This window comes from Agrobacterium sp. NPDC089420 (genome assembly GCF_044900305.1).
Lineage (GTDB): Bacteria > Pseudomonadota > Alphaproteobacteria > Rhizobiales > Rhizobiaceae > Agrobacterium.
The window spans coordinates 1-111733 of sequence record NZ_JBJDMY010000011.1 but is presented as its reverse complement, the minus strand read 5'-3'; the positions used below and the strand labels follow the sequence as shown (position 1 = coordinate 111733).

Here is a 111733-nt window from a genome sequence, read left to right as displayed (position 1 = left end):
GTGACCGGCGCAGGGAACAGCCGCATGCTCTTCGGACAATCCGTCTTCCAATCGGTCGTCGAAAGACTGAAGCAGGAGAAAGAAGAGGAAGACGCCGCGACGCCGCTGCCCGCCGGTCACCGCATTGCCGGTTTCAGCTCGGGCTTCGTTGTCGATACGCAGATTGACGCGCCGCAGCCGGCAAACGGCAGTCTCGACGCCTATCTCGCCTTTTTACCCGACCCCGCGCCGCCGACGGACCCCAAACAGCAGGCCGAGCCGGAGCCGATGCCCGCCCATCTCGAAAAGACCGCGCTTGCCGATGTCTCGGCGGAACTGGCGATCCACGAAACCGATACGGCCGCCACGCTTGCGGAAAAACGCCGCGCCTTTGCCCGCCTCAATCATCCCGACCGCGTGAAACCGCAATTCCGGCACAACGCCACGCTGCGCATGACGGCGGCCAATCTCCTGATCGACCAGGCGCTACGCATGCTGCGAACCCGGCAGCAGGGACGCTAGAACCTTTCCCGTAAAAGCGGGCAGCGGTTCCACGTCCGGAAAATACCAAAAACCAAAAGGCGAGAGCATGTCCGGCGCTGCCGTTTAGGCCGGACCTATTCCAGGGCTCCAACCGGCCCCCGCCCTGCAAAAGGCAAAGGCGGCAGGCATCACGCCTCAGCCGGCATCGCTTTTGTCAGCGGGCGCGGTTTCGGCGGCAGGCGGATTTTCGCCCTCCGTGGCGGCACCGCCATCGCTTGCCGGTTTGAACTTCAGCAACAGTTCATAGGCCGCATAGGCCGCGACGCCGCCGACGATGGTTCCCCAGAAAAACTCGCGATTGACGAATTCGATAATCGCCCAGGCGGCGCAAAAGCCGACGATGAGCAACCGGACCCACAAGGGGCGATAAAGCGGATGGCTCGTATCGATATTCAGCATGGCGTTCCCGTCTCTGGCCTTTCCGGTCGTCGCCCTGTTGCGTGGCACAGACGGCGCAGGGCACAAACAGGTTTACGCGTCTTGACCGTTTCCCAGAAAAATTGCAACGCAAATCGTCCCGCCATCCATCAGCCTGTCGTGACAGGACCTCGCAATGCGGGCGCGGACGGGACCGGCGTTTCTGAAAAAACGGGCGAGAGCGCAGGCCCTGAAGAGCGCTCCCACGCACGCCATATGGCCGGGGAATTTCAGTCGCGCAACCGCCCGAGCAGGGCGAGCAGCTGGTCACGCGCCTTTTTGCCGCCGATCCTGTCGATCAGCTTTTCTTCGCGGTCCCGCCAGGCATCGGAAAGGCGATCGAGAAGGCCGCTTCCCGCATCCGTCATATCGAGAAAATGAACGCGCCTGTCCTCTTCCGATTTGCGGCGGACCAGCAGGCCCTTCTCTTCCATGCTGTCGACGATCGCGACGAAATTGGCCCGCTGTATGCCGAGCGCTTCCGCCACATCACTCTGTTTGAGACCCGGATTGCCGCCAACGATGACAAGAACGGAAAAATCCGCCGGGCGCAAACCCTGCTCCGCCAGCACGTCGGCAAAACCGTTTGCCACGGCAAGTTGAGAGTGCCGTAAATGATAGCCGATCGCGGTCGTCAGCAATCCATAGTCGATCGGCGTGAGATGCGCCGCTTCCACTCCGCCGCTTTCGACCTTTTCCGTCCGCGGCCCGTTGCTATGTGCCAGTCGCAAAGCCATCCGATCCCCCGCCTGATTCGTTCCTTTACCCTGCCGAAATCATAACCGACAACGTCATGAAACTGTATCCCAAATAAATGTAGATGATACTAATATTGTATAAGAATTTGACAGTTAAATGCCGGCAAAACAAACCCCACCTCCAGGCACCCACCTGGCCGGCCACAAAAATATGACTATTTACCCATAAATTTTACGGGGCAGGAACCGCAGCCCGCTCCTTGCCTGAAAGGCATTGCGACAGTGCTGCCGCCTGTCCGCGGCAATGCCGAAACAGCCGTCCGATCAGGCGATAACATACTACTTATAAGGGAAAACACCTGGCGGAAAAAAAGAATCAATATGCCAAACGACGCATTTTTCCGCCCGCAGACAGGAACGGCGCGCGCGCCACCCCACACCCCCGCCTCGCCGCCCTTGACGGGAAAACGGCTCAGGTTTCACAAATCTCTGATTTTTAGACATTGATGCGGAAAGAAAGCTGGGATATGAACCAACCGCTGCACGCGATTCAGGCGTGACCGCTGCACCCGTAGCTCAGCTGGATAGAGTGTTGGATTCCGATTCCAAAGGTCACAGGTTCGAATCCTGTCGGGTGCGCCACTTCCTTGAAATCGAAGAGATTTTACCGGCCTCTCTGCAGTTGAGGCAGCCGCCTCTCTTTGACGCTGTTAATCGGTCGTGATCATGGGGCGGCCTCCCGAAGCCATCAAGGCTTTTCGCGCGTGCGGCCGGTCAGCTCCATGGCTGCCTGCACGCTTACGGACAATCCTCTGGCAAGGCATGAGGCCTGCGCTCGCCAGCGCAGGCTTATCGTCCGCCGGCTTCCTCATCCTTCTTCGCCTGATCATGGTGCCATTTAATGGCGTAGAACATGCCTACGCCCAACACGATAACCTTGAACGGGAAGAAAACATAGGGAAACCAATCTACCCAAGACGGGTCAGACATCTTGCAAATTTCCTGTAAATCACATGACAACATCTGCCGCCGGCATGATTATCTCGAAATCACATCCCAGACAATTTCTATACGCGACCAAGCACCGGGGCCTTTTGACGCATGTTAAAACGCCACCTGGCATTCCATTGTCCTATTGAGCGAAACGCGGGCAGTCCCCACGCCCAAAAGCCGCAAGCGCTTTGCCGCTCCTGTTCCCCGGGGCGCCTGCTCCCACAACATCCATGGCCTTGCTACGGTTTTCATTCGGCAAGCGCGGGGGAATAAATTTCGAAAGAAACGCATCAAGGCGATTGTAGAAAATCCTGCGCGGGAGATAAAATCATAAAATATCATTCGGAAATATTCGGCACTATTATTATCTTTAAAAATATATATTATCAATATATCATATATTAAAATCAAATATATCGTATTATTCTAATTTATATACTTTTTAATTTTATATAATTAAATATACTAAAGTATAAAATATGTGTATTTAAAATATTTACTTAGTATTAAATGTTTGCACGTTATGACATGAACGTCGCACAATGCTTGAGCGACAGAATTTATTAAGCGGAATTCGCACAAGCTAGCGTGGAAAATCCGGGTCGTTCTCCGGCTCGAATTGCATGATGCCTTTCCAGCGCGGGTTCACACGAGCCATGTTTTCCACAACTTCGCTTTATTTGCGGATGTCGGACCGCTGTCACCAAGGACAGCGTCTGGCGGCAGATAGGCGTGACCAGTCGCCATTCGGTAAAGGACACGTTCATGACCTCCATTCTTTCCTCATTGTCTGCCGTGCAGATTTCCAAGCTCTCGACGGCCACAATCGCCGGCCTCACCTCGGCGGACGTGAATGCTCTGGACAGCACCAAGATAAAAGCCCTCAGCGCGTCTCAGATCGCCTCTTTGAGCACCGACAACCTTGCTCTTTTCGGCTCTGAAGACCTGCGCGCCATTTCGTCCAGCGCCGTCAAGGGACTCACCCTGTCCCAGATCGCGAAGTTGAGCTCCGCCCAGGTCAGCAGCCTGTCGTCGTCTCAGGTCACCGCGCTATATGCCAGCCAGATCGAAGCCCTGACGACGGACCAGATCAAGGCCCTCGGTTCGGCCCAGATCGCCGGCCTCGGCTCCGCCCAGCTCGCAACCCTGACCAGCACCGAACTTGCGCTTTTTTCCGCAGATGAGATCAAGGCCTTCACCGTCAACGCCATCGCCGGCCTTTCCGCCGCCGCCCTCACCGGTCTCAGCACCGAAAATGCCACGGCCCTGACAAAAACGCAGATCGCGGCCCTGTCGTCGGCACAGCTGAACGCGCTCTCCTCCGATGCCCTTGCCACTTTCTCCGTAGACGAGGTCAAGGCGATCAGCACCAAGCTTCTCGCCGGCCTTGATGCCAGCAAGCTGAGTACCGGCAATATCGCCGCCCTGACGAGAGCACAGGCTTCCGCCCTCTCCACCGCGCAATTCGCCGCCCTGTCGACAGACCAGATCAAGGCCCTCAACGCCGATCAGATCGCCGGTCTCGGCTCCGCACAGATCGCCACCCTCAGCAGCGACGAATTGGCGCTCTTCTCCACCGACGAGATCAAGGCTCTCAGCGCCAATGCCATCGCCGGCCTTTCCACGGCCGCCCTTGCCGGTCTCGGCAGCACCGCCGCCGCCGCGCTGACCAAGGCACAGATCGCGGCCATGTCGCCGGCACAGCTCGGCGCGCTTTCCTCCGACGCCCTAGCCACCTTCGCTAACGACGAGATCCAGGCCATCAGCGCCAAGGCGCTCGCCGGCCTCGACGTCGCCAAGCTCAGCACCGGCAACATCGCCGCGCTGACGAGAGCACAGGCCTCCGCCCTCTCCTCGGCACAGTTCGCCGCCCTCTCCACAGACCAGCTCAAGGCCCTCACCTCGGATCAGGTCGCCGGTCTCGGCTCCGCCCAGCTTGCAACCCTCAACAGCGACGAACTGGCGCTCTTCTCCGCCGACGAGATCAAGGCCTTCAGCGCCAATGCCATCGCCGGCCTTTCCACGGCCGCCCTTGCCGGTTTCGGCAGCACCGCCGCCGCCGCACTGACCAAGGCGCAGATCGCGGCCATGTCACCGGCCCAGCTGAATGCGCTCTCCTCCGACGCCCTGGCCACATTCTCCGCAGATGAAGTCAAGGCCATCAGCGCCAAGGCCCTCGCCGGCCTCGATGTCACCAGGCTCAGCACCGGCAACATCGCCGCCCTCAGCAGCACGCAGGCCGCAGCACTCTCCTCGACGCAATTCGCCGCCCTCTCCACCGATCAGCTCAAGGCCCTCACCTCGGCGCAGGTTACCGGTCTCGGCTCGGCCCAGCTCGCCACCCTCAGCAGCACCGAACTGGCGCTCTTCTCCGCCGACGAGATCAAGGCCTTCAGCGCCAATGCCATCGCCGGCCTTTCCGCCGCCGCGCTGACAAACCTCAGCACTGAAAATGCCACGGCACTGACCAAGACGCAGATCGCGGCCCTGTCCTCGGCGCAGCTGAACGCGCTCTCCTCCGACGCCCTTGCCACTTTCTCCGCAGACGAGGTCAAGGCGATCAGCACCAAGGCCATTACAGGGCTCGACGCCGGCAAACTCAGCACCGCCAACATCGCCGCGCTGACGAGAGCACAGGCCTCCGCCCTCTCCTCGGCACAGTTCGCCGCCCTGTCGACAGACCAGATCAAAGCCCTCACCTCGGATCAGGTCGCCGGTCTCGGCTCCGCACAGATCGCCACCCTCAGCAGTGACGAATTGGCGCTCTTCTCCACCGACGAGATCAAGGCCGTCACTGCCAACGCCATCGCCGGCCTCTCTACAACTGCCCTTGCCGGTCTCGGCAGCACCAGCGCCGCGGCGCTGACCAAGGCACAGATCGCGGCCATGTCCCCGGCGCAGCTCGGCGCGCTTTCCTCCGACGCCCTGGCCACCTTCGCTAACGACGAGATCCAGGCCATCAGCGCCAAGGCCCTCGCCGGCCTCGATGTCACCAGGCTCAGCACCGGCAACATCGCCGCCCTCAGCAGCACGCAGGCCGCAGCGCTCTCCTCGACGCAATTCGCCGCCCTCTCCACCGATCAGCTCAAGGCCCTCACCTCGGCGCAGGTCACCGGTCTCGGCTCCGCCCAGCTTGCCACCCTCAGCAGCACCGAGCTGGCGCTCTTCTCCGCCGACGAGATCAAGGCCTTCAGCGCCAATGCCATCGCCGGCCTTTCCGCGGCCACCCTCACCGGTCTCAGCACTGAAAACGCCACGGCGCTGACAAAAACACAGGTCGCGGCCCTGTCGTCGGCGCAGCTGAACGCGCTTTCTTCCGATGCCCTTGCCACCTTCTCCACCGACGAGGTCAAGGCTATCAGCACCAAGGCCATTACAGGACTCGACGCCGGCAAGCTCAGCACCGCCAACATCGCCGCGCTGACGAGAGCACAGGCCTCCGCCCTCTCCACGGCACAGTTTACGGCCCTGTCGACAGACCAGATCAAGGCCCTCAACGCCGACCAGATCGCCGGTCTCGGCTCCGTACAGATCGCCACCCTCAGCAGCGACGAGCTGAAGCTCTTCTCCACCGATGAGATCAAGGCCATCACTGCCAATGCCATCGCCGGCCTTTCCACAGCCACGCTTACCGGTCTTGGCAGCGTCAATGCTGCGGCGTTTTCCTCCCAACAGCTGGGGGTAATGAACGACGGACAGGTCGAGGCCGTCATCAAGGCCTACAAGACCTCCTAAGGCCTCGGGGAACCGGACAGTTTGCGACGCGGCTCAAAGCCGCGTCGCAGCGCGGATGGATGGCAATTGCGCAATGCCCGATCCGGAAAGGCGCCGCCACGGCAAACATGTCCGCCCTCATGCGGGCCGCCGGCGGCCATTGACGGCAAGACCGCCCGCCCGCAGAGGCGATCCCGCCTGAGTACCTCCAGCCACAAGCAAGTTATCCGCGATAGCTAAAGACAGCCCATCCAGGCCGCTTCCACCTTCGCCCCTTTGCCGTTCTGCCGCAGGATGCCATGACCGCAAGCCAAGCCCCGACTGCAACCGACAATGACGCGCCCAGCGCGCTTGATCTCGCACGGAACCAGCGGTTAAGCCTCATGGATCTGCTGCGTGTCGCCGAGGCTCTCAATGCCGCCGGCCAGCAGGCGGCCGCCGCCGAGCTCTACAAGACCTGGGTCGCCTTCAACGACACTAATCCTGCAATTCACCTCGCCTATTTCAACTATGCGGTCGTGCTCAGCCAGCTGGGCGACCGTGCCGGCTCCGTCCAGGCGTTCCACGCCTGTTTGAAGGCCAATCCGCAATTCGCCCCCGGCCATATCAATCTCGGCCGCGTGCTTGAAGATACCGGCCTGATCGGTCAGGCGGTGGCACAGTGGTCACGTTATGCCGAGGCAACGAAACATCTCGACGCCGAGGCGATCGGGCATCGGCATATGGTCCTGCAAAACATCGGCCGTGTCCTTGAGGGCGCCGGCAGATTCGAGGAAGCCGAAACCGCCCTGCTGCAGGCGTTCGAACTGCGGCCGGAATCGCCGGAAGCGGGCCAGCACTGGGCGTCGTTGCGACAGCGACAGTGCAAGTGGCCGGTGCTTGTGCCCTCGAACCATGTTTCCGCCCGCAAGATGCTCGATGCAATGTCGTCGCTGACCCTGAGCTGTTATGCCGACGATCCGATGTTCCAGCTGGCCAAGGCATATCGCCTGAGCAAAACGCTGATCGGCGCGCGCCCGGACCTGAGCCGCTTTCCGCGCAGATTGCCCAAGGAGAAGTCCGGGACCGGCCAGCGCCTGCGCGTCGGCTACCTCTCATCGGATCTTCGCGATCATGCCGTGGGTTTCGCGCTCTGCGAGGTTCTGGAACTGCATGACAGGAACAACATCGAGGTCTTCGCCTATTATTGCGGCAACCAGCGTGGCACGGACAGCACGCAGGAGCGGATCAAGGCCGCGGTTCATAGCTGGCGCGATCTTCACGGCGTGGACGATGCCGCAGCCGCATCGCAGATCATCGCCGACGACATCGATATATTGATCGACGTCAACGGCTATACGAAGGACGCGCGCGCAAGGATTTTCGCCTATCGTCCAGCACCGGTGATCGTCAGCTTCTGCGGTTACCCCGGGTCGATGGGCAGCCCGTTCCATCAATATCTGATCTCTGACGGCTACATGATCCCGGAAGAGAGCGAAATCTATTATTCCGAAAAGGTGCTGCGCATCGCCTGCGACCAGCCGCTTGACCGAAAGCGGCCCGTCGCCGCCCGGCCAAGCCGGGCCGAAGTCGGGCTGCCGGAAGATGCATTCGTTTATGCCAGTTTAAACGGCATGCAGAAAATCACGGAAAACTGCTTTGCGCGATGGATGGAAATCCTGTCGCAGACGCCCGGCAGCCTGTTGTGGCTGCTGACGGGCGACGAGGATGTCAATCAACGCCTGCGGGAGCTGGCTGAAAAAAGCGGCGTCGCGCCGGAGCGGCTCGTATTCGCGCCAAAGGTCCAGAACCCGCAGCATATTGCCCGTATCGGCGTTGCCGACCTGTTTCTGGACACGTTCCCCTATGGTGCGCATTCCACGGCGGCGGATGCGATCACCTCCGGCCTGCCCGTGCTCACCATGTCGGGCAAGACATTCGCGGCCCGTTTCTGCGGCAGCATCGTCACCGCCGCGGGTGTCCCGGAAATGCTGTGCTCTTCCCCGGAGGATTATGTCGCCCGCGCCGTCGGTTTCGAGCGCGACCGCCAGAGCCTCGCCGAGGTCAGAGGATCGATCGCCCGGCAGCGCGACACGAGCGTCCTGCGGGACATTCCCGCTCTGGCGCGCCGTCTGGAAGAACTGTTTTGGCAAATGCAGGGCGAATGCGAGCGCGGCGAGACGCCGGTGCCGGATCTCCGCAACCTCGATCTCTATTATGAGGTGGGCGCGGAAGCCGTGTTGGAAAATATCGAATTTGAGGACGAAGACAGTTACCGCAACCGCTACCTGCAAAAGCTCGGCCAGTGGCACGACTATGCACCGATCCCTTACGACAATCGCCTGTGGCGCGCGCCAAAAGACTGAGCGGGAAATCGAACGGCGGCACTCGGCCGGACAGGCGGCGACATGTGAACGGGACGGATTGTGAATGCACGCGGATGAAAGAATTGTCATCGTCGGCGCCGGCCTTTCCGGCGCGGTGATTGGGCGGGAGCTGGCACTGGCCGGGCACAGGGTCGACATCATCGATGCCCGCGATCATATCGCCGGCAATTGCCACACCGAGCGCGACGGCGAAACCGGCGTGATGGTCCATGTTTACGGTCCGCATATCTTCCATACGGACGACAGGGAAGTGTGGGATTATGTAAACCGCTTCCAGACATTCATGCCTTACAAGAACCGGGTCAAGACGACGAGCGGCGAGCGCGTCTATTCCCTGCCGGTCAATCTGCACACGATCAACCAGTTCTTCGGCAGGAATTTCCGACCCGATGAAGCACGGGCCTTCATCGACGAAAAGGCCGACAGGTCGATTGCCGATCCGCGGACCTTCGAGGAACAGGCGCTGCGCTTTGTCGGCCGGGAACTCTACGAAGCCTTCTTCAAGGGATATACGGAAAAGCAATGGGGCTGCTCGCCTGACGAGCTGCCGGCTTCCATCCTGAAACGCCTGCCCGTGCGCTTCAATTATGACGACAACTACTTCTTCCATAAATATCAGGGCATGCCGGAAACCGGCTATACGGACATGGTCGGCCGCATTCTCGATCATCCAAACATCACGGTCACGCTTGGCGCGCAGTTCCGCCGCGCCGAGGCGCAGACCTGCCGGCACGTGTTTTATTCCGGTCCGCTTGACGGCTATTTCGACTTCGAACTCGGCCGGCTGGCCTATCGGACGCTCGACTTCCAGCGTTTCACCTATGACGGCGACTATCAGGGTTGCGCGGTGATGAATTATGGCGACGTATCGGTGCCCTTCACCCGCATTACCGAGCACAAGCATTTTTCACCCTGGGAAGACCATGCCGGCTCGGTCTGCTACAGGGAGTTCTCCCGCGCATGCGGCCCGCAGGATATTCCTTATTACCCCGTCCGGCTGGTGAAGGACAAAGAACAGCTTGCCGCCTATGTGTCGCGCGCCGAGCGCGAAACATCGGTGACTTTCGTCGGGCGGCTCGGCACCTATCGTTACCTTGACATGGATGCGACAATCCGGGAGGCGCTCGATACCGCCCGCCTCTATCTCGCCAGACTTTCTTCGGGCGGCGTTATGCCAGCATTTCTGCATTCGCCGGTCTGAGGCGGCCGTCCGCGGACACAGGCCGTCACGGCGGTCGCATCGGCCGGATGCCGCCCGGCATGTCGGCTGATGTCACTCTTCCGGGAAAAAGCATGGACACAAGGCTGTGACGATCCGGCAGGCGGGTCGGTGGAAAGGCTGAAGACTATGGCCATTTAAGTCTGCCGCGCGAGGCATCGCCTCGCGCGGCAGGCCGCAGGTCGATTATGATGTCGGCTGGCCGGCCACCGGCCGGCCGAAGCTGGCAGGCGGCCATTTCCAGAGGCAGGCGGCAGCCTTAGAACTCCTGCCAGTCGTCCTTTGTCGTATCGACGGCGGCATTGCCCGCAAAGGCCGAAGCTAGTTTGCGGCCAAGCGCCCGCACGGGGGAAGCAACGGGTCTGTCGCTGCCGCCGGCGTTGCGCAGGGGAGCCGGCTGGCTGTTCTGCTGATAAACGCCATCGGCAAGTCTGAATTGCGCGAGCAGCTGGTTCAGCGACGCCACTTCCTTGGCCAGGCTGTGGCTTGCGGCATTGGTTTCTTCCACCATGGCCGCATTTTTCTGCGTGTCCTGGTCCATCTGGTTGACGGCCGTATTGATCTGCTGCAGGCCGGAAGATTGCTCCTGTGCCGCCTCCACGATGGAAACGACGTGCCGGTTGATCTCCTGCACTTCCATAACGATGGTCTCCAGCGCCTTGCCGGTATCGCCCACCAGCTGAACGCCCTGCTGCACCTGATCATTGGAGGTATTGATCAATGCCTTGATCTCCTTGGCCGCATGGGCGGAGCGCTGCGCCAGTTCGCGCACCTCCTGCGCCACCACGGCAAAGCCCTTGCCCGCCTCGCCGGCACGCGCCGCCTCCACGCCGGCATTCAGCGCCAGCAGGTTGGTCTGGAAGGCGATCTCATCGATGACGCCGATGATATTGCTGATCTCATTGGCGGATTTGGCGATCTGCTCCATGGCGACCACGGCGCGGCGCACCACTTCGCCGGATTGCTCGGCGCCGGCTTTGGCGCGGCTGACGATCAGGCCGGCCTCCTGCGCGCGTTTCGTCGAATCGCGCACCGTCGTGGTGATTTCCTCCAGGGCAGCGGCGGTTTCTTCCACGGCCGCAGCCTGCTGCTCGGTGCGCTTGGCGAGATCGTCGGCGGCCGACTTGATTTCATTCGCACCTGCGCCGATGCCGCCGGCATTTTGCGCCACCCGCGTCAACGCCGCCTGCAGCTTTTCGGCCGACGTGTTGAAATCGTTGCGAACGGCATCGAGCGTGGCGGTGAAGGGCTGACCGATACGATAGGAAACATCGCCTTCCGAAAGCTTGGAGAGACCGGCGGCAAGATTGTCGACCGCAAATTGGACATCGGCCGCCTCCCTTGCCTTCTGCTGCTCGCGTTCTATCCGTTCCTTCTCCGAGAGGCTGCGGTTGGCCTCGGTTTCCCGTTCGAGACGGATGCGTTCAATGGCATTTTCGCGGAATACCTGAACGGCTTTCGCCATCTGGCCCACTTCGTCCCGCCGCGTCATGCCGTCAATCTCGGCGGAGGTCTCGCCGCCGGCAAGCGATACCATGCGTGCGCGCAGGCGGGCGATCGGTGTCGTGATGCCGCGCGACGCCACGAACAGCGCAAGAATGATGCCGATCGTAAACGCGGCCCCGACGATAACCAGCGAGATCAGGATGGTCGAATTGGTCTGGTCGGTCAGATCGTCGCTTCCCGTAACCACACCCTTGGCCAGCTTGTCCAGCAGCGCGGTCATGGCGGCCGACGTCGCCTGGATGGATATATCCGCCTTCAGCAGCTGCGCGGCGGATTCTTCATTGCGGTCCGCAACGCCGAGCTCGACGGCCTTGTCGGTCATCGCGATTATCGCCTGCGACTGCGCGATGAAGGCATCCACGGCGGCGGCTTCTTCGGGAAAAACCGCCCTGACGTTGTTGAGACGCAGCAGAAGCAAGCGTTTGCTGTCGTCATAGGCCTGCCCGGCAGCCTTTATATCCGGCCCCTTCGCATCATAGGCCATCACCTGATAGGCGCCATAGGCCACCGCCACCAGATTGCGGTTGGCGCGCGCAAGCTCCACCAGAGCGGCGTTGTCATTGGCGATGAAGAGCGAATAGGCCGTGTCCGCCTCCTTGTAGCGGATGGACATGAAGACGGTGGCGCCAAGGCCGATGATGCAGAGCGGCAGAATGAGCGACAGAATTTTGGTGCGGATGCTGGCATTTTGCAGGAAAGACACGGGAAAACCTCACGTCAACGAAAACCGCTCCTTCCCCGTGCCGGAGGTGTTCGGCAAAACTGGCATTGCACGTCGAACGCCCCGATCATCGAGGTTCCGCTAGCCGCATCATCAGCTCTTGCCGCATATGCATCATGCATGCGCCGAAGAACGCCGCGCCCGCCCGTTGAAAGGCGGACAGGTTTGCTCCCCGGGGTGGCGGGGCGGCTCCGCCCGCAAGCGGAAACGCCAGACGTTATCTTGAAGAAAAGCGTAAAAAACGCCGCCATCACTATTTTTCATTAAAATTATTATAATTGAAAACTTTACAATTCCTTCACGGCCGGATGGGTGCGCGAAATATAAGCCGGCAAAGCGCGAGCGGCGACCGGACGCCCGCTCCGCCGTTTCGGGTAACCGGCATCATGCACCATCCCGGGCGCATCCTCCATCACCGGCAGGAGACCGGGCCTTGCGCGCCGAAGACCATCGCTGAAAGACGGCCGCCGTGGCGGCAAGACCGGCCATGACGGCGAAGGCCCCGGCAATATCGCGATAGGCCACGGCAAAGCCGAACCTTGCAATCCATGGCTGGCTTGCCAGCGGCGAAACGAAATGCCCGAGAAACATCGACGCGGTGACGATGCCCGAAATACGTCCGCGCAGCCGCAGCGGCGCAATCATGATGGTGGCCGAGATGATGCCCGGCATCACGACGCCGAGACCGAGGCCCACCACCGCCAGCGCCGAAAGCATGGACCAGAGCCCGTCCGCGAGCGCGAGCAGCGCAAAACCCGCCGCCATCGAGACCAGCCCGCCGGCAATAAGGGCGGTTACGCCGATCCATGCCCGCAACCGCCCGAAGTTGAGCGCCGCCAGCGCTCCCGCCAGATTGAAGATACCGATGGCATATCCGGCAAGGCTGCCGGAAAACAATCCAAGCTCGCGCAGGAAGAACGGCAATTGCGAGGGGACGGTGTAAAACAGCGCATTGACGAGAAACACCGCCAGCGCCAGCACCGCCACCATGAGCCAATTGACCGGCGCAACCTGTTCGTCGGCGGTTTTGGTGCGCTTGTCGTTCCTTGCAGGCTCGGTCAGAAAAAACAGGGCCGCCGGTAGAATGAGCAGCGCCACGGCATAGACCGCGAAGGGTGCGCGCCAGTGCAGGTCCGCCAGCAATCCGCCCGCCACCACGAAAACGACGCCGCCGATCTGGGTGAAAGCCTGTTGCAGGCCAAGATAGCGCTCCCGCGCCGAACCCTCGAAATAGTCACCCGCAAGCGCCATGCCGATCGTCATGATGGCGCCGATGGCAACGCCCAGAAAGGCGCGGCCGACAAGCAGGCCGGCAAGGCTGCCGGAGAAAAGTCCCGACATGCCGGAAAGGCTGTAAAGCAGGATGGCGCCGAGCAAAAGCCGCTTGCGGCCGAAACGATCCGCCAGCATGCCGGCAAGCGGCGCACACAGGGCCACGAAAACCGACGGCAGGGTCAGAACCATGCGGCTCATGATCTCGACATGCGGCGTGGACAGGAATGTTTGCTCGATGGCCGGCAGCGACGGCACGACCGTGGTGCCGGCCATGATGGTGAGGGTGGCGACAAAGAGCAGGGTGATTTTCAAGGCCGGGGATTTTTCCGCCATTCTCATTCCCCCGTCCTGTACGGCCTTGAAGACCACGCCCGTTTCAGCGCCTTCGCCCACCGGCCGGGCTTGTTCATCAATATCTTCGGCGCGTGCGGGCCGATGGCCGCACTCTCCATCCCCGGCAGGGTATCGAGCTGTTCACGCAGCCTTTTGCCGATGACATCGCAAAACCGCCGATTGCCGGCGCTGCCGGATATGATCCGTATGGAAAGGGTATTGTCGCTCATGGAACGTCCTTCAACAGTGTTCCATGTCCTGATAATTCCTCAACTATAGTTGAGGTCAAGAGCGACAAATAAAAAAAGCGGCCGGCCTTTCAGCCCGCCGCCCCATTTCCGCTCGTGGCGTTAAAAGCGCCTCAGGCCGCCGCGCGTCGCAACGCCGTCGCAACCTTGTGGATATGGGCAGCGCCGATACCGCAGCAACCGCCGATCATGGTTGCGCCGGCATCCGCCCAGGAGCAGGCAAACCGTGAATAGACATCGTCCGTCAGGTCGGTGCGGGTGCCATGCAGGCCTTCATTGGCGGCGGAATCGCTCTGTTCGCCCTCGAAGGCATTGGCATAAACGCCGATTTCCAGCGAAGCGCCCTTCTCCGCAAACACGGCCGCCGCCGTCTCGACGGCGGCTTTCATGATTTCCGGCTTGCTGCAGTTGAACAGCATGGCGGCGGCACCCGATTGCGCCGCCCATTCGGCCGCCGCCTTCACCGTTTCGCCGGACCGCAGCGCGGCTTCGCCGCCGGCAACCGCGGCCGCATCGTCATTCAGCGTGAAGGAAATCCAGAACGGCTTGCCCGTTGCCGCAACAGCCTGGCGCACCGCTTCGCCCTCGGCGATCAGGCTGAGCGTTTCGCCGAGCCAGACATCGACGAAGGGGGCAAGATTGTCGACCAGCACCTTGAGATAATCCTGGACGCGCGCGCCATCGAAATTCTGCGGTTCATAGGAGCCGAAGATCGGCGGCAGCGAGCCCGCCACCAGCACCTTACGGCCGCTCGCATCGGCCGCCTCGCGCGCCAGCCTGCCGGAAAGGGCGATCAGCGACGCGCCTTCCTTGTGGAAACGCTCCTCGCCGATATGAAACGGCACCAGCGCATAGGAATTGGTGGTGACGACATCGGCGCCGGCCTCGATGAATTCCTGATGCACCTGCCGCACGATATCGGGCGCGTTGATGAGCGCCAGTGCCGACCATTCCGGCTGTTTCAGTTCCGCGCCGAGCCGCTGCAACTCGCGGCTCATGCCGCCATCGAGGATACGGATAGTGCCCATGTTCATACTCCCTGAACGATTTACCGTCGGACCGGCACCTGCCGTTCGACAAGGCCGAAACAGCGGGCGATGATGGCGGTGAGAATGAGATAAAAGACGGTGACGACGATCAGCGGCTCATAGACCAAGAGCGTGTCCTGCCGCACCTTGTAGGCCACGGCATAGAGATCCATCACCGTCACGGTGAAGGCAAGCGGCGTCGCTTTCAGCTGCATCACCACTTCGCCGGCGATCGTCGGCAGCGCGATGCGGATGGCGCGCGGCAGCCAGATGCGGCGTATGAGGGTGAAACGGCCCATGCCGAAAGCCCGGCCCGCCTCCAGCTCGCCCTTCGGCACGGCCAGCAGCGCGCCGCGCAGAACTTCGGCCTCATAGGCGGCATAATTCAGCGTGAAGCTGACGGCGGCGAAGAAGAACCCCTCGCGCAGCACCGGCCACATGAAGCTCTGGCGCAGGCCGGGAACCATAGGCAGCAGCGAACCGATGCCGTAATAGAGCAGCCAGAGCTGGATCAGAAGCGGCGTGCCGCGGAAGAAGGTGCAATAGGCGCGCGCCAGGATTTTCGTCACCCGCCCGCCGCTGACCTGGGCGAAGGCGAGCAGGATGGCAAGGAGAAAGCCGATGCTGACGGAGATGACAAGCAGCGCGACGGTCTGCCAGGCGCCGGACAGAAGAAGCGGCCAATATTTGGCAAGCCAGGAAAAATCCATGCCGCCCCCCCTAGGCCAAGACCGGCTGACCACGCCGCACCCGGCGCTCCAGCAGTGAAAAGACGAGGTTCGAGACGATCGTGATGGCGAGATAAAGCAACGCCGCCGCGAGGAAAAACAGGAAATATTGCTTGGTGCTGGCCCCTGCCAGACGTGTTGCCAGCGCCAGTTCCTGATACCCGACCACCGCCACCAGCGCGCTGTCCTTGGTGACCGACAGCCAGAGATTGGCAAGACCCGGCAGGGCGTTCGGCAGCAGCGCCGGCAATACCACGCGGCGGAACCGCAGGGCGGGCGACATGCCGAAGGCGCGCGCCGCTTCGATCTGACCGTTTGGAATGGCAAGGATCGCGCCGCGCAGAACCTCGGTCATATAGGCGCCCTGCACGAAACCCAGAACCGCCACGGCGGCGACGAAACCGTTGACCTCCAGCGGCGGCATTCCAAAGAGCTGCAGCAGCCGGTTCAGCCCGTCCGTGCCGGCATAATAGAGCCCGACGATCAGGATGAGTTCCGGAACGGCGCGGATGGCCGTGGTGTAGAGATTGAGCAGAAGGCCAAGCGGCCTGTTGCCGGAAAGCTTGCCGAGCGCCCCGGCAAGCCCGATGACGATACCGATCAGATAGGCGCCGGCGGAAATGGCAAGCGTTGACGCCGCCCCCTTCAACAGGGTGCCGCCCCATCCCGGGGGATAGGGTGACAAAAGCTGCAATGTCGTTTCAAGGCTTGCCATTGGCGCGACCGGTCGGAAGATCAGTTACCGTAAATATCGAAGGTGAAGTATTTCCTGGTGATCTCGTCATACTTTCCGCTGGCGCGCACGGCGGCCAGCGCCGCGTTCAGCTTGCCCTTGAGTTCCGTGTCTTCCTTGCGCAGACCGCCGGAAACGCCGAGACCGAGGATTTCCTTGTCGTCAGCCACATTGCCCATGTCGGCGCAGCAATCCTTGCCGGCATCGCTGTTCACGAAGGCATCGAGAACCAGGGAGTCGCCAAAGACGTAATCGATACGGCCGGCGGCCAGATCCTGAAACGCCTCATCAAGCGTCTGGTAGGTCTTTTCATCGGCAACGGCCGCGAAATATTTCTTGTAATATTCGGACTGGATGGTCGCGACCTGAATGCCGATGGTCTTGCCCTTGACGTCTTCGGCCGCAGCACCCGGCTTTTCGCCCTTGGCGCCGATCAGCTTGCTCGGGGTATTGTAATATTTGTCGGTGAAATCGATGACCTTCTGGCGCTCTTCCGTGTTGGACATGGAGGACCAGATGACGTCGAATTTCTTGGTCTGCAGCGCCGGGATCAGGCCGTCCCAGGAAAGCTCGACGATCGAGCATTTTTCCTTCATTTCCGCGCAGACGGCGTCCATGAGATCGATTTCCCAGCCCTGCCACTTGCCGCTGGCATCCTTGGCGAAGAAAGGCGGATAGGCTTCGTTCATGATGCCGAAGCGCACTTCGGCGCTGGCGGTGAAGGCGGAAACCGCAAATGCCGTTCCGGCAAGCAGCGTGGCGAAGAATTTCATTCAAGTCTCTCCTGTTAAAACAAACGGCGAAGTGAAGCGCTCAATGCGCCAGCGCGCCGGTAAATTCCCGGCATCTTGCGCTTTTGGGCTGGCCGAACACCTGTGCGGGCGGCCCCGCCTCTTCCACGCGGCCCTGATGCAGAAACACAACCTCTGTGGACACATCCCGCGCAAAGCGCATCTCATGGGTGACGAGAAGCATGGTGCGGCCTTCCTCGGCCAGATCGCGGATGACTTTCAGCACCTCGCCCACAAGCTCCGGATCAAGCGCCGAGGTCGGTTCATCAAACAGCATCACCGCCGGTTCGACGCAAAGCGCCCGCGCGATCGCCGCGCGCTGCTGCTGACCGCCGGAGAGGAATGCCGGATAGGCGTTTTTCTTGTCGTAAAGCCCAACCTTGTTCAGCAGCGCTTCCGCCTTCTCGATCGCCTCCTGCCGCCGGACGCCGAGAACATGCACCGGCGCCTCGATGACGTTTTCCAGCACGGTGCGATGAGCCCAGAGATTGAAATTCTGGAAAACCATGCCAAGGCCGGTGCGCAGCTTCTCCACCTGCCGCCAGCTTTTCGGCGCCGCCCTGCCGTCACGGCCCATCTTCATGGCGATCTCTTCGCCATTAACGACGACCCGGCCGCGATCCGGCGTCTCGAGAAAATTGATACAGCGCAGAAAGGTGCTCTTGCCGGAACCGGACGAGCCGATGATCGATATGACGTCACCCTTGTGGGCTCTCAGCGAAACGCCCTTCAAAACTTCATGCGTGCCGAAGCTCTTGTGGATATCATCCGCCTCGAGCGCACAGGCGCCTGTCTCTGTCATCTGTCGACCTTGCCGATCCGTTTAAATGCCTGCTGCGCCGCATGTTTAGCAAAATCAAATGCAAACGCGCGCAACAATCGGCTCTTTTACACATCTGCAACGAAAAAACATTTCAAAATATCATCTGTGACGAACAGCCTGCGACGGTTGGCGCGAAACGGGCTTCGTCACCATCATCTGAACACCCTCCCCGCGCGCCGGTTCCGGCTCCTTTTCATCCTCGACCAGGCTGGCATTCGCCTGCAGATGCAGGCCCACCACGGCGACGACGAGGAAGAACCAGACGAAGCCCGTGCTGAGGAAAAATATCGTCTCCAGAAAGCCGAAAAGCAGGACATACAGCCACACCCCGACATAAAGCCGCGTCAGCGCACTGTTGCGCGTGGCGACATTCATCTTGCCGAGATAATGCAGCGGCAGCAGATAGATCCACACCAGCACCAGCACCAGGCCCGGTACGCCGCCGGCAAGCAGAAGGTCGAAATAACCATTGTGCGAATCCGGCGCGGTCGTCGCCCAAGTATTGTTTTCGGTGAAACTCGACATCAGCGCGTCGCTGCGCCAGAAGGCCTGATAACCGTATCCGAAAAGCGGGCTCTGGCGGATATAATCGATGGCGACAGTCCAGATATCGGTTCTGCCGGTAAAACTGGCATCGAGCCCCATGGTCGTCAGCATCTGCGAAAAGACCGGATCGACAGTGGTGCCGACGATCACGACGGCGAAGAGCGCCAGAAACAGGGTCACGACCGCATAACGCCAGCGGGGCCAGCGCAGGATGAACCACCCCGTCGCCAGAATGATCGGCATGAGCCCGAGCGCGGTCTTGCCGCCCGACCTGACCAGGAAGACCAGCGACAGCAGCGTCACCGAAAGGCCGCCGATGAAGGACCAGCGCTTGCACAGATAGATCCCGACGATGATCAGCACCGCCATGACCGAGGCGGCCTCGTTCTTGTGGCGGAACACCCCGCGCCAGTCACCGGCCAGAAGCGGCTCCAGCGCATCGCTTGCCTGATGGATCGACCGCGACGGCAGCGCCACCACGCCGAAATAGCACAGGAACAATATGATCAGCGCGCAGGCCGCGAGCAGCGCCGTGAAATGCCGTTCCGTACGCGGTAATTGCAAGAAGCCGGCGGCAAGCACGCAGATAATCGCGCACATGGCCAGCCGGCGCAGCGAAAACAGCGGCGCTTCACCCACAAGCGAAGTGAAGACAAACCAGCCGAAAATTGCCGCCAGCAGCAGCCGCGGTGCGAAAATGATGGAAAAGGACCGTTCCTTCGCCATGAACGCGATGAAACTGAAGAGGAGAAGGATCGCGGTCAGCTGGTTGAGAAGATTGGATCCGGCCGCCATGGCGGAACCGAGATAGGTCGATGAGAGCGAAATATAAGGCGAGAAGCCGACCGTGAAATAAAGGAACGTCACGCAGAACAATGCGTCTCGCCAGTAACCCCGCCCCCGTTGGTCGTGCGCTGCATCCATGAGGGGTTTGTCTCTCTCCTGAAACCGCCCGCACCGAATATGGTTTTCGCATATTCGATAATATGAATATCATTCGCAAATCCTATTTTTTAGTTATCCATGATGCACGGGAAGATAGCAGCGCGATTGTCCGCTTCCGGCATGAGCCACCGAAATCCGGAACAGGGGCATCAGCCCGGCGCATCGCGACGATCAATGCCGGAACCCGAAGACCCCAGGGAAGGCCGGGCGATATTTCAGCCTTTGGTTGCCTGTTTGGGCGCATTTTGTTAAGGTTGCCAGGTACAGCCGATACCCGCAATGGCCTGAGACGGCCGCGTTTATTTTTCCGCAAGGCATCGCGGGCTGGCCGGATGAGAGCTTTTATACTTATATTAATAAGTACGAATATACGCTGCCTATGGTTGATTTCGTAAATGCGTAAGAAGCTGGAGGCCGACGGTGGACGTTCCGATATACACCAGCCTGGGCGATAGCCAGAGCAGTCATTCGCCACAACGCCCGGTTCAGCCCGCAGCACAGGGCGTTCGCCCCATGCGCAGGGACGACATCCCGGCTGTCGAGGCAGTGCTCAACAGCGCCTTCAGGAAAAACGGCGAAGACAGAAACTTCGATTTCCGCTCCTATATCGAAAACCTGTTTTTCGGCAGCCCCGCCTTCCATCCGGACAATGGCAGCGTGGTCTATGACGCCGGGAACAACGACGTCACCAGCGTTATCCTCGCCGTGCCCATGCGCTTTGTCGCCAATGGACGAACCATGACCGCAAGGCTGCTCTGCGCTTTCGCGTCGGACGGCAAACGGGGGGCGCTTGGGGCCGCGCGCCTGTCGCGCGGCATGCGGGCGTCGAAACATGACATGCTGTTCTCGGACACGGCCTCGCCCGTCAGCGCCGATCACTGGGTTGCGACAGGCGGCAATATGTTGCCGATCGAAAGCCTGCAGTGGCACAAGTCGTTGAAGCCTTTCTGCACGATCGCGCTGCGCCTGCCGCGCCGTTCGAAACTGGCGAAAACCAGGCTCGCCCTGACGGCGCTCGGATTTGTCGACGCTGTCCTGCGGCGATGGAAAAAAGGCATAAGGCCGAACGAGATCGCAGGCGCCAGGGTAAGGGCCGCGGATTTCGAAACGTTCCGCCGCAAGGCGCTCACCATGATCGAGCGTTTCGCCATTCGCCCGGAATGGTCCCATGAGGAATTCCACTGGCTGATAGAAATGAGCAGGACCAATGAGAGCCTCGGCGAATTAAAAAGCCTGACGATCGAAAATGCCGAAGGCCACGTCATGGGCGCCGCCCTGTTTTTCGGCCAACCGGGACGAACCGCCTATGTGCTGAATCTCGTCTGCGATGCCGGCCGTGAAAACGATGTGCTCTGCACGCTGTTCCGCCATTTCGACGACGAGAACTACGCCCATGTCACCGGCATGTCGCAACCCTTTCTCATGAATGCGCTGTACCGCCAGAATCACGTCAGCTTCCGTCATGACGGCTATTTCTGCATGGCCACCAGGGATGAAGCCCTGAGGGACCGGGCGCTGGCCGGCGATATCTACATTGGCGGCCTGTGCTCGGAAAGCTGGAGCAAGCTCATCACCGATTATTGAGGCGTCATACCGGCGTCAAAAACACCACCAGCCGGTGTTACGCCCGGGTGAAACGGCGGACATTGGCCGAGATGAGATGACGCAGCGCCTTGGCGTAACGCTTGGAGCGTGTCTTGGCTTCAAGCGCGCTTGTCCAGTCCACCATCGATCCGTTGATATCGAAATCGCCGAGCTGGCCTGGGGGAACGTCGCCCTTTTCGATACGCTCGACGATGGACCCCAGCGCCGCATAAAATTCCGGCGAGCGATAGGGCGGATGCAGCGAATACATGCCCTTTCCCTTGCCGAGAAAATCCAGCCTGTACACGCCCGCACGCATCATGTTGGTGCTCAGCACCTCCTCGGCCGGCATCGAGACCGGCTGCTGGTTATAGGCATAGGAGCGGATGCGCCGTTTCACGTCCGGCCGCAGCAGCTGCAGCGAGCCGATCCGCTTGGCGAAACGGTCCATGTCGATCATGAAGAGGCGGGTGGAAACCGTGGCGAAGCGCCATGTGGGAATGCGCGACGGCAGCTTGCGCGGCTCGGGAATGTTCTTCACCCCCGGCATGCCGACATGGCGGGAAATATCGAGATCGCCGCGCACCGTCGGCGGCCCGGAAAATGGCGTGATGCACAGCGCATCGGGATTGGCCTTCTGCAGCGCGACGGCCTCGTCAAACCAGCTCTGGCTGCCGCCGCCAAACATCATGTCGCTGTCCATATGCAGCACATAACGGGCATTGGCGCGTTGCAGCCCGTGGAAATACACATGGAACGGCCCGCCGTCGAAGGCCTTGGCGGGATAGGGCACGGGCGAGCGCGAAAAGAAGGCCTGCGCCACCGCACTGCGCGCCGCATCGCCGTAATCGACGATATCCACCACGAGATGCGGATAGTTGGTCTGCATTTCCTCCAGCATGTCGAACAGACGCTTGCGCGCGGCCTCGAAACCGTTGCCCTTGTAACGGCCGGCCCCAACCTGTCCGGTGTCCACCGTCAGGAGAATGCGGTCCACCTGCCCGCCCCAGACCCGCAGCTGATGCGGCAGGGTGAGCGCCGCATGCGGAGCATCGAAGGGATGGAGGTTGATCTGCAGCGCCTTTTGCACGGGAGGAAGCGGCATTTCAGCATTCATAGTCATGCACCACGGTTCCGGAATTCATTGATGAGGGCCATCATGGGTTTTTCGTTGAAACTCCAGTCGAGCGGCAGCGGCCGGTTCACCGCGCCATCCCGACGGGGATAGGCCCAGCGGATCCAGCTATATTGATCCGAAATGCCCCAGGTGGTGATGGAGGAGAGCGACCCGCCCGCCGAGGCCGCTTCGAGAAAATCGCGGATCTGGCCGTTGATCAGCATGTCGCGCTCGGCTTCCGCTGCCGGCAGGGTCTGGTCCATCGCATCCAGCTCCGTCACCAGGACGGCAAGGCCGTAACCGCGCATCTCCGTGGCAAAGGCGGCAAGTTCGTCCTTGGCGATCGGCCAGCCGCCGCGCAGGTGCCCCTGCAGGCCGATGGCGTTGATCGGCGCACCCTGTTCCAGCAGTTCGAGAATGAGGTTGCGGAAGGCCGCCCGTTTGGCCGGCGATTTTTCGATGGCGAATTCCACATCATATTCGTTGAGCACCAGCTGCGCCTTCGGATCGACCGCATGGGCGATCTCAAAGGCCTTCTTGATGGCGTCCGGCCCCGCGCCGTAATACCAGGCGTCGCGCCGCGAGCGCACATTGCCGGGAGCGTCGGGGATCGGCTCGTTGACCACGTCCCAGCTATGGATCACATCCTTGTAACGCTCCATCACCTTGACGATATGCGTCTCCATCAGCCTTTCGACCTTCGACGCGCCGCCGACGCCGGCAAGCCACGGCGCGTTGGAGGCATACCAGATCAGCGGATGGCCATGCATGGACAGCCGGTGCTGGCGCGCAAAATCGGCCAGCGCATCGGCGGCGGCGAAATCGAACACCTCCTCCGACGGCCGCATGACCTCCCATTTCATTTCGGTGACGGGGGTGATGCGCGAACAATATTTCACCACCGCCTCGCCAAGGCGGCTGTCGGCGGCGAGATCCGGCAGGTAAACGGCCGCGCCATACGGCGCCGTCTTTGCCGCGGCCTTCTTCTGCGCGGCAGAGGCCGGGCCGGCCATGGCATGCAACAGGCCCGCGCTTGCCGCACCGCCCAGGAAATTCCGCCGCCCGATCCGCATTCACCCGCCTCCGCAGCCCGGCGCATCGGCGTCCGATAGACGCCGCACGCTGTCATTCTCAAAACATAATATCCCGATCATGCCAAAAGGATATTAAAGTTTTGAAGGTTAACCGACGTTATACCACGTCATAATTGGCGAGACCCGCTTAATGCGCTAGTAACTTCGCTGTGCGAATTCTTGGCTGATGCCCCTTGGAGTTGGAAGTCTTGGTCTCCGTTTCGATTGTCGTTCCCGTTCGCAATGGCGAGCGCTACATCGTGGAAGCGATCGAAAGCGTGCTGCTGCAGGGCGAGACCGTCTGTGAAGTGCTGGTCGTCGATGACGGCTCCACCGACGCCACCGCCCGGAAGGTGGAAGGCTTCGCCGATCCGCGCGTCAAGCTGCTCGCCCGCCCGCAGGGCCGGCAGGGCGTTTCCGCCGTGCGCAATTTCGGCCTGTCGCAGGCACGCGGCGAATGGACGATGTTTCTCGATGCCGATGACCGTCTGAAACCGGGCGCGATTGCAGCCCTCTGCGCCGGCATTTCCGGTCCGGATGTCGTCGCCGTCTATGGCGATTACGAACGCATCGACGAAAACGGCGTCAAGATCGGGCGGCGCAACCTCATCCGCCGCCGGGAGAAGCCGGACGGCTTCATCCTCCAGCCGCTGCTCGGCGGCAATTTCATCGTCAATGGCGGCATCATGCTGGTCAGAACCCGTATCTTCCAGGATTTCGGCGGCTTCGATGAAACATTGCGTTATGCCGAAGACTGGTATGGCTGGTGCCGGCTGGCCGCCGCCGGCCGTTTCGTTTATCTGCCCGGCCGCCATGTGCTCGATTACCGGGTCCACAGGACGAGCGTGATGATGAACCGGCTTTTGACCTTCCGGGACTGCGAACCGGCGATCGAGGCGGTGTTTTCCGATCCCGCCATCGTCGCCGCCATTGCCCCGCAGGCGTTGCGACGGCTTCGCCGCCGGTCCGAAAACCATATGAATGCCTATACCGTGGCGCAGGCCTTCCGCGCCCGCCGCTATCGCGAGGCCTTTTCGGCGCTTGGCGATACCTTCCTCAACCGCCCGCGCCAGAGCCTTCGCGCCGTCGTTTTTTCCGCTGCGGCGCTTGCCGGAATTTAGGAGTTTCCATGTCCGAGATCATGCCGGAAGCCGTGGTGTGCATTCCCAGTTTCCGCCGGCCGGACGGCCTGCGCAGGACGCTTGCGTCGCTGGCGGCGCAGAAGGCCGATTTTCCCTTCGCCGTCGTCGTGGTCGACAATGACGGCGCAGGCCGGCAGGGCCTGGCCGTCGCGCGCGCATTTTTCGCCGAAGGCGGCATGGCCGGACAGGCGCTGGTGGAGCCGACGCAGGGCAATTGCTACGCCATCAACACGGCCTTCCGCACGGCCCGGCAGAGCTATCCATCCGCTCGCTGGTTCCTGATGATCGACGACGACGAGGCCGCTTCCCCCGTCTGGCTCGCCGAAATGGTTTCGGCGGCGAAATCCTTCGGCGCCGATATCGTCGGCGGACCGGTCGACCGCGAATTCGACGCTCCCGCCTCGAAAGCGGTGCTGTCGCACCCGCTCTTCGGCTCGATCGAGGCGCCGACCGGCCCGGTCGAACAAATCCACGGATCGGGCAATTGCCTGATCGCGCGACGGGTGTTCGAGACCCTGCCGAAACCGGAATTCGACGTGCGGTTCAATTTCCTCGGCGGCGGCGACATGGATTTCTTCACCCGCTGCCGCAAGGCGGGTTTCAAATCCGCCTGGAATGCGCGTGCCCTCATCATCGAATATGTGCCGGAAAGCCGCATGGCGCCGCGCTGGATCATGGAGCGCTCGCTCCGGACCGGCATCATCAATTACAGCATAGACCGCGCCCGCCGCCCCGGCTTTGCGGGCGGCCTGCTGCTTGCCGGCAAGAACGGGGTCAGCCTGGGCCTGTCGCTCATTCGCGCGGTTGCCGCCCTGCTGAAAACCGGCGCGCTGCTGCCGGCCACCCATCCGCCGCTGATGTCGGTCGGCCGCGTCATGGCAAGCCTCGGCATCACGCTGACGCCCTATAAGGCGCCGGTGAAAAAGACCTGACAAAGATCGTTTCGATCACCCCGTCAGCCGAGTGTTTTCTGCCGGTTCAGCGTGATCCCATTGCCGCGTTTCTGAAAGCCGAACGATGAAAAGAGAGCCGCGAGGATGAGAAGCGGCACCAGAATCGGCCAGAAGAAACAAAGGACGATACCGGTCACCCGATAAAAATCCCAATCCCTGTCGCGGCGGGCGCCTTCGATATAGGTCATGGCGAGAGAAGTAACGGTGCCGATGCCATATACAAAAAGAGAAATGGACGTAACCACCATTGATGTCCTCAAATATCTCTGATTCGAATAAATTTGTAATATTGTCCCAGTGTAGCGCCGTTACACGACGTTGCAACGAATTTCGGCAACAAGGCGCGTCCGTTCAATAAGTTAGAGAAATCTTATATGGCGCGGCACGGCGGAAAACGGCCGGCCGCGGCCTTACCGGCTGTCGCCGGAGGCGCAGAAACGGTGTCTGAGCAGCGAATATATCGCGATCGGATTGGTCAGCAGATAACGTTTGCCCAGACGCCGCGGCTCAAGCATGGCCCGGTAGAGCCACTCCAGCCCCATGTCCTGCATCCATTGCGGCGCGCGGCTGTTCTTGCCGGCGAGGAAATCGAAAAGTCCGCCACAGGTCTTGACCACGGCCACACCGGAGAGCCTGTCCAGATTGCGCGAGACGAAACGCTGCTCCAGGGGTATGCCGAAGCCGATCCAGAGAATGTCCGTTCCGGATGCGGCGATATCGGCGAGGATCGCGTCCTCCTCACCCTGGCTGAAATAACCGTTGCGCCGCCCCGAAAACACCAGGCGCGGATAAAGCTTCTGCATTTCCTCCACCGCCGCCCGGTTGACCTCTTCGGACCCGCCGAGGAAATAAAACCGGCTGCCGGTTTCTTCCGCCCGCCTGGCCACCGCATGAACGAGGTCGGTTGTCGCCACCCGCTCCCGCAAGGGCGTCGGGCAGAATTTGCGGGAGAAGATCACCAGCGACATGCCGTCTGCATGGATCTGATCCGCCTGCCGCAGCATGGCGTCGAACTCCCTGTCATGGTGGCAGAGCGCGATGACCTGGCCATTGGCCGATGTCGAATAAAACGGCCTTGTACCGGCCGTGCGCCCGCTCGTCGCCCGCAGGATGAAATCCTCGGCCGTTTCCTCGATTGTCGCATCGGTGATGGGCAACGCCGCAAGCGGTACAACCGGCCAGGCCCGACCCGACGCTTCCGGCATATTGCTCCCTGTCATACTCTGTCCGGCGTCCAAGATAGGCATCGTTTCATTGTTATATTCACGCATATGCTTAAGGTATAAGGCTTCAGACACTACGAAGAACTATCATTAATATTTTTATAAATCCGCAGCGTGAAGCGTGCGATTTGCACGCCTGAAGGTTGAACTGCGCGCCTTCTTCTCTCCCGCTATTCCGGTTTCCCGGCCGATGGGTTAAGGGACGACGACTTCAAACCACGAAAAAGGGTCCGGCCATGGAAACCATCTCGATCGACAACCGCGGCGATTTCGGCCTCTGGGCGATAGAACGGGCGAAGGAAATCGTCGCCAACGAAGCCTCCGATCTTGCCATTTCGGTCCGCGATGGCGACGAGGCCGGCATTCGCGATGCGGGCAACGCGCTGGGCGCGGCGATCGCCGCCGCCCTGCTCGAAGTATATGACGGCCTGATCTCGGAAGAATAGGCCGCCTTTACTCAGGCGGAACGCGCCGCGGCCTCCGCGTGATCGTCCCGGCGCAGATAACCCCAGAGCCCGAGCGCGACCGCGATGCCGAGGCCGAGGAACAGGCCGCCCATGCCGCCGGCGATCAGGAAGACCAGCTTGCCCGGCGGCCAGCTTCTGGAATTGGGCGCGACCGGCTGTGAAATCACCCGCACATTGGTGGAATCGATCGATTGCTGCTCGGCGAGCTGGCGCGAGCGGGTGAGGTAGGTCTCGTAGATCGCCGCAGCCGAGCGGGCATCGCGCTCGAGATCCCTCAGCCGCACCTGCGCCTCGTTGTCGGTGAAGACATTGGCGCGCTCCGCCACAGCCTTCAGCCTCAGGGCGTCGAGCGAGGAACGGGCCTCGGCGACATTGATCTTGGCCGCCTGCAGAATGCGTTGCGCCTCCTCCGCCATGCCGCGTTCCAGCATGGTGCGTTCCGCGCCCGCCGTGGCCAGACGCGGATGACGCGCGCCATAGGTCAGCGTCATCGCCCCGATCTGCTGCTGCAGGGTACTGTATTGCGCACGAATGGTGTTCATGGTCTGGCTGTCGAAGATGGCCGCGCTCTGGGTGCGGTTCTGCGCAATCGCCGCCTCCATCTGCTTCAGACGCGATTCCTCCTGAATGACGCGCTGCTGCGCGGCCAGAACCTGCGCATTCAGCTCGCCGGAAGCGAGATTGCTGACCAGCTGGCCGTTATTTTCCTGCAGGCCGTTCTCGCGGCGGAAATCGGCGACGCGTTTTTCGGCGGCCGTCACGTTCTGGCGCATCTCCTCCAGCCGCGTCTTGAGATCGTCGACGACGCGCTGACTGCTGTCGGAGGTGGTCTGGAACAGTTCGCTTTCAAACGCCTTCACGATCGCCTTGGAGACCGTCACGGATTTTTCCGCATCGTTGGTCCAGACCGAAAGCGTGACCACGAAGGAACGCGGGTCGCGCTCCGCCGCCACCCGGTCACCGAGGGAACGCAGCGCACCGACGCGATTGTCGCCATCCTCGGGCCTGGACGAGAACATCGCCTTGAACCGGGCAAGCGGCGGCGGGGTTATGAATTCCCGGTCCTGATCGAGCTTCAGCTCGTCCACCACCCGCGCCAGCACGTTGCGCGAGGTGATGGTTCGCAGCTTGCTTTCCACTTCGAGGATCTGCGTGTCGCGCTGCTGGTTGGGTGAGAACACCCCGTCATTGACGACGTTCAGATTGGAGGGATTGACGACGATATCCGTATAGGCCGTGTAACGCGGCGGCGTCATATAGGCATAGGCAAGGGCGGCGGCGATGCAGAGAAGAGTGGCCAGCACAATCCAGACGACGCCCCTGCGAAGCCAGAGGATGACGTCGTCCACGCCGATCCTGTCGATATGGTTCAGACCGGGCAGCGCCGTCGCCAGGCTGCTTTGCGACGAGGGCGCCCTGGCGGCCGTCTCGACCCGGGCCGGCTCGGCGGCGGCTGCCGCAGGCTTCGGCTCGAGATGGTCCTTCAGCACCGTGCGTTCGAAAACAGCGTCCTCATCCACCAGATCATCCAGCAGGGAGCCATGGGGTCTGGCGGCGGGCACTGTTTTTTCATCGAGCGGACGTGCCTGCTTATGTCCCGCCTTTTGAAGCCTGTACATCAGCCAATCCAACTCGAACGAACCACAAAAAGGCCGGCGACACGGAATACCCATCGTCGCCAGAGCCGCCATAGACGGAGAAGTTTAAATATGACGGGTGAATTTTAGGTTACCCGCGTCATTTGCGCCATCATCGCCTATTCGCGGTCGCGTTGAAAGAGGGCATGAAAGCGTCGATTGACTTGAATGGATCGATACGGTTCTTTCAACCGTTATATTTTTACATTATCCATTTGCCCCTCAAAGATTTATGGAAACGGAGTTTGGAATGAGCCTGAAATTCGGAACGAGCGGCCTTCGCGGCCTCTCCGTCGATCTGAAAGGAAAAGCCTCCGCCGTCTATGCCACGGCATTTGCAAGGCACCTTCTCACATCGGGTCAGGCGAAGGCGGGCGATCCCATTCTCGTCGGCCGCGATTTTCGCGATTCGAGCCCGGATGTTTCCGCCACCTGCATCGCCGCGCTGAAAAAGGCGGGCCTTGTCCCGCTCGACTGCGGCGCCGTGCCGACGCCGGCGCTCGCGCTTTACGGCCTGTCGCTGAAGGCGGGCGCGCTGATGATCACCGGCTCGCATATTCCGGCCGACCGCAACGGCATCAAGTTCTACCGCCCGGACGGCGAAATCGACAAGCAGGACGAAACGGCAATCGCAGCCCTTGCCTCAGCAATCGAGGCGGAAGGCATCACCGCCGAGACGGCGACGGCGGAAGACCATTCCGCCAAGACCGCCGCGCTTTTTTACGACCGCAATGTCGCTCTCCTGCCGGCAAAGGCGCTGTCCGGCCTCAGGATCGGCGTTTACCAGCACAGCACGGTGGCGCGCGATCTCTTCGTTGACGTTCTGGCCCATTATGGCGCCCATGTCGTGCCGCTCGGCCGCTCGGACAGCTTCATCCCGGTCGATACCGAGGCGGTCTCGCCGGAGACCCTCGCTCTTCTCAAGAAATGGTCGCCGGAACATCGCCTCGACGCCATCGTTTCCGCCGATGGCGACGGCGACCGTCCGCTGCTTGCCGATGAAAAAGGCGTGCCGCTGCGCGGCGACCTGATCGGGCTGATCACCGCCAATTTTCTCGATGCCGGCGTGGTCGTCACCCCGGTCACCTCCAATTCCGGCATTGAGGCGAATGGTTCTTTTGAAGTCGTCCGGACGCGGGTGGGCTCGCCTTTCGTGATTGCGGGAATGGCCGAAGCGCTCGCCGCCGGCAGGAACGGCGTCATGGGTTTCGAGGCCAATGGCGGCCTGCTGACGGCTTCCGCCTTTACTCTCAACGGCAGGCCGCTCTCGCCGCTGCCGACGCGTGACAGCTTCCTGCCGGTTCTTGCCGTGCTGCTCCTGTCGGCAAACCAGAAGAAACCGCTGTCGGAAATTGCCGCCGCCTACAATCTGCCGGTCGCTGCCGCCGACCGCCTGGAAAACTTCGCTCAGGAAAAGAGCGCCGCCCTGATGGCGCATCTGCGTGCATCGCGCGGCAATCTCGAGGCCTTCCTCGCCCCGGTTGGCACGGTCAAAACGCTGAGCGACATTGACGGCCTGCGCGTGGCGCTGACCGACGGCAGCACCATCCATTTCCGCCCTTCCGGCAACGCGCCGGAAATGCGCTGTTATGTCGAGGCCGCCAGCCAGGACGACGCCGAGACGCTTCTGAACAAGGGGCTGAAACTCATCCGCAACTTCGGTTGAGGACGGATGCCGTCGGCGCGAGGGCGTAAGCTCTTGCGCATGAAAAGAGCGGACGCAATCCGGAAGCTCAAGATGCGCGCCCATGCCATGAAACGCATGGGCGCGACGTCGCTTTATCGTTTGCATCAACCGACCGTGACGACGCACTGGCTGCAAGCAATCTGGCCGTCTTCATCGACTGCGATCCGGATCGGCGTTTGGGCGGTGGCGAGCGAACATGTCGCGTCGCCCAAAAGCGCCGTTCCGCTTATCCAACGATCCGTGCCGGTCTGAAAACCGAAGATCTATCGGCCCCCTCTCCCACCCCTGTCCCACCATTGTCCCAAATGTCGCATCCCGCCTTTCCCTGTTGCGCTCGGCGCTGCGGAAAGCGATAAGGACCGCAAGGCCCAAGGAGGCGGACGATGAGCGGCGAGACCATTAGCCTTTATGAAGCGATCGGCGGCGATGCGACCGTCAGGGCGCTCACCCGGCGCTTTTATGACCTGATGGACACCCTGCCGGAGGCGGCGCGGTGCCGCGCCATCCATCCCGCCGATCTTTCCGGCAGCGAAGCGAAATTTTACGATTATCTGACGGGATATCTTGGCGGACCGCCCGTTTATGTCGAAAAACACGGCCATCCGATGTTGCGGCGACGCCATTTCGTCGCCCCCATCGGCCCCGCCGAACGGGACGAGTGGCTCCTGTGCTTCCGCCGCGCCATGGACGAGACCATCGAGAACCCGAAGCTGCGCGAGATCATCTGGGCGCCGGTGGAGCGGCTGGCCTTTCACATGCAGAACCAGGAGGCGGACAGCCAATGACCAATTCAAGCACGACCAACGCAAGTTTGACCGGCGCGACATTGCCCCGCGCAAGGCTGCGGGCCTTCATTCTGCTGCTGGGTGGTCTCCTCGGGGCTGCCGGCGTCATGCTGGCCGCCGCCGCCACCCATACGGGCGAGACCTATATGCTGGGCAATGCCTCGGCCATGGCGCTCGCGCATGCGCCGGTGCTGGTGGCGCTCAACATCGGCGCAGACCGCATCAGAACCGCCATACCGGCCGGTCTGATCCTCGGGCTTGGCACGGCGATCTTTGTCGGGGATCTCGTGCTGCGGCATTTTTCCGGCCACAGCCTGTTTCCCTTCGCCGCACCCGCGGGCGGCCTCGGCATGATTGCCGGCTGGCTCGTGCTCTGCGCCGGGGCGTTTCTGAAACCGAAGGGCTGACGGCAGCGCCAAACTCAAGAAGAGACTTGCGCAGCCATCCGACATTCACCGCATTTCTTTGGGTCTGTGCGTCCATATCCGGCCCGGTGCCGCAATGACGGCGATATGCGCCCGGGTCAAAACCGCATCCTAACGCCGCATCCAGCGAAACGGCAGAATGTTGCGGCCTCGCTCGGCCGCATCGCCAATGTCGAAGGGCGGCGCTTCGCCAGGCTGGCGGGTGCGCAGATGCGGAAAGATCACCAGATTGCCGCCATCTGACGCCGCGCGGTTGCGCCGCTCCCGTTCGCCGACAATCTCATACATATCCGTCAGGGCCGGATCGGCGCCCTGTTCGGCCATCTTGTGCAGCTCCACGCGGCAGGCTTCCGCCGCCGCGGGCTCTTCATGGACATTATTGCGCTCGTCGCTCATCGCTGGAGGTCCGTTCATTCATCGTCTGCAGCGCCCGCTCCAGACTGGATTTGCTGCCGTTGCGCAGCGGAATGAACGTCTTGCCGAATTTCTTGCAACCCGACTTCACCCGCAGACACGCATCGTGGCTGATACAGTCGATCGGGCAGAAAACGCAGTCGACGGAGGGAAGCACGGTATCGATGCGCGACACCGCCTCACGCAGGCCGCCATCGTGATGGATCAGCTCCGCGCCGAAATTGCTGGCGATCTGGCGAAGATGCGCAACCTGACAGTCACGGCCGCCGACATAAAGAAAGCTTTTCGGACCGGAAAGCTGCTGTTCGGTCACATCCCGCTCAGTCTGGGACGCGCCCTTGGCATGCTTGCCGCCACGTTCGGCCTTCTTCTTTTCCTTGCGTGCCATTCCCTCACCCGCCGGTTGATTTTTTCAATGCCCCGATAAGCGGGATGGCGGCACCATAATAAAGATGAGTTTTAGAGTAAAGTATAAAGGTGATCATTTTTCTCATGTTTTCACATGCGAACCCGATCACATATTCGCGAGAAGTGTCCCGCTCAGCCGCTGATGCGCAATCCGCCCATGAAAAGCTGCTCCAGATGCCGGGCCGCATCCTCGAAACGGCCGTCGCCGCCATTCTTCTCGCCCAGCACCGCCCGCACCTGCACATCGAAATCCGCATAATGCTGCGTGGTCGACCAGATCGAGAAGATGAGGTGATAGGGGTCGCATCTGGCGATCCGCCCGGCCTTGATCCAGGCCCGGATGACCTCCGCCTTTTCATCCACCAGTTGCTTCAGCGGCCCTCTCAGCTCGTCTTCTATATGCGGTGCGCCCTGCAGGATTTCATTGGCGAACAGCCGGCTCTCCCGTGGAAAGTCACGCGACATTTCCAGCTTGCGGCGAATATAGGAGCGGATTTCGCTTTCGGGATTGCCTTCCGCATCAAAGGCGCGCAGCGGGTCGAGCCATGTATCGAGCACGCGTTCGATCAGCGCGCGATGCATCGCCTCCTTGGTGCGGAAATAATAAAGCACGTTCGGTTTCGACATGCCGGCCGCCTCGGCAATCTGGTCGATGGTGGAACCACGAAAGCCGTTGGTGGAAAACACATTGAGCGCAGCCTCGAGAATCAGCTCCTGCTTCTCTTCCTGGATACGGGTCCGCTTCTGTGTTTTTGCTGCTCGCGGTATGGCCATTCTCTGCTCTCTGTTGCTTTTCGATGCAATTGCCGCCACGATGTGATTAAAAAATAATCCGCGCGTACAGTTTAGGCAAAATCACTGCGATTCGTCACGAAATCTCTTGCTGACGTCAGCGCGAATTTGCAATGTTTACCAGCCGGTCAATTTATCCATCATCGCCATCACAAGGCAATGGCTGTTATCTTAACCGGCAGAAAAGGGAACGGCACAGGCTTTGCTTCGATAAAACAAAATAGGTGAGGACGACATTTCATGGCGGCGGGTAAGAACTTGACGGTCAATGGCGACCGTCTGTGGGACAGTCTGATGGACATGGCGCAGATCGGCCCCGGCATTGCCGGCGGCAATAATCGCCGCACGCTGACGGATGAGGATGGAGAAGGCCGAAGCCTGTTCCAGCGCTGGTGCGAGGCGGCCGGCCTCGTCATGGGCGTCGACCGCATGGGCACGATGTTCGCCACCCGACCCGGCGAGGATCCGGACGCACTTCCCGTCTATATCGGCAGCCACCTCGACACCCAGCCGACAGGCGGCAAGTTCGACGGTGTGCTCGGCGTCCTGGCCGGGCTGGAAGTGGTGCGCAGCCTGAACGACCTCAACATCAGGACCAGGCACCCGATCACCGTGACCAACTGGTCCAACGAGGAAGGCGCCCGTTTCGCGCCCGCCATGCTGGCGTCGGGCGTCTTCGCCGGCATTCACGATCTCGATTACGCCTATAGCCGCACCGACACCGACGGCAAGACCTATGGCGAAGAGCTGAAGCGTATCGGCTGGCTGGGCGAGGAAGAGGTGGGCGCGCGCAGGATGCACGCCTATTTCGAATATCACATCGAGCAGGGACCTATTCTGGAAGCGGAAGGCAAAAAGATCGGCGTCGTCACCCATTGCCAGGGCCTGTGGTGGCTGGAAGTGACGCTGACCGGCAAGGAAGCCCATACCGGCTCCACCCCGATGGCGATGCGCGTCAATGCCGGCCTCGCCGCCGCCCGCATTCTGGAAAAGGTGCAGGAAGTGGCCATGGCCCACCAGCCGGGCGCCGTTGCCGGCGTTGGCCAGATGATCTTTTCGCCCAACTCCCGCAACGTGCTGCCCGGCAAAGTGGTCTTCACCATCGACCTCCGGACCCCCTCGCAGGCGAAACTCGACAGCATGCGCGCCGTCTTCGAACGCGAGGTGCCGGCGATCGCCGAGGAACTCGGCGTCGGCTGCTCCATCGAAGCCATCGGCCATTTCGATCCCGTCACCTTCGATCCCGTGCTGGTCGGACGCGTGCGCTCCGCCGCCGAGAGACTGGGCTACAGCCACATGGACATCATCTCCGGCGCCGGCCACGATGCCTGCTGGACGGCAAGGGTCGCGCCCTCCACCATGATCTTCTGCCCCTGCGTGGACGGGCTTTCCCACAATGAAGCGGAAGAGATTTCGCCGGAATGGGCCGCTGCCGGCTGCAACGTGCTGCTGCATGCGGTGCTTGAGACTGCGGAGATCGTGGAATGACCGCCACCATCATCAAGAACGGCACCATCGTCACCGCCGACCTCACCTACAAGGCCGATGTGAAGATCGAAGACGGAACGATCACCGAGATCGGACCCGACCTGACGGGCGGCACGGTGCTCGATGCGACCGGATGTTACGTCATGCCCGGCGGCATCGATCCGCATGTGCATCTGGAAATGCCCTTCATGGGCACCTATTCCGCCGACGATTTCGAGAGCGGTACGCGGGCGGCCCTTGCCGGCGGCACCACCATGGTGGTGGATTTCTGCCTGCCGGAGCCCGGCCAGTCGCTTCTTGACGCCCTGCAACGCTGGGACAACAAGGCGACCCGCGCCACTTGCGATTATTCCTTCCACATGGCCGTCACCTGGTGGGGCGAGCAGGTCTTCGATGAGATGAAGACGGTGGTTCAGCAGAAAGGCATCAACTCCTTCAAGCATTTCATGGCCTATAAGGGCGCGCTGATGGTGAATGACGACGAGATGTTCGCCTCCTTCTCGCGCTGCGCCGAACTGGGCGCCATCCCCTTCGTGCATGCGGAAAACGGCGATATCGTCGCGCAGATGCAGGAAAAGCTGATGGCGGAAGGCAATGTCGGGCCGGAGGCGCATGCCTATTCCCGCCCGCCTTCGGTGGAAGGCGAGGCCACCAACCGCGCCATCATCATCGCCGATATGGCCGGCGCGCCGCTTTATGTCGTCCACACCTCCTGCGAGCAGGCGCATGAAGCGATCCGCCGCGCCCGCCAGAACGGCATGCGGGTCTATGGCGAGCCACTGATCCAGCACCTGATCCTCGACGAAGGCGAATATGCCAATGCCGACTGGGATCACGCCGCCCGCCGGGTCATGTCGCCGCCCTTCCGCAACCGCCAGCATCAGGACAGTCTCTGGGCGGGGCTGGCCTCCGGCTCGCTGCAATGTGTGGCGACCGACCATTGCGCCTTCACCACCGAGCAGAAACGCTTCGGCATCGGTGATTTCCGCAAGATACCGAACGGCACCGGCGGGCTGGAGGATCGCATGCCGCTGCTGTGGACCCATGGCGTGGCGACGGGGCGGCTGACGATGAACGAATTTGTCGCCGTCACCTCTACCAACATCGCCAAGATCCTCAACATCTATCCGAAAAAGGGTGCGATCCTCGTCGGCAGCGATGCCGATATCGTCGTCTGGGACCCCGCGCTGACAAAGACCATCAGCGCTGCGAGCCAGGAATCGGCCATCGATTACAACGTCTTCGAAGGCCAGAAGGTGAAGGGCCTGCCGCGCTTCACCCTTTCGCGCGGCCTCGTCAGCGTCGAGGAGGCCACCATCGAAACCCAGCCCGGCCACGGCCGGTTCGTGGCCCGCGACCCTTACCCGGCCGTCAGCCGCGCACTTTCCACCTGGAAGGAACTCGTGTCGCCGCGCAAGGTGGAGCGCAGCGGCATCCCGGCATCGGGTGTGTGACCATGAGCTCTGAGCCGAAACGGGAAATCCTCATCGCCGCCGCCATCCTCCTCAACGAGCGACGGCAGATGCTTGTGGTGCGCAAGCGCGGCACGACGCAATTCATGCAGCCGGGCGGCAAGATCGATCCAGGCGAGACGCCGGAACAGGCGCTTCGCCGCGAACTGGCCGAGGAAATCGGCCTGACGCTGCCGGAAAATGCCGTTCGTTATGAGGGCATCTTTCGCGAGCAAGCCGCCAATGAACCGGGAGCCGATGTCGTCGCCCATGCCTTCACCGCCAGGCTTCACACCGAGGTCGCACCGCAGGCGGAAATCGAGGAAGTGCGCTGGCTCGACCTCGACCGCCACCCCGGCGTGATGATCGCCAGACTGACCGAAACCCAGATGCTGCCGCTGGCGCGCGCGGCGCTCACGGAAAGCGACAATCAGCCAAGATGAACCAGGCCTCTTCCTATTCCGTCGTTTCCGCCCGGAAGCTGGGCCTCACCTTCGAAACGGGGGACGGCCCGGTGCATGCGCTGTCCAATGTCGATCTGGAGGTCGGCAAGGGTGATTTCGTCTCCTTCATCGGCCCGTCGGGCTGCGGCAAGACCACGTTTCTCCGGGTCATCGCCGATCTCGAAAAACACACTTCCGGTGAGATAAAGGTCAACGGCACGACGCCGGAAAACGCCCGCAAGGACCGCTCCTATGGTTATGTCTTTCAGGCGGCCGCCCTTTATCCGTGGCGCAGCATCGAAAAGAATATCGCCCTGCCGCTCGAAATCATGGGCTATGGCAAGGCCGAACAGCGCGAACGCATCGAGCGCACGCTCGACCTCGTCAACCTCAACGGTTTCGGCAAGAAATATCCCTGGCAGCTTTCCGGCGGCATGCAGCAGCGCGCCTCCATCGCCCGCGCACTCGCCTTCGATGCCGACCTGCTGTTGATGGACGAGCCCTTCGGCGCTCTGGACGAGATCGTTCGCGATCATCTGAACGAACAGCTGCTGAAACTGTGGGATACGACTGGCAAGACCATCTGTTTCGTCACCCATTCCATTCCCGAGGCTGTCTATCTCTCGACCAAGATCGTCGTGATGTCGCCGCGGCCGGGAAGAGTGACGGATGTGATCACATCCACGCTGCCGCGGGAAAGGCCGCTGGAGATTCGCGAGACGCCGGAATTTCTGGCGATTGCGCACCGCGTGCGTGAGGGGTTGAAGGCGGGGCATAGCTATGAGGGGTGAGGTCAGCGCCAGGAATACCTCCCTCTGCCCTGCCGGGCATCTCCCCCTCAAAGGGGGAGATCGGCAAGAGGCCCTCGCACCGCTTCATTCTCAAGCGTCGAGATGGGCGAGACCTATCCGCGAGTCGATCTCCCCCCTTGAGGGGGAGATGTCCGGCAGGACAGAGGGGGGTGAGCGTCACTCTCGGAGCAAGAGTACCCCCCACCCTCGGAGGAGACCGCAATGACCCTCCTGCGCCACCGCGTCCTCCCCATCCTCCCCATCCTCACCGTCCTCCTCGCCATCCTCATCCTCTGGCACATCGCCGTCGTCTATCTCAACATGCCCTTCGCCCGCGACCAGGCCACCCGCGCCGGCCAGACGCCGGGTTTCCTCGAACTCCTGCCGCAAACCTTCGCCCAGGAACGGCCCGTCCTCCCCGCCCCGCACCAGATTGCCGCCGAACTCTGGGACACCACCGTCAACAAGGCCATCACCTCCAAGCGCAGCCTGATCTACCACGCCGGCATCACGCTTTCGGCCACACTGCTCGGCTTCGCCATCGGCGCGGTTCTCGGCATCCTGCTCGCCGTCGCCATCATCCATAACCGCGCCATGGACCGCTCCGTCATGCCGTGGATCATCGCCAGCCAGACGATCCCCATTCTGGCCGTCGCGCCAATGATCATCGTTGTCCTGAACTCCATCGGCATTTCCGGGCTGCTGCCGAAAGCGCTGATCTCCACCTACCTCTCTTTCTTCCCCATCGTCGTCGGCATGGTGAAGGGCCTGAGAAGCCCCGAGACCCTCCAGCTCGACCTGATGCACACCTACCACGCCTCACCCGGCCAGATTTTCTGGAAGCTGCGCTGGCCATCGGCGCTGCCCTATCTCTTCACCTCGCTGAAGATCGCCATTGCCATCGCGCTTGTCGGCGCCATCGTCGGCGAATTGCCGACAGGCGCTGTCGCCGGGCTTGGCGCGCGCCTGCTCTCCGGCTCCTATTACGGCCAGACGGTACAGATATGGGCGGCGCTGTTCATGGCCGCCGGTGTCGCCGCACTGCTGGTCTCCATCATCGGCATCGCCCACGCCGCCGTGCTGAAAAGAATGGGAGCACGGCCATGACGAACCCCCTCTGGTTTATCGGCGCGATCCTGTTCTGGCTTGCCGCCTGGGCCTTCAACGAATGGCTGGTGCGCCGCCGCTTCGTTTCCGCTTCGGCACAGCGCATCAGCCGCATCGCCGTGCCCCTCCTCTTCGGCCTTGCCATTGTGGTGCTCTGGGAAGGCGTCGTGCGCGGCTTTTCCGTGCCGCCCATCCTCTTGCCGGCTCCGAGCGCCATCCTCGCGCGGCTTTTAGGCTCGCTGCCGATCCTCTGGGCGGATTTCCGCCAGACCTTCCTCAAATCGGTGCTGACCGGTTATGTGCTCGGCTGCGGCCTCGGTTTCATCGTCGCCATCCTCATCGACCGTTCGCCCTTCCTGCAGCGCGGGCTCTTGCCCATCAGCAACTTCGTCTCCGCCCTTCCGGTGGTCGGCATCGCCCCCATCATGGTCATGTGGTTCGGTTTCGACTGGCAGTCCAAAGTTGCCGTCGTCGTCATCATGACCTTTTTCCCCATGCTGGTGAACACGGTGCAGGGGCTTGCCGCTTCCAGCCACATGGAACGCGACCTGATGCGCACCTATGCCGCCGGCTGGTGGCAGACATTGGTGAAGCTGCGCCTGCCCGCCGCCTGGCCCTTCATCTTCAACGCGCTGAAGATCAATTCCACGCTCGCCCTGATCGGCGCCATCGTGGCGGAGTTTTTCGGCACGCCCATCGTCGGCATGGGTTTCCGCATCTCGGCGGAAATGGGCCGCAGCAATGTCGACATGGTCTGGGCCGAGATCGCGGTGGCCGCGCTCGCCGGCTCCGGCTTTTACGGTCTGGTGGCGCTCGCGGAGCGGGCCGTCACCTTCTGGCATCCGTCCGTCCGTGGGGGACGAACGTAAATAACGAAAAAGGGAACAGCGATGAAAATGAAACTTGCATCCATGCTTCTTGCCGGCGCGTCAATCCTGACCGCCGTGAGCGCCGAGGCCGCCGACAAGATCACCCTGCAGCTGAAATGGGTGACCCAGGCTCAGTTCGCCGGTTATTACGTCGCCAAGGACAAGGGCTTTTACGAAGCCGAAGGCCTCGACGTCGATATCAAGCCCGGCGGCCCGGATATCGCCCCCGCGCAGGTTCTGGCCGGCGGCGGCGCAGATGTCATCGTCGACTGGATGCCGTCTGCCCTTGCCACGCGCGAAAAGGGCGTGCCGCTCGTCAATATCGCCCAGCCGTTCAAGTCGTCAGGCATGATGCTGACCTGCCTCAAGGAAACTGGCATCACCAAGCCCGACGATTTCAAGGGCAAGACGCTCGGCGTCTGGTTCTTCGGCAATGAATATCCGTTCCTGTCCTGGATGGCGCATCTCAAAATCCCGACCACCGGCGGTGCCGACGGCGTCACGGTTCTGAAACAGGGCTTCAATGTCGATCCGCTGCTGCAGAAACAGGCCGCCTGCATTTCCACCATGACCTACAATGAATATTGGCAGGTCATCGATGCCGGCATCAAGCCGGAGGAACTCGTCACCTTCAAATATGAGGACGAGGGCGTGGCGACGCTGGAAGACGGGCTTTATGTTCTGGAAGACAAGCTCAAGGACGCCAAGTTCAAGGAGGACATGGTCAAATTCGTCCGCGCTTCCATGAAGGGCTGGAAATTTGCGGAAGAAAACCCGGACGAGGCCGCCGGTATCGTCCTCGAAAACGACGCCTCTGGCGCCCAGACCGAAAAACACCAGAAGCGCATGATGGGTGAAGTGGCCAAACTCACCGCCGGCTCGAAGGGCGCACTCGACAAGGCCGATTACGAACGCACGGTGAAAACCCTGCTCGGCGGCGGCTCCGATCCTGTGATCACCAAGGAACCATCCGGCGCCTACACGACCGAAATCACCGATGCGGCGCTGAAGTAGTCTGGGGCGGGAAGATAAGATCGCGCGGCGATGACCGCGCGATCTTGGTGAACGGCAACCTCTCCTCCGCCATCCTCGGGCTTGACCCGAGGATCTACCGACGTTTTGATTGTGGTGATGTGCCTGGATCCTCGGGTCAAGCCCGAGGATGACGGCGTATTGGGCGTTCTCAGAATTCCAGACCGCCTTGCGCAATGGTAACCCATCTGACGAATTACAATATCCGCACCTATACAAAAATGTATATCAACCATTGTGGCTATGCGGATTGATTTGTACGACAACAACAATTAAAGTCCCGCCCACAAGACTGCCAAATTTGATCTTGTAAAAAAAGCACGAGGGCAAAGTGCTTGAGATTCGCGTTGAGGGGCGTTTGAATCGGGAGGATCGAAAAGGAAGTATTGTGACCCCTTGTTTCACATTCGTCATCGCATGACCTTCTAGGAAACGCCCCAAGGCTGCAGAACATGCGATCGAATATTGCGCGAGCCACGACACATGCAGCATAAAGTCACGTTTAACCGCTTTGTTTTCCTTCTTCTTTCCGCAACGGCCCTGCCCTTTTCCGCAGCCGCCGAGGGAGAGGCGCAGGCACCGGTCAAACAGCAGAACCTGCCCTCTATCATCGTCGCGCATGCCGCAAAACGCGATCTCGTTGACCGCATCATCGCCACCGGCACGATCCGCCCGGTGGACGAGATTTACGTCCAGCCGCTGGTCGACGGCCTGTCGATCGACACGCTGAATGCCGATATCGGCGACAGGGTGGAGGCCAATGCGGTTCTCGCCGTGCTGTCTTCCGACAGTCTTCTTCTGCAGAAAAGCCAGCTTGAGGCCAACAAGGCCAAGGCGGAGGCCGCCGTGGCGCAGGCCAAGGCGCAGGTTCTGGAGGCCGAGGCGAGCGCAAGCGACGCGAACCGCCAGCGCGACCGCGCCGCAAGGCTCGGCCAGAGCGGTTCCGGCTCCATCTCGCAGGTGGAACAGACCCAGGCGCAGGCCGAAGTGGCGGCCGCCAAGCTCAACGCCGCCCGCCAGGCCGTTTCCGCCGGCGAGGCCGACATCAAGGTCGTTGACGCGCAGATCGACGACATCGATCTCAAACTGACGCGCACCGGCGTTAAGACCCCCGTGGCCGGCATCGTCTCCGCCAAGAACGCCAAGGTCGGCGCAATCGCCAGCGGCTCCGGCAACCCGCTTTTCACCGTTATCAAGGACGGCGCCATCGAACTCGTCGCCGATCTGTCCGAAACCGACATCCAGAAGGTCAAGGCCGGCCAGAAAGCCTATTTGACGGTTGCCGGCGGAGCTGAGAAAATAGAGGGCAAGGTGCGCCTCGTCTCGCCCACCGTCGATCCCACGACGCGCCTCGGTTCGGTGCATGTGGTGCTGCCGGCAAACAGCCCGGCGCGGTCCGGCATGTATGCCAGCGCGGCGATCATCGTCGAGGAGACGAATGCGCTCGCCTTGCCGCTGTCGGCCGTCACCTCCGGACGCGAAGGCTCGACCACCCGCAAGGTGGAGGGCGACATCGTCAAGCAGGTGAAGATAGAGACCGGCATAGAAGACGGTGGTTTCATCGAGATCGTCAGCGGCCTTGCCGCTGGAGACAAGGTTGTCGAGAAAGCTGGAGCATTCGTGCGTGATGGTGACCGGATAAGACCGGTGGAAGCCCAGACGGCTGCGTCCAACTGACTGAGGGAATGAAATGAACTTCTCCGCATGGTCAATCCGTAACCCGATTGCGCCGCTGCTTGGCTTCGCGCTTTTGATGATCCTCGGCATGCAGGCCTTCAAGACCCTGCCGATCACCCGTTTTCCCAATATCGACGTTCCCGTCGTCGCCGTCACCGTGACCCAGAGCGGCGCTTCGCCCTCCGAGCTGGAAATGCAGGTGACGAAGGAGATCGAGGACGCCGTCGCCGCCATCAGCGGCGTCGACGAGATCCAGTCCACCGTGGTCGACGGCCAGTCGACAACCACGGTCATCTTCCGCATCGAAAAACCGACGGAAGAAGCGGTTCAGGACACCAAGGACGCCATCGACAAGATCCGCAGCGACCTGCCCGCCGATATCGAGGTGCCGGTCGTCAGCAAGATCGACGTCGAGGGCCAGGCAATCCAGACCTTTGCCGTGTCTTCGCCGAACATGACGCTGGAAGAGCTGTCCTGGTTCGTGGATGACACCATCAAGCGTTCGCTGCAGGGCCAGTCCGGCATCGGCAAGGTCGACCGTTACGGCGGCGCCGACCGCGAGGTGCGTGTGTCGCTGAGCCCCGAAAAGCTCGACGCCTATGGCATCACCGCCAGCGAGGTGAACAGCCAGCTGCGCGGCACCAATATCGACCTCGGCTCCGGCCGCGGCCAGGTGGGCGGCAATGAGCAGACGATCCGCACGCTCGGCGACACACGCGACGTCAGCCAGCTCGCCAATACCACGATTGCGCTTTCCAACGGCCGTTTCGTCAAGCTCTCTGAGCTCGGCACGGTCACCGACACCTATCAGGAACAGAAGTCCTTCTCGCGCTTCAACGGCAACCCCGCCGTCACCTTCGCGGTGTTCCGATCCAAGGGCGCAAGCGAGGTCTCGGTTGCCGAAACCGTGGCGCAGAGCCTCGATCAGGTGCGCAGGGACCATCCGGACGTCTCGATCCAGATGGTCGATGACGCCGTCTATTTCACCTATGGCAACTACAAGGCGGCGCTGGACACGCTGATCGAAGGCGCGATCCTTGCCGTCATCGTCGTCCTGCTCTTCCTCAGGAACTGGCGCGCGACGCTGATTGCCGCCGTGGCCCTGCCGCTTTCCGCGATCCCGACCTTCTGGATCATGGATATCATGGGCTTCTCGCTCAACCTTGTCAGCTTCCTGGCGCTGACGCTCGCCACGGGTATTCTCGTGGACGACGCCATCGTCGAAATCGAGAACATCGCCCGCCACATCAAGATGGGCAAGACGCCCTACCGGGCCTCGCTGGAAGCGGCGGATGAAATCGGCCTCGCCGTCATCGCCACCAGCTTCACCATCATCGCCGTCTTCGTGCCCGTCTCGTTCATGCCCGGCATTCCCGGCCAGTACTTCATCCAGTTCGGCCTGACAGTTGCCTTCTCGGTGTTCTTCTCGCTGGCGGTGGCGCGCCTCATCACGCCGCTGATGGCGGCCTATCTGATGCGTGCCGAAGACGCGATGGACGACCATCACGACAATGACGGCCGGCTGATGAAGGCCTATACGCGCATGGTTTCCGCCACCACCCGCAAGTGGTGGGCGCGTTACCTCACCCTCATCGGCGCAATCGGTTTCCTCATCGCCTCCGTCATTCTTCTTGCCGGCGTTCCCGGCAGCTTCCTGCCGCCGGATGATGCCTCGCGCGTCACGCTTTCGGTGGAACTACCGCCCAATGCGACGCTGGATGAAACGGACCGGACGACGACCGAAATCTATCACGCCATTCGTGACATCAACGGCGTGGAAAGCGTCTTCATCCTCGGCGGCGCCTCGCCCAAGGGCGATCTGGAGCTTCGCCGCGCCACGGTCAACGTCATCCTCCAGCATATCGACCACTCGCTGCTGAAAACCGTCGTCAACAAGGGTCTCGGCTCCATTCCGCTGATCGGCCAATATCTGCCGAAGGTGGAGGAGAAAGGCCGCATACGTCCGCAATGGGATGTGGAGCGGGATATTTTCGCCAAGGTGCGCGGCATTCCGGATGTCCGCATCATCAAGCTGAACGACCGCGCGGAACGCGAGCTCTCCTTCAACTTCCTCTCGTCGAACGAGAAGGATCTGAACGACGCCGTCGGCGTGCTCGAAAGCCGCCTGCGCGCCTCGCCCATCCTTGCCAATGTCAGCTCGGAGGGCGCTCTGCCGCGTCCCGAACTGCAGATCCGCCCGCGCAAGGATGAAATCGCCCGCCTCGGCATCACCCCGCAGCAGATTTCGCAGACCGTGCGTGTCGCCACCATCGGCGATATCGACGCGCAGCTGACGAAAATCTCGCTGGATGACCGGCAGATCCCGATCCGCGTACAGGCATCGCTCGACACCCGCCGGGACCTTGCCACCATCCGCGCGCTGAAGATCAAGACCGCCTCCGGGTCGCTGGTGCCGCTCTACAGCGTCGCCGATATCGACTATTCGGAAGGTCCAAGCTCGATCAAGCGCAACGACCGCAACCGCGTCGTTTCCATCGGCTCCGACGTGCCCTTCGGCACGGCGCTCGATACCTCGACGGCCGAATTCAAGCGCATCGTGTCGGAAACCGAGCTGCCGGCAAGCGTCCGCCTTGCCGAAAGCGGCGACGCCAAGGTGCAGGGCGAAATGCAGCAGGGCTTCGTCAACGCCATGCTGCTCGGCCTGATGCTGGTGCTGGTGGTGCTCATCCTGCTGTTCAAGGATGTCATCCAGCCCTTCACCATCCTGTTCTCGCTGCCGCTCGCCATCGGCGGCGTGGCGGTCGCGCTCATCATCACGCAGAACGCGCTCTCCATGCCGGTTCTCATCGGCATCCTGATGCTGATGGGCATCGTGACGAAAAACGCCATCCTGCTGGTGGATTTCGCCATCGAAATGCGCCGCCACGGCATGGAACGGGTACATGCCATGGTGGAGGCCGGCCGCAAGCGCGCCCGCCCGATCATCATGACCTCCATCGCCATGTCGGCGGGCATGTTGCCCTCGGCACTCGGCGTCGGCGAAGGCGGCTCCTTCCGCGCGCCGATGGCGATTGCGGTGATCGGCGGCATCATCGTCTCGACGGTGCTGTCGCTCATCGTGGTGCCGGCCTTCTTCCTGATCATGGACGACCTGTCGCGCCTGCTCGCCCACCTCTTCGGCCGCTTCGTCGGCAAGAAGGAAGAGGAGGAAGAAGCCCTCTCCAACGAGAAACTCTCGGAGATCGCCCGCGAAAACAGCCTGGCGCTCTCCTCGCTGGAGGCGCGGGTCGCCAGCATGGAAAAGGGAAGCAGCGACAAGACGGGCGAAAAGGGCAGCAACATATTGCGGCTGCCGCCGCTCGCCGCGGAGTGAAAGTCCTGGCGCCGGGCCTCGTGCCCGGCGTTTCTCTTTGTGGCGAAGCCTCTCTCCTGCGTCACCCTCGGGCTTGACCCGAGGATCAAGGCTGCCGGTTTCCGGTAGATGGATGGATGTTCGGGTCAAGCCCGAGGATAACATAGAGATCCGACGATTCCGTCGAGCCCGAGTGAATACGCCACACGGATGTTTGGGCAACACCTCCACCCGGCCGCATCCCTCCGCCGTAAAACGGCTAATGCCTCTTTGATCGAAATCAATTCGCTTTCCAGACGACCTGCTAATCTCCCTCCCATCGGGAATTGCCGGTCGAAGGATAATGCGATGAGTTCTTTGCAGATAGGCGCGAGGGAGCACGAACAGCCCAGGTTCCGTATCGCTTCGGACAGCCCGGCAAAAGGTTTGAGCGGGAGCCGGATGGACGTGAACAAGACCGTGAAGCTGAGCAACAGGGACAGGAACATTCTGCTGCGCGCACCCTTGATCGGGATAGCGGATGACGCCGCGGCGCTGAAGCTGATGGAGGCGGCGACCATCACCAATGTCAACGCCCGTCACATGCTTTTTAAGGAAGGCGAAGCCGCGCAGCATTTTTACTGCGTCCTGTCCGGCTATGTTCGGCTTTACCGGCTGGACCGGCATGGGCGGGAGGCGGATGTGCGCGTCAGCGGTCCGGGCGATACCTTCAACGAATGCCTGATTTTCGGCAGCGACACCTATCGTTACAGCGCGCAGGCGGCGGAAAACTGCACCGTGGCGCGTTTCGAACTGACGAGAATCCGCGGTCTGATCGATCAGGAACCGGCAATCGCCAAGGCCGTCATGCGCTGCCTGTCCAACAGCCTGCTGGCCACCATGGACTGCATCGCCAATGACCGGCTGCAGACGGCGCCACAGCGTGTCGCCCATTACCTCATCAACCAGGGTCCGCGTGACGCGACATCCTTTTCGCTGCGGCTGCCGTTCCAGAAAAGCCTGCTTGCCGGCAAGCTCGGCCTTGCGCCGGAAGCCCTGTCGCGCGCCTTCTCGGCATTGAAAAAGTCAGGCGTCACCGTGCGTGGCCGTATCGTGCAGGTCAACGACGTCGCCGCGTTGAAGCAGATCTGAAAACACCGGGAGAGGAAGAAGGGCGGGATGCCGGCCGGCAACCCGCCCTTGACGATTCCCGAAAGCCAAAATCAGCCCGGCTGCGGCACGAAGCGGAACCCCTCACCCTGCCGCTCGATGTGGAAAAACCCGCCGAGATGACCACCGGACACCAGCCAGCCATGGTCAGCGGCCGCCGCCAGCGCTTCGAGACGGGTCGCATGGGCAAGTTCGGAATCGATATCGTAAACGAAGGCGATGCCCGGATCGTCCGCCTGCAATCCGCTGACATGCAGCACATCGCCCCATAAAAGCAGCCGGTTATCGCCGCTGCCGATGAGATAGGCCATATGCCCCGGCGTGTGTCCCGGCATGGCGATCGCCTCGATCTCGTCGGCAATCGTGCCCATGGGTATCGGCCGCAACATCGCGCCGCAAATATCGAGCAGCCGGGCGGCAAGATCGAAACCGCCCTGCCGGGCGGGCGGCATGGCCTTGCGGGCATCCGCGCTGGTAAAAAAGGCCAGATCGGCCTCGGGCACCCATATTTCCGCATTGGGAAAATAAGGCCGGTCGCCATCGATGAGGCCAAGCGCGTGGTCGCCGTGAATATGGGTGAGGATGACACGCCTCACATCGTCCGGCGAAAGACCGGCAGCGATCATCGCTGCGCGGGAATGGCCATAGGCGGCGCCCCAGGCCGTGCCGCAACCGGCATCGACCAGCCAGAGACCGTCAGGCCCGGAGATCGCGAAACAATTGACATCCACATCCACCGTCTCGCCTTGAAGCCCGGCTAGAACCGCGGCCAGCGCAGCCTCGCCCCGCCGATGGATGAGATGGCCGACCGGCGCCTTGTAGACGCCGTCGACAAAACGGGACACGGCATAGGGGCCGAAGCGCAAAACCGCAGTCATGGCTCAGAGACCGCCCTGCTCTTTCAGGAAACCGACGATACGCTCCACACCGTCGCCACGCTTCATGTCGGTGAAAACGAAGGGCATGGCATTGCGCATGCGGGTCGCATCATTGTCCATCACCGTCAGGTCGGCCCCGACATAAGGTGCGAGGTCCTTCTTGTTGATGACCAGCAGGTCGGATCGGGTGATGCCCGGCCCGCCCTTGCGCGGAATTTCCTCGCCCTGGCAGACGGAAATCACATAGATGGTGATATCGGCAAGATCGGGCGAAAAGGTTGCGGCCAGATTGTCGCCGCCGGATTCGATGAAAACCACGTCGAGATCGGGAAACCGCGCATTGAGCCCGGCAATCGCCTGCAAATTGATCGTCGCATCTTCCCGGATCGCGGTATGCGGACACCCGCCCGTCTCCACGCCGACGATACGTTCGGACGGCAGCGCCTGCATGCGCACCAGCGCCTCGGCATCCTCTTTCGTATAGATATCGTTGGTAACGACGGCGACGGAATAATCGGCGCTCATCGCCTTGCAGAGCTTTTCCGTCAGCGCCGTCTTGCCCGAACCCACCGGTCCGCCGATGCCGACGCGCAGCGGGCCATTGCCCGATTTCATGCCCGATTTCACGACTGTGTTTCCTTCATCATGCTTTGGTCCTGTCTCACCATATCTCCTCCGATTTTCGCTTCAAGATATGCAAGGATCATGCCGCTTGTTTCTTCTCCCCGACGGGGTGAAGGTGGCCTAAAGGGTCGGATGAAGGGGCGACCCCGGAGATAAACCGAGGGCTCGCCCACTCATCCCGCTGCCGCGACCCCTTCGAAAAGAAGAAACAGGCGGCATGCCCTCGCCCCGTCGATTGCCGTAGCTTCAGGAACGGAAAAGCCGCGTCCCCTGCACCTCGTGACGCATCGCCGCCGTATCGGCAAGGATCGTGGCGCTGCCAAGGTCGTCGAGCGCAGATACCGCAGCCCGCGCCGCCATCTCCGCAATCACTGCCTCGCTTGCCGCCAGAATGGCGACGCCATCCTTCTGGCCGGCGACGCCGAGGCGAATGCCGGCCGAAACCAGCTGCGAGACGCCGGCATGTGCGAAAGCGGCAAGCGTTTCCCTGAGCGGCACCCCATGCGCAGCGGCCACGGCCCCGACGGCGACAGGATATGGACACTCCTGCGGCAAAAGCTCGAGAACAACATGCGGCCATGCGCCTGCGGCGGCAATGAAGGCATCCCCCAGAAGCACCGTTTCGCGGTATCGCTCCGCCGAGCCGGCTAAGGCCCGCGCCAGATCGGCCGTTTCCGTCAAGGCGGCGGCATCCACATGCCTGCGCCAGGCATCCGCCAGAAACACCGCATCGTTCCAGAGGCTGCCGCACCGCAGAAGCGTCTCCACCCAGCCGCCGAGCCCGGAGGCATCACGGACGCGTCCGTCCTCCACCGCCTTTTCCAGCCCGCCGGAATAGGAAAAACCGCCGACGGGAAAGGCCGGCGACAGCCAGGCCATGAGCCGCAACAGCGCGGCAACGCCGCGATCGTCGCTCACGGCTCAGCCGTGATCGTGATGGTGGTGGTCATGCCCGTGATCATGGCCGTGCCCGTGACCGTGGGAATGGCCGCCATGGGCATGATAGGCGCCGCGCGCCGGCTGGAACGGCTCTTCCACATCCCGCACGGTGGCGTCGAGACCTTCCAGCATGGCGCGGATGACGTGGTCGCGCAGGATGAGAATGCGCTCCTCCTCTATCTGCGCCGAAAGATGGCGGTTGCCCAGATGCCAGGCGAGCTCGATCAGGTGAAGCCGATCCCTGGCCTTGATTTCAAAGAGCTTTTCATCGGCAGCGCGAACCTCGATCAGATCGCCGTTCTCTACCACCAGAAGGTCCCCATGGGCAAACAGCACGGCTTCCTTCAGATCGAGCATCACCATATCGTCATTTTGCAGATGCAGCAGCTTGCGGCGCAGGTGCCGCTGGTCATGCGCCAGCGTGACATAACCGGAAGGCTCGTCGCCAGGGGTTCCGGCTGGATGGTAGGAGGTAACGCGCAGCATGGGATGATCCGTTCGAGAACTGTCTTGAGGCTCTGATTTTTGACGGATAGCCGGGGGGATTTCAAGGCGTGTTTTCAGAGCATGAATAAGGGTCGGAATTGTCGGCGGAAAGATTTGAGGCACCCGGCAACTTCTCCTCCGTCATGCCGGATCTAGTCCGGGGTGACGGTATGTGGACGAGGCGGCACCGCGAAAGACAATCACGTCCCAGAAAACGAAAAAGCCCGGCATTGCGGCCGGGCCTTCGTAAATCGTAAAACCAAAATCAGGCCGCGGCGCGTGCCTTGAGGTTTTCAAGAATGTTCTGCGGTGCGGAAACGCCGTAAGGGTCGGATTCGCAATTGTCCGAATAACCCTCTTCCTCGAACCATTGCTCGACCAAGCCGTCATTGATGACGGCGGCGTAACGCCAGGAGCGCATGCCGAAACCGAGATTGTCCTTGGCGACCAGCATGCCCATCTTGCGGGTGAACTCACCCGAACCGTCCGGAATGACCTTGACGTTTTCAAGGTTCTGGCCCTTGGCCCAGGCATTCATGACGAAGGCATCGTTGACCGACAGGCAATAGATCTCATCGACGCCGAGCGCGCGGAATTCGCCCGCCAACTTTTCGAAATCCGGAAGCTGGTAGGTCGAGCAGGTCGGCGTGAAGGCGCCCGGCAGCGAAAACAGCACGACCTTCTTACCCTTGAAATAATCGTCGGAGGTCATGTCCTGCCAGCGGAACGGGTTGGGGCCGCCAACGGCCTCGTCGCGAACGCGCGTGCGGAAGGTTACGGCGGGCACTTTTTTGCCGAGCATGTCTTGTCTCCTGATCTGTCTCTGCGGTTTTGCACGCATCGCTTGGGATCGATCCGCGCGGAATTCCTTTGCCGCTTCATAGCGCAAGATACGCTGCGCTGCAGCATAAAAAATCGGATTTCCAAACGTCAAATGCGCATAGCGCCGCAGCGCCGGACGATCAGTTGTGCAGCGCCACCGACCAGCGCAGCAGGGGCGGCAAGGGTGTCCACCAGCCGGTCCGGATGCCGGCTTGCCGCAACATGGCGGCAGACCAGCTGTTGCAGCCAGCAAACGCATTGAACCAGCCGTTCGCCTCGAAAAATGCGTCGGTCAGACTATAGGAAACGCCCGGTATCAGCTGCACCCTGCCCCCGTCCCGCTTGAAGCTTGCACGAATGGCGGCGACAAGCCGGTCATATCCCGAAGCCGAGACGGAAAGACGCTGAACGCCCGCGAAACCGGCGGGAAAATCCCCCGCCACATCCACATGCATCACCGAAGAATCCAGTGTCAGCGAGCGCAGCACCGGCATCGGCTTCAAATCCGCCCAGGTTGGCGTCTGGGTATAAAAAGACCGGCCTCCCCAGCCGACCACCAGATAGGCGGCGGCCGGATTGTCAACTGCGACACCCGCTTCGCGCAGTTCGGAAAATTCCCGCCGCAAATCCTCGTCGAGCCTGAGCGCAAAATCCGTATGGATCGGATTGGACAAGAGCAGGATTTCGCGATGCCCTTCGCCATCGCTCCCGTCATGCGCCGCAAAGGGGCGCGGCACCACCACGCCGAGCAGCAGAAGCAGACCGACCAGCAGCACGCCGGCGCCCATCCATCGCATGACGGCTCCCAACGCCAAACCCCGTCAGTAGAGGAAATAACGCTGCGCCATCGGCAGCACCGTGGCCGGTTCGCAGGTCAGAAGCTCGCCATCCGCCCGCACCTCATAGGTTTCCGGATCGACCTCGATATGCGGGGTGAGCGAATTGTGGATCATCGACGCCTTGGAAATGCCGCCGCGCACATTCTTCACCGGCAGCAGCTTTTTGGCAACGCCGAGGCGCTGGGCAAGGCCGGCATCGAGCGACGCCTGGGAAACGAACGTGACCGAGGAATTGGTGCGCAGCTTGCCGTAAGCCGCGAACATCGGCCGGTAATGCATCGGCTGCGGTGTGGGAATGGAGGCATTCGGATCGCCCATCGGCGCTGCGGCGATCGACCCGCCGAGCAGCACCATATCCGGCTTCACGCCGAAAAAGGCCGGGTTCCACAACACCAGATCGGCGCGCTTGCCGACTTCGATGGAGCCGATCTCATGGCTGACGCCCTGGGCGATGGCAGGGTTGATGGTATATTTGGCAATGTAACGACGCACCCGGAAATTGTCGTTTTCGCCGGTCTCTTCCTTCAGCCGGCCGCGCTGGCGCTTCATCTTGTCGGCGGTCTGCCAGGTACGGATCGCAACCTCGCCGACACGGCCCATGGCCTGGCTGTCCGACGAGATGATCGAAAACGCGCCGATATCGTGGAGAATATCTTCCGCCGCGATGGTCTCCTTGCGGATGCGGCTTTCGGCAAAGGCGATGTCTTCGGGGATGGAGGGCGACAAATGGTGGCACACCATCAGCATGTCCAGATGTTCTGCCAGCGTATTGACGGTATAGGGTCGCGTCGGATTGGTGGAAGAGGGAATGACGTTGGGATTGCCGCAAACCTTGATGATATCAGGCGCGTGCCCGCCGCCCGCACCTTCGGTGTGGAAGGCGTGGATGGTGCGGCCCCTGATGGCGGCCACCGTATCTTCCACGAAACCGCTCTCGTTCAGCGTGTCGGTGTGGATCATCACCTGCACGTCATATTGATCGGCCACCGTCAGGCAATTGTCGATGGCGGCCGGTGTCGTGCCCCAGTCCTCATGCAGCTTCAGCGACGATGCGCCGGCAAGGATCATTTCTTCGAGCGGCGCGGGCAGCGAGGCATTGCCCTTGCCCGCCAGGCCGAGATTCATCGGAAAGGCGTCAAAGCTCTCGATCATCCGCTCGATATGCCATGCGCCGGTGCAGGTGGTGGCAAGCGTGCCGTGGGCGGGACCGGAGCCGCCGCCCAGCATGCAGGTGATGCCACTCATCAGCGCTTCCTCGATCTGCTGCGGGCAGATGTAGTGAATATGCGCGTCCATGCCGCCGGCCGTCAGGATCTTGCCTTCGCCGGCAATCGCCTCCGTCGACGGGCCGACGATGATGGTGACCCCCGGCTGCGTATCCGGATTGCCGGCCTTGCCGATGGCGTGGATGCGACCGTTCTTCAGACCCACATCCGCCTTGTAGATGCCGCTGTGGTCAACGATGACGGCATTGGTGATGACGGTGTCCACCGCCCCCTCGGCCCGTGTCGCCTGGCTCTGGCCCATGCCGTCGCGAATGACCTTGCCGCCGCCGAACTTCACTTCCTCGCCATAGGTCGTGTGGTCCTTCTCGATCTCGATGAAGAGTTCGGTATCGGCAAGACGCACCCTGTCGCCCACGGTCGGACCAAACATGCCGGCATAGGCGGCGCGGGAAATCTTGTAAGGCATGGGCTCAGGCTCCTTGGGACGCGGAGAAAATCGATGTGGCAGAAACTCGTGTCAGCCGGCCCTCGTTTGAGAGGGCTTCGACCAGTTGTTGTTCGGCGGCAAAGGGATGACCGCTCCAGCCCTGATGACCGAAACCGGCAATCGCCACCTCGTCACCATCGCCGCTCACGCTCTCGAGAACATGGGCAATGGCAACAAGGCCGGTGCTGGGGCAGACATAGGATGCTGGCGCATAGGCCGCGAGCGCCGCATCGAGGCGCTCATGCACGTCGCGTGGAATGACGATATGGCTCTTGCCGGTTTCGCGTGCGATGGCCGCAAAACCGGCGGTATAATCGGCGCAGAAATCGGTGAGCTCCGGCCAGCGCGCGCGGATGCCCGACTCCATTTCTGAAAACTTCGCGGGATCGCGCACCGACCATAGCGCGGAGGCCTGCCGCACGCCGTCGCTTTCGCGCCAGTCACTGTCTTCCGTCATCTCCTGGCCCGGCCGCCCGGTATTGCAGACGGCCACCACATCCGTGCGGCTGCCGCCGGCGCCGAGCGAGCGACAATCATTAAAGCGGATGACGATGTCGGACAGATCGATGAAACCAGCCACGCCCGGCGGCAGCTCCCCGTTTCCGACAATCATGATCCGCCGCCCCATGCCGTTCAGAAACCTTCCGACAGCTGACGCAATTCGTCGGCGCGCTTGCTGCTCATATCGGCGAGGCAGGAAGCGATCAGCATCGGCTCCATCGTACCGCCACGCGCCTGAAAACCGGCGAGCGCGCAATTGGCGTCGCGAAACGCCACCCATGCGCGCTGGGCCGTCACCAGAGCGTCGGTCGCACCCTTGCTGCTTGCGTCGGCTGTCTTGTCGCGCTCGGCAAGCTGCTTGCGAAGCTTCTGATACGCGGCGTTCAGATCCTTGTCGGCCTTTTCATGGTCCTTGCCGGCGCAGATGGTCATATCCGCCTGCGTCTGCGGCGCCTTGCAATCCGGCGCGTCGTCGGCAAGCGCCGGGCCTGCCGCGCCGCCTGTCAGAAACAGCAGCGCAGCGGCGGCCAAACGGAAATTTTGCGGGTTCATCGCCATCGCTCAGCCCGCCGCGCCATCGAAAGCCTGCGATTTCAGCGCCCGCGGATCGACACCATCGAGACAATTGGCATTGACCGCCACCATGGGCGTACCGTCAGGCCCATCGGCATAGGCAAAGCTCTCAATGCCGCAGGTTGAGCAGAAAAAATGATGGATCTTGTGTTTGTTGAAGAGATATTCGCTCAGCTTGTCCTTACCGGAAAGCAGGGTGAATTTCTCGCGTGGTGCAAAGGCGAGCGTGGAGCCCAGACGCTTGTAGCGCGAACAATTGCAGATGACGGTATGATCGAGATCGGCATCGACCTCGAAGCTGACGTCGCCGCACTGGCAGCTTCCATGATAATGCGCCGTGGCCATCTCACAACCTCCCCATGACCTGCTGACGAAAACCGTAAACCTCGCGCTTGCCGGACAGCGGCACCAGCGTCACTTCCCGCTTCTGGCCGGGTTCGAAACGCACCGCCGTGCCCGCCGGAATGTCGAGCCGCATGCCGCGTGCCTTGTCACGATCGAAGATAAGCCCGGCATTGGTCTCGAAGAAATGATAGTGGCTGCCCACCTGCACCGGCCGGTCGCCCGAATTGGCGACTTCGATGGTCACCGTCGGCTGGCCGGCATTGAGTTCGATGGTGCCTTCCGCGGCAATGATTTCGCCTGGTTTCATGGTGCTCCCCTTATCTGTCTCAGGCGGCATTCGCAGCCGCGCAGCCTTCGGCCTTCAGGACGCGCCGTGTCGACGCGGGATTGTTGACGAGTTTTTCCGCCGGGCGGACGGGTCTGCGCACCAGTTCGCCGCCGCAATTGGGGCAGGCGCCATGCAGCACACCGGTTACACAATCGGCGCAGAAGGTGCATTCGAACGAGCAGATCATCGCATCCCGGCTGTCGGGCGCAAGATCACGGTCGCAGCATTCGCAATTGGGCCTCAGTTCCAGCGCCATGCCTTTTCCTTTACCGGATCGGTTCGTGAACGGTCACCAGCTTGGTGCCGTCGGGAAAGGTCGCTTCCACCTGCACGTCATGGATCATCTCGGCGATGCCATCCATCACCTGATCGCGGGAAATCACATGCGCGCCGGCTTCCATCAGGTCGGAAACGGCGCGGCCGTCACGCGCGCCCTCGACCACGAAATCGGTAATCAGCGCAATCGCTTCGGGATAATTCAGCTTCACGCCGCGCTCCAGCCGGCGACGCGCCACCATGGCGGCCATGGAAATCAAAAGCTTGTCTTTTTCTCTTGGGCTAAGGTTCATCGTCGTCCCGCAGCTTGGCACCTGCCCCGCAAATCAGCTTTGCGGGAGATCAGATCCGACATTTGACAGACCCCGAAGGATGCCCGCCACGAGGCGATCCCAAGGGATTACAGATTCCAGACTTTCGGCACTGGCGCGCCGTTTCGCAAGAGCGAAATGATCGGAAAAAGCAATTTTCTCAAGGAGAAACCATCGGCAGCGGCCACGCGCACCACAAGCTTGCCCTGCCATTCGCTGGCGCCGCCGCTTTCCCCGGCAATCGCCCGGATTTTAGGCAGAAGCGCCTCGGAGAGAGGCCCGATGTAAAGCAGCGTGGCGAAGGCGACCTGACCGGCCAGAACCGCCGTCTTCGCGGTCAGCTCCGCCACCTCGCCCTCGAGCAGAAGCTCCTCGGCATGCACCAGCCTGCCGCCATGGCGAATGCGCCAGCGGTCGCGAAAAAGCCCGTGCGTCATCGCCTCGCCCATGGCCTGACGGCCAAGCAGCACGGCTTCGACGGCGATGAATTCGGAAGAGGCGTCGAGATCGGCTTCCAGCCGGCGGGTGAGCGATGCCCGCTCGAAGAGGATGGTTTCCTGCGGCAGCCAATGCAATCTGGCGCCCGGCCCGGCGGAAACGCGGGCGGTGACAGTGGCGGTGCCGGATGATGCCTTGTAGACCTTCTCGCAGGCCTGGGTGGTGACGACAAGCGACGTGCCGGCACCGGCGATCGCCTGCCACTCGATCTCGTCTCCGCCGGTCAAGCCACCGGAAGAATTGATGAGAATGGCTTCGGCTTCATTCGAAAAGGTTTCCGGCAGGCGGATTTTGGCACAGCCTTCCTGGAAGAGTTCGTCCAGCCGGCTGCGCCCTTCAACCGCCTTGGTTACAATGCGTCCTCTGCCACGGGCGCGCTGCGGCCGGACAGGTTGAGCGTCTTCGCAACCGGAAGCGCCGATGGCTTGCTGTTGGTGCTGCACGCGGTCTCCGAAGCGGTTGCGGAAGCGGATGCGGCCTTGGCGCCGCAATCCTTCTTGACGACGGCGTCCACCACCATCTGCCCTTCCGTGTTGCGGAAGAAATCCCACATTCTTTCGGCCGCATCAACCGTGCGTGTCACTTCGCCTGTGGGCATCTTGCGTTCCACGGCGGGTTCGGCCTTCGGCGTCTGCTCGCCGCCCGGCTTGCGGGTGACGACGGCGCTTGCGGCCAGCACTTCCGCCTTCATGGTGGCGCGCGGCCAGGCGTGGTCCCAGTTCTCGATGACATAGGACTGGATGCGTGCACCGGCCTTGCAGACATCGTAAGAATTGACGGTGAAGCTCTCGCCCACCTTGCTTTTGGCAGCGCCCTTGCAGCCGTCCATTTCGGCCCAGCGCTTCAGTGCCGTCTCGCCGCCATATTGCCAGTAAGACTTGCCGCCGCCCTGATAGGGGTTGGCAGGATCCTTCAAGCCCGCAAAGGCGATGATCGACATCGGCCTGGCAGGCGTGCAGCTTGCCGCATCCGGCCCCCATTTGCCTTCGGTCTCCAGCGGATAACCGGCGCGCAGCGAGGCGACGAAACCGGCAGCGGCAAAATCCGCGCTGCCATTGCAGATGAATTGCGACAGCATGCGCCCGCCGCCGGAATAACCCGAACCGTAAAAGCGCTCCTCGTCCACGCAGAACCTGCCCTTGACCATGGCGATGGCGTCGCGAATGAAACCGACTTCATCCAGGCCGCCCGGACGCTTGGTGACGCCGGGAACGTTCCAGGCATGGGTGCCGGGCAATTCGCCGTTCAGGCTGCCGGCCAGCGCCACCACCACGAGACCGTCGCGCTCGGCAAGCTTGTCCCAGCCGCTGCGGTTCAGTTGCCCATGCGGATTGCTGTTGGAGCCATGAAAATCAAACACCACCGGCAGCGGCTTTTTTCCGTCATAGGCGGAGGGAACAAAATAGACGCCGTCGCGTTTCTCTCCACTGGAGAGAATGGAAAAATCATGCCGGCCCGGTTCCATGCCGGGTCCGGGCAACTGGCCGCAGGTCGATGCCGACGCTGCGACACCGGCGCTCGCGCACATTGCAAGGCCAAGAACCAGGATGCGGGCGGAGCGGAACAACCGGGCAGCCCGGCCAATTGCAAAGTCTGGAATCATTGACACGCCTTTATTGGCACTCTGTCTCCGACGATACGTCGGATGTGCATGGAATGTAAGGGATCAACTGTCGCGGCGTGCGAATAGACTTTTCCTGTGTCTCGCATGCAGCATTTTCGCTGCCAATATCACAGGCAATTATTCAATGAAATGCTAAAATTGCGCATAAAAGCCATGTCGAGACGCATAGGCTTTCAAAATATTAATCGGCCGTTTGCACGCCGTGATCGGCATGCAGCTCTTTTAGTCTGCAATTATACTGTCAGATGACGCCGCGCTTCCGGCGTATCCAGCGTCTCGGCCAGCCCCTCATGCACGATTTCGCCCCTGTCCATGATGTAGACGTAATCGGCAAGTTCACGGCAGAAATCCAGATATTGCTCGACCAGCAGGATGGCCATGCCAGTGGAATCGCGCAGATATTTGATCGCCCGGCCGATATCCTTGATGATCGACGGCTGGATGCCCTCGGTCGGCTCGTCGAGAACGAGGATCTTCGGCCGCGTCACCAAGGCCCGGCCGATGGCGAGCTGCTGCTGCTGACCGCCGGAGAGATCGCCGCCGCGCCGTGACAGCATGGATTGCAGCACCGGAAACAGGCTGAAAATATCGTCCGGGATGAAGCGCTCCTTGCGCGGCAGCGGCGCATAACCGCTCTCCAGATTCTCCTGCACGCTGAGCAGCGGAAAGATTTCACGCCCCTGCGGCACATAACCGACACCGCGCTTGGCCCGCTGATAAGGCGCCAGCCCGTCGAGCGTCGCATCGCCGAAACGGATGGTGCCGGCACTGGTGACCTGCTGACCGGTGACGGCCCGCAGAAGCGAGCTTTTGCCGACGCCGTTGCGGCCGAGGACGCAGGTGATCTTGCCCATCTCCGCCTTCAGCGACACACCGCGCAGGGCTTGCGCCGCGCCGTAGTGGAGGTTGATGTTTTCGACATTTAGCATTTTGTCACTCCATCAGCGCTGTAGTGGGCGGCGTTACCCCCCTCTGCCCTGCCGGGCATCTCCCCCTCAAGGGGGGAGATCGGCAAGCGGCGAAAACTCTGCCCATGGAACGGGCGGATGCGGCATCTGATCTCCCCCCTTGAGGGGGAGATGCCCGGCAGGGCAGAGGGGGGTATGGCGAACGCAGACGCTTCCATCACCGCCCCAGATAATTCTCGATCACCTTCGGATCGCTCGACACGAAATCGATCGACCCTTCCGCCAGCACCGAGCCTTCGGCAAGGCACGTCACCTTCACCCCCAGTTCGCGGATGAAGCCCATGTCATGCTCCACCACCACCACAGAGCGGGTCTTGGCGATTTCCTTCAAAAGCACGGCGGTTTCGGCCGTTTCCGCATCGGTCATGCCGGCCACCGGCTCGTCAACCAAAAGCAACTTCGGCTCCTGCGCCAGCAGCATGCCGATTTCCAGCCATTGTTTCTGGCCGTGCGAGAGATTGGCGGCGAGATCGCCGCGGCGGTGGCCGAGGCGCACGGTGGCGAGGATGTCCTCGATGCGGGCCTTGTCCTCTTCGGTCAGCCGGTAGAACAGCGTCGCGAAGACGCCGCGCTTGCGGTTCAGCGCCAGTTCCAGATTGTCCCAGACGGTATGGCTTTCGAACACCGTCGGTTTCTGGAATTTCCGCCCGATGCCGAGCTGGGCGATATCCGCCTCGTCCTTTTTGGTGAGGTCGATACTGTCTTCAAACAGCACCGTGCCGGTATCCGGCCGCGTCTTGCCGGTGATGATGTCCATCATCGTCGTCTTGCCGGCGCCGTTCGGGCCGATGATGGCGCGCAGTTCGCCCGGCTCCACCACGAAGGAGAGGGAATTCAACGCCTTGAAACCATCGAAGGAGACGGAGACGCCGTCGAGATAAAGCAGGCTTTTTGTTCTGTTTTCGGAAACCGTGTTCATATCCGCCTCACTCCGCCGCCTGTTGCGCCACTGTCGAACCGCCGTCATTGCCCGGCCGTGCGTCGCCTGCCGCAAGCGCAACCCGCTTTTCGCGCCGCCCGGCCAGATAATGCTGCAGGGTGCCGACAATGCCCTTGGGGAAGAACAGCGTCACCGCAATGAAGAGCCCGCCCAGCGCAAACAGCCAGAATTCCGGGAAAGCGCCGGTGAAATAACTCTTGCCGCCATTGACCAGCAGCGCGCCGATGATCGGCCCGATCAGCGTGCCGCGCCCGCCCACCGCCGTCCACACCACGACTTCAATGGAGTTGGCGGGGGAAAATTCGCCGGGATTGATGATGCCCACCTGCGGCACGAACAGCGCGCCGGCAATGCCCGCCATCATGGCCGACACAACAAAGGTGAAAAGCTTGATGTTTTCCACCCTGAAACCGAGGAAACGCACCCGGCTTTCGGCATCGCGCACGCCCACCAGCACCTTGCCGAATTTGGAATTGACGATGCCCGACGCAATCAGCAGCGACAGCGCCAGCATCACGGCCGTCATGGCAAACAGCACGGCGCGCGTGCCATCCGCCTGCACGGAAAAGCCGAGGATATCCTTGAAATCGGTGAGGCCGTTATTGCCGCCAAAACCCATGTCGTTGCGGAAGAAGGCAAGCAGCAGGGCATAGGTCATGGCCTGGGTGATGATCGACAGATAAACGCCGTTGACGCGCGAGCGGAAGGCGAACCAGCCGAACACGAAGGCGAGCAGCCCCGGCACGACAAGCACCATCAGCGCCGCAAACCAGAACATGTCGAAGCCGTGCCAGAACCACGGCAGTTCCTTCCAGTTGAGGAACACCATGAAATCGGGCAGCACCGGATGGCCATAAACCCCGCGCGTGCCGATCTGCCGCATCAGATACATGCCCATGGCATAACCGCCGAGCGCGAAGAAGGCGGCGTGGCCGAGCGAGAGAATGCCGCAATAACCCCAGACGAGATCGAGCGCCAGCGCCAAGAGCGCATAGGCCAGATATTTGCCGAGCATCGACATGATATAGGTCGGGATCCGGAATGCACTACCCTCCGGCAGGAGCAGGTTGGAGGCGGGCACCAGCACGGCGATGGCCAGTATGATGCCGATGGCGATGGAAATGCGGCGATCGAGCGCGCGCAGGAGGAAGCCGGTAATCATGCTTCGATCGCCCTTCCCTTGAGTGCGAAGAGACCGCGCGGCCGCTTCTGGATGAACAGGATGATGAGGACGAGCACGAGGATCTTGCCGAGCACGGCGCCCACCGTCGGCTCGAGAAACTTGTTGAGCACGCCGAGCGACAGCGCCCCGACCAAAGTTCCCCAGAGATTGCCGACACCGCCGAACACCACCACCATGAAACTGTCGATGATGTAGCTCTGGCCGAGATTGGGCGAGACATTGTCGATCTGCGAGAGCGCCACACCGGCAAGACCGGCAACGCCGGAGCCGAGCGCGAAGGTGAAGGCGTCCACCCAGGGGGTGCGGATGCCCATGGAGGAGGCCATGCGGCGGTTCTGCGTCACGGCGCGCATCTGCAGGCCAAAGGCGGAGCGCTTCAAGAGCACCAGCAATGCGAAGAACACCGAGAGCGAAAAACAGACGATCCACACCCGGTTCCAGGTGAAATTGAGATAACCGACGCTGAAGGAGCCGGACATCCAGCTGGGGCTGCCGACTTCCCGGTTGGTGGGGCCGAAGATGGAGCGCACGCCCTGTTGCAGGATGAGCGAGATGCCCCAGGTGGCGAGCAGCGTTTCAAGAGGGCGTCCATAAAGGAAACGGATGATACCGCGCTCCATGACAAGCCCGACGCAGGCCGTGACCAGAAAGGCGGCGGGCAAGGCGATGGCGAGCGACCAGTCGAACAGGCCGGGGAAATGGCTGCGGATCACCTCCTGCACCATGAAGGTGGAATAGGCGCCGATCATCACCATCTCGCCATGCGCCATGTTGATGATGCCCATCACGCCGAAGGTGATGGCAAGGCCGATGGCGGCGAGCAGCAGCACGGAACCGAGCGACAGGCCGTACCAGATATTCTGCGCATAATCCCAGAAGGCAAGGGAGCTTTCGATGCTCGATATGGCGCTGTCGATATCCGGTTTCAGGCTCTGATCCACGGAAGGCGACGCCGCCATGAGAATGCCGATGGCGTCGCGGCCGCCCAGGTTCTTGATGGTGGCGATCGCTTGCCTCTTCGCCTCCAGCGGACGGTCGGAGGAGAGCAGCGAGACAGCCCGCGCCTCCTCCATCCGGGTCCGCACCTCTTGATCGGTTTCCCTTGATATGGCCGCTTCCAGCAATTCGAGATTTTCGGCGCTCGGCGCTTTGAGAACCGCATCGGCGGCGGAAAGCCGCACGGATTTTTCCGGGCTGAGCAGGGTCAAACCGCCAAGGGCTGCGCGGATGACGCGGCGCAGATTGTTGTTGACCTTGATCTTGGTAACCGCCGCCTTCGGCGCTTCACCGGCGCTTTCGCCGGTCAGCGGGTCGATGAGCGTGAAATTGGAGCCCGCCGGCTTGGTCATGAACACCAGATTGTCGGCCTTGCGCACATAAAGATCGCCCGCCGCAAAAGCCTCGAGCGCCGGAACCACGCGTGCATCGCCGGTGGCGGCGATCTGCCCGATCAGCGCTTCGGCCGCTTTGAAATCCGCCGTGCCGAGCTGGTCGATCAGCGCCTTCGGATCACTCTGGGCGAAGGAGTGGGCAGCGATCCCCATGGTGAGCCAGAGGAAGATGGCTCCGAGAAAAGATCGGATCGTCATGTCGGGGTCCTTGGGCGTTTGACGACGGGGCGTTTGTGTGGCGCGGCTTGAGTATGCGGCTTTACCCCCCTCTGCCCTGCCGGGCATCTCCCCCACAAGGAGGGAGATCGGCAAGGTGCGCTCGCATCGCTCTATCTCAACCGAAGAGAAATGCGGGGCCGAGCCACGAGTCGATCTCCCCACCTGTGGGGGAGATGCCCGGCAGGGCAGAGGGGGGCACGCTTGTTCAGTTTTCAACTATTGAAGCACCGCCCCCAACGAAGAGGGAGCGGCACCCACCCCCGCTATCAGCTACCCTTGCCGCCGCACTTGCCCGTCGCCACGTTGAAGTTGCCGCAAGACATCGGCTTCCGCCAATCCGAAATCAGATCCTTCGAGTCCGGCAGGTAGTCCGACCATTCGTCACCCACCACCTGCGGCGTCTGCTGGACGATCTCGAACTGGCCGTCGGCCTGGATTTCGCCGATCAGCACCGGCTTGGTGATGTGGTGGTTCGGCATGACTGTGGAGTAACCGCCCGAAAGGTTCGGCACAGAAACGCCGATGATCGAGTCGAGAACCTTGTCCGTATCGGTGGTGCCGGCGGATTCCACGGCCTTTACCCAGGCGTTGAAGCCGATATAGGCGGCTTCCATCGGGTCGTTGGTCACGCGCTTGTCGTTTTTCGTAAACGCATGCCAGGTCTTGATGAACTCGGCATTGATGGGCGCATCGACGGACTGGAAGTAGTTCCAGGCGGCAAGGTGGCCGACCAGCGGCGCGGTATCGAGACCGGCCAGTTCCTCTTCACCCACGGAGAAGGCGACGACCGGAATGTCTTCCGCCTTGATGCCCTGGTTCGCCAGTTCCTTGTAGAAAGGCACGTTGGCGTCACCGTTGATGGTGGAGACCACGGCGGTCTTCTTGCCGGCCGAGCCGAATTTCTTGATGTCGGAGACGATCGTCTGCCAGTCGGAATGACCGAACGGCGTGTAGTTGATCATGATGTCCTCTTCCTTGACGCCCTTCGACATCAGGTAGGCCTTCAGGATCTTGTTGGTGGTCTGCGGATAGACATAGTCCGTACCGGCCAGAACCCAGCGCTCGACGCCTTCGGTATTGGCGAGGTAATCGACGGCCGGAATGGCCTGCTGGTTGGGGGCCGCACCCGTATAGAAGATGTTGCGCGAGGATTCTTCGCCCTCGTACTGAACCGGATAGAACAGGATCGAGTTCAGCTCTTCGAAGACCGGCAGGACGGATTTGCGCGAGGACGACGTCCAGCAGCCGAACACGGCGGCAACCTTGTCCTGCGAAATCAGCTGGCGGGCCTTTTCGGCGAAAAGCGGCCAGTCGGAGGCCGGATCGACCACCACGGCTTCGAGTTTCTTGCCGAGCACGCCGCCCTTCTTGTTCTGCTCGTCGATGAGCATCAGCATGGCGTCCTTCAGCGTCGTTTCTGAAATCGCCATGGTGCCGGACAGCGAATGCAGCACGCCGACCTTGATGGTGTCGTCTGCGGCAAAGGCGCCGTGGAAGGCGGTGGTGGACAGGATCGCGCCAAGCAGCGCGGCACTAAGCGTCTTGCGGAACATCATCGGAAGAACCCCTCTCCTTGTTGGCCTCTCGTCGAGGCTCAGCAGCATCTGCGGCCACTGCTGGGAGGGACTATCGATCTCGCGGAGGCGAAACCGTATACGTCAATTGACGTAGGCGGGGTGGCGAAAGGTGCAGTGGGGGGTTGGGGTAGGTGAATTCAGTGCCAGCGCTCGACGCGGTGCCGCAATTCATTCGCCGTCATCCTCGCCCTTGAGGCGAGGATCCATGGCTGCTCGAAAGGGGGGATCCTCGGGTCAAGCCCGAGGATGACGCCGAGTGATGGATCGAAAGTATAGGCATAGGGGCAAACCGCCCAAGCTCAAAAAAACGGAACGATAGTTTCCCGCTTGTTTCTTTTCCCCGCCGAGGAGAAGTCCGCGGCAGCGGGATGAGGGGGCGAAGGTGGAGATATTCGGAGAGCTAGCCCCCTCATCCAACCCTTCGGGCCACCTTCTCCCCCTCGGGGAGAAGAAGCCTGCGGCACGGTCTCACATCACGAATGCGGCTTGCCGTCCCGCTCTTCGTCGCGGATCGCATCGTCATGATACCAGGAGCCGAAATCCACATGCGGCTCCCGCGCCTCGCGTTCAAGCTCACTCAGCCCGCCGTTGCGGAACTTGGAAACACCCGCGCGCCCGCCGACCGGGAATTGATAGATCGTTGCCGTCTCGCGATGAAAGCCAGTTGCCATATCGGTCATCTCACTCTGTTTGCATCGAAGCACTTATCTCTGGAGCAAACCAACAAGCGCCGGATTCGCTCCGTTTGATTAAAAAAAAATCACGTTGCGAAAAATATAGGCATTAATCGTCTCATCTACAAGAAAAACCATTCCGAAAGCGCCGGTTTTTGGGGCAAATGCCAATCCCTCGCGCGCAATTGAAATCATTGCACCGCAGCAGGGCATTTTCCGCGAGGACACCGGCTATCTATCAGGATTCAATGATGAAACATCAGGGGTGAATTTGCCCACTGCAGTGCAACAGAAACAGGCGGGCGCGATAACCCAGGCCCTGCGCGCCAGACCCTCTGAAAGATTTTTCGAAAAAATCGCCAAACATCGCCAATCTGGCACGCCGCATGCATCTAAGGGGACAGCCCTTGAACGCGAATGCGCTTGCCGTGCTGAAAGCCACGGGAGGCCTCAAGGCTTCGCATTGTTACCTATGAGAGGTTCGTAATGACTAAGTTCAAACTCGAGTACATCTGGCTGGACGGATACAAGCCGGTCCCCAACCTGCGCGGCAAGACCCAGATCAAGGAATTCGACGAATTCCCGACACTCGAGCAGCTGCCGCTCTGGGGCTTTGATGGCTCCTCCACGCAGCAGGCCGAAGGCCACTCGTCGGATTGCGTGTTGAAGCCCGTCGCGATCTATCCTGATCCGGCCCGCTCCAACGGTGCACTCGTCATGTGCGAAGTCATGATGCCGGACGGCGTCACCCCGCATGCTTCGAACAGCCGCGCCACCATCCTCGACGACGAAGATGCATGGTTCGGTTTCGAACAGGAATATTTCTTCTACCAGGACGGCCGCCCGCTCGGCTTCCCGGAACAGGGTTATCCGGCTCCGCAGGGTCCTTATTACACTGGCGTCGGCTTCAAGAATGTCGGTTCGGTTGCCCGCGAAATCGTTGAAGAGCACCTCGACCTCTGCCTCGAAGCCGGCATCAACCACGAAGGCATCAACGCCGAAGTGGCCAAGGGCCAGTGGGAATTCCAGGTATTCGGCAAGGGCTCCAAGCGCGCCGCCGACCAGATCTGGATCGCCCGTTACCTGCTGCTGCGTCTTTGCGAACAGTACGGCATCGACGTCGAATTCCATTGCAAGCCGCTCGGCGACACCGACTGGAACGGTTCGGGCATGCATTGCAACTTCTCCACCAAGTTCATGCGCGAAGTTGGCGGCAAGGACTATTTCGAAGCCCTCATGGCCGCTTTTGCCAAGAACTGGAAAGAGCACATCGACGTTTACGGTCCGGACAACCACCTGCGCCTGACCGGCAAGCACGAAACCGCTCCGTGGAACAAGTTCTCCTACGGCGTTGCCGACCGTGGCGCCTCGATCCGCGTTCCGCATTCCTTCGTCAACAACGGTTACAAGGGTTACCTCGAAGACCGTCGTCCGAACTCTCAAGGGTGCCCTTACCAGATCGCTTCCGTCGTTCTGAAGACGATCGCGGAAGTGCCGCTGGCAAAGTCGGCAGCTGCCTGATTGATAAAGACATGGCGTCGCCCGAACCCGGGCGACGCCATTTTTGTGTCCACCGAACGGCCGGAGGCCGGGGCGACCTTTCGCCAGCCGCCGCACGCGGCATAATCTTCCGACGCGCCGACGGAGTGCGCGGCTTTCAACAATGGCATCGCATATTCGGCAAACAGCTGCATGTTTCCGCGCCGATGCCCTGAAGCAAGAAGGTGAGCGATGGGCATTCTCGACAAATTTTCTCTGAAAAACCGCACGGCCATCATCACCGGCAGCGGTCGCGGCCTCGGTTTTGAAATTGCCGGCGCCTTTGCAGAAGCCGGCGCGCATGTGTGGCTGACCGGCCGCAATGCCGAAACGCTGCAACAGGCGGTCGACACGTTGCGCAAGGCCGGCGGCAAGGCCGATTACGCCGCCTTCGATATTGCCGATACGGCCGCGGGAAACGCCCTTGTCCGCCGTATCATGGATGAATTTGGCCATCTCGATATTCTCGTCAACAATGTCGGCGCGCGCGACCGCCGGCCGCTTGCCGAATTTACCGACGAAGACGTGCTGGAGCTGATCCGCACCGACCTCACCTCCTCCGTCTCGCTGTCGCGGGATGCGGCAGAGGCGATGAACACCAACGGTTACGGCCGCATCATCACCATCACTTCCATTCTCGGCCACATCGTCCGGCCGGGCGATGCCATCTATCCCGTCGCCAAGCAGGGGCTGACCGGGCTGATGCGCGCAATCGCCGTGGAATACGGCGCACGCGGCATCACCAGCAACGCCATAGCGCCCGGCATGTTCGCCACCGAAACCAATGCCGCGCTCTCCGAAAACCCTGAGATGGTGGCCTTCGCCAAGCTGCGCGTGCCGCTGGAGCGCTGGGGCCGTCCGGATGAAATCGCCGGTGCGGCGCTGTTTCTGGCCAGCGACGCGGCCTCCTTCGTCAACGGCCATGTGCTGACGGTGGATGGCGGCATGTCGGTGCGGCTGTGAGAGGCCGCTTGCGGAAAGGCGCTCGATAGCCATGGCCGCACGGCAACGCATCATCCCCGTCAGGCGCGAATATAACCGCTGGGTCGCCAACCAGACGCTGGAAGATTATGCGTTGCGCTTCACCGCCAAGAGCGCCCGGCAATTTTCCTCCAACCGCATCTCCCACACCGCCATCGGTGCGATTTCCTTTCTGGCGCTGGAAGCCATCGGCGGCGCGATCACGCTTTCCTACGGCACCACCAACGCCTTTTACGCCATCCTCGTCGCCGCCGTCGCCATGCTCGCCGTCGGTCTGCCGATCAGCCGTTATGCCATCCGCCACGGCGTCGATATCGATCTTCTGACACGCGGTGCAAGCTTCGGTTACATCGGCTCCACCATCACCTCGCTGATCTATGCCGCCTTCACCTTCATGCTCTTCGCCATCGAGGCGTCGATCATGTCCGGGGCGCTGGAACTGGCGCTCGGCATTCCGCTCTGGATCGGCTACATCATCTCGGCCGTCATGGTCATTCCGCTCGTCACCCATGGCGTGCGGCTCATCAGCCGGTTCCAGATCGTCACCCAACCCTTCTGGATCGTGCTGAACATTCTGCCCTTCGTTTTCATCGCCTTGATGGACTGGGAGAAATACGATCTCTGGCGGGCCTTTGCCGGCATTCACCACGCCTCCGGCCCACCGGGAACCGTCGCCGATTTCAATCTGGTGGAATTCGGCGCGGCCTCCGCCGTCATTCTGGCGCTGATGTCGCAGATCGGCGAACAGGTGGATTTCCTGCGCTTCCTGCCGGCCGAAGGCCAGAGCCGGCTGCGCCACCGCCTCGCCGTCTTTCTGGCCGGCGCCGGCTGGGTCGTCGTCGGCGTGCCGAAGCTGCTCGCCGGCTCCTTCCTCGTGGTGCTGACCTTCAGTTCCGGCGTCTCGGTGGATCGCGCCGCCGATCCGGCGCAGATGTATCTCACCGCCTTCGGTTACATGATCCCCAACGAGACCGCCGCCATGCTTTTGATGGTCGCCTTCGTCGTCGTCTCGCAGCTGAAGATCAACGTCATGAATGCCTATGCGGGTTCGCTCGCCTGGTCGAATTTCTTCTCGCGGCTTACCCACAGCCACCCCGGCCGCGTCGTCTGGCTGGTCTTCAATGTGGCGATTGCGCTGCTTCTGATGGAACTCGGCATCTACCGGCTGCTGGAAGAAACGCTCGGCATCTTCTCCATCATCGCCATGGCGTGGCTGTGCACCATCTCCGCCGATCTCTTCGTCAACAAACCGCTTGGCCTTGCCCCACCCGGCATCGAATTCAAGCGCGCCCACCTCTACGATATCAACCCCGTCGGCGTCGGTTCCATGGCGCTTTCGGCCACCATTGCGTTGATGGCGCATTTCGGCGCCTTCGGGCCGCTCGCCGCATCGCTCGCGCCCTATCTGACGCTGATCGTCGCCTTCATCGCCTCGCCGCTCATCGCATGGGGCACGAAGGGCAAATTTTATCTCGCCCGCAAGCCGCGCCAGAAATGGCGCGAAGAGACCAGCATCACCTGCTCCATCTGCGAACACCCCTTCGAGCCGGAAGACATGGCCTGGTGTCCGGCCTATGCCGCGCCGATCTGTTCGCTCTGCTGCTCGCTGGACAGCCGCTGCCACGACATGTGCAAGCCGAAGGCCAAACTCAATTATCAGGTCGCCACCGTCGCAAAAACCTTCCTGCCAAGGCAGCTGGTGGCGAAGCTCGCCACCCGGCTCGGGCGCTATGGCATGGCGGCGGCGATTGCCGTCACCGCCATCGGCGGCATTCTCGCGATGATCGCCCATCAGGTCGGCACCGCCTCGCCGGAAACGGCCGATGTGGTGAACCGTACCATCCTCATCGTGTTTTTCGTCTTCGCCGTCATTGCCGGCATCGTCTGCTGGTTCCTCGTGCTTGCCCATGACAGCCGGGTGGTGGCGGAAGAGGAGTCCTCGCGCCAGAACACGCTGTTGCTCAAAGAAATCGCCGCCCACAAGAAGACCGACGCCGCCCTTCAGGACGCCAAGGAGACGGCGGAAGCCGCCAACCGCGCCAAGAGCCGTTATGTCGTCGGCCTCAGCCATGAATTGCGCACGCCGCTCAACGCCGTCCTGGGTTATGCCCAGATCCTCGAACGCGACGAGACCATTCCCCCGCCCCGGCAATCGGCGATCAAGGTCATCCGCCGCTCGGCCGACCACCTGTCCGGCCTGATCGACGGGCTTCTCGATATTTCCAAGATCGAGGCCGGCCGCCTGCAGGTCTATTCCAACGAGATCAACATTCAGGATTTCCTCGACCAGATCGTCGACATGTTCCGCCCGCAGGCGCAGGCCAAGGGGCTGGAATTCCGCCATGACCGCTCCCGCGCCCTGCCGCAATATGTCCGCACCGATGAAAAGCGGCTGCGCCAGATCCTCGTCAACCTGCTCTCCAACGCCATCAAGTTCACCGATGAGGGCGCCGTCACCTTTGATGTCGGTTATCGCAGCCAGGTCGCGAGTTTCACCGTTGCCGATACCGGCCGCGGCATTGCACAGAAGGACCTCGCCCGCATCTACGAACCCTTCCAGCGCGGCGAGGCAGACAGCGTGCGCCCCATGCCGGGCCTTGGCCTTGGCCTCACCATCACGCGGCTTCTGACCAATACGCTTGGCGGGGAGATTTCCGTTTCCAGCGAAAAGGATGAGGGGTCCACCTTCCGCGTGCGCCTGATGCTCTCGGCCGTGCATCGGCCAAATACCGCGCCGGCCGCGGAAAAGACCATCCGCTCCTATTCCGGCCCGCGCCGCACCATCGTCGTGGTCGATGATAACGAGGATCATCGCGAGCTGATGCGGCAGGTGCTGGCACCGCTCGATTTCGTGGTGCTGACCGCCCAGAGCGGGCCGGAATGCCTGACGCTGATCGAAGGCGTGAAACCCGATCTCTTCCTCATCGATATTTCCATGCCCGGCATGACCGGCTGGCAGCTTGTGACGAAACTGCGCGAAGCCGGCCAGACCGCCCCGCTCATCATGCTGTCTGCCAATATCGGTGACGGCACCATGGCGGGCGCCGGCGAGGACAACCATAATGACGCCATCGCCAAGCCCGTCGATATCCGCCACCTTTGCGACAGGCTTGCCGTGCATCTCGGCCTGAAATGGATTTACGATACCGACCTGCCCCCGGAGCCCACGCCGCAGCCCGCACCGCAGATCATCCATCCGGGTGCGATCCATATTCAGGATTTGCAGCGGCTCGGCGAAATAGGCTACATACGCGGCATCGAGGCGAAACTCGCCGATCTCGCCCGCAATACGGAAAACCTGCCCTTCACGCAGGAACTCGGCACCTATGTGCAGGCCTTCGATCTGGCCGGTTACGCACATTTTCTCAAGCGGTTCGCGGATAACGACACGGGAGACGGCAAGGCATGAGCGGTCAGGCGGCAGCGGCCCCGAGAGACATCGTATTGCTGGTGGATGACAGCCCGGAAGCGCTCGGTTTCCTCACCGACGCGCTGGAGCAATCGGGCTTTTCCGCCCTTATCGCCACCTCGGGACAAGCCGCCCTCAACATCGCCGAGCGCATCACGCCCGATATCATCCTGCTCGACGCCGTCATGCCGGCCATGGACGGTTTCGAGACCTGCCGACGCCTGAAGGCCAATGCGGCGGTGGCGCAGGTGCCGGTCATCTTCATGACCGGGCTGACCGAGACCGAACATGTGGTGCGGGCGCTGGAATCGGGCGGTGTCGATTATCTGACCAAGCCGATCAATATCGACGAGCTGCGCGCCCGCATCCGCGTGCATCTCTCCAATGCCCGCTCGGCCCAGAGCGCCCGTGTGGCGCTCGATGCCGCCGGCCGCCACCTGCTGGCCGTGCGCGCCAGCGGCGCGATCCACTGGTCCACGCCGCAGGCGACGCGCCTCGTCAACGCCGCCACCGGCCGCGATGACGGCATGGAAACCGTCGTCAGCCATATCGGCCGCTGGCTCGGCGAAAGGGCGGCAGCCGAAACCGGCCGCGACGCGCCGCTGACGATCACCGAGGCCGGACGACCCGCCTTGCAACTGTCTTTCCTCGGCGCGATGGGTCCGGATGAATTCCTCTTCCGCCTGACCGCCGCCAGTGAAAAATCCGGCGACCACCTGCTGCGCGAGCATTTTTCCCTCACCGCCCGGGAATCAGAAGTGCTGCTGTGGATCGCCAAGGGCAAGTCCAACCGCGATATCGGCGATATTCTCGGCCTGTCCGCCAGAACGGTGAACAAGCATCTGGAACAGATCTATGTGAAGCTCGGGGTGGAAAACCGCGCTTCGGCCGCGGTCAGGGCGGCACATATTCTGCATCAGGGGTGACGACTGCCATTATTATGGTAGGGTCGCCCGACATATTTCCGCTTGGGTGCACAATGTCCGCTTATTGGGTGAGCACCCGCCCCTTGTTTTTACTCCCCGAGGGGGAGAAGTCCGCGGCAGCGGGATGAGGGGCAAGCTCTCCGAAATCCGGCAACGTAGCCCCCTCATCCGACCCTTAGGGCCACCTTCTCCCCGGCGGGAGAAGAAACACGCCGCGACCCCAAACCCAAAAATCACCGTCCGACCCACCTGAACCCAATACAGGATAGAAATCCCATGGACCGTTTCATCATCCTTTCCGGCTGCTCCGGCGGCGGCAAATCCACACTTCTCGCCGAGCTTTCCCGACGCGGTTTCGCCACCGTGGAGGAGCCCGGCCGGCGCATCGTCATCGAAGAAAACCGCAATGGCGGCACGGCCCTGCCTTGGATCGACATTGAAGCATTCGCCCGCCGCGCCATCGCCATGGCCCTCGAAGACCGGCAGAACGCCCCGTCGGAAGGCCCGGTTTTCTTCGATCGCGGCCTGATCGACGCTGCCTCAGCGCTTCGTCATATAAATGGCGATGCCTTCATCGAGACGCTGCGGGCTGCACACCGCTATAACCGTCTGGTCTTCCTCACCCCGCCATGGCCGGAAATCTACACGGGCGACAGCGAGCGCAAGCATGGCTTCGATGCGGCGGTCGAGGAATATGAGCGCCTGGTCCGCGATTATGACAAGCTTGGCTACGATATTTCCGTGCTTCCGAAATGCGGCATAGACGAGCGCGCGGATTTTATTCTGACACGGATCGGCTGATACGCTCTGGCAGGAGAGTGGGCTTCAGCGATTTTCGAGCAATTGCGAGACGGTGACAAACTCAAACCCGCGTTGACGCAACCCGTCGATGATCAAAGGCAAGGCCTGCCGGGATACTTCGCGGCTTCGATACATCACATGCATGATGATGATCGAGCCGTTTCTCGTTTGCTCGATGACGTATTTTGCGAAGACGGCCGCGTCCTCGGCGACATCGGGAAACGATTCCGGCTCGACATCCCACATGATGGTTTTCCGGTCATGCCGGGAAAGATACCAGGGCAAGGTGAGCAGCTTCTTGCCATAGGGCGGGCGGAACATGATCTCGCCTTCATAGCCAGCAGTCCGAATAGCCGCATCGGTGCGCTCGATCTCTTGCCCGATCCGCGCCGGCCCCATCAGCATCATATTGGAATGCGTATAGCTATGGTTGCCGACCTGATGTCCTTCGTTGACGATCATGCGCGCCTGCGGCAGATTCTCTTCGGTCTCCTGACCGGTCAAAAAGAAAGTCGCCTTTACCCCACGCTCCCTCAGGATCGCCAGGACATTAGGCGTGAAACGCACCGACGGCCCATCGTCGAAGGTCAGCGCCACCATCGGCCTCGCTGTCTCGACCCTTGCGATGATGCCGCCGAATAATTGCGTCGTGCGGGATTTGCTGAAAACATGCAGGCCGACGAGCACCGTCGCCAGCGCGGCGAGAACGAGGAATAGGGACACGGCTCGCTTTGTCGTCATTGCTATCCCTCATTGCGGTTCCCGAGAGGATTAGTTTCCTGCCTTGTTGTCCCTAATGTGGCCGAGACCGCAAACAAAAAGCCCGGCATCGCTGCCGGGCTTCGATAACGCATCACGCAAAGGCTTAGCTGCCCTGCTGGATGTAGGTGTATTTGCCGTCCGGCCCCTTCTTCCACTCGTACATGACGTAACCGGGAAGCTTCGGGTCGCCCTTCTCGTCGAAGGAGAGGTCGCCGAGCGCGGTCGGGAAAGTGCCTTTCTTCAGGGCTTCGGCAACCTTTTCCGGCTCCACGGAGCCGGCGGCCTTTGCGGCGCCTGCAATCGCCTGCATCGCGGCATAGGAATAAAGCGTGTAGGCTTCCGGGTTGAAGCCGGCGGCCTTGAACTTCTCGACCAGTTCCTTGTTTTCCGGGCGCAGCGTCGGATCGGGGCCGAAGGTGTTGAGCGTGCCTTCGACGGCATCGCCGGCGATGGAGGCAAGTTCGTTCGAGACGATGCCGTCGCCCGAAACGAGCTTGGCCTTCAGGCCCTGGTCAGCCGCCTGGCGGATGATGAGACCGGCTTCGGTGTGCAGGCCACCCCAATAGATGATGGAAACGCCGGCTTCCTTCATCTTGGAGATCAGCGCGGAGAAGTCCTTATCGCCGACGTTAACGCCTTCATACATGACTTCCGTCACGCCGGCCGCATTGGCGGCCTTCTTGGTTTCATCGGCAAGGCCCTGACCATAGGGGGTCTTGTCGTGAATGATGGCGATCTTGGCGTCCTTGAAGTGGTCGGCCAGATATTTGCCGGCGATGCCGCCCTGCTGGTCGTCGCGGCCGCAGGTGCGGAAGGTGTTCCACAGGCCACGCTCGGTGAAGACCGGGTTGGTCGCGGCGGGCGTGATTTCGAGAATGCCGTTTTCGGCATAAACTTCGGAAGCCGGAATGGAAACGCCCGAGTTGAAGTGGCCGACAACGAATTTCACGCCGTCAGCAACGAACTTGTTGGCGACCGAAATACCCTGCTTGGGGTCGGAGACGTCGTCGCCCAGCACGATCTTGATCTGCTCGCCATTGATACCGCCGGCGGCGTTGATGTCTTTCGCGGCCTGTTCGGCACCCTTCTGGATCTGAGCGCCGAAAGCAGCGTTCGGGCCGGTCAGCGGTGCGCCGACAGCGATCACGACATCGGCCCAGGCCGAACCGCCGAACGCGACCATGGCGGTCAGCGCGACAGCGGAAAGAAGAGACTTCTTCATTACTTTACTCCCAGTTCCTTGGATGGGTTGATTGCAAGGACCCGTTCAGTACCCACCTTCACTGAACAGGAAACCGTTCCACTCTGACGAGCATTGTGCAGCCGGAAAAATCCGCCTGTCAATCTTTCTTCTTGTAGGAAAATGCCGACGTCCGGTCGTAGAGCCAATAGTAGTTATTGACCATCTGGCTCGTCCGGCGCATGCGGAAACCGATGCTGGAAAAGACCAGAAGAAGAACGACGTCAAACACGTAATAAAAGCCGTTGATGAACGGCCCGTTGAAAAGCGCGTGATGCAGAAACCGCATGACGAGCCCCAGTGCGAGCGTGTAGATCACCACCCGCGTATAATCGCCCCAGCCATCGGCCACGGACCTGCCCGTGCGCCACGCCGTCCAGAAACCCAGAAGAACAACCAGCGCGCGCAGAACATAACGCACGCCGTTATCGGTTTCGAAAAAAAGGCCCTGCATCTCTTTCCCCATCAGTGCCGGACGCAAACGTCCTGGCCCTGCCTTGTCTGTCGTCCCGACGTTTGCCGCCGGGCATTTTATTGTTTGCGTCCCGCCTTCGCCAAGCGCCGGCGGCACAGTGCCTGCAATCTTGCGCCGCAAAATCTCCGGCGCAAGTAAAATCTTTCAGTGTCGTCCGCCTTCCAGATAGGCGGCGCGCACCTGCGGATCGGCCAGCAGTTCCCTGCCCGAACCGCTCATCGTCACCTTGCCGTTGACCATCACATAGGCGCGGTCGGAAAGCTTGAGCGCCGCAAAGGCGTTCTGTTCCACCAGGAAGACGGTCAGCCCTTCCTCCTGGTTGAGCTTCTTGATCGCCTCGAAGATGCCCTTGACGATCAGCGGCGCGAGACCGAGCGACGGTTCGTCGAGCAACAGCAGCTTCGGCCGCGCCATCAGCGCGCGGCCGATGGAAAGCATCTGCTGCTCGCCGCCGGAAAGCGTGCCGCCGCGCTGGCTCTGGCGCTCCTTCAGGCGCGGGAACATCACGAAGATCTTCTCGACGTCTTCCTTGAAATATTTGAGGTTGTCGAGATTGGCGCCCATCTGCAGGTTTTCCAGCACCGTCATGCGCGGGAAAATCCGGCGGCCTTCCGGCGACTGGGCAATGCGCTTGCGCGCGATCAGGTGGGTCGGCAGCTGGGTAATGTCCTCGCCGTCGAAGATCACCTGGCCGGCACGCGCCTGCGGGCTGCCGCAGATGGTCATCATCAGGGTCGACTTGCCGGCGCCGTTGGCGCCGATCAGGCTGACGATCTCACCCCTGTTGACCTCGACATCGACACCGGCCAGAGCCCGGATATTGCCATAATAGGTTTCGACACCCTGGACTTTCAGAAGCGGTTCACCGGACATCAGGCCGCTCCTCCGTCGAGTTCTTCCGCAATCACGTCTTCCACTTCATCATCCTCGACACCCAGATAGGCGGCGATGACCTTCGGGTCGTTCTTCACATGGTCCGGCGTGCCGTCGGAAATCTTCTGACCATATTCCAGAACCACCACATGGTCGGAAATCTGCATCACCACGGACATGTCGTGCTCGATGAGAAGCAGCGACGTGCCTTCGTCGCGGATGCCGCGCAGCAACGTGTTGAGCGCCAGCGATTCCTTCGGATTGAGGCCGGCGGCCGGCTCGTCGAGGCACAGAAGCTCCGGCCCCGTGCACATGGCGCGGGCGATTTCCAGACGGCGCTGCGCGCCATAGGGCAGATCGCCGGCCGGATCGTCGGCGCGGTCGATCAGATCGGCCTTTTCCAGCCAGTATTTCGCCTTTTCGATCGAGGCATCCACCGCCCGCCGGTAAGCGGGCAGGCCGAGAAGGCCGAGGATCGTGTAACCCGAGGCCTTCATCAGCGCATTGTGCTGCGCCACCAGCAGGTTTTCCAGAACCGTCAGGCCCGAAAACAGCCGGATGTTCTGGAAGGTGCGCGCCACCTTCGCCTTCTTGGTGATTTCGAAATCCGGCAGGCGCTCGAGAAGATGCGCCTCGCCATTCTGCTGGCGCATGGTGATCATGCCCATGGTCGGCTTGTAAAAGCCGGTGATGCAGTTGAAGACCGTGGTCTTGCCCGCGCCGTTGGGGCCGATCAGCGCCGTGATCTCACCGCGCTTCGCCTCGAAGGAGAAGTCGTTGATGGCCATCAGACCACCGAAGCGCATCGACAGATGTTCGACCTTGAGGATCGTGTCGCCAGTTGTATTGGGTGCCATTGTTGCCGTTCCGGAAGCCATCAACCGTGACCTTCCTTGGTAAAGCTGCCGGACACGGCCTTGCGTTCTTTAAGGAAGGCCGTGGGTTCACGCGAGCCGACGAAGCCGCGCGGCTTGAACAGCATGACGATGACCATGGCAAGACCGAAGAGCAGCATGCGGTAGAGTTCCGGCGTGAAGTCGGGTCCGAAGACATGCTTCAGGAATTCCATTTCGCGCAGCAGCTCGGTGCCGCCGACCATGACGAGCGCCGCAATGGCTATACCCGTCAGCGAGCCCATGCCGCCGAGAACGACGATGGCGAGAATGACCGCCGATTCGAGGAACACGAAGCTTTCCGGCGACACGAAACCCTGGCGGGCAGCGAAGAAGGAGCCGGCAAAACCGCCGAACATCGCGCCCGTTGCAAAGGCGGTGAGCTTGGTGATGACGGTATCGATGCCGAGCGAACGGCAGGCGATCTCGTCCTCGCGCAGCGCTTCCCAGGCGCGGCCGATCGGCATGCGGCGCAGGCGGATGGTGACATAGGCCGTCAGCATGCACAGCAGCAGGATCACGTAGAACAGGAAGATCTTGTAATAGGCCGAGGACATCGACAGGCCGAAGGCCTTGGCGAAATTGTTCGGCGCGCCGACATCGAAGGACCAGATGCCGAAGACCGACGCCTTGGCGATGCCGGAAATGCCGAAGGTGCCCTTGGTCACATCCGTCCAGTTGAGGAGCACCAGGCGGATGATCTCACCGAAAGCGAGCGTCACGATCGCCAGATAGTCGCCGCGAAGTCTCAGAACCGGAAAACCGAGGATGATGCCCCAGAAGCCGGCAAGAATGCCGGCAAGCGGCAGCAGCACCCAGAAGGACAGGCCGAACTGGCTGGACAGCAGCGCATAGGAATAGGCGCCGACCGCATAGAAGGCGACGTAACCGAGATCGAGCAGGCCGGCCAGCCCGACGACGATGTTAAGGCCCCAGGCCAGCATCACATAGATCAGGATCTGGATGCCGAAATTGTCGACGAATTTCAGCGAGCCCTGGAAACCGAACAATTGCACGGCAATGACCGGATAAAGCAGCAGCAGTACCAGCGCCAGCTTCAGGAAGTGCTTGTGGAAAAAGCCCTTTTCCTCGGAGATTTCCAGAATGCCGGTCTTCGCCTTGGCGAGCCTGCGGCGGTCCAGCGACGGCTTGATGAAGCCGACCACGAGGAAACGGCCGACGGCGGCAACCGCGACGAAGATCGCCAGAAGCCCCCAGCGGGTGCCCCAGATCAGCTGGTTGTTGATGTCCTGATAGGTGACGATGCCGACATAAAGAATGAACATGCCGAACGAGATGAGGCCCGCAATCAGGCCCTCCTTCACGGCCGTCGCCATGATGCTCGGGCTGGAAGCGGCATTTTCGGAAGCGATATTGGTCATGGGATCACACCTTCTCGACTTCCGGACGACCAAGAATGCCGGTCGGCTTGAAGATCAGCACGAAAGCCAGGATGCCGAAAGCGGCGACATCCTTGTAGGCAATGGAGAAATAGGCCGACCACAACGATTCGATGAGACCGATCAGCAGGCCGCCGAGAACGGCGCCCGGAAGCGAGCCGATGCCGCCGAGAACGGCCGCGGTAAACGCCTTGACGCCGGGAATGAAACCGTCGCTGAAGGAGGCGACGCCATAATACATCAGATACATGGTGCCCGCGACAGCAGCGAGCGCCGCACCCATGATGAAGGTGATGGAAATCGTCTTGTCGACATCAACGCCGAGGAGAGCGGCCATCTTGCGATCCTGTTCGGTGGCGCGCTGCGCCCGGCCGAGCGGGGTCTTGTTGACGATATACCAGAAGGCGAAGAGCAGCACCGAGGTGACGACCATGATGATCAGCTGCTTCAGCGATACGGTAATGGCGCCGAAATGATAGCTTTCCGTCACCAAGGACGGGATCGGCTTGTTGCGCGGACCCTGCGTCACCTGGATGAAGTTGGACAGCGCGATCGACATGCCGATGGCCGTGATCAGCGGTGCAAGACGGAACGAACCTCGAAGCGGGCGATAAGCCACGCGCTCGATCACCCAGTTCCACAGGCCGGTCATCAGCATGGCGACGACCATCATCAAAAGCAGAAGCAGGGCCACCGGAATGCCGGCGACAAAGGATGTCACAATCAGAAAAACGATCAGCGCGGCGAAGCCGCCAAGCATGAAAATATCGCCATGGGCGAAGTTGATCATGCCGATAATGCCGTAAACCATCGTATAGCCGATAGCGATGAGGCCGTAGATCGATCCAAGAGTCAGCCCGTTGATGAGCTGCTGGATAAAATACTCCATGTCTTTCCCCCGGGCACGACCTCGAATGGGCCACGCCTCGTTATGTTAATTATGGGGGGAGCCCCTGCGGGCAGCCCCACTCGCAAAATGCATATCGTGTTCGTTAAAAATGTGAAGTCAAAAACGGGCGATCCTGCACAAAATTTGGAATTTCCACACGGACTGCCGCTTTCCCGATCAAAAGAGCCATGATTTTGGCAGGAAGTGCTGAAAAAATGACGGCCGGATGCTTATTTTAGCCTTGTCCGACGCCATTGTTTGACGGGCGGCGGGCAAAGGAGTAGCGACGTTGAGGATCGGAATATCCCGGTGCGGGATGGCAACGGCAAAGAGATGATCGACATATTGACGAAAGCGGCGCTGGACGCCGGGCAGGCCATCATGGCGGTCCACCGCGCCGGCCCGCATGTCTCCTACAAGGACGACTGCTCGCCGGTGACCGAGGCCGACCAGCGGGCCGAGGCGATCATTCTTTCGGCGCTCGCCGCCCATTTCCCGGAAATTCCCGTCATCGCCGAAGAGGCGGTGGCAAGCGGCATCCTGCCGGAAACCGGTGCGGAGTTCTTTCTGGTCGACCCGCTGGACGGAACCAAGGAGTTCATTTCCGGCAAGGACGATTTCACCGTCAATATCGCGCTTATCCGCAACGGCGTTCCGGTGGCCGGCGTGGTTTACGCCCCCTGCCGCGGACAGGCCTGGACCGGCCAGGGCGAGACGGCGGAAAAACTCGCCATTTCCGGCGACGGCGCGGTTCTCGCACGCCGCCCCATCCGGGCGCGCCGCCGCGGCGCCTCGCCCGTGGCACTGATCAGCCGCTCGCATTGCACCGCAAGGACGGAAGCCTTCGTGGCCGAACACGGGCTGAAGGACTGCATTTCCGTCGGCTCGTCGCTGAAATTCTGCATGCTGGCGGAGGGGGCCGCCGATATCTACCCCCGCTTCAGCCGCACCATGATGTGGGACACGGCCGCCGGCGACGCCGTGCTGCGCGCCGCCGGCGGCAGGACGCTCAATTGCGAGGGCAGGCCGCTTGCCTATGAGGTCAGGGGCGACGGCGAGGATGCGCTGGCCAATCCGGATTTCATTGCCGAGGGGGCAATGGCGGTGGAGATCGCGGGGTAACAGGCGCTCGGCGTTTCCTGCGGCTCTTGCTACCTGCGGCATTGGTTAGCTTCGGCGTATGTGGCTTTACCCCCCCTCTGCCCTGCCGGGCATCTCCCCCTCAAGGAGGGAGATCGGCAAGGCGCACTTTCACCACTCAATCCTCAGACATCGAGATGGCCGAGACACCGCCGCAAGTCGATCTCCCCCCTTGAGGGGGAGATGCCCGGCAGGGCAGAGGGGGGTAGGCCGCATACGCCGAAGCCCCAAAAAATCCCCATCCCGCCCCTCCCAAAAAAATAATTCCACCCCCGCTCATCCCCACCCCACGCCACCGCGTCACAATGCCCCGCAAACGACACCACAACGCGGAAGGCACATCATGACGGAACAGACGGCGAGACTTCGGCTTCCCTATATCCTCCCCTCGCAGGCCCAGAAACACGTCACCCACAACGAAGCCCTGCAAAGGCTCGACGCGATCGTGCAGCTCGTCGTCAGGGCCGTGGTCGCGGCACCGCCCGACAACGCGGCGGAAGGCGACTGCGTCCTCCTTTCCGCCGATGCCACCGGCGACTTTGCAGGCAAGGGCGGCAAGCTCGTCTTCCGGCAGGATGGCGCATGGTTGCTCATCACGCCGCAGCCCGGCTGGACGGCGTGGTTTGCGGCCGAAGCCAGATACCGGGTCCTGCAGGATGGGGCCTGGCGCGACATGGCCCTGCCGGCCAGCGGCCGGCTGGAAAGGCTGGGTATCGGCACGGAGGCCGACACCACCAACCGCTTGGCGCTCGCCTCCCCCGCCAGCCTCTTCACCCACGCGCTGGAAGACGGCAGCCACCGCATGACGATCAACAAGGCGGGCAAGGCCGATACCGCCTCGCTGCTGTTCCAGTCCGGCTGGAGCGGCCGGGCGGAAATGGGCCTTGCCGGCCATGACGGTTTTTCGATCAAGACCAGCGCGGATGGCGCCTCCTGGCACACGGCGCTGCTGTGCAGCGGCGACGGCCGGGTCTCGATGCCGAACCGCCCGCTTGCGGTTGTCGGCCTGCCGGCCGGCACGACAAAACCCGCCAGCGGCTCCGCCGCCGGGTTTTCCGTACTTTCCACTGCCGAAGGCGGCTTTGCGCTGGGTGATGCGGTGAGCGGCGGCGGGCGGGAACTCGTGGTTCCGGCAAAGGGCCTTTATCTGGCGGCCCTGATGCTCGCCGTGGTTTCCTCGTCCGGCCACCGGGTGACACTTTTCATCAATGGCGCGGCGGCCAGCTTCGGCATCACCGGCAATGCGTCGACGTCAGGCACATCGCAGTCGGCGACATCCATCCTTTCCCTCGATGCCGGCGACCGCCTGCGGCTGCAGCATGAGGGAACGGCGGAATTTGCCCAGGGCGGCGGAAAAACATGTCTTTCGCTTGCGGCGCTGTGAAGAAAGCAACCGATGGGCGAGGAAATTTGCGATTTTTGGAAAAATTTTTTCCCGACAAAATAAGGCGACTCGAACAAATCAGGCGAAACCGTTCAAATTCTTAATAAATTGTCACGAGCTGCTTAGGCAATTTTTAAAGGTACGGGGATAGAGTTCCCGTCATATGGTCTTGAGTTTGTATAGAGTGTCCAATGACCGAAATGATACGCCCACGAGTTAAATATGTCATCGGCCCCGATGGCAGCCCTCTGACGATTGCGGATCTTCCGCCTGCCAATACCCGTCGCTGGGTCATTCGCAGAAAGGCGGAGGTGGTTGCAGCGGTACGCGGTGGACTGTTGAGCCTCGAGGAAGCCTGCGAGCGTTATACGCTGACCGTCGAAGAATTCCTGTCCTGGCAGTCCTCGATTGCCGATCATGGCCTTGCCGGCCTGCGCACCACGCGCATTCAGCAATATCGCCACTAACACAGTGCGCCGGCGCGAAAACGCGCCCAGACCGAACTTCCAAGACGCCCCGCCGGATCATCGACGGGGCTTTCGGTTCAATGTCGGATCTCCCGTTCAAACGGCTTGACACGGCCGGCGATTGTCGCCGGTTTGTGTCCGCTGCGTTCGCTATCGTGCTGTTTCAATTCAGGCTGAAGCCGTTACAGTGGCGACAGTAAACAGCAATGCGGAGGCAGAGATCATGGACATCAAGACAACCGAAACCGGATCGCGCGGCGAATATTCGGCAACCCTCGACGGCCACAAGGCCGAGATGACCTATTCGCGCACCTCCCCCTCCCTCATCATCATCGACCATACCGGCGTGCCCGATGCGCTGCGCGGCAGGGGTGTGGGCCAGGCGCTTGCCGCCCATGCGATCGAGGAAGCCCGCAAGGGCGGCTGGAAAATCATTCCGCTCTGCCCCTTCTTCAAGGCCCAGACGCTGCGCCATGCCGACTGGGCGGATGTGATCCAGGGATAAGCCGCCAGAATAACCGCAAGCGTCGCGGCGTATTTCTTCTCCCCACGGGAGAGAGGAGACAGGCAGCAGACGCCCGATCCCTCACAACCGTTCAAAATATCGCGTCATTCATGAATGCGCGGCGGTCCGTCCGTCACGCCACCTTCAGCGGCGGCGTCCCGGCATGCATGCTCCTGCGGACTTCGTCACGGAATTCCAGCGTATCCTTTGCGCCATGCACCGCCACGGCATGTTGTACGGCTGCTTCCATAAGCTCCTCCGGAGAATCGGCGGAGATGGCGACGGTGCATCTGCTGTCACTGGGGAATTCGCGGCAATCTATATAGTGGCGGGCCATTTTTTCCTCCCTGAAATAGCCGCCCGCGCCCGCTTGAGGCGCGCGCGCAAAACTCCGGCTCATGGTCGGAACCCGCATAAAATACGCCTTTCCCCACCCTCGGACAATCGAAATGGCGGTTGCCCGTCAAGGCGCGAGACACCGGCGAGGCCGCAAAACAAAAGGCCGCTCTCCAAGGAGCGGCCTTTTTAAAAAAATGCATGGCGTCCCGTCATTGAAAGCTGCCTCCTGATCCACCGGCAGCCGTCAATGAGGACGATCTTCGTAAACTCCTGCGCCAATCGTCAGACGCGGGCGTCAGGCGCGGGCGCGGATCGCTCCGTCGCGGTTTTCGAGGGCCGCGGCCTTTTCATATTCGGCCTGCACCTCTTCCAGCGAAGCCTCGGCGGCTTCCTGCTGGGCCTTCAGCTCCCGGATCGAGACCTGAAGATTATCCGCCCGCTGGCGCGCGGCCTTGGCGAAGGTCGGATAGGCGAAATGCGTCGGATCGGTAATGCCCGACTTGCTCTCTTCCAGCGAGATCTGATGCACCAGTTCCTTGGCCATCCGCTCGAATTCGGACATCATCTGCTGCAACTGGTTCAGTTGCCGACGTTTTTCGTTGACCTGAAATTCCTTCAGGCGAACCAGGCTGTCACGCGACTTCATACGCAATACTCCATGGATAGCGAGACCCGGATCAAAAAGGCACTATGCCCCCCTGATCGGCCCGTTTAACCCGCCCGTTCAACCGGCCGGGTTAACCCGTTGTGCCGGAATGATTCCCAAAAGTTACCCGGCGTTAATAAAAAACCGCCGCCGTTAACCTTTCGTTTACGGGCATCGTTAATGATAACCACGATCATTTAAGGGTCGGTAAATGCCAGGTCCAAAAAAACGGACCCGACGATGTAAGAGTCGATTGAATCACTTAGCGGGAAATCCTCACGTTAAGCTTCAATTTTGGCGATGGTGGATTCACGTGCAAAAACAGCGAAATGCCTACTTTGCTTAATAAATTCGATACACCTTGCCAAAGGCAATTAGAATTTGTTAACCATTTGGTGGCAGCCTGCAAATCAGGCAACGTCTGGATCCGCATCGCGCGAGGCAATGATTTACCGGTTCGCGGGCGGCAAAGGGGATAATTATGCGGGTTCTACTGATTGAAGACGACAGCGCGACAGCGCAGAGCATTGAACTGATGCTCAAGTCGGAAAGTTTTAACGTCTACACGACCGACCTCGGCGAGGAAGGCGTGGACCTCGGCAAGCTCTACGACTACGATATTATTCTTCTCGACCTCAACCTGCCCGACATGTCGGGTTACGAGGTACTGAGAACGCTCCGCCTGTCCAAGGTCAAGACGCCGATCCTCATCCTCTCCGGCATGGCCGGCATCGAGGACAAGGTGCGCGGCCTCGGCTTCGGCGCCGACGATTACATGACGAAGCCGTTCCACAAGGACGAGCTTGTTGCCCGCATTCACGCCATCGTCCGCCGTTCCAAGGGTCATGCGCAGTCGGTCATTTCGACCGGTGAGCTGATCGTCAATCTCGATGCCAAGACGGTTGAAGTGGGCGGCCAGCGCGTTCACCTGACCGGCAAGGAATATCAGATGCTGGAGCTGCTGTCGCTGCGCAAGGGCACGACGCTGACCAAGGAAATGTTCCTGAACCACCTTTACGGCGGCATGGACGAGCCGGAACTGAAGATTATCGACGTCTTCATCTGCAAGCTGCGCAAGAAGCTGGCAAATGCTGCCGGCGGCGCAAACTACATCGAAACCGTCTGGGGTCGTGGTTATGTGCTGCGCGAGCCGGATGGCTCGACGGAATTCCTCGAAACCGCCTGATCCATCCCGGAACAGGACAGTTTTAAAAGACCCGCTGGAAACGGCGGGTTTTTTGTTGCGATTTCGAGGTCTCGTCCCCACCAATAGCCGCCAGCAAGAGCCTGACCACCCTTCGCCAAAGGAAACCGGCCCATGAACGACCCTATTCCCACGCTGCGGACCGAACGCCTGACATTGCGCCCGCAGACCATGGCGGACTTCCCCGCCTATCGCGACTTCATGGCGTCAACCCGCTCCCTCGGCGTCGGTGGACCATACGATCTACCGTCGACATGGGGCGTCTTTTGCCACGACATGGCCAACTGGCATTTCTTCGGCCATGGCGCGCTGATGGTGACGCTCGCCGAGACGGGTGACTGCATCGGCCAGGTCGGCATCAATCACGGTCCGCTGTTTCCCGAAAAGGAGCTGGGCTGGCTGCTTTATGACGGCCACGAAGGCAAAGGCTACGCCGCGGAAGCCGCAACGGTGCTACGCGGCTGGGCCTTCGAAACCCTGAAACTGCCAACGCTGGTCAGCTATGTTTCTCCGCGAAACAGGAGGTCCGCGGCCGTGGCCGAGCGTCTCGGCGGTGTTCTCGACCGATCCGCGCCGCGCCACGACCCCGACGATCTGGTGTATCGGTACGCCCCGCCCGGCATGGGCTGAACGGCCGGGACGCCGCGCACCACCGTCAGGTTGCAAGCGGGCATCCCTGCCTTTATCGCCGGATACCGTCCTGACGCAGCGCCTCATTCAGAAAGCCGCCGACCATCGCGGCGATTTGCACATGAAGGGCCGCGCGGTTCCTGCCGCCGCCGTCCCGGCAGACGAAACCTTCCCCGGGTGACAGCGCCTCGACGATTTTTTCGCCGTTCGCTTTGCAAAGCTGCATGAAGCTGAAATGGCTGGCATCCGGTATCTCGCGATAAACGGTTTTTGCCTTCGGCAGATTCCGGGCGACATATTCGGAATCGGCCTTGATGGCGGCAATCTCGGGCGTCTCCACACCGGCGGCGAGAACCAGAACCGGCACATCCACAGCCCGCAGCGTCTCCGGCAGAAAACCCGCGGCCGGGCCGAGGTCCAGCGCCACCACCGCGCGGATGCGGACATCCTTCAAATCCATCGAAAGGCGTGGATCGGCCTTGCCGCCGCCGACGATACCGGCTTTGGCCAGCAACCGCGGCGCCTTGCATTGCGGTGGCTTTTTCTCTCCATCGCAGTCCCTGAGCGCAAGTTCGGCGTCATAGCGCGCGCCGGCCAGCTCCATTGCGGTCCAGCCGCCGAGAGAATGGCCGATCACGGCGATACGCGTCCGATCGATTTCCCCGGCAAGCCGGTCGTCATCAAGCAGTGCCGTCAGCGTTCTGGTGATGTCCCGCGGCCGCTGCCACAGGGGCACGACCTCCGCCGCCTTCTCCTCGTCAAATGATTCGCCCGAATGATCCGGCGCGGCCACGACATAACCGTCCTTCACGAGCGCACCGGCAAGCCAGTTCAGATTGCGCCAGCTGCCGCCGAACCCGTGCGACAGCAGCACAAGCGGCCGCCGGCCGGCCGGAAAAGTGGCGCCGGGCTGAACCGCAAGACCGAAAAAGGCAGCGTTTTCACCCACGATTTCGCTTTTTGCCGATGGCGCGGACGGATACCAGAGCGACACGGCAAGCACCCGTTTACCGGCATGATCCGGCAATTCGATCTGCTTGAAACCGATGCTGCTTTCCGCCCCTGCGGCGGGAGCGATCAGGAGAACGGCCAGGAAGGCAAGGAGAAGATTGCGCATGGGATGCTCCAGGAGTTGATAGGGAGCAACCCTGGGTCAAACCGCCGCCCGCCGAGACCTGGAACAGGTTCCAGGCCGTGCTGAAACACGATCGAGACAGTACCGCGATCAAAAACATCCGCATGAAACAAGACAGCCGGACGGCTCTTCCGGGGCTCCCGCCCGCGCGGGGATGCCGGTGCTAAACCACTGAAATCCGCTCGAGCAGCCGCACGGGAGTGTCGCGGAACGCCGTATCGCGAAACGGCCGAAAGCCGAATCGGGCGGCGATCGCCAGCGAGGGGCTGTTCAGCGGATCGATCATGCAGACGGTCCGCTGCGAAATTCCGCGGCCGTCGAACCATCGGACCGCCGCCGTCACCGCCTCGGTCGCAACGCCGGTGCCGGTGAATGCGGCATCGATTTTCCACATGGCCTCGGGCACGGTATCGAAATCGGCCCCGTTTCCGCGCCGCATATGGGCAAAGCCCACCTCGCCCACGATGCGCCCCGTGGCACGCTCTTCCACCACGAAGGGACCGAATCCGAAAACGGACCAATGGCCGATGAACCGCAAAAGCCGGGCGAAAGCGAGCTCCGGCTCCAGCGGCGCGATCGACCGGACACCTTTCATCGGTGGAACATCCGCGCCCCAGAACGCGCGATAAAGCGCTTCATCCGCAATCGCATGCGGCCGCAGAACAAGGCGGTCGGTTGTCAGAAAGGTCATCAACATGCTCCCGAAACGAAAAAGGGCCGGTACGTCGACAGACGCGTCTCCAGCCCTTTCATCACGTCACATCCGCAATCGAGCGGTCACTCGGCAACCGTCTTTGCGGTAAACACGATACGGTCCTCGTGCACCTTGTATTCCACCGCCATGTTTGCCTCTTCCGCCAGAAGCAGCGTGTAATAGGGCTGCACGGAATGGGCGTCGACCGCCTCTTCCAGCCTGCCCTCGTAAATCTCCACGAACTTGGCCGGAACGCGCATCATCCGGCCCTTGACGGTGATTTCGAACTTGGCGTCCCCATCCGGGCTTTCCAGCAGCACATCGACATTGCCGCCACGCGGGATCGCGCCATAAGCGACGAGAAACAGGTTGAGCAGCAGCTTGACGCGGTTCTTCGCGACAATGGCGCGCGGACCGTTCCAGCTGACTTCCGCCTTCTTTTCGGCCTCGGCGAAATCCTTGGCGGCCTTTTCGGCCTCGCCGGTATCGATGGACGCGCCGGCGGAGCCGGACGCACCGAATGCAAGGCGGGCGAACTTCAGCCGCACGGATGCGTTAAGGGCCGAGGTGCGGATGAGATCGAGCGCATCGTCATCGGTGCCGCCCTCGTCGAGAAGTTCGAGGCCGTTATTGATGGCGCCGACAGGAGAAATAACGTCATGGCACACACGGCTGCACAGAAGAGCCGCCAGATCGGGACCGGACAGCGTGATATTGAGTTTGCTCGTCATAAAATTCTCTCCTGCGCAAGGGGGGCGCGGACGGTGTGGAAATTGTTAAGCCATAATGACACCATATTTGGTAAACCGATTGTTAATAGGATGGTTTCAAAATGCCAAATGCCTTAACAGGCCACACTGGAATCCTTCGCGTCCATTCTGACGCCACAAGGATGTTCCAGCATTTTTGAATCTTCGCATCGTGTCGAAAATCGATTCGGATTTTCGCGGCGATGCGCTAACGAAACAGACGGACGGACATGACGATGCGCCTTACGAAAACCCGCACCATTGCACGCCTCGGACTGGGAAAGATTTTCGCGCTCCTTGCGAGCCTCTTGCTGTGGGCCGCACCGGCCGCAGCCCAGAACAGCGATCAATATTCTTTCCAGGAAGTCGTGGATGCAGGCCACGGATTCTTCGGTGAAACCACCGGCGGCCTTGCCAAGGTGGTGGAGCGCGCCTTCCAGCAATACGGTCTTCCGAACGGTTACATTCTCGGGCAGGAAGGCTCCGGCGCCTTCGTCGCGGGCCTCACCTATGGCGAAGGCACGCTTTATACCAAGAATGCCGGCCAGCACCCCGTCTTCTGGCAAGGCCCCTCGCTTGGTCTCGATTATGGCGGCCAGGGCACCCGCGCCATGATGCTCGTCTACAACCTGCCTTCCGTCGATGCGCTTTACCGCCGTTACGGCGGCGTCAGCGGCTCCGCCTTCATCGTCGCCGGCGTCGGCATGACCTATCTGAAGAGCAGCGATGTCACGCTCGCGCCCATCCGCACCGGCATCGGCGCGCGCCTCGGCATCAATGTCGGTTACCTGAAACTCACCCAGCAGCCGACCTGGAATCCCTTCTGAGTCGCTGCCGTGAAGGGTTTGACGGGAAGCAGGGTTTGGCCGCTTGTTTCTTCTCCCCCTGGGTAGAAGAAACCACGGGCAGCGACATTGCCTCCGCGATTGCCGGGAGAAGCCCCTCCCCTCGGTTGCAAGAATAGCGTAACGTGTTTTCGCGCTCCTCTTTCCGAATGCGCGCGTATCTGAGTTTCGGAGACTGTCCCGCGTGATCGAATATGCCATTCTTTTCGGATTGGGTTTTCTCACCGCAACCCTGCTGGCCCTGTTGATCGCACCCGCGATCCACCGCCGCATCGTCGCCTATACGGAAAACCGCCTGCGCGCGACCATGCCCATCAGCCCGCAGGAAGTCCGCGCGCAGAAGGACATGGCGCGCGCGCTTTACGCCGCCGAAAACGCCAAGGTCCGCCAGGAACTGGAAACGGAACGGGAAAAGAACACCTCGCTGCGCCTCGCCAACGAGGCCGCCTCCAGTGACGCCTATCGCCTCGGCGAACAGAACCGCAGCCTGTCGCTGAAGATCGAGGAAATGACGCTGGAAATCGGTGAATTGCGCACCGGCCTCGATGCCAGCGAGGAACGCGCCGGCACGATTGCGGCAAGCCTTACGCAGCAGGAAGAGGCCGCCAACGAGCGCGCCAGCCAGATGGCCGACCTCACCGCCCGCCTCACCAATCTCACCCGCGAACTGGACGATTCGAAAATCCTCGCCGCCACCCGCGATCTGGAAGCCGAGCAGGCGAAACAGAGCGCCACGCGCTTGCGCAAGGAAGGCGAGACCGCCAGCCGCGAATTGCAGGATGTGGCGGCCCGCAACAAGGAGGCGATGAGCGCCGTTGCGCGCGAAAGCCGCAAGGTCACCCGGCTGGAGGAGCAGGTCGCCGCCCTCATGGCGAAAAATGCCGATCTCGACACGATGCTGACCTTGCGCAATCAGGAAGCCGCCCGCCTCAAGGAACAGCTTGCCGCAACCGGCGGCCGCGCCAACGACATGATCATCCGCCTGCCGAACCCGGCCGTGCCGGTCGAGAACGCGGCACCTCCGCCGCAACAGCCGGCCGCCGCGCCTGAAACCGCGCCCGCCATTGCCGCAGGGGCCGAACCGGCGGTCGCCGAAGAAGACACCCCGGCCTTGCCGGTTGTGGAGACGCCGCCGGCGCCGCAGCCGGACGGTCTGGAGCAGGAAATCGAGGATATTCGCAATCAGGGCACGGCGCTTACCGAACGCCTGCTGAACGTGCGCGGCACCGGCAATGACGAACCGATCCGCCGCGAAATCGCAAGGATCGCCGCCGAGATGATCGCGCTCACCGCCGCCCGCGAAGGCGAGACATCGCCCATTCCGGGGTTGCTGGCCAAGGCGTCAGGTTCGTCAGGGCGGGAGAGCCTTGCGAAGCGGGCGACAGTGGTGATGGAGAAGCGGAAACGCTAATTCGGTGGGTGCGGGATAGTCCGCCTCAGCGGGTGCGGTTTACCCCCCTCTGCCCTGCCGGGCATCTCCCCCTCAAGGGGGGAGATCGGCAGGAGGCTCTGCCACCGCTCCATTCGCAAAGGTTGAGACGGGCGAAACGCAACCACGAGTCGATCTCCCCCCTTGAGGGGGAGATGTCCGGCAGGACAGAGGGGGGTAAGCCGCATACGCCGCACGATCACACCCGCCCCATCGCCCCCGCCATCTGATAAAGCGCCAGCCCCGAAGCCGTCCCCGCATTCAAACTATCCAGCTGCGCCGACTGCGCAATCCGCGCCGTATGAAAACGCGACAGCACCGATTGCGGCAACCCCTCACCTTCCGTGCCAATCACCAGCGCCATCCGCTCGGATCGGGGAATGTCGCGAATCTCGGTCTCACCATTGGGCGAAAGGCTCCAGATCGCAAATCCGGCCTCCGAGAGCCGCTCCAGCATCTCCACCGCCCCACCGCCGCGATGCCAGGGAACCGACAGCACCGAGCCCACGGAAACCCGCAGCGCCTTGCGATAAAGCGGGTCGCAGCACGTCTCGTCCAAAAACACCGCATCGGCATAAAACGCCGCCGCATTGCGGAACATCGAACCCAGATTATCGTGATTGGAAATGCCGCAGCCGACGAGCACCAGCGACGAGGCGGGAAGTGCCGCCGTCATCTGCGCTAGCCCATCATCGCGCACCCGCCGCCCGAGCGCCAGAATTCCGCGATGCAGGTGGAAACCGACAATATTGTCCAGCACCGGCGCTTCGGCCACATAAACCGGAACCTCATCCGGAAAATCGGCAAGAATATCCGCAACGCCGGAAAGCCGGTTGCGCAGGATCAGGATGCTTTCCGCCGCAAAGGCGCCGCCCGCCTTGTGGGCGGCGGCCAGCATGCGCAACACCACCGTGCCTTCGGCAATGAAGCGGCCCTGCCGCCCGGTCAGGTCGCGCTCGCGAATGTCGCGAAAGGCGGCGATGCGCGGATCGGCCGGGTCTTCGACAGGGATCAGCGCCCGACCCTCAAGCGGGTTATTGACCTCACTGGCCATCGACCGTCACATCGGCCAGGAACCGGCCGCTGGAAACGTTGAAGACCAGCGCCTTGCGGGTGCCGTTGGCGAGCCGCCCGTAAAACAGCATGTCGCCGCCGGAATAGCTGACATTGTCGATCACAAAGCCCTGCGGCAGGCTTGCGGTGACGGCAACCGGCCCGTTGCCGGTCGGAACCGCAAGGTTCGGCGCTTCCGCCTGCGTCTGAACCGTTTTCGACGGCCCCATCGCCTTGTAGACAACCGCGCCGAAGACAGCCATAAGGCTGATGAACATCACGGAGCCCGACACGATCTGCAAACGGATCATCTTGCGGCGAACTTTTTCCATGGCCGGATCAAGCGGCTTGTCTTCCTGTTCGTCTGGCTCGATCTGCGTCATCGGGTTCCCTGAAATGCTGATGGATCGGAAAAATAAGAATGAACGACCCCTTTAAACAAGGCGGAGACGCAAGGAAAGTCCTGATTGCCGGCGAAGACGCCGCAGGCCGCCTCGATTCCTGGCTGGTGGGCGAAGTGGGCGGCGACTTCTCCCGCAGCCGCCTCAAGGCGCTGATCGAACAGGGCGCCGTCTCCATCAACGGCAATCCGGTGACGGAACCGAAAAAGAAGGTGCATCCGGGCGATCGCATCGAGATCGTCATGCCCGAGCCGGAAGACCCGGAACCCAAGGGCGAGGACATTCCGCTCGATGTGGAATATGAGGATGAAGACCTGATCGTGCTGGTCAAGCCCGCCGGTCTCGTCGTGCATCCGGGCGCCGGCAACTGGACCGGCACGCTGGTCAACGCCCTCATCCACCATTGCGGCGACAGCCTTTCCGGCATTGGCGGCGTCAGGCGGCCGGGCATCGTGCACCGGCTGGACAAGGAAACCTCCGGCGTCATGGTCGTGGCGAAGAACGACAATGCCCACCGCCATCTCGCCGCGCAATTTGCCGATCACGGCCGCACCGGGCCGCTGGAGCGGGCCTACAAGGCCGTCGTCTGGGGCCGCCCGCGCACCCTGCGCGGCACCATCGACGCCGCACTCGGCCGCGGCGCCGACCGCACCAAACGCGCGGTCAAGCACGAGGATTCGGACGATGCCCGCGAGGCGATCACCCATTACGAGGTGATGGAGCGTTACCATGAACGGCCGGACGCCACCTGCCTCGCCTCGATGGTGGAATGCCGGCTGGAAACCGGCCGCACCCACCAGATCCGCGTGCACATGGCCCATATCGGCCATCCGCTGATCGGCGATCCCGAATATGGCGCGGCCTTCCGCACCAAGGCGAACCTTCTCGAAGAGCCGGCCAAAAGCACCGTCCGCGGCTTTCCGCGCCAGGCGCTGCATGCCTATCTGCTCGCCTTCGAACACCCCCGCACGGGTGAGGTGATGGAGTTCGAAACCGACCTGCCGGACGACATGCAAATGCTGACCGCCGCGCTGCGTGGCTGAAAACCTGCAGGGCGCGGTCAAAAAACTGCGCCCTGCATTTTACCCGAAGCCCCCGATAATAAAAAAAGATTAGCGGATAGCGATATTCCGTAGTCGGTCCTTTTTGTAGACCGCCCCAATTTCGCTTCAATCGTCGCACCTCCTCGGCCGGCGCAAAGCTTGAAAGCACCACGGCAAAAGCCGTGGCCGCACAAGAGCTTGGCCAGAAAGACGCCGCAGGCAACGCCGTTCGTTCAATTCATACCGCCTTGAACGGAACGGCATGATGACGGGATCCATCGCGCATGAACATCGAAGACCGCCGGTTTATATTTCAGGATCTGCGCAGCGTCGAAGGTTATATCGACCCGCCCGATGCGCTTGTCTTCAAAGCGTTGCTGCAGGCGCAGACGAGAGGCGGTTTCGAAGGCGGCATGGCGGAAATCGGGGTCTATTATGGCCGCTCCTATTTCCTGATGCGCAAATTCGCGCAGACGCAGGAAAAGGTGCTGGGCGTCGACCTTTTCGATCTTGATCCGCCCGAGGATGGCAGCCTCGACCAATATGAGCGCCTGATGGAAAACGGCCGCCGGCTGGGTTTCGCCATGGATGGCGACCTGATCATCCGGGGTGACAGCACCCGGCTGGCGCCCGCCGACATCACCTCACGCATCGGCCCGGCGCGCTTCTTCAGCATCGATGGCGGCCACCATCTGCATCACGTGCTGGCCGACGCGAAACTGGCGATGGAGGTAATCGCCCCGCATGGCGTCATCGTTTTCGACGATACCTTCAACCCGGCCTGGCCGGAGGTGACGGTGGGCGTCGCCGATTTCCTGCGCACCCATGGCCACAGCCTGGTCTGCTTCGGCATGACCAAATACAAGACCTATGTCTGCCGCCGGGAATTTCACGCCACCTATGCCGGCGCGATTGCCGACGATCCCGATCTGCAGGCGCTTTCCCATGTCGAGACGCAGTTCCTCGGCTCGAAGGTGGTGCGCCTGCACAATCCCATGCGCCGAAGGCTCATGTATGAGCTGATGGTGCGCTCCGGCCTCGGCGGTTTTTCGGAACGAATCTACCGTTCGAAAGTTAAACAGGTCAGAGAAGGTGTGACCGGAACATAACGCATGTGTGAACGCAGCGTTCGCTTGAAACGCGGCGGACGCGTACATATCTGTCACATGGGTTCGTGCGGGGTCGGTAACGACCCGCAGCTTACGGTGTGCCTCCGGCGGGTAATCGCCAATTCAAAGAGGGTGCCGTTCCAGACCATAGATAAGGGGGTGCTTTATGGCCCGCAATAGTTTGCCTACGATTACGGCCGGCGAAGCCGGTCTCAATAGATATCTCGACGACATCCGCAAATTTCCGATGCTGGAGCCGCAGGAAGAATACATGCTTGGCAAGCGTTACGCCGAGCATGGCGACCGCGACGCCGCACACAAGCTCGTCACCAGCCATCTGCGTCTCGTCGCCAAGATCGCCATGGGTTACCGTGGTTATGGCCTGCCGATCGGCGAAGTCGTGTCCGAAGGCAATGTCGGCCTGATGCAGGCGGTCAAGAAATTCGATCCGGAACGCGGTTTCCGCCTCGCCACCTATGCCATGTGGTGGATCAAGGCCTCGATCCAGGAATATATCCTGCGCTCCTGGTCGCTGGTGAAGATGGGCACGACCGCCAACCAGAAGCGCCTGTTCTTCAACCTGCGCCGGCTGAAAGGCCGCATCCAGGCCATCGATGACGGCGATCTGAAGCCGGAGCACGTCAAGGAAATCGCGACGAAGCTGCAGGTTTCGGAAGAAGAGGTCGTCTCCATGAACCGCCGCCTGCACGGCGACGCCTCGCTGAATGCGCCGATCAAGGCGTCGGAAGGCGAGTCCGGCCAATGGCAGGACTGGCTGGTGGACGACCATGACAGCCAGGAAGACGTGCTGATCGAGCAGGACGAGCTGGAAACCCGCCGCCGCATGCTGGCCAAGGCCATGGGCGTGCTGAACGACCGCGAGCGCCGCATCTTCGAGGCCCGCAGGCTCGCCGAAGAGCCGGTGACGCTGGAGGAACTCTCCTCCGAGTTCGACATCAGCCGCGAACGCGTGCGCCAGATCGAGGTTCGCGCCTTCGAAAAGGTGCAGGAGGCCGTGCAGAAGGAAGCGCTTGAAGCGGCGCGCGCCTTGCGCGTGGTGGACGCGTAAGGCAGCTCGCTCTTGACGCCAATGCGCTGACCATGAATCATCCTCGGCCTTCGGCCGGGGATTTTTTGTTTGTAAAAGGCGGGCGATGGGAAATGGTCTGCCTCTGAGACCCGCGGTTGTGCTGGAGGAAAAGCGGTAGGGAGAATATCCTCGCTTCGGAGTATGCGGCTTACCCCCTTTGCCCTGCCGGGCATCTCCCCACAAGGAGGGAGATTGGCAAGACGCGCCCGCGTTGCGCTATCTCGACTGTCAGGAAAGGCGAAACCTTGCCGCGAGTCGATCTCCCCACCTGTGGGGGAGATGCCCGGCAGGGCAGAGGGGGGTGAGCCACACTCACCAACATCCCCAAAACCCACCACCCGACAAAGCAAAGACACCGCCGCGGCCATTCCATAAGCACGTCGCCCGTTGCCTTATAACAAAAGGGCGGCCTGAGCCGCCCTTAAATCATCACTGACCGCCAGCCGCCGGCGTCGACGCCGCCCATTCGCTGAGCGCCTTGTCGAAGGCGGCGATGCCGTCATTGCCCTTTTGCAGGGTCAGCAGCGCGCGCCGGCCGTTGCGGTACGAAACCGGAATGTCTATCCAGTTGCGGCTCTTCAGAAGTTCCAGATTGGTCTTCATCGCATCCGGGAAGTCGTTGAGCGCAATCATGTGGAAATCGTCGGTGATCTTGGCCGGAACCGCGATCAGGGCGTTGCCGCGATCCTGCTCGGTGCTCTTCATCGCGATGCGTTGGACGCTGTCGATCGCGCCGCCTTCGAAGCCGGGCGAAACCGAGAAGACGATCTCGATCAGATGGCTTGCCGGCAGCGACGGGTCGGTATTGCGCTTGAAGGTAATGAGCGCGCTGAGGCCGCGGCCGGGAACCGTGATCTGGCCCTGAACGGTCGGAGACGGCTTGCCGTCCGCATCATTTTCCTGCTGCAGCGACCAGGAAACGCTGCCCTGGATGGCGGTCGGCACCGTCTGGCCCAGCACTTCCTCATAAAGGAACATGCGGTCGCCGGTGGCGGTAGCGGCAGGCTGCTGCGTCGGCGGCGTTCCGGCCGGCGCACCGGCATTGTTGGCCGGAGCCTCGCCCGCAGGCGTCGGCGCGACATTCTGCTCATAGACCGACTGGCCTTCGGCGGTCACCGGCTGGCCGTTCGCGCCCGGGGCTGGCCCTTCGTCACGCTCGGTGCCGTCGGCCAGAAGCCGCTGGGTGAACTTGGTGCCGGTGACGGAACCGTCATCGCCATGGGTCGGCGTCTGATGGTTGGTCGGATTGGCCGCCTGCTGCTGTCCGGTGGCGGCCGGCTGCTGGGTTGCCGGCGGCGTCGATGTCTGCGCCTCGCCCGTATTGGCCGGAGGCGTTTGGGTCTCGCCGCCTTTCTGGGCCGATTGCACCAGCCCGCCGACCATGTCGTTCAAGGCATCGCGGTTCATCCACAGCGCATAACCGCCGCCCGCCAGAAGCCCGGCGCCGACAAGCGCCAGCACCAGCGACGCATAGTTTCGGCGCGGTTTCTTCTTGACCATATAGGCAGGCGTCGCGGCACCCGCACCCACGGCGGGCGTTTCGTCCGCACCCGCACGGGCGGACGACGACGCACCGTCATAACCGATCAGCTCGTCCAGATCGTCCCAGGGCGTGCGTTCCTTGTTGTCCTTGGCCTGCGCCTGATCGCCGAAGGGATCGTTGTCGGCACGCGGCAGCGCCGGCGCATCCTTTGCAGGAATGGCAATATCCGTATCCTGGAAATAGGACGAGAAATCCTCGACGACGGCCGGTTTTTTCTGGCTCGCATCGTCCGCCCGGCGCGGTTCGGAAAAATCGTCCTGAACACCGAACACCGGATCGTGGCCGACCGCGGCAGCATGACCGAAACGGTCATCCGCATCACCCTTGTCCGGCTCGAAATTCACCGCCGGTTCCTGGTAGTGCTGCGCGGCATAACCGGCAACCAGCGGGCGCTCGTCCGTTTCGGCACGCACGTCGGCATAGTCGTCGGCGGGATGGACATCGTCGGCCTGCGTTTCGTCCAGCTTGCGCCAGTCGTCTTCATCCACCGGCTTTGCCCAATGGGCGGGAACGGACGCATCCTCTTCGCGCGGCGCGGTCTCGAATTCGCGATCGTGCTCATCGGCCGAGCGATAGGCCGGCTCTTCCTCCACGCGGGTGAAATAGGTTCCGTGCGTTTCATCGGCAACGACAGCGATGGGAGCCGCAGGCGCGGGCGCGTCATAAAGCTCTTCCGGCGCGCGCTCTTCCTCATGCCGCTTGTCGCGCTGTTCCTCGTGAACCTCTTCGTCCGGTTCCGGGACAGTGGAAACCGGCGTCGCGTGATGCGGTTCTTCGGCGGCGGGCTCGTCATAAGCGGGCTCGGGCTCTTCAGCCTCAGCCCGCACCGGCTCCTCGTCCACGGGCTCGGCGGCATGGGCCGCGCGGTCCTCGTCGATCTCGTGCTGATGGTAAGGCGCTGCGGCCTCTTCGGCAGCAGGGGAGAATGCCTCGTCCTCCTCCAGTGCCGGCAGCGCCTCGGCATATTCGCTGTCCACCTCGGCAATGGCGGCGTCCAGCTTGGCGATCTGCCGGCGCAACAGTTCTTCCGGCGGACGTGGCTTCATATTCTCGAGTTGGCGCACAACCGCACTGCGCGCCTTGTCGTAAACCTTCGCCCGGTTTTCGGGAGTATTGTTCGCCAAGCCATCCACGGCCTTGCGAATGACTGCTACAAAATCCGCCATAAGCACTTTCTCGTCGTGACCGGCGACGTACCGGCCCGATATGGTTTATGAATCTAGATCGCCGAGGACATTAATCCTCAAACGGATCAGTCACAAGTATCGTGTCGTCACGCTCCGGACTTGTCGACAGAAGCGCAACAGGCGCTCCGATCAATTCCTCGACCTGACGGACATATTTGATTGCCTGAGCAGGCAAATCCGCCCATTTTCGGGCACCGACTGTCGATTCCTTCCAGCCTTCCAGCGTGATGTAGATCGGCTCGACCCGCGCCTGCGCGCCCTGGCTTGCCGGAAGATGGTCGATTTCCTGACCGTCCAGCCTGTAGCCGACGCAGATTTTCAGCTCGTCGAGACCGTCAAGCACGTCGAGCTTGGTGAGCGCGATGCCGGTAATACCGTTGGTGGCGACCGACTGGCGCACCAGCGCGGCATCGAACCAGCCGCAGCGGCGCTTGCGGCCGGTGACGGTGCCGAATTCATGACCCTTTTCGCCGAGGAACTGGCCGATCTCGTCATTCAGCTCGGTCGGGAACGGGCCTTCGCCGACGCGGGTGGTGTAAGCCTTGGTGATGCCGAGAATGTAACCCAGCGAACCCGGACCCATGCCCGAACCGGCGGCGGCCTGGCCGGCAACCGTGTTGGAAGAGGTCACATAGGGATAGGTGCCGTGGTCGATATCGAGCAGCGAACCTTGAGCGCCTTCGAACAGGATGCGCGCGCCGGCGCGGCGCTTCTTGTCGAGCAGCAGCCAGACGGTTTCGCTGAAGGGCAGGATGCGCTCGGCAATCGAGCCAAGCTCTTCCATGATCGTCTCATGCGAGACTTCGGTTGCACCGAAACCGCGGCGAAGCGCGTTGTGATGCGTCAGAATACGGTCGACCTTGGCGGAGAGCGCCTCCATGTCGGCGAGATCCATGACGCGGATGGCGCGGCGGCCGACCTTGTCTTCATAGGCCGGGCCGATGCCGCGGCGGGTGGTGCCGATCTTGGTGCCGCTGTTGGAGGCGGCGTCTTCGCGCATGCCGTCCAGCTCGCGGTGCAGCGAAAGAATGAGGGTGGCATTATCGGCAATGCGCAGGTTTTCCGGGGTCACCTTGACGCCCTGCGCTTCCAGACGGCCGATTTCAGCAATCAGCGCATGCGGATCGACCACGACGCCATTGCCGATGACGGCGAGCTTGCCGGGACGCACGACGCCGGACGGCAGAAGCGAAAGCTTGTAGCTGATGCCATCGATGACAAGCGTATGGCCGGCATTATGGCCGCCCTGATACCGCACGACGACATCTGCCCGCTCGGACAGCCAGTCGACAATCTTGCCTTTGCCTTCGTCGCCCCATTGCGAGCCGACCACCACAACATTCGTCATTTCTTGCTTTCCTGCTCATGGCGCTTGCGCGCCCGATAACCCGATGGGAAACCCAAACCCGCGAATGTATACTGTGTTGTTTTACGGAAAGCGACCCTGTTTCTTATGGAGAATTTTGCTTTTTCCGTGACAAGGCGCGGATTTCCCGCATTATCTCGCCCCGTGGGGGCCAAGCACGGGCGCAAGGCCGCCATTCACCCCTTAGCCGTTTTCCCCTCCCTTGCAGAAGCGAAACATCAGCGTGCCTTCGAAAGCCTATATCGCCCTCATCATCGCCACGCTCTGCTGGGGCGGCAACACTGTCGCCGGCAAGCTTGCCGTCGGCCATATCAGCCCCATGGCCTTCACCTTCCTGCGCTGGGTCCTCGCCGTCGCCATCATCTTCGCCATCTCCGTGCCGCAGCTCATCAAGGACTGGCCGGTGGTGAAACAGCGCCTGCCCTATTTCTTCGTGCTCGGCAGCGTCGGTTACACCGCCTTCAACGTGTTTCTCTACACGGCCCTGCAGCACACCTCGGCCATCAACGCCGCCGTCATCCAGGCCGGCATTCCGATGGTCATCTTCCTCCTGAACTTCATGCTGTTCCGCACCCGTGTACTCTTTGGCCAGATCGCCGGCTTCTGCCTCACCATCGCCGGCGTGGCGCTGCTCGCCTCCCATGGCGATCCGGTCTCGCTGCTGCAGCTGGAAATGAATGTCGGCGACGCCATCATGCTGCTCGCCGTCCTGGTCTATGCCATCTACACCGTCATCCTGCGCTGGAAACCCGCCGTCGACTGGCGCACGCTGATGGCCATTCCCGCCTTTTTCGCCCTTCTCACCTCGGTGCCGCTGGTCTTCTGGGAGATTTCCCGCGACAGCGTCGTCTGGCCGGATCAGAAGGGCTGGGTGCTGGTGGTCTATGCCGCCATTTTTGCGTCACTCGTCGCGCAGATTCTCTACATCAAGGGCGTGGAACAGATCGGCGCCAACCGCGCCGGCCTTTTCATCAACCTCGTACCCGTCTTCGGCACATTGCTGTCGGTTGTCGTCCTCAGCGAGACCCTGCATACCTACCAGATCATCGCCCTCGTCATGGCGCTGGCCGGCATCGCCGTCGCGGAACGAAAAAAATCGCCGGCTTCCTGACCCCGTAAGGTCAGGAAAACCGGCGCAGTCTGGCAGGCATGAAAAAATGGGTTCAGAGCGCGGTTTCGCGCTCCGCCGGAGAGTGGCTGGCGTTGCCAAGGACGATATCGCCCTTGTCGGTGGTGACGATCAGCACTTTTTCGAGCGACCCGTCGTTGTTGAGCGAAAAGGCAAGGCGCAGTGCGCTCGAAGACCAGCCGGCACCGGCAAGGGCCGTGCGCTTGATCGCGGCGCAGTCGGCGCAATCGCCAAGGCTCATGGAAGGCGTTACCGGAACATCGGTGGCGAAGCCGGAGAAATAATCGTCGAGCGCGCCCATGGTGGCGTTCACATCGCGGTTGATGCGCAGCAGTTCCTCGCGGCGCTCGCCGGTCAGCGGCGCGGCGATGGTGGAGACGCATTGGCCGGCGGAAAGGACGCAGCCATCAAAACTGCCGGGTGCGGAAACACCGACCTGTGTCACCGCGCTCTTTTCGACGGCGGCGAAGGCGCGGGCGAAACCGGCGGCACCCGCCGCATCGGCATGGGTGGACAGGGAAGCAACGGCAATTCCGCAAATGGCGGCAGCAATAATCTTCTTCAGCATTTCATACCCCGTTTCGCGATCCGCCGGCTTTTGCCGGTCTCGATTTCGTTGTGTGGAGCGTTTCTTTCAAAGGCCGCTCCTCGTCTGTGATCCCACAATGGCACAGCACTGTTTTCAGGCGCTTTAAGCCGATCGCTACAATTTTATCGGTTTTCATTTTTGTACAACGGGCGCTTTTTCGACCATGCGCCGATATCGCCGCCGCGAATATCGAGGCAACGTCGGGAAGCAGAATGGGGCCGCATCGTTGCGGGGTATGGGAATGGTATTGCAGGGTTTGCAGACGATGCGGCCCCGGCTTCACCACATGACCCGCCCGCCAAACCGGTTCCTGTTTGGAGGATGGGCATGTGCCGGCGACCTCAACCGTGACATTGGGAAACTCCCCGGTTCTGGCCGCCTGCCCCGCCCATCTTGCGCCGCGCGCACGCTTGATGACCGGAATGCGGCAAGTATAGGCGATACGGCCGGGCCGGGGACAAACACATCGCAAAAAAGCGGGAAGAAGAGCAAAACACGCAGTTTCGCCCTATACCGGACACAGGACTTTTCAACGGGTTAACAAAGCCCTGATCGGCGGCATTTGAATTAACCTTGTCTTAAAACCCGGCGTTAATGGTTAGCAATTTAAGAATAGCGGAACGAAAGGGTTCCGTTATGCGTGGCGTGTCTGCCGTTGTTTTCCTGATGCTCGTCCTGGCCGGCTGCGCCACCGCACCGTCGCAGGTGACCAATGCCTGTGCGATTTTCGAGCAGCGGAACGGCATCTTCAACAACTGGCGGCGCGATGCGAAAGCGGCCGAGCGCGAATTCGGCGTGCCCGTACCTGTCATGATGGCGACGATCTATACCGAATCCGCCTTCCGCCCCTATGCACGCCCGCCGCGCACCAAGCTTCTCGGCTTCATTCCCTGGACACGCCAGTCGAGCGCTTACGGCTACGCACAGGCGCTGGACGGCACATGGAGCGTCTACCAGCGTGAAACCGGCCGCTGGTCGGCAAGCCGCACCGATTTCACCGATGCCATCCACTTCGTTGGCTGGTATCACGCCAAGAGCCGGCGCGAAAACGGCATTGCACTGAACGACCCCTATAATCTCTACCTCGCCTATTATTCCGGCCATGCCGGTTATGCGAAGGGTAGCTGGCGCAACAATTCCGCGGTCCAGAAGGCCGCCCGCCGCTCCGCCAACATGGCGCTGCGTTACGAGGCGCAGCTGCAGCAATGCGGATATCGCTGAGGCTAGGGTAGCAGGGTCATTTTGCCTGCGACGTGGAAAGGAACCCTCCGTCACCCCGGACTGGATCCGGGGTCCAGCGCGATCAAGTCCTTGATCGCGGGAGAGTCCTTTCACGGCGCAGACGCGCCGTGGCTGGATGCCGGATCAAGTCCGGCATGACGGTGAAGAATGAGGCCGCGCAACAAACTAGCTCCCATAAGCCGCCAGAAAACCCCTGACCGCATCGATCTCGCCGGAGCGGATTTCATGCCCGCCCGGGTGCCACACGGTTTCAACCGTGCCGCCCTGGGCCTTCAGGCTCTCTCCCAGCGCCTTCGTCAGCGGCACCGGGCAGATCGGATCGCGCTCGCCGGCCGTGATCAGCACCCGGCGCGAGGCCTTGGTGGGGGAAATCTTCGGTTCGAACGGGATGAGCGGATGCATCAGCACCACCGCATCGAAAAGCCCGGGTTCTTTAATCAGCACATTGGCGAGAATATTCGCGCCATTGGAAAAGCCGAGGCCGATGACCGGCCCGGACTGGTAATGCTCGCGGTTCGCCCTGACGAAATCGGCCATCTTCTCGGTTGCCCGCTGAAGGTCGGCCATGTCGTAGACGCCCTCGCCCGTGCGCCGGAAAAACCGCGCCGCACCGTGTTCGGAAACATCGCCGACGGGCGAGAGAATGGTGGCCTCAGGCAGCAGGCGGCAACCGAAATCGAAGAACTGGTTTTCATCGCCGCCGGTGCCGTGCAGCAAAACGAAAAGCGGAGCACCGGCAGCGCCGGCGCGGGATTTGTGGAAATAGGTGTCCTTGTTCATCGGATGATCCTTTCTGGAAGGAAGAGGTTCAACGGCTTCCGCAAGGTTTCTTCGGCCAGGTGGAGCAGTCATATGGAGCGAACGGACGCGGCTTGTTTCTTCGCCCCGCCGGGGAGATGTAGGCGGCAACGGGATGAGGGGGCAAAGGTGCGGTCTATCGTGCGCGTTACCCCCTCATCCGACCCTTCGGACCGCCTTCTCCCCAGACGGGGAGAAGAAATACGCGGCAATGTCCTGCCAAACGCGAGCGACAGGTTAAACCGCCTTCTCATCCCCCAGCGGCTCCAGCTGCTTTTCCAGCAGGGGGCGCAGATGCGCGTGCTGGGTCGGCAGTTTCAGCGCCTCGCCGAGATGGGCGGTGTCCTCGTCACGGTCGAAACCCGGCTCGTTGGTGGCCACCTCAAACAGCACGCCGCCGGGCGTGCGGAAATAGATCGCCCAGAAATAATCGCGGTCGATGACCGGGGTCACCTGATACCCCGTATCCATCAGCGCCTTGCGCACTTCCAGCTGCTTTTCACGATTCTCGACCGCAAAGGCGATGTGGTGCACCGAACCCGCGCCCAGCCGTGCGCCGGAAATATTCGGCAGTGTTTCAATGTCGATGACATCGGCACCGTTGCCGCCGGCAATACCGAGACGCAGCACGCCGTCCTGGCGGTCCACCTCCTCATAGCCCATGAATTTCAACAGTTCGGCCGTGGCGCCTTCATCGCGAAGACGCAGCGACGCCCCCTGAAAGCCATGGATCGCCTGATCCCCGCCGACGCCGTTGCCGGTCCACTGCGCGCGATTATCGTCCCTGACTTCCACCAGCGCAAAACCGTCTCCATCAGGTCCGGCAAAATGCAGGCGCTTGTTGCCGAAGGCCTCATCGGCCTTCAGGCCGTCCACGCCGGCTTTCGAAAGACGCTCCTGCCAATAGCCGAGCGATCCTTCCGGAACGGAAAACAGCGTCGTGCCCACCTCGCCGGTGCCGGGGCGGCCGCGGGCGATATGCGGGAACGGGAAATAGGTCATGACGGAGCCGGGCGTGCCGACCTCATCGCCATAATAGAGATGATAGACGTCCGGCGCGTCGAAATTGACCGTCTTCTTTACCCGGCGCAGGCCGAGCGTATCGGTGAAAAAACCGTTGTTCTGACGCGCGCTTGCCGCCATGGAGGTGACGTGGTGCAGGCCCTTGATCTGGTTCAGCATGGTTAAACCCCTTTTCGCCTGGCAGGCCTCGCAATCGGACCCGCCGTGTTCATGGCGTAAAGATGGGGCAACAGCCGCCTCAGGCATAGAGTGGACGACGGGAACGGATTGTTCCCGATCTGTGAACAATAAATTTTACTGTTCAACCGGCCCGACCGCTCATCTCAGTGATCGTCAGCAACGCCCAGGGTCCAGTAACCGACGGCGCGCAGTGCGGCTTTCGGCAAAGCGATCTCGTCCGTCAGGAAGGATTTCGCCGCCCGCGCCTCGGATTTCTCGCAGGCGACGAAGACATGCAGGCCGTCGTGATCGGCGCTCCAGGCATGGTCGCGCAGCGCCTTCTCAAGCAGGCCGGCGGTGCCGGCGGGCTTGCCGCGGCGATAAAGCCACGTCCACTCGACATCGGCCGCGCAGACGATCTCCTGCCGCTCGGCTTCGTTGTCGATTTCGGCATAAACGCGGAGCTTCTTGCCGGCCGGCATTTCCGCCGCCATGCGCAGCATCACCGGCAGCGCGGTTTCGTCACCGGCAAAGACGTAACGATCCGCCTCCGGGCAGGTACCGCTCGGGCCGATGATGCCGAGAACATCGCCCGGCTTCGCCGTCGCGCCGAAGGTCGCGCCCGGCATGTGGTCGCCCTCATGCATGACGAAATCGATATCCACCTCGCCGCGGCCGACATCCCCGGAACGGATGGTGTAGACGCGCCGTGTCAGAAGATCGTCACCCGCCGGCCAGACGATGGCCCCGGTGGTCGCAAGATAGGGCCAGACGGGTGCGCGCGCCTGATCCGGCACCAAAAGCAGACGCACATGCATGCCGCCGGTCAGCAGCCTTTCGATGCCGCTTTCGACGGCAACCACCAGCCGGCGCATATGCGGCGTGAGGTTATAGGCGCGGGCAACCTTGCCGACGAAAAGATTGGGCAGTTCACGCTGCTGGGCGCCATGGCCGCTCCAGCGGAAATCCAGCCCGGTCTCGCCGGAGAATTCAACGATATGCTCGGCCACCATGGCCTTCACCGACATCAATATATGTTCGGAAATGCAGTTGACCCGGGCGGCGAAGCGGCCGCCCTCGGCGCTGAAGCTGCCATGGCCGTATTCCGTCTTGAAACGTACCGTCGCACCTTCCCGCTCCATCTCCATGTGCTCGGAAAAATGATCCTCGAAAGCATCGACGATCGACAGCGGATCGGGCAGCGAGACGGAGGTTTCGGCAGACAGGAGAGACACGGGCATAATCCTTCACTTTGTAGTCCGGTTATCTTTAATCCCGACAACCGCAAAGCGTAAAGGTATTTTATGAGTATCTAGAGAAGGTTTTTGTCGCTTTCCGCCACATCCGGCAATTGCCAGTCGATCGGCTGGCGGTCATGCGAGACGAGAAAGGCGTTTGCCTTGGAAAAATGGCCGTTGCCGAAAAAGCCGTTATGGGCCGACAGTGGCGAGGGATGCGGCGAGCGCAGCACCAGATGCTTGCGCTGATCCACGAAGGCCGCCTTCTTCTGGGCATAGGACCCCCAGAGCAGGAAAACCACATGGTCGCATTCGTCGTTGACGGCACGGATGACGGCGTCGGTAAACCTTTCCCAGCCCTGCCCCTGATGCGACGCGGCGCGGGCCTCTTCCACCGTCAGCACGCTGTTGAGAAGCAGCACGCCCTGTTTCGCCCAGCTTTCCAGAAAACCGTGGCTGACCGGGCGAATGCCGAGATCAGCCTGCAGTTCCTTGTAGATATTGACGAGCGACGGCGGAATGCGCACGCCGGGCCGCACCGAAAAGCACAGCCCATGCGCCTGGCCAAGCCCGTGATAGGGATCCTGGCCCAGGATGACGACCTTGACCTCATCCAGCGGCGTCAGATCCAGCGCCCGGAAATATTCGGCCCCCTTGGGAAAGATGCGCTTGCCGGCGGTTTTTTCGGCAAGCAGGAAATCCTTGAGCTTGAGCATATAGGGACTGGCGAATTCGCCGGAAAGAACGCGTTTCCAGCTGTCTTCGAGTTTGACGCCTGCCTCTGCCATGCCCGTCTCTCCGCTAATGGTGATTATTTGAACCGGTTGCCGCGTTGCAGCACTTCGATCTTGTAGCCGTCCGGATCGCAGATGAAAAAGTATTTTGCGAAAGGCTGTCCCTTGTAATCGGCGTCGATGATCTTGCCGGGAGAAAGCCCGATCTCGGTGAAGCGCTGATGTTCGCCATCCACATCGGCAACGCTGACGGCAAGGTGACCATAACCGTCGCCCAGCGCATAGGGCACTTCGCGCCCCTTGTTGACGGTCAGTTCCAGCTCGAAATCGCCCTCGGCATTGCTGAGATAGATCAGCGTGAAATTCTCGAACTCGGCGCGTTCCGCAACCTCAAGCCCGAAAGCCTGTTTGTAAAATTCCACCGAACGCTTTTCGTCCAGCACCCGGACCATCGAGTGGATCAGCTTGGCCATGGTGTTTTCCTTCTTCTTCCTGTTGACGGTCCGGTTATGCTCCGGACATCGCGGCCCAAGGGGATAAAGACAGTGCGCCGCGCTTTCAACCCTAAAGGCGCCATGCACCAGAGCGGAGCGGCCCGATCACGCCAAATGTGATGGTGGAAGCGCCCGGTTTTGCCGGTGCGGCGCGACTGCGGCAAGAGGGCTCACGCTTTTCATGACCCTGCTCTATCCTGAGTGGATAAGTCATGATACCGGCATAGTCATGCGCCTTGTTTACCTCTGTCTTGGCTGGCTTATGGTCGCGACCGGCATTGTCGGCGCGTTTCTTCCCGTATTGCCGACCACGCCGTTTCTGCTTCTGGCGCTCTGGTGCTTCTCCCGCTCTTCGCCCAGGCTCGAGGCATGGCTTCTTTCCCATCCCAGGTTCGGTCCTTCGCTGCGGCGATGGCGTGAACGCGGCGCGATTGCCCGCAAGGCGAAGATCGCGGCGCTTTCGGCAATGACGGTGAGTTACGCCGCCTTCTGGTTCTTCAGCGACCCGCCGCTTCTGCGCGCCGCCATCGTTGCCTCCGTCATGCTCGGTTCGGCGCTGTTCATCGCCACCCGCCCGGAAAGCTGAACGCGGATATTTTCAGCGATGCCGCGACTGCGGCAGAACATAGGGAATGTGCTGCGCCGGCAGCCGGCCGACAACGCCGCCAATGCCATAGACCCGCGCAATCGTCTCGTCGCTGATCGTTTCCAGCGATGGCCCGCTCGCCGTCACCCGGCCGCCATGCATGACGATAAGTTGATCGGCAAATTCCGCTGCGAGGTTGAGATCGTGCAGGATGGCAAGCACCAGCCCGCCGCCGCTGGCAAAGTCACGCGCCGTTTCCAGAACGGAAATCTGGTGGCCGATATCGAGACTGGCCGTCGGTTCGTCGAGGAAGAGCGCCCGCGCCTCGCCGTTTTCCACCGGGTTCGGCACCTGCGCCAGCGCGCGGGCAAACTGCACCCGCTGCTGCTCGCCGCCCGACAGCATGTTGTAGGACCGCTGCTCGAAACCGCGCAGGCCGGCCCTGGCAAGCGCCCGGCGGGCCTGTTCTTCCGGCGCGCGCGACCCCTGCGCCACCGCTCCCATGCGCACGATTTCAAGCGCGGTGAAGGGAAACGCAAGCTGGGTATTCTGCGGCAGCACGGCCCGCAGGCGGGCAAGCTGCACCGGGGTGAACTGCGCCAGGGCGATGTCGTTATAGGTCACCGACCCGCCGTCTGCGCGCATCTCGCCCGACAGCAGCTTCATCAACGTCGATTTGCCGGCGCCGTTGGGGCCGATGATGACATTGACCTTGCCCGGTCTCAGATCGACGCTGACGTCGTCCAGAAGACGGCGGCCGGAGCGGATGAGGGTAAGGTTTTCGGCCCGGATCATGACATGTTCCGCATGGAAAAGCCGCCGCGGCCAAGCAGCAGGAACAGGAAGACCGGCGCGCCGATAAGCGCCGTGACCACGCCGATGGGCAACTCCGCCGGCGCAGCGACGGTGCGGGCGAAGCTGTCGGCGAACAGAAGAAGCGCCGCGCCGCCGAGCGCCGAGGCGGGCAGCAGGAAGCGGTGCGACGGGCCGATGGCGAGGCGCAGAAGATGCGGCACGACGATGCCGACAAAACCGATGGAACCGGCCGCCGCCACACTTGCCCCGCAGGCGGCGGCGACGGCCAGAATGACGACCCGCTTCAGCCGCTGCACCGGGATGCCCATGTGAAAGGCCGCCGCATCGCCAAGGATCAGCGCATCCAGCCCGCGGGCGACAAAGGGAATGATGGCAAGCACGACGATGATGAAGGGCAAGGTGGCCAGCACCTTGGCGGGTGTCGCCCCGCCCAGCGAACCGAGCGACCAGAAGGTGATGTCGCGCAACGCCCGGTCATCGGCCACGAAGATCATCAGCCCGGTCAGCGCGCCGCTGATTGCCGCCACCGCGATGCCGGCCAGAATGAGCGTGGTTGTGGACGTCGCGCCGTCCTTCGTGGCGATCAGGTAAAGCACCCAGGTATTCAGCAGGCCGCCGAAAAACGCCATCAGTGGTAGGAAATGCGGTCCGAAAAACACGGCGACCGTGGCAAGCGCGCCCTCCCCGAGAGAAATCGCCGCGACCGCAAACAGCGCCGCGCCGGAGGTGACGCCGACAATGCCGGGATCGGCCAGCGGATTGCGGAACAGCCCCTGCATCATCGCGCCCGAAACGGCGAGCCCCGCACCGATCAGCATGCCGAGCGCCGTGCGCGGCAGGCGCACGGCTTCGAGAATGACCCTGTCGCGCGCATCGAGTTGATCCGCACCGCCGGTCAGATAAGCCCAGAGTTCGGATAAGCCGACGCCCGTGGGTCCGCTGACCAGCGAAACGCCACAGGCAAACAGCAGGATGCCGACAAGTACGGCGAGGGTGACAACCCCCTGGCGGGACCTGTCGCCCGCAACCCTGCCTTCAGCGGAACTCAAGGTGGCAAGGCTCACGGCTTCACCACCTCGGGATAAAGCTTGTTCGCCAACTCACGACCCGCGGCCGGCGTGCGTGGACCGAAACCGATGAGATAAAGGCCATCCATGCTGATCAGCGCCTTTTCAGCGGCGGCCGGCGTGGACTGGAAGGCGGGAAGCGCGAAAAGCTCGGCAGCCTTGGTGGCATGGTCGCCGCGCGCCATGGTCAGCACCACATCAGGCGCTGCGGCAATGACAGCCTCGTCCGTCAGCGGCTTGTAACCGCTGATCTCCTGAGCCGCATTGATGCCGCCGGCCATTTCGATGATCGCCGCCGCTTCCGTATCCTTGCCCGCCGCCATGATACGCCCGCCGGCGCTGGAGAGCACGAAGAGAACACGCTTCCGGCCCTTTTCCGGCACGGCCGAAACATCCCTGGCCAGCGCATCGAGCCCGGCCTCGGTGTCCGCAGCCAGCGCCTTCGCCTTGTCGGGAAGACCGACGGCCGCGCCGATATCCTCGATCTTCTTCGGGATGGCATCGCCGCTCGGCGGCGTATCGACGGTGACGAAAGGCACCGCGCTCGCCTTCAGGATGGCGATGACATCGGCCGGGCCGGAGCCGTCCTCGGAAAGAATGAGATCGGGCTTCTGCGACAGGATGCCCTCCGACGACAGCGCCCGCATGTAGCCGATATCCGGCTTGGCCAGGGCCTCGGCCGGATAGCTGCTGGTGCTGTCGCGCGCCACGACGCGGTCTTCGGCGCCCAGCGCATAAAGGATTTCCGTCACCGTGCCGCCCACCGCGACGATGCGTTTCGCTTCCGGATTGCCCTTGTCCGAAGCCATGGCGGCGGGCGCTGCAAAGGCGATTGCAGCAGGCAGGAGGGTGGCGAAAACGAGCGGGCGAAGGCGGAAATTCAACATGGCGCGATCCTGAAACACAAAAGCACACGGGCGGGCACGGGTCTGCCCGCGCCATTTAACTTGAGTTATTTGCACATGTTTATAAGCCGCGCAATCGATAAGTGGAGTAAATTTGTTCGCTTTGTCGTGAGCCTCTTCCCAACCCGGTTCGGGCTGGATATCCTGACTGAAACTGGAAACTTAAAGGGAGAATTTCATGTTTATCGCAATGAACCGCTTTCGTGTCGTGCCGGGTTATGAGGAAACCTTCGAATCCATCTGGCGCGAGCGCAAATCGCACTTGAGCGAATTGCCGGGCTATATCGAATTCCACATGCTGAAAGGCCCGAAGGCGGACGACCACACGCTTTATGCCTCGCACACCGTCTGGGCCACCAAGGACGATTTCCTTGCCTGGACGAAATCCGAACAGTTCCGCGCCGCCCATGCCAAGGCCGGCGAAAACCGCGGCAAGGTGGAATATCTCTCCGGCCCGCATTTCGAAGGCTTCGACGTCATCATCCACGAAGACAAGAATGGCGAACGCCGTTCGATTGCCGCCTGAGGCACAGCCATGAGCATTGCAGCCCAAAAGACCGACGACGACAGGCAGGCCCGCGCCGCCGCGGCCCTTGCCGAAAAGCCCGACGGCATCGTGGAGGCCATTGCCGCCAAGGCCGAGGTGACGCCGGCCGAAATTCTGGCGATCCTGCCGGAAGGTGCGGCCGTTTCCGCCGCAGCCGACCGCTTCGACGCGATCTGGAACGAGATGCGCGGATGGGGCGAAGTCCTGATGATCGTGCAGACCGGCGATATCGTGCTGGAGGTGCCGGGCCACCTGCCGGAAGGCACGGAGAGCCACGGCTGGTTCAACATCCACGGCGACAGCCCGATCGGCGGTCACATCAAGAAGGACAATTGCGCCACGATCACCTTCGTCGATCGCGGCTTCCACGGCCGCCGTTCCTGTTCCGTCTGGTTCATGAATGCCGCCGGCGCCGCCATGTTCAAGATTTTCGTCCGCCGCGACGAGAACAAGGAATTGCGCGCCGAGCAACTGGCGAAGTTCGAAGCGCTGCGGGACGGTTTCCGCAGCTGAGGTGAGCCGGAGGCTGCAGCCCGAGGAATTGCTTTCCGTGGCTGCGGCGACCTCTCCTGGACCTCATTCCTGTGCTTGTCACAGGAATCTAGCCAGCCCAAGTCCTTGGGCAGAAAGGACCCCTCTGCCGCGCAGACGCGCGGCGGCTGGATTCCTGTGACAAGCACAGGAATGAGGGTGGGGATGCATCGGCTCTCGCAATCGCACGCGCCACCACCCACCCCGGACCTCTCCTCCAGCATTCGGGGGAACATCCATCGGTTCATCGCCCGTTCAGTGCCGTTTTTTATCATCCCCTGAAATTTAAACGGAACCAGCACGGAGCAAGCACCATGACCGACCGACAGCCTCTTCTTTCGCGCCGCAGTTTCGCCGGTCTCCTCGCGCTCGCCCCGCTTTTTGCGGCGGGCGGCGCGGTGGCCGCGCCGACAAGCCTGCGCGGCAGCGTCTCCTATCGCGAACGCATCGCCCTGCCGCCGGGCGCGACCGTCACCGTGCGCCTGATCGATGTTTCGCTGGCGGATGCGCCGTCGCAGACGATTGCCGAAACCACCATCCGCCCGCGCGGACAGGTGCCGGTGCCCTTCGTGCTGCGTTATGACGACCGCGACATCCGTGGCCGCCGCTCCTATGCGCTGAGCGCCGAAATCCGCGACCGCGACCGGCTGCTCTTCACCACCACCCGCCGTTATTCGGTGCTGGCCGGCGGACGCGACGAGACCGACCTCGTGCTGGAACGTGTGGGCGCGGCCCCGGGCCGGCCGGAGCCGGAAGCCGGCATTGACGGGCGCTGGCTGGTGCAGGACATCAGAGGCGAGCGGGTTCGCGGCCGCCGCCAGGCAACGCTGGAAATTTCCCGCGAGGGCCGCGTGTCCGCCAATGCCGGCTGCAACGGTATCGGCGGCGAGGTGAAGATCAACCGCAACCGCATCGATTTCGGCCGGATGATTTCCACGCAGATGGCCTGCACCCCCGACATCATGCGCCAGGAACGGCAATTCATCGAGGCGCTGGAGGGCTCCCGCTCCTTCCGGCTGGAGCCGCGCCGCGGCACGCTGGAACTGATCGACGGCCGCGGCCGCACGGCCATGCGCCTGCGCCGCGCCTGAAGCCGGCAACGGCCCTGGCAAAACACCCCGCGCCGCCGTGCGGGCCGTGGAACATTCCATGTCGCTTCCGGCACGGCGCGGGTGCCTTTCCCGTTTTATGACTTTGGCTGCGTTCGTCTTGCCGCTTTGCTCCGCCGCCAAGCTGCGCTATGGAACGCGCCGAACTGCGCCGGCTCATCCCGGCGCGAAGCCTCTGAGGGAAAACGCGATGACATCCTATGTTCTGACAGTAGCCTGCAAATCGACCCGCGGCATCGTCGCCGCGATTTCCGGTTATCTTTCGGAAAAAGGCTGC

110 protein-coding genes, 1 tRNA gene and 1 pseudogene are annotated in these 111733 nt (G+C 61.7%); 46 read left to right on the top strand and 66 right to left on the bottom strand.

Annotated elements, in window-relative coordinates:
* Positions 1 to 24: 24 nt before the first annotated feature.
* Positions 25 to 501, top strand: coding sequence for a hypothetical protein (locus ACI2KA_RS17560; RefSeq protein WP_404503736.1), 477 nt, complete (start codon positions 25 to 27; stop codon positions 499 to 501).
* Between the two features lie 156 nt (positions 502 to 657).
* On the opposite strand, the gene ACI2KA_RS17555 is transcribed toward ACI2KA_RS17560, so the two are convergent.
* Both ACI2KA_RS17555 and ACI2KA_RS17550 read right to left on the bottom strand, forming a co-directional pair.
* Positions 658 to 921, bottom strand: coding sequence for a hypothetical protein (locus tag ACI2KA_RS17555; protein WP_404503735.1), 264 nt, complete (start codon positions 919 to 921; stop codon positions 658 to 660).
* Between the two features lie 248 nt (positions 922 to 1169).
* The gene (locus tag ACI2KA_RS17550) at positions 1170 to 1676 is read right to left on the bottom strand and encodes a MarR family winged helix-turn-helix transcriptional regulator (RefSeq protein WP_404503734.1); all 507 of its coding nucleotides are present in this window, start codon (positions 1674 to 1676) and stop codon (positions 1170 to 1172) included.
* A 526-nt stretch (positions 1677 to 2202) separates the two neighbouring features.
* On the opposite strand from ACI2KA_RS17550, the gene ACI2KA_RS17545 reads away from it, so the two are divergent.
* Positions 2203 to 2279: transfer RNA gene (locus ACI2KA_RS17545), tRNA-Arg, on the top strand.
* A 207-nt stretch (positions 2280 to 2486) separates the two neighbouring features.
* Here ACI2KA_RS17545 and ACI2KA_RS17540 read toward each other — a convergent pair.
* Positions 2487 to 2627 carry a hypothetical protein gene (locus ACI2KA_RS17540; protein ID WP_404503733.1) on the bottom strand — a complete coding sequence of 47 codons (141 nt, stop codon included), beginning with the start codon at positions 2625 to 2627 and terminating at the stop codon, positions 2487 to 2489.
* Between the two features lie 768 nt (positions 2628 to 3395).
* On the opposite strand from ACI2KA_RS17540, the gene ACI2KA_RS17535 reads away from it, so the two are divergent.
* The 3 genes from ACI2KA_RS17535 (at position 3396) to glf (ending at position 9911) form a co-directional block, all read left to right on the top strand.
* Entirely contained in the window at positions 3396 to 6365 is a 2970-nt protein-coding gene (locus ACI2KA_RS17535; protein WP_404503732.1) for a beta strand repeat-containing protein, read from the top strand.
* A gap of 362 nt (positions 6366 to 6727) precedes the next feature.
* A complete protein-coding gene (locus ACI2KA_RS17530; RefSeq protein ID WP_404503821.1) occupies positions 6728 to 8689 on the top strand; it encodes a glycosyl transferase in 1962 nt (653 codons plus the stop codon).
* Positions 8690 to 8753: 64 nt separating this feature from the next.
* On the top strand, positions 8754 to 9911 hold the full coding sequence (gene glf / locus ACI2KA_RS17525; protein ID WP_404503731.1) for a UDP-galactopyranose mutase: 1158 nt from the start codon (positions 8754 to 8756) through the stop codon (positions 9909 to 9911).
* Positions 9912 to 10188: 277 nt separating this feature from the next.
* On the opposite strand, the gene ACI2KA_RS17520 is transcribed toward glf, so the two are convergent.
* The 9 genes from ACI2KA_RS17520 to uppW form a co-directional block, all read right to left on the bottom strand.
* Positions 10189 to 12138: a methyl-accepting chemotaxis protein gene (locus tag ACI2KA_RS17520; RefSeq protein WP_404503730.1), complete on the bottom strand. Its 1950-nt coding sequence runs from the start codon at positions 12136 to 12138 to the stop codon at positions 10189 to 10191.
* 402 nt (positions 12139 to 12540) lie between these two features.
* Entirely contained in the window at positions 12541 to 13764 is a 1224-nt protein-coding gene (locus ACI2KA_RS17515) for an MFS transporter (RefSeq protein WP_404503729.1), read from the bottom strand.
* A gap of 2 nt (positions 13765 to 13766) precedes the next feature.
* Complete coding sequence (locus ACI2KA_RS17510) at positions 13767 to 13994, bottom strand: hypothetical protein (protein WP_404503728.1); 228 nt, start codon at positions 13992 to 13994, stop codon at positions 13767 to 13769.
* 131 nt (positions 13995 to 14125) lie between these two features.
* Complete coding sequence (locus tag ACI2KA_RS17505) at positions 14126 to 15040, bottom strand: homocysteine S-methyltransferase family protein (protein ID WP_404503727.1); 915 nt, start codon at positions 15038 to 15040, stop codon at positions 14126 to 14128.
* A 20-nt stretch (positions 15041 to 15060) separates the two neighbouring features.
* On the bottom strand, positions 15061 to 15750 hold the full coding sequence (locus ACI2KA_RS17500; RefSeq protein WP_110756215.1) for an ABC transporter permease: 690 nt from the start codon (positions 15748 to 15750) through the stop codon (positions 15061 to 15063).
* Positions 15751 to 15760: 10 nt separating this feature from the next.
* Positions 15761 to 16483 (bottom strand): ABC transporter permease, encoded by a 723-nt coding sequence (locus tag ACI2KA_RS17495; RefSeq protein WP_404503726.1) that lies wholly within the window; start codon positions 16481 to 16483, stop codon positions 15761 to 15763.
* 20 nt (positions 16484 to 16503) lie between these two features.
* Complete coding sequence (locus ACI2KA_RS17490) at positions 16504 to 17274, bottom strand: transporter substrate-binding domain-containing protein (protein WP_404503725.1); 771 nt, start codon at positions 17272 to 17274, stop codon at positions 16504 to 16506.
* Between the two features lie 40 nt (positions 17275 to 17314).
* Positions 17315 to 18094: an ABC transporter ATP-binding protein gene (locus ACI2KA_RS17485; RefSeq protein ID WP_404503724.1), complete on the bottom strand. Its 780-nt coding sequence runs from the start codon at positions 18092 to 18094 to the stop codon at positions 17315 to 17317.
* Between the two features lie 120 nt (positions 18095 to 18214).
* Positions 18215 to 19585, bottom strand: a complete 1371-nt coding sequence (gene uppW / locus ACI2KA_RS17480; RefSeq protein ID WP_404503723.1) for a Wzy-type polysaccharide biosynthesis protein UppW — start codon at positions 19583 to 19585, stop codon at positions 18215 to 18217.
* Positions 19586 to 20119: 534 nt separating this feature from the next.
* On the opposite strand from uppW, the gene ACI2KA_RS17475 reads away from it, so the two are divergent.
* On the top strand, positions 20120 to 21190 hold the full coding sequence (locus tag ACI2KA_RS17475) for a GNAT family N-acetyltransferase (RefSeq protein WP_404503820.1): 1071 nt from the start codon (positions 20120 to 20122) through the stop codon (positions 21188 to 21190).
* 37 nt (positions 21191 to 21227) lie between these two features.
* Here ACI2KA_RS17475 and uppG read toward each other — a convergent pair whose 3' ends face one another.
* A complete protein-coding gene (uppG, locus tag ACI2KA_RS17470) occupies positions 21228 to 22307 on the bottom strand; it encodes a polysaccharide biosynthesis glycosyltransferase UppG (RefSeq protein WP_404503819.1) in 1080 nt (359 codons plus the stop codon).
* Positions 22308 to 22309: 2 nt separating this feature from the next.
* Positions 22310 to 23380 carry a polysaccharide biosynthesis UDP-hexose transferase UppI gene (gene uppI / locus ACI2KA_RS17465; RefSeq protein ID WP_404503722.1) on the bottom strand — a complete coding sequence of 357 codons (1071 nt, stop codon included), beginning with the start codon at positions 23378 to 23380 and terminating at the stop codon, positions 22310 to 22312.
* Positions 23381 to 23589: 209 nt separating this feature from the next.
* On the opposite strand from uppI, the gene uppH reads away from it, so the two are divergent.
* Both uppH and uppJ read left to right on the top strand, forming a co-directional pair.
* A complete protein-coding gene (uppH, locus tag ACI2KA_RS17460; RefSeq protein ID WP_404503721.1) occupies positions 23590 to 24501 on the top strand; it encodes a polysaccharide biosynthesis endo-1,4-beta-xylanase UppH in 912 nt (303 codons plus the stop codon).
* An 8-nt stretch (positions 24502 to 24509) separates the two neighbouring features.
* The gene (uppJ, locus tag ACI2KA_RS17455; protein WP_404503720.1) at positions 24510 to 25454 is read left to right on the top strand and encodes a polysaccharide biosynthesis UDP-hexose transferase UppJ; all 945 of its coding nucleotides are present in this window, start codon (positions 24510 to 24512) and stop codon (positions 25452 to 25454) included.
* Between the two features lie 23 nt (positions 25455 to 25477).
* Here uppJ and ACI2KA_RS17450 read toward each other — a convergent pair whose 3' ends face one another.
* Both ACI2KA_RS17450 and uppL read right to left on the bottom strand, forming a co-directional pair.
* A complete protein-coding gene (locus tag ACI2KA_RS17450; RefSeq protein WP_404503719.1) occupies positions 25478 to 25723 on the bottom strand; it encodes a hypothetical protein in 246 nt (81 codons plus the stop codon).
* Positions 25724 to 25885: 162 nt separating this feature from the next.
* Positions 25886 to 26695 carry a polysaccharide biosynthesis UDP-hexose transferase UppL gene (gene uppL, locus ACI2KA_RS17445; protein WP_404503718.1) on the bottom strand — a complete coding sequence of 270 codons (810 nt, stop codon included), beginning with the start codon at positions 26693 to 26695 and terminating at the stop codon, positions 25886 to 25888.
* A 239-nt stretch (positions 26696 to 26934) separates the two neighbouring features.
* Between uppL and ACI2KA_RS17440 the strand changes: the two genes are divergently transcribed.
* Positions 26935 to 27144 (top strand): hypothetical protein, encoded by a 210-nt coding sequence (locus ACI2KA_RS17440; protein ID WP_003509414.1) that lies wholly within the window; start codon positions 26935 to 26937, stop codon positions 27142 to 27144.
* Positions 27145 to 27155: 11 nt separating this feature from the next.
* Here ACI2KA_RS17440 and uppM read toward each other — a convergent pair whose 3' ends face one another.
* Positions 27156 to 28784: a polysaccharide biosynthesis protein UppM gene (gene uppM / locus ACI2KA_RS17435; RefSeq protein ID WP_404503717.1), complete on the bottom strand. Its 1629-nt coding sequence runs from the start codon at positions 28782 to 28784 to the stop codon at positions 27156 to 27158.
* Positions 28785 to 29052: 268 nt separating this feature from the next.
* Between uppM and uppO the strand changes: the two genes are divergently transcribed.
* From uppO to ACI2KA_RS17415, 4 genes are all read left to right on the top strand, one after another.
* Positions 29053 to 30468, top strand: a complete 1416-nt coding sequence (gene uppO / locus ACI2KA_RS17430; RefSeq protein WP_404503716.1) for a polysaccharide biosynthesis phosphomannomutase UppO — start codon at positions 29053 to 29055, stop codon at positions 30466 to 30468.
* Positions 30469 to 30540: 72 nt separating this feature from the next.
* Positions 30541 to 30741, top strand: a complete 201-nt coding sequence (locus ACI2KA_RS17425; RefSeq protein ID WP_404503715.1) for a hypothetical protein — start codon at positions 30541 to 30543, stop codon at positions 30739 to 30741.
* A 131-nt stretch (positions 30742 to 30872) separates the two neighbouring features.
* Positions 30873 to 31274, top strand: coding sequence for a group II truncated hemoglobin (locus tag ACI2KA_RS17420; protein WP_404503714.1), 402 nt, complete (start codon positions 30873 to 30875; stop codon positions 31272 to 31274).
* The gene (locus ACI2KA_RS17415) at positions 31271 to 31681 is read left to right on the top strand and encodes a DUF423 domain-containing protein (RefSeq protein ID WP_404503713.1); all 411 of its coding nucleotides are present in this window, start codon (positions 31271 to 31273) and stop codon (positions 31679 to 31681) included. The genes ACI2KA_RS17420 and ACI2KA_RS17415 overlap by 4 nt, the downstream gene beginning before the upstream one ends.
* 129 nt (positions 31682 to 31810) lie before the next feature.
* On the opposite strand, the gene ACI2KA_RS17410 is transcribed toward ACI2KA_RS17415, so the two are convergent.
* The 3 genes and pseudogenes from ACI2KA_RS17410 to ACI2KA_RS17400 all read right to left on the bottom strand — a co-directional run bounded on the left by ACI2KA_RS17410 (position 31811) and on the right by ACI2KA_RS17400 (position 33295).
* Positions 31811 to 32095, bottom strand: a complete 285-nt coding sequence (locus ACI2KA_RS17410; protein WP_404503712.1) for a hypothetical protein — start codon at positions 32093 to 32095, stop codon at positions 31811 to 31813.
* Positions 32076 to 32399: pseudogene (locus ACI2KA_RS17405) on the bottom strand (DUF2325 domain-containing protein); the annotation flags it as partial. The pseudogene ACI2KA_RS17405 and the gene ACI2KA_RS17410, both read right to left, overlap by 20 nt.
* Positions 32400 to 32653: 254 nt before the next feature.
* Positions 32654 to 33295 carry a TetR family transcriptional regulator C-terminal domain-containing protein gene (locus ACI2KA_RS17400; protein ID WP_404503711.1) on the bottom strand — a complete coding sequence of 214 codons (642 nt, stop codon included), beginning with the start codon at positions 33293 to 33295 and terminating at the stop codon, positions 32654 to 32656.
* Positions 33296 to 33553: 258 nt separating this feature from the next.
* Here ACI2KA_RS17400 and ACI2KA_RS17395 point away from each other — a divergent pair, with 258 nt between their 5' ends.
* The 10 genes from ACI2KA_RS17395 (at position 33554) to ACI2KA_RS17350 (ending at position 46615) form a co-directional block, all read left to right on the top strand.
* A complete protein-coding gene (locus tag ACI2KA_RS17395) occupies positions 33554 to 34801 on the top strand; it encodes a Zn-dependent hydrolase (RefSeq protein WP_404503710.1) in 1248 nt (415 codons plus the stop codon).
* A complete protein-coding gene (gene hydA, locus ACI2KA_RS17390) occupies positions 34798 to 36255 on the top strand; it encodes a dihydropyrimidinase (protein WP_404503709.1) in 1458 nt (485 codons plus the stop codon). Before ACI2KA_RS17395 ends, hydA begins: the two co-directional genes overlap by 4 nt.
* Positions 36252 to 36695 carry an NUDIX domain-containing protein gene (locus tag ACI2KA_RS17385; RefSeq protein ID WP_404503708.1) on the top strand — a complete coding sequence of 148 codons (444 nt, stop codon included), beginning with the start codon at positions 36252 to 36254 and terminating at the stop codon, positions 36693 to 36695. The genes hydA and ACI2KA_RS17385 overlap by 4 nt, the downstream gene beginning before the upstream one ends.
* Positions 36692 to 37486 carry an ABC transporter ATP-binding protein gene (locus tag ACI2KA_RS17380; protein WP_404503707.1) on the top strand — a complete coding sequence of 265 codons (795 nt, stop codon included), beginning with the start codon at positions 36692 to 36694 and terminating at the stop codon, positions 37484 to 37486. Before ACI2KA_RS17385 ends, ACI2KA_RS17380 begins: the two co-directional genes overlap by 4 nt.
* Positions 37487 to 37708: 222 nt before the next feature.
* Positions 37709 to 38593 carry an ABC transporter permease gene (locus ACI2KA_RS17375; protein ID WP_404503706.1) on the top strand — a complete coding sequence of 295 codons (885 nt, stop codon included), beginning with the start codon at positions 37709 to 37711 and terminating at the stop codon, positions 38591 to 38593.
* Positions 38590 to 39462 carry an ABC transporter permease gene (locus ACI2KA_RS17370; RefSeq protein WP_404503705.1) on the top strand — a complete coding sequence of 291 codons (873 nt, stop codon included), beginning with the start codon at positions 38590 to 38592 and terminating at the stop codon, positions 39460 to 39462. The genes ACI2KA_RS17375 and ACI2KA_RS17370 overlap by 4 nt, the downstream gene beginning before the upstream one ends.
* Positions 39463 to 39483: 21 nt before the next feature.
* Positions 39484 to 40476 (top strand): ABC transporter substrate-binding protein, encoded by a 993-nt coding sequence (locus tag ACI2KA_RS17365; protein WP_404503704.1) that lies wholly within the window; start codon positions 39484 to 39486, stop codon positions 40474 to 40476.
* Positions 40477 to 40977: 501 nt separating this feature from the next.
* Positions 40978 to 42171, top strand: a complete 1194-nt coding sequence (locus ACI2KA_RS17360; RefSeq protein WP_404503703.1) for an efflux RND transporter periplasmic adaptor subunit — start codon at positions 40978 to 40980, stop codon at positions 42169 to 42171.
* A gap of 13 nt (positions 42172 to 42184) precedes the next feature.
* Positions 42185 to 45505 (top strand): efflux RND transporter permease subunit, encoded by a 3321-nt coding sequence (locus ACI2KA_RS17355; RefSeq protein ID WP_404503702.1) that lies wholly within the window; start codon positions 42185 to 42187, stop codon positions 45503 to 45505.
* Positions 45506 to 45925: 420 nt separating this feature from the next.
* Complete coding sequence (locus ACI2KA_RS17350; RefSeq protein WP_404503701.1) at positions 45926 to 46615, top strand: Crp/Fnr family transcriptional regulator; 690 nt, start codon at positions 45926 to 45928, stop codon at positions 46613 to 46615.
* A 71-nt stretch (positions 46616 to 46686) separates the two neighbouring features.
* Here ACI2KA_RS17350 and ACI2KA_RS17345 read toward each other — a convergent pair whose 3' ends face one another.
* The 21 genes from ACI2KA_RS17345 to ACI2KA_RS17245 all read right to left on the bottom strand — a co-directional run bounded on the left by ACI2KA_RS17345 (position 46687) and on the right by ACI2KA_RS17245 (position 64348).
* Positions 46687 to 47511, bottom strand: a complete 825-nt coding sequence (locus ACI2KA_RS17345; RefSeq protein ID WP_404503700.1) for an MBL fold metallo-hydrolase — start codon at positions 47509 to 47511, stop codon at positions 46687 to 46689.
* A 3-nt stretch (positions 47512 to 47514) separates the two neighbouring features.
* Positions 47515 to 48126, bottom strand: coding sequence for an urease accessory protein UreG (gene ureG, locus ACI2KA_RS17340; protein ID WP_065114033.1), 612 nt, complete (start codon positions 48124 to 48126; stop codon positions 47515 to 47517).
* Between the two features lie 255 nt (positions 48127 to 48381).
* Positions 48382 to 49053 (bottom strand): urease accessory protein UreF, encoded by a 672-nt coding sequence (locus ACI2KA_RS17335; RefSeq protein ID WP_404503699.1) that lies wholly within the window; start codon positions 49051 to 49053, stop codon positions 48382 to 48384.
* Between the two features lie 3 nt (positions 49054 to 49056).
* Positions 49057 to 49560, bottom strand: a complete 504-nt coding sequence (ureE, locus tag ACI2KA_RS17330; protein ID WP_404503698.1) for an urease accessory protein UreE — start codon at positions 49558 to 49560, stop codon at positions 49057 to 49059.
* A gap of 265 nt (positions 49561 to 49825) precedes the next feature.
* Positions 49826 to 50362: a peroxiredoxin gene (locus ACI2KA_RS17325; RefSeq protein WP_404503697.1), complete on the bottom strand. Its 537-nt coding sequence runs from the start codon at positions 50360 to 50362 to the stop codon at positions 49826 to 49828.
* 160 nt (positions 50363 to 50522) lie between these two features.
* Entirely contained in the window at positions 50523 to 51179 is a 657-nt protein-coding gene (locus ACI2KA_RS17320; protein ID WP_404503696.1) for a TIGR02117 family protein, read from the bottom strand.
* 24 nt (positions 51180 to 51203) lie between these two features.
* Entirely contained in the window at positions 51204 to 52913 is a 1710-nt protein-coding gene (ureC, locus tag ACI2KA_RS17315) for an urease subunit alpha (protein WP_404503695.1), read from the bottom strand.
* Between the two features lie 4 nt (positions 52914 to 52917).
* Complete coding sequence (locus ACI2KA_RS17310) at positions 52918 to 53562, bottom strand: Urease operon accessory protein (RefSeq protein WP_404503694.1); 645 nt, start codon at positions 53560 to 53562, stop codon at positions 52918 to 52920.
* A 5-nt stretch (positions 53563 to 53567) separates the two neighbouring features.
* Entirely contained in the window at positions 53568 to 53987 is a 420-nt protein-coding gene (locus tag ACI2KA_RS17305; protein ID WP_404503693.1) for a lysozyme inhibitor LprI family protein, read from the bottom strand.
* 9 nt (positions 53988 to 53996) lie between these two features.
* The gene (locus ACI2KA_RS17300) at positions 53997 to 54353 is read right to left on the bottom strand and encodes a GFA family protein (RefSeq protein WP_404503692.1); all 357 of its coding nucleotides are present in this window, start codon (positions 54351 to 54353) and stop codon (positions 53997 to 53999) included.
* Between the two features lies 1 nt (position 54354).
* Positions 54355 to 54660, bottom strand: coding sequence for an urease subunit beta (locus tag ACI2KA_RS17295; protein ID WP_404503691.1), 306 nt, complete (start codon positions 54658 to 54660; stop codon positions 54355 to 54357).
* Between the two features lie 19 nt (positions 54661 to 54679).
* The gene (locus ACI2KA_RS17290; protein ID WP_404503690.1) at positions 54680 to 54937 is read right to left on the bottom strand and encodes a DUF1272 domain-containing protein; all 258 of its coding nucleotides are present in this window, start codon (positions 54935 to 54937) and stop codon (positions 54680 to 54682) included.
* Between the two features lie 10 nt (positions 54938 to 54947).
* The gene (locus ACI2KA_RS17285) at positions 54948 to 55250 is read right to left on the bottom strand and encodes an urease subunit gamma (protein WP_063948239.1); all 303 of its coding nucleotides are present in this window, start codon (positions 55248 to 55250) and stop codon (positions 54948 to 54950) included.
* Positions 55251 to 55357: 107 nt separating this feature from the next.
* Positions 55358 to 56209, bottom strand: a complete 852-nt coding sequence (locus tag ACI2KA_RS17280) for an urease accessory protein UreD (protein ID WP_404503689.1) — start codon at positions 56207 to 56209, stop codon at positions 55358 to 55360.
* Entirely contained in the window at positions 56116 to 57369 is a 1254-nt protein-coding gene (locus tag ACI2KA_RS17275; RefSeq protein ID WP_404503688.1) for an alpha/beta hydrolase family esterase, read from the bottom strand. The genes ACI2KA_RS17280 and ACI2KA_RS17275 overlap by 94 nt, the downstream gene beginning before the upstream one ends.
* Positions 57370 to 57623: 254 nt before the next feature.
* A complete protein-coding gene (gene urtE / locus ACI2KA_RS17270; RefSeq protein WP_404503687.1) occupies positions 57624 to 58319 on the bottom strand; it encodes an urea ABC transporter ATP-binding subunit UrtE in 696 nt (231 codons plus the stop codon).
* 196 nt (positions 58320 to 58515) lie between these two features.
* A complete protein-coding gene (gene urtD / locus ACI2KA_RS17265; protein WP_404503686.1) occupies positions 58516 to 59277 on the bottom strand; it encodes an urea ABC transporter ATP-binding protein UrtD in 762 nt (253 codons plus the stop codon).
* Between the two features lie 7 nt (positions 59278 to 59284).
* Positions 59285 to 60460 (bottom strand): urea ABC transporter permease subunit UrtC, encoded by a 1176-nt coding sequence (urtC, locus tag ACI2KA_RS17260; protein WP_404503685.1) that lies wholly within the window; start codon positions 60458 to 60460, stop codon positions 59285 to 59287.
* The gene (gene urtB, locus ACI2KA_RS17255; RefSeq protein ID WP_404503684.1) at positions 60457 to 62070 is read right to left on the bottom strand and encodes an urea ABC transporter permease subunit UrtB; all 1614 of its coding nucleotides are present in this window, start codon (positions 62068 to 62070) and stop codon (positions 60457 to 60459) included. Before urtB ends, urtC begins: the two co-directional genes overlap by 4 nt.
* A gap of 287 nt (positions 62071 to 62357) precedes the next feature.
* A complete protein-coding gene (urtA, locus tag ACI2KA_RS17250) occupies positions 62358 to 63647 on the bottom strand; it encodes an urea ABC transporter substrate-binding protein (RefSeq protein WP_404503683.1) in 1290 nt (429 codons plus the stop codon).
* Between the two features lie 494 nt (positions 63648 to 64141).
* Positions 64142 to 64348: a DUF2735 domain-containing protein gene (locus ACI2KA_RS17245; RefSeq protein WP_404503682.1), complete on the bottom strand. Its 207-nt coding sequence runs from the start codon at positions 64346 to 64348 to the stop codon at positions 64142 to 64144.
* A gap of 480 nt (positions 64349 to 64828) precedes the next feature.
* Here ACI2KA_RS17245 and ACI2KA_RS17240 point away from each other — a divergent pair, with 480 nt between their 5' ends.
* From ACI2KA_RS17240 to ACI2KA_RS17220, 5 genes are all read left to right on the top strand, one after another.
* Positions 64829 to 65863, top strand: coding sequence for a glutamine synthetase beta-grasp domain-containing protein (locus tag ACI2KA_RS17240; protein WP_003520621.1), 1035 nt, complete (start codon positions 64829 to 64831; stop codon positions 65861 to 65863).
* Positions 65864 to 66073: 210 nt separating this feature from the next.
* On the top strand, positions 66074 to 66844 hold the full coding sequence (locus ACI2KA_RS17235) for an SDR family oxidoreductase (RefSeq protein ID WP_404503681.1): 771 nt from the start codon (positions 66074 to 66076) through the stop codon (positions 66842 to 66844).
* Positions 66845 to 66875: 31 nt separating this feature from the next.
* On the top strand, positions 66876 to 70271 hold the full coding sequence (locus tag ACI2KA_RS17230; RefSeq protein WP_404503680.1) for an ATP-binding protein: 3396 nt from the start codon (positions 66876 to 66878) through the stop codon (positions 70269 to 70271).
* Positions 70268 to 71197: a response regulator gene (locus ACI2KA_RS17225; protein ID WP_404503679.1), complete on the top strand. Its 930-nt coding sequence runs from the start codon at positions 70268 to 70270 to the stop codon at positions 71195 to 71197. Before ACI2KA_RS17230 ends, ACI2KA_RS17225 begins: the two co-directional genes overlap by 4 nt.
* 276 nt (positions 71198 to 71473) lie before the next feature.
* Complete coding sequence (locus tag ACI2KA_RS17220; RefSeq protein WP_404503678.1) at positions 71474 to 71998, top strand: AAA family ATPase; 525 nt, start codon at positions 71474 to 71476, stop codon at positions 71996 to 71998.
* Between the two features lie 24 nt (positions 71999 to 72022).
* Here ACI2KA_RS17220 and ACI2KA_RS17215 read toward each other — a convergent pair whose 3' ends face one another.
* The 7 genes from ACI2KA_RS17215 to ACI2KA_RS17185 all read right to left on the bottom strand — a co-directional run bounded on the left by ACI2KA_RS17215 (position 72023) and on the right by ACI2KA_RS17185 (position 78530).
* A complete protein-coding gene (locus ACI2KA_RS17215) occupies positions 72023 to 72739 on the bottom strand; it encodes a polysaccharide deacetylase family protein (protein WP_404503677.1) in 717 nt (238 codons plus the stop codon).
* A gap of 124 nt (positions 72740 to 72863) precedes the next feature.
* Entirely contained in the window at positions 72864 to 73982 is a 1119-nt protein-coding gene (locus ACI2KA_RS17210) for a branched-chain amino acid ABC transporter substrate-binding protein (RefSeq protein ID WP_404503676.1), read from the bottom strand.
* A gap of 118 nt (positions 73983 to 74100) precedes the next feature.
* Entirely contained in the window at positions 74101 to 74454 is a 354-nt protein-coding gene (locus ACI2KA_RS17205) for a DUF6867 family protein (RefSeq protein ID WP_065114058.1), read from the bottom strand.
* Positions 74455 to 74619: 165 nt separating this feature from the next.
* Complete coding sequence (locus tag ACI2KA_RS17200) at positions 74620 to 75348, bottom strand: ABC transporter ATP-binding protein (RefSeq protein WP_404503675.1); 729 nt, start codon at positions 75346 to 75348, stop codon at positions 74620 to 74622.
* On the bottom strand, positions 75348 to 76226 hold the full coding sequence (locus ACI2KA_RS17195) for an ABC transporter ATP-binding protein (RefSeq protein ID WP_404503674.1): 879 nt from the start codon (positions 76224 to 76226) through the stop codon (positions 75348 to 75350). The genes ACI2KA_RS17200 and ACI2KA_RS17195 overlap by 1 nt, the downstream gene beginning before the upstream one ends.
* Positions 76226 to 77623, bottom strand: a complete 1398-nt coding sequence (gene livM / locus ACI2KA_RS17190; protein ID WP_404503673.1) for a high-affinity branched-chain amino acid ABC transporter permease LivM — start codon at positions 77621 to 77623, stop codon at positions 76226 to 76228. The genes ACI2KA_RS17195 and livM overlap by 1 nt, the downstream gene beginning before the upstream one ends.
* A 4-nt stretch (positions 77624 to 77627) precedes the next feature.
* Entirely contained in the window at positions 77628 to 78530 is a 903-nt protein-coding gene (locus ACI2KA_RS17185) for a branched-chain amino acid ABC transporter permease (protein ID WP_004443357.1), read from the bottom strand.
* Positions 78531 to 78863: 333 nt separating this feature from the next.
* Here ACI2KA_RS17185 and cysQ point away from each other — a divergent pair, with 333 nt between their 5' ends.
* The 4 genes from cysQ (at position 78864) to ACI2KA_RS17165 (ending at position 82026) form a co-directional block, all read left to right on the top strand.
* The gene (gene cysQ, locus ACI2KA_RS17180; RefSeq protein ID WP_404503818.1) at positions 78864 to 79652 is read left to right on the top strand and encodes a 3'(2'),5'-bisphosphate nucleotidase CysQ; all 789 of its coding nucleotides are present in this window, start codon (positions 78864 to 78866) and stop codon (positions 79650 to 79652) included.
* 361 nt (positions 79653 to 80013) lie between these two features.
* Positions 80014 to 81054: a DUF2793 domain-containing protein gene (locus tag ACI2KA_RS17175; protein ID WP_404503672.1), complete on the top strand. Its 1041-nt coding sequence runs from the start codon at positions 80014 to 80016 to the stop codon at positions 81052 to 81054.
* A 191-nt stretch (positions 81055 to 81245) separates the two neighbouring features.
* Positions 81246 to 81521 carry a DUF1153 domain-containing protein gene (locus tag ACI2KA_RS17170; protein ID WP_003491799.1) on the top strand — a complete coding sequence of 92 codons (276 nt, stop codon included), beginning with the start codon at positions 81246 to 81248 and terminating at the stop codon, positions 81519 to 81521.
* Between the two features lie 223 nt (positions 81522 to 81744).
* Positions 81745 to 82026, top strand: a complete 282-nt coding sequence (locus ACI2KA_RS17165) for a GNAT family N-acetyltransferase (protein ID WP_404503671.1) — start codon at positions 81745 to 81747, stop codon at positions 82024 to 82026.
* Positions 82027 to 82159: 133 nt separating this feature from the next.
* Here ACI2KA_RS17165 and ACI2KA_RS17160 read toward each other — a convergent pair whose 3' ends face one another.
* Positions 82160 to 82363 carry a DUF1059 domain-containing protein gene (locus ACI2KA_RS17160; RefSeq protein WP_404503670.1) on the bottom strand — a complete coding sequence of 68 codons (204 nt, stop codon included), beginning with the start codon at positions 82361 to 82363 and terminating at the stop codon, positions 82160 to 82162.
* Between the two features lie 297 nt (positions 82364 to 82660).
* Entirely contained in the window at positions 82661 to 83011 is a 351-nt protein-coding gene (locus tag ACI2KA_RS17155) for a flagellar export protein FliJ (RefSeq protein ID WP_003491821.1), read from the bottom strand.
* 481 nt (positions 83012 to 83492) lie between these two features.
* Between ACI2KA_RS17155 and ctrA the strand changes: the two genes are divergently transcribed.
* Both ctrA and ACI2KA_RS17145 read left to right on the top strand, forming a co-directional pair.
* Complete coding sequence (gene ctrA, locus ACI2KA_RS17150; protein WP_065114065.1) at positions 83493 to 84197, top strand: response regulator transcription factor CtrA; 705 nt, start codon at positions 83493 to 83495, stop codon at positions 84195 to 84197.
* A 132-nt stretch (positions 84198 to 84329) separates the two neighbouring features.
* A complete protein-coding gene (locus ACI2KA_RS17145) occupies positions 84330 to 84845 on the top strand; it encodes a GNAT family N-acetyltransferase (RefSeq protein ID WP_404503669.1) in 516 nt (171 codons plus the stop codon).
* Positions 84846 to 84897: 52 nt separating this feature from the next.
* On the opposite strand, the gene ACI2KA_RS17140 is transcribed toward ACI2KA_RS17145, so the two are convergent.
* The 3 genes from ACI2KA_RS17140 to chpT all read right to left on the bottom strand — a co-directional run bounded on the left by ACI2KA_RS17140 (position 84898) and on the right by chpT (position 87405).
* On the bottom strand, positions 84898 to 85962 hold the full coding sequence (locus ACI2KA_RS17140) for an alpha/beta hydrolase family protein (protein ID WP_404503668.1): 1065 nt from the start codon (positions 85960 to 85962) through the stop codon (positions 84898 to 84900).
* 181 nt (positions 85963 to 86143) lie between these two features.
* The gene (locus ACI2KA_RS17135) at positions 86144 to 86671 is read right to left on the bottom strand and encodes a GNAT family N-acetyltransferase (RefSeq protein ID WP_404503667.1); all 528 of its coding nucleotides are present in this window, start codon (positions 86669 to 86671) and stop codon (positions 86144 to 86146) included.
* A gap of 86 nt (positions 86672 to 86757) precedes the next feature.
* On the bottom strand, positions 86758 to 87405 hold the full coding sequence (gene chpT / locus ACI2KA_RS17130) for a histidine phosphotransferase ChpT (RefSeq protein WP_110756291.1): 648 nt from the start codon (positions 87403 to 87405) through the stop codon (positions 86758 to 86760).
* 248 nt (positions 87406 to 87653) lie between these two features.
* Between chpT and ACI2KA_RS17125 the strand changes: the two genes are divergently transcribed.
* Positions 87654 to 88250, top strand: coding sequence for a DUF1134 domain-containing protein (locus tag ACI2KA_RS17125; RefSeq protein WP_404503666.1), 597 nt, complete (start codon positions 87654 to 87656; stop codon positions 88248 to 88250).
* Between the two features lie 202 nt (positions 88251 to 88452).
* Complete coding sequence (locus ACI2KA_RS17120) at positions 88453 to 89679, top strand: hypothetical protein (RefSeq protein ID WP_404503665.1); 1227 nt, start codon at positions 88453 to 88455, stop codon at positions 89677 to 89679.
* Positions 89680 to 89896: 217 nt separating this feature from the next.
* Here ACI2KA_RS17120 and ACI2KA_RS17115 read toward each other — a convergent pair whose 3' ends face one another.
* Positions 89897 to 90751, bottom strand: a complete 855-nt coding sequence (locus tag ACI2KA_RS17115; RefSeq protein WP_404503664.1) for a TrmH family RNA methyltransferase — start codon at positions 90749 to 90751, stop codon at positions 89897 to 89899.
* Complete coding sequence (locus ACI2KA_RS17110; RefSeq protein ID WP_404503663.1) at positions 90741 to 91133, bottom strand: hypothetical protein; 393 nt, start codon at positions 91131 to 91133, stop codon at positions 90741 to 90743. Before ACI2KA_RS17110 ends, ACI2KA_RS17115 begins: the two co-directional genes overlap by 11 nt.
* Before the next feature lie 38 nt (positions 91134 to 91171).
* Between ACI2KA_RS17110 and ACI2KA_RS17105 the strand changes: the two genes are divergently transcribed.
* The 3 genes from ACI2KA_RS17105 (at position 91172) to rpoH (ending at position 94372) form a co-directional block, all read left to right on the top strand.
* The gene (locus tag ACI2KA_RS17105) at positions 91172 to 92194 is read left to right on the top strand and encodes an RluA family pseudouridine synthase (RefSeq protein ID WP_404503662.1); all 1023 of its coding nucleotides are present in this window, start codon (positions 91172 to 91174) and stop codon (positions 92192 to 92194) included.
* A gap of 284 nt (positions 92195 to 92478) precedes the next feature.
* Positions 92479 to 93303 carry a class I SAM-dependent methyltransferase gene (locus ACI2KA_RS17100; protein ID WP_404503661.1) on the top strand — a complete coding sequence of 275 codons (825 nt, stop codon included), beginning with the start codon at positions 92479 to 92481 and terminating at the stop codon, positions 93301 to 93303.
* A gap of 166 nt (positions 93304 to 93469) precedes the next feature.
* The gene (gene rpoH, locus ACI2KA_RS17095; RefSeq protein ID WP_404503660.1) at positions 93470 to 94372 is read left to right on the top strand and encodes an RNA polymerase sigma factor RpoH; all 903 of its coding nucleotides are present in this window, start codon (positions 93470 to 93472) and stop codon (positions 94370 to 94372) included.
* 450 nt (positions 94373 to 94822) lie between these two features.
* Here the strand turns inward: rpoH and ACI2KA_RS17090 are convergent, their stop codons facing one another.
* Positions 94823 to 97102 (bottom strand): hypothetical protein, encoded by a 2280-nt coding sequence (locus ACI2KA_RS17090; RefSeq protein WP_404503659.1) that lies wholly within the window; start codon positions 97100 to 97102, stop codon positions 94823 to 94825.
* 70 nt (positions 97103 to 97172) lie between these two features.
* Complete coding sequence (locus ACI2KA_RS17085) at positions 97173 to 98471, bottom strand: adenylosuccinate synthase (protein ID WP_404503658.1); 1299 nt, start codon at positions 98469 to 98471, stop codon at positions 97173 to 97175.
* A 241-nt stretch (positions 98472 to 98712) separates the two neighbouring features.
* On the opposite strand from ACI2KA_RS17085, the gene ACI2KA_RS17080 reads away from it, so the two are divergent.
* Positions 98713 to 99600 (top strand): DMT family transporter, encoded by an 888-nt coding sequence (locus tag ACI2KA_RS17080; protein WP_404503657.1) that lies wholly within the window; start codon positions 98713 to 98715, stop codon positions 99598 to 99600.
* Between the two features lie 52 nt (positions 99601 to 99652).
* Here ACI2KA_RS17080 and ACI2KA_RS17075 read toward each other — a convergent pair whose 3' ends face one another.
* Complete coding sequence (locus ACI2KA_RS17075) at positions 99653 to 100186, bottom strand: transglutaminase-like cysteine peptidase (RefSeq protein ID WP_404503656.1); 534 nt, start codon at positions 100184 to 100186, stop codon at positions 99653 to 99655.
* Between the two features lie 657 nt (positions 100187 to 100843).
* Between ACI2KA_RS17075 and ACI2KA_RS17070 the strand changes: the two genes are divergently transcribed.
* Entirely contained in the window at positions 100844 to 101428 is a 585-nt protein-coding gene (locus ACI2KA_RS17070; protein ID WP_404503655.1) for a transglycosylase SLT domain-containing protein, read from the top strand.
* Positions 101429 to 101614: 186 nt separating this feature from the next.
* Here ACI2KA_RS17070 and ACI2KA_RS17065 read toward each other — a convergent pair whose 3' ends face one another.
* From ACI2KA_RS17065 to ACI2KA_RS17045, 5 genes are all read right to left on the bottom strand, one after another.
* Positions 101615 to 102229, bottom strand: a complete 615-nt coding sequence (locus tag ACI2KA_RS17065; protein WP_404503654.1) for an alpha/beta hydrolase — start codon at positions 102227 to 102229, stop codon at positions 101615 to 101617.
* Between the two features lie 255 nt (positions 102230 to 102484).
* The gene (locus tag ACI2KA_RS17060; protein WP_404503653.1) at positions 102485 to 103429 is read right to left on the bottom strand and encodes a VOC family protein; all 945 of its coding nucleotides are present in this window, start codon (positions 103427 to 103429) and stop codon (positions 102485 to 102487) included.
* Between the two features lie 164 nt (positions 103430 to 103593).
* Positions 103594 to 104670, bottom strand: a complete 1077-nt coding sequence (locus ACI2KA_RS17055) for a DUF2218 domain-containing protein (RefSeq protein WP_404503652.1) — start codon at positions 104668 to 104670, stop codon at positions 103594 to 103596.
* Positions 104671 to 104741: 71 nt separating this feature from the next.
* Positions 104742 to 105455, bottom strand: coding sequence for a uracil-DNA glycosylase (gene ung / locus ACI2KA_RS17050; protein WP_404503651.1), 714 nt, complete (start codon positions 105453 to 105455; stop codon positions 104742 to 104744).
* Between the two features lie 23 nt (positions 105456 to 105478).
* A complete protein-coding gene (locus ACI2KA_RS17045; RefSeq protein WP_404503650.1) occupies positions 105479 to 105874 on the bottom strand; it encodes a VOC family protein in 396 nt (131 codons plus the stop codon).
* 250 nt (positions 105875 to 106124) lie between these two features.
* Here ACI2KA_RS17045 and ACI2KA_RS17040 point away from each other — a divergent pair, with 250 nt between their 5' ends.
* The gene (locus ACI2KA_RS17040; RefSeq protein WP_404503649.1) at positions 106125 to 106481 is read left to right on the top strand and encodes a YbaN family protein; all 357 of its coding nucleotides are present in this window, start codon (positions 106125 to 106127) and stop codon (positions 106479 to 106481) included.
* Positions 106482 to 106493: 12 nt separating this feature from the next.
* On the opposite strand, the gene ACI2KA_RS17035 is transcribed toward ACI2KA_RS17040, so the two are convergent.
* The 3 genes from ACI2KA_RS17035 to ACI2KA_RS17025 are packed head-to-tail and all read right to left on the bottom strand — an operon-like array spanning position 106494 to position 109251.
* A complete protein-coding gene (locus tag ACI2KA_RS17035) occupies positions 106494 to 107276 on the bottom strand; it encodes a heme ABC transporter ATP-binding protein (RefSeq protein WP_404503648.1) in 783 nt (260 codons plus the stop codon).
* Entirely contained in the window at positions 107273 to 108361 is a 1089-nt protein-coding gene (locus tag ACI2KA_RS17030) for a FecCD family ABC transporter permease (protein WP_404503647.1), read from the bottom strand. Before ACI2KA_RS17030 ends, ACI2KA_RS17035 begins: the two co-directional genes overlap by 4 nt.
* The gene (locus ACI2KA_RS17025; protein ID WP_404503646.1) at positions 108358 to 109251 is read right to left on the bottom strand and encodes a hemin ABC transporter substrate-binding protein; all 894 of its coding nucleotides are present in this window, start codon (positions 109249 to 109251) and stop codon (positions 108358 to 108360) included. Before ACI2KA_RS17025 ends, ACI2KA_RS17030 begins: the two co-directional genes overlap by 4 nt.
* Positions 109252 to 109447: 196 nt before the next feature.
* Here ACI2KA_RS17025 and ACI2KA_RS17020 point away from each other — a divergent pair, with 196 nt between their 5' ends.
* From ACI2KA_RS17020 to ACI2KA_RS17005, 4 genes are all read left to right on the top strand, one after another.
* Complete coding sequence (locus tag ACI2KA_RS17020) at positions 109448 to 109795, top strand: antibiotic biosynthesis monooxygenase (protein WP_003522597.1); 348 nt, start codon at positions 109448 to 109450, stop codon at positions 109793 to 109795.
* A 9-nt stretch (positions 109796 to 109804) separates the two neighbouring features.
* The gene (gene hutX / locus ACI2KA_RS17015; protein ID WP_404503645.1) at positions 109805 to 110329 is read left to right on the top strand and encodes a heme utilization cystosolic carrier protein HutX; all 525 of its coding nucleotides are present in this window, start codon (positions 109805 to 109807) and stop codon (positions 110327 to 110329) included.
* A gap of 332 nt (positions 110330 to 110661) precedes the next feature.
* The gene (locus ACI2KA_RS17010; protein WP_404503644.1) at positions 110662 to 111438 is read left to right on the top strand and encodes a YbaY family lipoprotein; all 777 of its coding nucleotides are present in this window, start codon (positions 110662 to 110664) and stop codon (positions 111436 to 111438) included.
* Between the two features lie 97 nt (positions 111439 to 111535).
* The coding region (locus tag ACI2KA_RS17005) for a hypothetical protein (RefSeq protein ID WP_404503643.1) at positions 111536 to 111733 on the top strand (198 nt) is incomplete at its 3' end.

What these genes read in the sequence shown, in the direction of transcription:
- urtE (WP_404503687.1), bottom strand. Translation starts at nt 58,319, where the DNA reads ATGCTAAATGTCGAAAACATCAACCTCCACTACGGCGCGGCGCAAGCC.
- ACI2KA_RS17040 (WP_404503649.1), top strand. Translation starts at nt 106,125, where the DNA reads ATGCGCCTTGTTTACCTCTGTCTTGGCTGGCTTATGGTCGCGACCGGC.
- uppI (WP_404503722.1), bottom strand. Translation starts at nt 23,380, where the DNA reads ATGCGGATCGGGCGGCGGAATTTCCTGGGCGGTGCGGCAAGCGCGGGC.
- glf (WP_404503731.1), top strand. Translation starts at nt 8,754, where the DNA reads ATGCACGCGGATGAAAGAATTGTCATCGTCGGCGCCGGCCTTTCCGGC.
- ACI2KA_RS17555 (WP_404503735.1), bottom strand. Translation starts at nt 921, where the DNA reads ATGCTGAATATCGATACGAGCCATCCGCTTTATCGCCCCTTGTGGGTC.
- ACI2KA_RS17500 (WP_110756215.1), bottom strand. Translation starts at nt 15,750, where the DNA reads ATGGATTTTTCCTGGCTTGCCAAATATTGGCCGCTTCTTCTGTCCGGC.
- cysQ (WP_404503818.1), top strand. Translation starts at nt 78,864, where the DNA reads ATGATCGACATATTGACGAAAGCGGCGCTGGACGCCGGGCAGGCCATC.
- ACI2KA_RS17100 (WP_404503661.1), top strand. Translation starts at nt 92,479, where the DNA reads ATGAACATCGAAGACCGCCGGTTTATATTTCAGGATCTGCGCAGCGTC.
- ACI2KA_RS17060 (WP_404503653.1), bottom strand. Translation starts at nt 103,429, where the DNA reads ATGCTGAACCAGATCAAGGGCCTGCACCACGTCACCTCCATGGCGGCA.
- ACI2KA_RS17055 (WP_404503652.1), bottom strand. Translation starts at nt 104,670, where the DNA reads ATGCCCGTGTCTCTCCTGTCTGCCGAAACCTCCGTCTCGCTGCCCGAT.
- ACI2KA_RS17360 (WP_404503703.1), top strand. Translation starts at nt 40,978, where the DNA reads ATGCAGCATAAAGTCACGTTTAACCGCTTTGTTTTCCTTCTTCTTTCC.
- uppO (WP_404503716.1), top strand. Translation starts at nt 29,053, where the DNA reads ATGAGCCTGAAATTCGGAACGAGCGGCCTTCGCGGCCTCTCCGTCGAT.
- ACI2KA_RS17425 (WP_404503715.1), top strand. Translation starts at nt 30,541, where the DNA reads ATGCGCGCCCATGCCATGAAACGCATGGGCGCGACGTCGCTTTATCGT.
- rpoH (WP_404503660.1), top strand. Translation starts at nt 93,470, where the DNA reads ATGGCCCGCAATAGTTTGCCTACGATTACGGCCGGCGAAGCCGGTCTC.
- ACI2KA_RS17185 (WP_004443357.1), bottom strand. Translation starts at nt 78,530, where the DNA reads ATGGAGTATTTTATCCAGCAGCTCATCAACGGGCTGACTCTTGGATCG.
- uppM (WP_404503717.1), bottom strand. Translation starts at nt 28,784, where the DNA reads ATGTACAGGCTTCAAAAGGCGGGACATAAGCAGGCACGTCCGCTCGAT.
- ACI2KA_RS17210 (WP_404503676.1), bottom strand. Translation starts at nt 73,982, where the DNA reads ATGAAGAAGTCTCTTCTTTCCGCTGTCGCGCTGACCGCCATGGTCGCG.
- uppL (WP_404503718.1), bottom strand. Translation starts at nt 26,695, where the DNA reads ATGACAGGGAGCAATATGCCGGAAGCGTCGGGTCGGGCCTGGCCGGTT.
- ACI2KA_RS17145 (WP_404503669.1), top strand. Translation starts at nt 84,330, where the DNA reads ATGAACGACCCTATTCCCACGCTGCGGACCGAACGCCTGACATTGCGC.
- ACI2KA_RS17225 (WP_404503679.1), top strand. Translation starts at nt 70,268, where the DNA reads ATGAGCGGTCAGGCGGCAGCGGCCCCGAGAGACATCGTATTGCTGGTG.
- ACI2KA_RS17110 (WP_404503663.1), bottom strand. Translation starts at nt 91,133, where the DNA reads ATGACGCAGATCGAGCCAGACGAACAGGAAGACAAGCCGCTTGATCCG.
- ACI2KA_RS17140 (WP_404503668.1), bottom strand. Translation starts at nt 85,962, where the DNA reads ATGCGCAATCTTCTCCTTGCCTTCCTGGCCGTTCTCCTGATCGCTCCC.
- ACI2KA_RS17290 (WP_404503690.1), bottom strand. Translation starts at nt 54,937, where the DNA reads ATGGCGCTGGAACTGAGGCCCAATTGCGAATGCTGCGACCGTGATCTT.
- ureC (WP_404503695.1), bottom strand. Translation starts at nt 52,913, where the DNA reads ATGCCTTACAAGATTTCCCGCGCCGCCTATGCCGGCATGTTTGGTCCG.
- ureG (WP_065114033.1), bottom strand. Translation starts at nt 48,126, where the DNA reads ATGAAATCGGGCAATGGCCCGCTGCGCGTCGGCATCGGCGGACCGGTG.
- ACI2KA_RS17025 (WP_404503646.1), bottom strand. Translation starts at nt 109,251, where the DNA reads ATGTTGAATTTCCGCCTTCGCCCGCTCGTTTTCGCCACCCTCCTGCCT.
- ACI2KA_RS17165 (WP_404503671.1), top strand. Translation starts at nt 81,745, where the DNA reads ATGGACATCAAGACAACCGAAACCGGATCGCGCGGCGAATATTCGGCA.
- ACI2KA_RS17090 (WP_404503659.1), bottom strand. Translation starts at nt 97,102, where the DNA reads ATGGCGGATTTTGTAGCAGTCATTCGCAAGGCCGTGGATGGCTTGGCG.
- uppJ (WP_404503720.1), top strand. Translation starts at nt 24,510, where the DNA reads ATGTCCGAGATCATGCCGGAAGCCGTGGTGTGCATTCCCAGTTTCCGC.
- urtB (WP_404503684.1), bottom strand. Translation starts at nt 62,070, where the DNA reads ATGACGATCCGATCTTTTCTCGGAGCCATCTTCCTCTGGCTCACCATG.
- ACI2KA_RS17305 (WP_404503693.1), bottom strand. Translation starts at nt 53,987, where the DNA reads ATGAACCCGCAAAATTTCCGTTTGGCCGCCGCTGCGCTGCTGTTTCTG.
- ACI2KA_RS17295 (WP_404503691.1), bottom strand. Translation starts at nt 54,660, where the DNA reads ATGAAACCAGGCGAAATCATTGCCGCGGAAGGCACCATCGAACTCAAT.
- ACI2KA_RS17355 (WP_404503702.1), top strand. Translation starts at nt 42,185, where the DNA reads ATGAACTTCTCCGCATGGTCAATCCGTAACCCGATTGCGCCGCTGCTT.
- ACI2KA_RS17215 (WP_404503677.1), bottom strand. Translation starts at nt 72,739, where the DNA reads ATGACGACAAAGCGAGCCGTGTCCCTATTCCTCGTTCTCGCCGCGCTG.
- urtA (WP_404503683.1), bottom strand. Translation starts at nt 63,647, where the DNA reads ATGATGTTCCGCAAGACGCTTAGTGCCGCGCTGCTTGGCGCGATCCTG.
- ACI2KA_RS17325 (WP_404503697.1), bottom strand. Translation starts at nt 50,362, where the DNA reads ATGCTCGGCAAAAAAGTGCCCGCCGTAACCTTCCGCACGCGCGTTCGC.
- ACI2KA_RS17310 (WP_404503694.1), bottom strand. Translation starts at nt 53,562, where the DNA reads ATGGGGCGGCGGATCATGATTGTCGGAAACGGGGAGCTGCCGCCGGGC.
- ACI2KA_RS17125 (WP_404503666.1), top strand. Translation starts at nt 87,654, where the DNA reads ATGACGATGCGCCTTACGAAAACCCGCACCATTGCACGCCTCGGACTG.
- ACI2KA_RS17420 (WP_404503714.1), top strand. Translation starts at nt 30,873, where the DNA reads ATGAGCGGCGAGACCATTAGCCTTTATGAAGCGATCGGCGGCGATGCG.
- ACI2KA_RS17155 (WP_003491821.1), bottom strand. Translation starts at nt 83,011, where the DNA reads ATGAAGTCGCGTGACAGCCTGGTTCGCCTGAAGGAATTTCAGGTCAAC.
- ACI2KA_RS17205 (WP_065114058.1), bottom strand. Translation starts at nt 74,454, where the DNA reads ATGCAGGGCCTTTTTTTCGAAACCGATAACGGCGTGCGTTATGTTCTG.
- ACI2KA_RS17495 (WP_404503726.1), bottom strand. Translation starts at nt 16,483, where the DNA reads ATGGCAAGCCTTGAAACGACATTGCAGCTTTTGTCACCCTATCCCCCG.
- ACI2KA_RS17375 (WP_404503706.1), top strand. Translation starts at nt 37,709, where the DNA reads ATGACCCTCCTGCGCCACCGCGTCCTCCCCATCCTCCCCATCCTCACC.
- hydA (WP_404503709.1), top strand. Translation starts at nt 34,798, where the DNA reads ATGACCGCCACCATCATCAAGAACGGCACCATCGTCACCGCCGACCTC.
- ACI2KA_RS17535 (WP_404503732.1), top strand. Translation starts at nt 3,396, where the DNA reads ATGACCTCCATTCTTTCCTCATTGTCTGCCGTGCAGATTTCCAAGCTC.
- ACI2KA_RS17245 (WP_404503682.1), bottom strand. Translation starts at nt 64,348, where the DNA reads ATGACCGATATGGCAACTGGCTTTCATCGCGAGACGGCAACGATCTAT.
- ACI2KA_RS17370 (WP_404503705.1), top strand. Translation starts at nt 38,590, where the DNA reads ATGACGAACCCCCTCTGGTTTATCGGCGCGATCCTGTTCTGGCTTGCC.
- ung (WP_404503651.1), bottom strand. Translation starts at nt 105,455, where the DNA reads ATGGCAGAGGCAGGCGTCAAACTCGAAGACAGCTGGAAACGCGTTCTT.
- ACI2KA_RS17045 (WP_404503650.1), bottom strand. Translation starts at nt 105,874, where the DNA reads ATGGCCAAGCTGATCCACTCGATGGTCCGGGTGCTGGACGAAAAGCGT.
- ACI2KA_RS17400 (WP_404503711.1), bottom strand. Translation starts at nt 33,295, where the DNA reads ATGGCCATACCGCGAGCAGCAAAAACACAGAAGCGGACCCGTATCCAG.
- ACI2KA_RS17075 (WP_404503656.1), bottom strand. Translation starts at nt 100,186, where the DNA reads ATGCTGAAGAAGATTATTGCTGCCGCCATTTGCGGAATTGCCGTTGCT.
- urtD (WP_404503686.1), bottom strand. Translation starts at nt 59,277, where the DNA reads ATGAACACGGTTTCCGAAAACAGAACAAAAAGCCTGCTTTATCTCGAC.
- chpT (WP_110756291.1), bottom strand. Translation starts at nt 87,405, where the DNA reads ATGACGAGCAAACTCAATATCACGCTGTCCGGTCCCGATCTGGCGGCT.
- ACI2KA_RS17175 (WP_404503672.1), top strand. Translation starts at nt 80,014, where the DNA reads ATGACGGAACAGACGGCGAGACTTCGGCTTCCCTATATCCTCCCCTCG.
- ACI2KA_RS17415 (WP_404503713.1), top strand. Translation starts at nt 31,271, where the DNA reads ATGACCAATTCAAGCACGACCAACGCAAGTTTGACCGGCGCGACATTG.
- ACI2KA_RS17505 (WP_404503727.1), bottom strand. Translation starts at nt 15,040, where the DNA reads ATGGGCACTATCCGTATCCTCGATGGCGGCATGAGCCGCGAGTTGCAG.
- ACI2KA_RS17240 (WP_003520621.1), top strand. Translation starts at nt 64,829, where the DNA reads ATGACTAAGTTCAAACTCGAGTACATCTGGCTGGACGGATACAAGCCG.
- ACI2KA_RS17300 (WP_404503692.1), bottom strand. Translation starts at nt 54,353, where the DNA reads ATGGCCACGGCGCATTATCATGGAAGCTGCCAGTGCGGCGACGTCAGC.
- ACI2KA_RS17285 (WP_063948239.1), bottom strand. Translation starts at nt 55,250, where the DNA reads ATGAACCTTAGCCCAAGAGAAAAAGACAAGCTTTTGATTTCCATGGCC.
- ACI2KA_RS17170 (WP_003491799.1), top strand. Translation starts at nt 81,246, where the DNA reads ATGACCGAAATGATACGCCCACGAGTTAAATATGTCATCGGCCCCGAT.
- ACI2KA_RS17160 (WP_404503670.1), bottom strand. Translation starts at nt 82,363, where the DNA reads ATGGCCCGCCACTATATAGATTGCCGCGAATTCCCCAGTGACAGCAGA.
- ACI2KA_RS17475 (WP_404503820.1), top strand. Translation starts at nt 20,120, where the DNA reads ATGCGCAGGGACGACATCCCGGCTGTCGAGGCAGTGCTCAACAGCGCC.
- ACI2KA_RS17115 (WP_404503664.1), bottom strand. Translation starts at nt 90,751, where the DNA reads ATGGCCAGTGAGGTCAATAACCCGCTTGAGGGTCGGGCGCTGATCCCT.
- ACI2KA_RS17275 (WP_404503688.1), bottom strand. Translation starts at nt 57,369, where the DNA reads ATGATTCCAGACTTTGCAATTGGCCGGGCTGCCCGGTTGTTCCGCTCC.
- ACI2KA_RS17235 (WP_404503681.1), top strand. Translation starts at nt 66,074, where the DNA reads ATGGGCATTCTCGACAAATTTTCTCTGAAAAACCGCACGGCCATCATC.
- ACI2KA_RS17515 (WP_404503729.1), bottom strand. Translation starts at nt 13,764, where the DNA reads ATGGCGGAAAAATCCCCGGCCTTGAAAATCACCCTGCTCTTTGTCGCC.
- ctrA (WP_065114065.1), top strand. Translation starts at nt 83,493, where the DNA reads ATGCGGGTTCTACTGATTGAAGACGACAGCGCGACAGCGCAGAGCATT.
- ACI2KA_RS17560 (WP_404503736.1), top strand. Translation starts at nt 25, where the DNA reads ATGCTCTTCGGACAATCCGTCTTCCAATCGGTCGTCGAAAGACTGAAG.
- ACI2KA_RS17010 (WP_404503644.1), top strand. Translation starts at nt 110,662, where the DNA reads ATGACCGACCGACAGCCTCTTCTTTCGCGCCGCAGTTTCGCCGGTCTC.
- ACI2KA_RS17485 (WP_404503724.1), bottom strand. Translation starts at nt 18,094, where the DNA reads ATGACAGAGACAGGCGCCTGTGCGCTCGAGGCGGATGATATCCACAAG.
- uppG (WP_404503819.1), bottom strand. Translation starts at nt 22,307, where the DNA reads ATGAATGCTGAAATGCCGCTTCCTCCCGTGCAAAAGGCGCTGCAGATC.
- ACI2KA_RS17490 (WP_404503725.1), bottom strand. Translation starts at nt 17,274, where the DNA reads ATGAAATTCTTCGCCACGCTGCTTGCCGGAACGGCATTTGCGGTTTCC.
- ACI2KA_RS17410 (WP_404503712.1), bottom strand. Translation starts at nt 32,095, where the DNA reads ATGAGCGACGAGCGCAATAATGTCCATGAAGAGCCCGCGGCGGCGGAA.
- ACI2KA_RS17365 (WP_404503704.1), top strand. Translation starts at nt 39,484, where the DNA reads ATGAAAATGAAACTTGCATCCATGCTTCTTGCCGGCGCGTCAATCCTG.
- ACI2KA_RS17220 (WP_404503678.1), top strand. Translation starts at nt 71,474, where the DNA reads ATGGACCGTTTCATCATCCTTTCCGGCTGCTCCGGCGGCGGCAAATCC.
- hutX (WP_404503645.1), top strand. Translation starts at nt 109,805, where the DNA reads ATGAGCATTGCAGCCCAAAAGACCGACGACGACAGGCAGGCCCGCGCC.
- uppW (WP_404503723.1), bottom strand. Translation starts at nt 19,585, where the DNA reads ATGGATGCAGCGCACGACCAACGGGGGCGGGGTTACTGGCGAGACGCA.
- ACI2KA_RS17065 (WP_404503654.1), bottom strand. Translation starts at nt 102,229, where the DNA reads ATGAACAAGGACACCTATTTCCACAAATCCCGCGCCGGCGCTGCCGGT.
- ACI2KA_RS17200 (WP_404503675.1), bottom strand. Translation starts at nt 75,348, where the DNA reads ATGTCCGGTGAACCGCTTCTGAAAGTCCAGGGTGTCGAAACCTATTAT.
- ACI2KA_RS17380 (WP_404503707.1), top strand. Translation starts at nt 36,692, where the DNA reads ATGAACCAGGCCTCTTCCTATTCCGTCGTTTCCGCCCGGAAGCTGGGC.
- ACI2KA_RS17350 (WP_404503701.1), top strand. Translation starts at nt 45,926, where the DNA reads ATGGACGTGAACAAGACCGTGAAGCTGAGCAACAGGGACAGGAACATT.
- ACI2KA_RS17195 (WP_404503674.1), bottom strand. Translation starts at nt 76,226, where the DNA reads ATGGCTTCCGGAACGGCAACAATGGCACCCAATACAACTGGCGACACG.
- ACI2KA_RS17550 (WP_404503734.1), bottom strand. Translation starts at nt 1,676, where the DNA reads ATGGCTTTGCGACTGGCACATAGCAACGGGCCGCGGACGGAAAAGGTC.
- ACI2KA_RS17035 (WP_404503648.1), bottom strand. Translation starts at nt 107,276, where the DNA reads ATGATCCGGGCCGAAAACCTTACCCTCATCCGCTCCGGCCGCCGTCTT.
- ACI2KA_RS17345 (WP_404503700.1), bottom strand. Translation starts at nt 47,511, where the DNA reads ATGACTGCGGTTTTGCGCTTCGGCCCCTATGCCGTGTCCCGTTTTGTC.
- ACI2KA_RS17440 (WP_003509414.1), top strand. Translation starts at nt 26,935, where the DNA reads ATGGAAACCATCTCGATCGACAACCGCGGCGATTTCGGCCTCTGGGCG.
- ACI2KA_RS17530 (WP_404503821.1), top strand. Translation starts at nt 6,728, where the DNA reads ATGGATCTGCTGCGTGTCGCCGAGGCTCTCAATGCCGCCGGCCAGCAG.
- ACI2KA_RS17230 (WP_404503680.1), top strand. Translation starts at nt 66,876, where the DNA reads ATGGCCGCACGGCAACGCATCATCCCCGTCAGGCGCGAATATAACCGC.
- ACI2KA_RS17085 (WP_404503658.1), bottom strand. Translation starts at nt 98,471, where the DNA reads ATGACGAATGTTGTGGTGGTCGGCTCGCAATGGGGCGACGAAGGCAAA.
- ACI2KA_RS17135 (WP_404503667.1), bottom strand. Translation starts at nt 86,671, where the DNA reads ATGACCTTTCTGACAACCGACCGCCTTGTTCTGCGGCCGCATGCGATT.
- ACI2KA_RS17320 (WP_404503696.1), bottom strand. Translation starts at nt 51,179, where the DNA reads ATGCGATGGATGGGCGCCGGCGTGCTGCTGGTCGGTCTGCTTCTGCTG.
- ACI2KA_RS17395 (WP_404503710.1), top strand. Translation starts at nt 33,554, where the DNA reads ATGGCGGCGGGTAAGAACTTGACGGTCAATGGCGACCGTCTGTGGGAC.
- ACI2KA_RS17105 (WP_404503662.1), top strand. Translation starts at nt 91,172, where the DNA reads ATGAACGACCCCTTTAAACAAGGCGGAGACGCAAGGAAAGTCCTGATT.
- ACI2KA_RS17020 (WP_003522597.1), top strand. Translation starts at nt 109,448, where the DNA reads ATGTTTATCGCAATGAACCGCTTTCGTGTCGTGCCGGGTTATGAGGAA.
- ACI2KA_RS17510 (WP_404503728.1), bottom strand. Translation starts at nt 13,994, where the DNA reads ATGAGCGACAATACCCTTTCCATACGGATCATATCCGGCAGCGCCGGC.
- ACI2KA_RS17450 (WP_404503719.1), bottom strand. Translation starts at nt 25,723, where the DNA reads ATGGTGGTTACGTCCATTTCTCTTTTTGTATATGGCATCGGCACCGTT.
- ACI2KA_RS17540 (WP_404503733.1), bottom strand. Translation starts at nt 2,627, where the DNA reads ATGTCTGACCCGTCTTGGGTAGATTGGTTTCCCTATGTTTTCTTCCCG.
- livM (WP_404503673.1), bottom strand. Translation starts at nt 77,623, where the DNA reads ATGACCAATATCGCTTCCGAAAATGCCGCTTCCAGCCCGAGCATCATG.
- ureE (WP_404503698.1), bottom strand. Translation starts at nt 49,560, where the DNA reads ATGCTGCGCGTTACCTCCTACCATCCAGCCGGAACCCCTGGCGACGAG.
- ACI2KA_RS17070 (WP_404503655.1), top strand. Translation starts at nt 100,844, where the DNA reads ATGCGTGGCGTGTCTGCCGTTGTTTTCCTGATGCTCGTCCTGGCCGGC.
- urtC (WP_404503685.1), bottom strand. Translation starts at nt 60,460, where the DNA reads ATGATTACCGGCTTCCTCCTGCGCGCGCTCGATCGCCGCATTTCCATC.